Source organism: Schaalia naturae (assembly GCF_042665795.1).
GTDB classification, from domain to species: Bacteria; Actinomycetota; Actinomycetes; order Actinomycetales; family Actinomycetaceae; genus Pauljensenia; species Pauljensenia naturae.
Genome location: NZ_JBHTEF010000001.1, coordinates 631872 through 747214, shown reverse-complemented (window position 1 = coordinate 747214; position 115343 = coordinate 631872). Strand labels below are relative to the sequence as shown.

90 protein-coding genes, 1 tRNA gene, 1 pseudogene and 1 other annotated feature (2 of these 93 cut by a window edge) are annotated in these 115343 nt (G+C 70.9%); of the genes and pseudogenes, 42 read left to right on the top strand and 50 right to left on the bottom strand.

The genetic code is table 11. The features are described from left to right. The 3 genes in view from pflB to pflA are tightly spaced (at most 49 nt apart) and all read left to right on the top strand, a layout consistent with a single transcriptional unit that may run on beyond the window. Positions 1 to 1817, top strand: partial view of a formate C-acetyltransferase gene (gene pflB, locus ACFQWG_RS03235; RefSeq protein ID WP_380972055.1) — the 3' portion only. 280 nt of this gene lie to the left of the window's left edge; only the last 1817 of its 2097 coding nucleotides appear in the window; its start codon lies beyond the left edge, outside the window; the stop codon is at positions 1815 to 1817. 49 nt (positions 1818 to 1866) lie between these two features. Continuing rightward, complete coding sequence (grcA2, locus tag ACFQWG_RS03230; RefSeq protein ID WP_380972053.1) at positions 1867 to 2118, top strand: autonomous glycyl radical cofactor GrcA2; 252 nt, start codon at positions 1867 to 1869, stop codon at positions 2116 to 2118. Positions 2119 to 2129: 11 nt separating this feature from the next. Then, positions 2130 to 3002, top strand: coding sequence for a pyruvate formate-lyase-activating protein (gene pflA / locus ACFQWG_RS03225; RefSeq protein ID WP_380972051.1), 873 nt, complete (start codon positions 2130 to 2132; stop codon positions 3000 to 3002). Between the two features lie 116 nt (positions 3003 to 3118). On the opposite strand, the gene ACFQWG_RS03220 is transcribed toward pflA, so the two are convergent. Further along, positions 3119 to 3682, bottom strand: a complete 564-nt coding sequence (locus ACFQWG_RS03220; protein WP_380972048.1) for a peptide deformylase — start codon at positions 3680 to 3682, stop codon at positions 3119 to 3121. Between the two features lie 126 nt (positions 3683 to 3808). Here ACFQWG_RS03220 and ACFQWG_RS03215 point away from each other — a divergent pair, with 126 nt between their 5' ends. Next, on the top strand, positions 3809 to 5581 hold the full coding sequence (locus tag ACFQWG_RS03215; RefSeq protein WP_380972046.1) for a pyruvate dehydrogenase: 1773 nt from the start codon (positions 3809 to 3811) through the stop codon (positions 5579 to 5581). Here the strand turns inward: ACFQWG_RS03215 and ACFQWG_RS03210 are convergent, their stop codons facing one another. Further along, on the bottom strand, positions 5582 to 7084 hold the full coding sequence (locus ACFQWG_RS03210; RefSeq protein WP_380972044.1) for an MFS transporter: 1503 nt from the start codon (positions 7082 to 7084) through the stop codon (positions 5582 to 5584). It lies immediately after the preceding gene. 77 nt (positions 7085 to 7161) lie between these two features. Continuing rightward, positions 7162 to 7788: a rhomboid family intramembrane serine protease gene (locus ACFQWG_RS03205; RefSeq protein ID WP_380972042.1), complete on the bottom strand. Its 627-nt coding sequence runs from the start codon at positions 7786 to 7788 to the stop codon at positions 7162 to 7164. Positions 7789 to 7940: 152 nt separating this feature from the next. Between ACFQWG_RS03205 and ACFQWG_RS03200 the strand changes: the two genes are divergently transcribed. Beyond that, complete coding sequence (locus ACFQWG_RS03200; RefSeq protein ID WP_380972040.1) at positions 7941 to 14396, top strand: GH92 family glycosyl hydrolase; 6456 nt, start codon at positions 7941 to 7943, stop codon at positions 14394 to 14396. A 260-nt stretch (positions 14397 to 14656) separates the two neighbouring features. Here ACFQWG_RS03200 and ACFQWG_RS03195 read toward each other — a convergent pair whose 3' ends face one another. The 4 genes from ACFQWG_RS03195 to ACFQWG_RS03180 all read right to left on the bottom strand — a co-directional run bounded on the left by ACFQWG_RS03195 (position 14657) and on the right by ACFQWG_RS03180 (position 25084). Next, positions 14657 to 18628: a GH92 family glycosyl hydrolase gene (locus ACFQWG_RS03195; RefSeq protein WP_380972038.1), complete on the bottom strand. Its 3972-nt coding sequence runs from the start codon at positions 18626 to 18628 to the stop codon at positions 14657 to 14659. After that, complete coding sequence (locus ACFQWG_RS03190) at positions 18625 to 22395, bottom strand: GH92 family glycosyl hydrolase (RefSeq protein ID WP_380972036.1); 3771 nt, start codon at positions 22393 to 22395, stop codon at positions 18625 to 18627. Before ACFQWG_RS03190 ends, ACFQWG_RS03195 begins: the two co-directional genes overlap by 4 nt. A gap of 528 nt (positions 22396 to 22923) precedes the next feature. Beyond that, entirely contained in the window at positions 22924 to 24264 is a 1341-nt protein-coding gene (locus ACFQWG_RS03185; RefSeq protein WP_380972034.1) for a C1 family peptidase, read from the bottom strand. A 52-nt stretch (positions 24265 to 24316) separates the two neighbouring features. Further along, positions 24317 to 25084: a gamma-glutamyl-gamma-aminobutyrate hydrolase family protein gene (locus ACFQWG_RS03180; RefSeq protein WP_380972032.1), complete on the bottom strand. Its 768-nt coding sequence runs from the start codon at positions 25082 to 25084 to the stop codon at positions 24317 to 24319. 176 nt (positions 25085 to 25260) lie between these two features. Between ACFQWG_RS03180 and ACFQWG_RS03175 the strand changes: the two genes are divergently transcribed. From ACFQWG_RS03175 to ACFQWG_RS03155, 5 genes are all read left to right on the top strand, one after another. After that, on the top strand, positions 25261 to 26160 hold the full coding sequence (locus ACFQWG_RS03175) for an aldose-1-epimerase (RefSeq protein ID WP_380972030.1): 900 nt from the start codon (positions 25261 to 25263) through the stop codon (positions 26158 to 26160). 150 nt (positions 26161 to 26310) lie between these two features. Further along, a complete protein-coding gene (locus ACFQWG_RS03170) occupies positions 26311 to 27954 on the top strand; it encodes an ABC transporter substrate-binding protein (protein ID WP_380972028.1) in 1644 nt (547 codons plus the stop codon). Between the two features lie 76 nt (positions 27955 to 28030). After that, positions 28031 to 29149, top strand: a complete 1119-nt coding sequence (locus tag ACFQWG_RS03165) for an ABC transporter permease (protein ID WP_380972026.1) — start codon at positions 28031 to 28033, stop codon at positions 29147 to 29149. Beyond that, positions 29149 to 30246: an ABC transporter permease gene (locus ACFQWG_RS03160; protein WP_380972024.1), complete on the top strand. Its 1098-nt coding sequence runs from the start codon at positions 29149 to 29151 to the stop codon at positions 30244 to 30246. Before ACFQWG_RS03165 ends, ACFQWG_RS03160 begins: the two co-directional genes overlap by 1 nt. Further along, entirely contained in the window at positions 30243 to 31952 is a 1710-nt protein-coding gene (locus ACFQWG_RS03155; protein ID WP_380972022.1) for a dipeptide ABC transporter ATP-binding protein, read from the top strand. The genes ACFQWG_RS03160 and ACFQWG_RS03155 overlap by 4 nt, the downstream gene beginning before the upstream one ends. Before the next feature lie 37 nt (positions 31953 to 31989). On the opposite strand, the gene ACFQWG_RS03150 is transcribed toward ACFQWG_RS03155, so the two are convergent. Then, on the bottom strand, positions 31990 to 33141 hold the full coding sequence (locus ACFQWG_RS03150) for a hypothetical protein (RefSeq protein WP_380972020.1): 1152 nt from the start codon (positions 33139 to 33141) through the stop codon (positions 31990 to 31992). 56 nt (positions 33142 to 33197) lie between these two features. Here ACFQWG_RS03150 and ACFQWG_RS03145 point away from each other — a divergent pair, with 56 nt between their 5' ends. After that, a complete protein-coding gene (locus ACFQWG_RS03145; RefSeq protein WP_380972018.1) occupies positions 33198 to 34985 on the top strand; it encodes a helicase-related protein in 1788 nt (595 codons plus the stop codon). Beyond that, the gene (locus ACFQWG_RS03140) at positions 34982 to 35779 is read left to right on the top strand and encodes an ATP-dependent helicase C-terminal domain-containing protein (protein WP_380972016.1); all 798 of its coding nucleotides are present in this window, start codon (positions 34982 to 34984) and stop codon (positions 35777 to 35779) included. The genes ACFQWG_RS03145 and ACFQWG_RS03140 overlap by 4 nt, the downstream gene beginning before the upstream one ends. A 58-nt stretch (positions 35780 to 35837) precedes the next feature. Here the strand turns inward: ACFQWG_RS03140 and ACFQWG_RS03135 are convergent, their stop codons facing one another. The 9 genes from ACFQWG_RS03135 to argS form a co-directional block, all read right to left on the bottom strand. Beyond that, positions 35838 to 37949: a S8 family peptidase gene (locus tag ACFQWG_RS03135; RefSeq protein ID WP_380972014.1), complete on the bottom strand. Its 2112-nt coding sequence runs from the start codon at positions 37947 to 37949 to the stop codon at positions 35838 to 35840. 128 nt (positions 37950 to 38077) lie between these two features. Beyond that, positions 38078 to 38974 carry an aldo/keto reductase gene (locus ACFQWG_RS03130; RefSeq protein ID WP_380972012.1) on the bottom strand — a complete coding sequence of 299 codons (897 nt, stop codon included), beginning with the start codon at positions 38972 to 38974 and terminating at the stop codon, positions 38078 to 38080. 9 nt (positions 38975 to 38983) lie between these two features. Then, on the bottom strand, positions 38984 to 39334 hold the full coding sequence (locus ACFQWG_RS03125) for a hypothetical protein (RefSeq protein WP_380972010.1): 351 nt from the start codon (positions 39332 to 39334) through the stop codon (positions 38984 to 38986). A 343-nt stretch (positions 39335 to 39677) separates the two neighbouring features. Next, positions 39678 to 40586: an amino acid ABC transporter permease gene (locus ACFQWG_RS03120; RefSeq protein WP_380972008.1), complete on the bottom strand. Its 909-nt coding sequence runs from the start codon at positions 40584 to 40586 to the stop codon at positions 39678 to 39680. Continuing rightward, positions 40583 to 41242 carry an amino acid ABC transporter permease gene (locus ACFQWG_RS03115; RefSeq protein ID WP_291494815.1) on the bottom strand — a complete coding sequence of 220 codons (660 nt, stop codon included), beginning with the start codon at positions 41240 to 41242 and terminating at the stop codon, positions 40583 to 40585. The genes ACFQWG_RS03120 and ACFQWG_RS03115 overlap by 4 nt, the downstream gene beginning before the upstream one ends. A gap of 111 nt (positions 41243 to 41353) precedes the next feature. After that, on the bottom strand, positions 41354 to 42271 hold the full coding sequence (locus ACFQWG_RS03110; protein ID WP_380972005.1) for a glutamate ABC transporter substrate-binding protein: 918 nt from the start codon (positions 42269 to 42271) through the stop codon (positions 41354 to 41356). Between the two features lie 51 nt (positions 42272 to 42322). Further along, positions 42323 to 43090 carry an amino acid ABC transporter ATP-binding protein gene (locus ACFQWG_RS03105; protein WP_380972003.1) on the bottom strand — a complete coding sequence of 256 codons (768 nt, stop codon included), beginning with the start codon at positions 43088 to 43090 and terminating at the stop codon, positions 42323 to 42325. 187 nt (positions 43091 to 43277) lie between these two features. Continuing rightward, complete coding sequence (lysA, locus tag ACFQWG_RS03100; protein WP_380972001.1) at positions 43278 to 44693, bottom strand: diaminopimelate decarboxylase; 1416 nt, start codon at positions 44691 to 44693, stop codon at positions 43278 to 43280. 2 nt (positions 44694 to 44695) lie between these two features. After that, entirely contained in the window at positions 44696 to 46375 is a 1680-nt protein-coding gene (gene argS / locus ACFQWG_RS03095; RefSeq protein WP_380971999.1) for an arginine--tRNA ligase, read from the bottom strand. A gap of 141 nt (positions 46376 to 46516) precedes the next feature. Between argS and ACFQWG_RS03090 the strand changes: the two genes are divergently transcribed. Then, the gene (locus tag ACFQWG_RS03090; RefSeq protein ID WP_380971997.1) at positions 46517 to 47758 is read left to right on the top strand and encodes an Nramp family divalent metal transporter; all 1242 of its coding nucleotides are present in this window, start codon (positions 46517 to 46519) and stop codon (positions 47756 to 47758) included. A gap of 138 nt (positions 47759 to 47896) precedes the next feature. Here ACFQWG_RS03090 and ACFQWG_RS03085 read toward each other — a convergent pair whose 3' ends face one another. Next, on the bottom strand, positions 47897 to 48346 hold the full coding sequence (locus ACFQWG_RS03085; protein ID WP_380971995.1) for a ribose-5-phosphate isomerase: 450 nt from the start codon (positions 48344 to 48346) through the stop codon (positions 47897 to 47899). A 123-nt stretch (positions 48347 to 48469) separates the two neighbouring features. On the opposite strand from ACFQWG_RS03085, the gene ACFQWG_RS03080 reads away from it, so the two are divergent. Next, positions 48470 to 48542: transfer RNA gene (locus ACFQWG_RS03080), tRNA-Arg, on the top strand. 109 nt (positions 48543 to 48651) lie between these two features. Here ACFQWG_RS03080 and ACFQWG_RS03075 read toward each other — a convergent pair. After that, positions 48652 to 48921, bottom strand: coding sequence for a hypothetical protein (locus ACFQWG_RS03075; protein WP_380971993.1), 270 nt, complete (start codon positions 48919 to 48921; stop codon positions 48652 to 48654). A 250-nt stretch (positions 48922 to 49171) separates the two neighbouring features. Here ACFQWG_RS03075 and ACFQWG_RS03070 point away from each other — a divergent pair, with 250 nt between their 5' ends. From ACFQWG_RS03070 to ACFQWG_RS03055, 4 genes are all read left to right on the top strand, one after another. Next, a complete protein-coding gene (locus tag ACFQWG_RS03070; RefSeq protein WP_380971991.1) occupies positions 49172 to 49609 on the top strand; it encodes a MarR family winged helix-turn-helix transcriptional regulator in 438 nt (145 codons plus the stop codon). A 19-nt stretch (positions 49610 to 49628) separates the two neighbouring features. Then, positions 49629 to 50120 (top strand): flavodoxin domain-containing protein, encoded by a 492-nt coding sequence (locus tag ACFQWG_RS03065; RefSeq protein ID WP_380971989.1) that lies wholly within the window; start codon positions 49629 to 49631, stop codon positions 50118 to 50120. Positions 50121 to 50198: 78 nt separating this feature from the next. Continuing rightward, positions 50199 to 50843, top strand: a complete 645-nt coding sequence (locus tag ACFQWG_RS03060) for a TetR/AcrR family transcriptional regulator (RefSeq protein WP_380971987.1) — start codon at positions 50199 to 50201, stop codon at positions 50841 to 50843. Positions 50844 to 50890: 47 nt separating this feature from the next. Further along, positions 50891 to 52636, top strand: a complete 1746-nt coding sequence (locus ACFQWG_RS03055) for an MDR family MFS transporter (RefSeq protein WP_380971985.1) — start codon at positions 50891 to 50893, stop codon at positions 52634 to 52636. Here the strand turns inward: ACFQWG_RS03055 and ACFQWG_RS03050 are convergent. The 5 genes from ACFQWG_RS03050 to ACFQWG_RS03030 all read right to left on the bottom strand — a co-directional run bounded on the left by ACFQWG_RS03050 (position 52602) and on the right by ACFQWG_RS03030 (position 57856). Further along, positions 52602 to 53477, bottom strand: coding sequence for an EamA family transporter (locus ACFQWG_RS03050; protein ID WP_380971983.1), 876 nt, complete (start codon positions 53475 to 53477; stop codon positions 52602 to 52604). The genes ACFQWG_RS03055 and ACFQWG_RS03050 overlap by 35 nt on opposite strands. A 112-nt stretch (positions 53478 to 53589) precedes the next feature. After that, the gene (locus ACFQWG_RS03045; protein WP_380971981.1) at positions 53590 to 54393 is read right to left on the bottom strand and encodes a glycerophosphodiester phosphodiesterase family protein; all 804 of its coding nucleotides are present in this window, start codon (positions 54391 to 54393) and stop codon (positions 53590 to 53592) included. Further along, the gene (locus ACFQWG_RS03040; RefSeq protein ID WP_380971979.1) at positions 54390 to 55328 is read right to left on the bottom strand and encodes a M23 family metallopeptidase; all 939 of its coding nucleotides are present in this window, start codon (positions 55326 to 55328) and stop codon (positions 54390 to 54392) included. The genes ACFQWG_RS03045 and ACFQWG_RS03040 overlap by 4 nt, the downstream gene beginning before the upstream one ends. A 156-nt stretch (positions 55329 to 55484) precedes the next feature. Next, the gene (locus ACFQWG_RS03035; RefSeq protein WP_380971977.1) at positions 55485 to 56531 is read right to left on the bottom strand and encodes a CNNM domain-containing protein; all 1047 of its coding nucleotides are present in this window, start codon (positions 56529 to 56531) and stop codon (positions 55485 to 55487) included. Continuing rightward, positions 56528 to 57856 carry a hemolysin family protein gene (locus tag ACFQWG_RS03030; protein WP_380976190.1) on the bottom strand — a complete coding sequence of 443 codons (1329 nt, stop codon included), beginning with the start codon at positions 57854 to 57856 and terminating at the stop codon, positions 56528 to 56530. The genes ACFQWG_RS03035 and ACFQWG_RS03030 overlap by 4 nt, the downstream gene beginning before the upstream one ends. A gap of 331 nt (positions 57857 to 58187) precedes the next feature. On the opposite strand from ACFQWG_RS03030, the gene ACFQWG_RS03025 reads away from it, so the two are divergent. Together ACFQWG_RS03025 and ACFQWG_RS03020 are read left to right on the top strand one after the other, a co-directional pair. Then, complete coding sequence (locus ACFQWG_RS03025) at positions 58188 to 62039, top strand: multifunctional oxoglutarate decarboxylase/oxoglutarate dehydrogenase thiamine pyrophosphate-binding subunit/dihydrolipoyllysine-residue succinyltransferase subunit (RefSeq protein ID WP_380971975.1); 3852 nt, start codon at positions 58188 to 58190, stop codon at positions 62037 to 62039. A gap of 55 nt (positions 62040 to 62094) precedes the next feature. Beyond that, positions 62095 to 62691 (top strand): GDSL-type esterase/lipase family protein, encoded by a 597-nt coding sequence (locus ACFQWG_RS03020; protein ID WP_380971973.1) that lies wholly within the window; start codon positions 62095 to 62097, stop codon positions 62689 to 62691. An 83-nt stretch (positions 62692 to 62774) separates the two neighbouring features. Here ACFQWG_RS03020 and ACFQWG_RS03015 read toward each other — a convergent pair whose 3' ends face one another. From ACFQWG_RS03015 to ACFQWG_RS03005, 3 genes are all read right to left on the bottom strand, one after another. Next, positions 62775 to 62849: a 50S ribosomal protein bL37 gene (locus tag ACFQWG_RS03015; protein ID WP_380976188.1), complete on the bottom strand. Its 75-nt coding sequence runs from the start codon at positions 62847 to 62849 to the stop codon at positions 62775 to 62777. 119 nt (positions 62850 to 62968) lie between these two features. Next, positions 62969 to 63268 (bottom strand): hypothetical protein, encoded by a 300-nt coding sequence (locus tag ACFQWG_RS03010; protein WP_380971971.1) that lies wholly within the window; start codon positions 63266 to 63268, stop codon positions 62969 to 62971. Beyond that, a complete protein-coding gene (locus ACFQWG_RS03005) occupies positions 63265 to 63903 on the bottom strand; it encodes a sigma-70 family RNA polymerase sigma factor (RefSeq protein WP_380971969.1) in 639 nt (212 codons plus the stop codon). Before ACFQWG_RS03005 ends, ACFQWG_RS03010 begins: the two co-directional genes overlap by 4 nt. A gap of 210 nt (positions 63904 to 64113) precedes the next feature. On the opposite strand from ACFQWG_RS03005, the gene ACFQWG_RS03000 reads away from it, so the two are divergent. From ACFQWG_RS03000 to rsgA, 3 genes are read left to right on the top strand one after another with little or no spacing between them, the layout of a single operon-like run. Continuing rightward, positions 64114 to 64608, top strand: a complete 495-nt coding sequence (locus tag ACFQWG_RS03000) for a DoxX family membrane protein (RefSeq protein ID WP_380971967.1) — start codon at positions 64114 to 64116, stop codon at positions 64606 to 64608. Then, a complete protein-coding gene (gene aroA / locus ACFQWG_RS02995; RefSeq protein WP_380971965.1) occupies positions 64605 to 65951 on the top strand; it encodes a 3-phosphoshikimate 1-carboxyvinyltransferase in 1347 nt (448 codons plus the stop codon). The genes ACFQWG_RS03000 and aroA overlap by 4 nt, the downstream gene beginning before the upstream one ends. Then, positions 65948 to 66994, top strand: coding sequence for a ribosome small subunit-dependent GTPase A (gene rsgA, locus ACFQWG_RS02990; RefSeq protein WP_380971963.1), 1047 nt, complete (start codon positions 65948 to 65950; stop codon positions 66992 to 66994). The genes aroA and rsgA overlap by 4 nt, the downstream gene beginning before the upstream one ends. A 24-nt stretch (positions 66995 to 67018) precedes the next feature. Here the strand turns inward: rsgA and hisN are convergent, their stop codons facing one another. Further along, positions 67019 to 67858 carry a histidinol-phosphatase gene (gene hisN / locus ACFQWG_RS02985; protein ID WP_380971961.1) on the bottom strand — a complete coding sequence of 280 codons (840 nt, stop codon included), beginning with the start codon at positions 67856 to 67858 and terminating at the stop codon, positions 67019 to 67021. Between the two features lie 68 nt (positions 67859 to 67926). Between hisN and ACFQWG_RS02980 the strand changes: the two genes are divergently transcribed. Next, a complete protein-coding gene (locus tag ACFQWG_RS02980) occupies positions 67927 to 68661 on the top strand; it encodes a glutamine amidotransferase (RefSeq protein ID WP_380971959.1) in 735 nt (244 codons plus the stop codon). A 7-nt stretch (positions 68662 to 68668) separates the two neighbouring features. Here the strand turns inward: ACFQWG_RS02980 and ACFQWG_RS02975 are convergent, their stop codons facing one another. The 3 genes from ACFQWG_RS02975 to ACFQWG_RS02965 are packed head-to-tail and all read right to left on the bottom strand — an operon-like array spanning position 68669 to position 71119. Next, positions 68669 to 69151: a DUF6912 family protein gene (locus ACFQWG_RS02975; protein ID WP_380971957.1), complete on the bottom strand. Its 483-nt coding sequence runs from the start codon at positions 69149 to 69151 to the stop codon at positions 68669 to 68671. A 4-nt stretch (positions 69152 to 69155) separates the two neighbouring features. Beyond that, positions 69156 to 70484 (bottom strand): nucleotide-binding protein, encoded by a 1329-nt coding sequence (locus ACFQWG_RS02970; RefSeq protein ID WP_380971955.1) that lies wholly within the window; start codon positions 70482 to 70484, stop codon positions 69156 to 69158. Beyond that, complete coding sequence (locus ACFQWG_RS02965) at positions 70481 to 71119, bottom strand: hypothetical protein (protein ID WP_380971953.1); 639 nt, start codon at positions 71117 to 71119, stop codon at positions 70481 to 70483. Before ACFQWG_RS02965 ends, ACFQWG_RS02970 begins: the two co-directional genes overlap by 4 nt. Positions 71120 to 71255: 136 nt before the next feature. On the opposite strand from ACFQWG_RS02965, the gene ACFQWG_RS02960 reads away from it, so the two are divergent. Continuing rightward, positions 71256 to 71468, top strand: a complete 213-nt coding sequence (locus ACFQWG_RS02960) for a helix-turn-helix transcriptional regulator (RefSeq protein WP_291494790.1) — start codon at positions 71256 to 71258, stop codon at positions 71466 to 71468. 35 nt (positions 71469 to 71503) lie between these two features. On the opposite strand, the gene ACFQWG_RS02955 is transcribed toward ACFQWG_RS02960, so the two are convergent. Further along, entirely contained in the window at positions 71504 to 72061 is a 558-nt protein-coding gene (locus tag ACFQWG_RS02955; protein WP_380971950.1) for a hypothetical protein, read from the bottom strand. 120 nt (positions 72062 to 72181) lie between these two features. Between ACFQWG_RS02955 and ACFQWG_RS02950 the strand changes: the two genes are divergently transcribed. After that, positions 72182 to 72946, top strand: coding sequence for a LysM peptidoglycan-binding domain-containing protein (locus ACFQWG_RS02950; protein ID WP_380971948.1), 765 nt, complete (start codon positions 72182 to 72184; stop codon positions 72944 to 72946). Beyond that, on the top strand, positions 72943 to 73428 hold the full coding sequence (locus ACFQWG_RS02945; protein ID WP_380971946.1) for an Rv3235 family protein: 486 nt from the start codon (positions 72943 to 72945) through the stop codon (positions 73426 to 73428). The genes ACFQWG_RS02950 and ACFQWG_RS02945 overlap by 4 nt, the downstream gene beginning before the upstream one ends. A gap of 20 nt (positions 73429 to 73448) precedes the next feature. On the opposite strand, the gene secA is transcribed toward ACFQWG_RS02945, so the two are convergent. The 7 genes from secA to mtrA all read right to left on the bottom strand — a co-directional run bounded on the left by secA (position 73449) and on the right by mtrA (position 82444). Continuing rightward, positions 73449 to 76331, bottom strand: a complete 2883-nt coding sequence (secA, locus tag ACFQWG_RS02940) for a preprotein translocase subunit SecA (protein WP_380971944.1) — start codon at positions 76329 to 76331, stop codon at positions 73449 to 73451. Positions 76332 to 76582: 251 nt separating this feature from the next. Next, positions 76583 to 77236 (bottom strand): ribosome hibernation-promoting factor, HPF/YfiA family, encoded by a 654-nt coding sequence (gene hpf, locus ACFQWG_RS02935; protein ID WP_380971942.1) that lies wholly within the window; start codon positions 77234 to 77236, stop codon positions 76583 to 76585. Positions 77237 to 77441: 205 nt separating this feature from the next. Beyond that, positions 77442 to 78170, bottom strand: coding sequence for a ComF family protein (locus tag ACFQWG_RS02930; RefSeq protein WP_380971940.1), 729 nt, complete (start codon positions 78168 to 78170; stop codon positions 77442 to 77444). A gap of 121 nt (positions 78171 to 78291) precedes the next feature. Then, positions 78292 to 78777 (bottom strand): LpqB family beta-propeller domain-containing protein, encoded by a 486-nt coding sequence (locus tag ACFQWG_RS02925; RefSeq protein ID WP_380971938.1) that lies wholly within the window; start codon positions 78775 to 78777, stop codon positions 78292 to 78294. Further along, the gene (locus ACFQWG_RS02920; protein WP_380971936.1) at positions 78680 to 80116 is read right to left on the bottom strand and encodes a GerMN domain-containing protein; all 1437 of its coding nucleotides are present in this window, start codon (positions 80114 to 80116) and stop codon (positions 78680 to 78682) included. Before ACFQWG_RS02920 ends, ACFQWG_RS02925 begins: the two co-directional genes overlap by 98 nt. Then, positions 80113 to 81699, bottom strand: coding sequence for an MtrAB system histidine kinase MtrB (mtrB, locus tag ACFQWG_RS02915; protein ID WP_380971934.1), 1587 nt, complete (start codon positions 81697 to 81699; stop codon positions 80113 to 80115). The genes ACFQWG_RS02920 and mtrB overlap by 4 nt, the downstream gene beginning before the upstream one ends. Positions 81700 to 81763: 64 nt before the next feature. After that, positions 81764 to 82444: an MtrAB system response regulator MtrA gene (gene mtrA / locus ACFQWG_RS02910; RefSeq protein ID WP_291494781.1), complete on the bottom strand. Its 681-nt coding sequence runs from the start codon at positions 82442 to 82444 to the stop codon at positions 81764 to 81766. Positions 82445 to 82607: 163 nt separating this feature from the next. Between mtrA and ACFQWG_RS02905 the strand changes: the two genes are divergently transcribed. From ACFQWG_RS02905 to ACFQWG_RS02885, 5 genes are read left to right on the top strand one after another with little or no spacing between them, the layout of a single operon-like run. Continuing rightward, positions 82608 to 83867: a glycerophosphoryl diester phosphodiesterase membrane domain-containing protein gene (locus ACFQWG_RS02905; protein ID WP_380971931.1), complete on the top strand. Its 1260-nt coding sequence runs from the start codon at positions 82608 to 82610 to the stop codon at positions 83865 to 83867. Further along, entirely contained in the window at positions 83867 to 84601 is a 735-nt protein-coding gene (locus ACFQWG_RS02900) for a DUF4129 domain-containing protein (protein ID WP_380971929.1), read from the top strand. The genes ACFQWG_RS02905 and ACFQWG_RS02900 overlap by 1 nt, the downstream gene beginning before the upstream one ends. Continuing rightward, positions 84598 to 85794, top strand: a complete 1197-nt coding sequence (locus ACFQWG_RS02895) for a DUF4350 domain-containing protein (protein WP_380971927.1) — start codon at positions 84598 to 84600, stop codon at positions 85792 to 85794. The genes ACFQWG_RS02900 and ACFQWG_RS02895 overlap by 4 nt, the downstream gene beginning before the upstream one ends. Further along, on the top strand, positions 85787 to 86806 hold the full coding sequence (locus ACFQWG_RS02890; protein WP_380971925.1) for an AAA family ATPase: 1020 nt from the start codon (positions 85787 to 85789) through the stop codon (positions 86804 to 86806). Before ACFQWG_RS02895 ends, ACFQWG_RS02890 begins: the two co-directional genes overlap by 8 nt. After that, positions 86806 to 88185 carry a DUF58 domain-containing protein gene (locus ACFQWG_RS02885; RefSeq protein ID WP_380971923.1) on the top strand — a complete coding sequence of 460 codons (1380 nt, stop codon included), beginning with the start codon at positions 86806 to 86808 and terminating at the stop codon, positions 88183 to 88185. The genes ACFQWG_RS02890 and ACFQWG_RS02885 overlap by 1 nt, the downstream gene beginning before the upstream one ends. A gap of 153 nt (positions 88186 to 88338) precedes the next feature. Here ACFQWG_RS02885 and ACFQWG_RS02880 read toward each other — a convergent pair whose 3' ends face one another. Together ACFQWG_RS02880 and ACFQWG_RS02875 are read right to left on the bottom strand one after the other, a co-directional pair. Further along, positions 88339 to 89358: a DUF559 domain-containing protein gene (locus tag ACFQWG_RS02880; protein ID WP_380971921.1), complete on the bottom strand. Its 1020-nt coding sequence runs from the start codon at positions 89356 to 89358 to the stop codon at positions 88339 to 88341. A gap of 219 nt (positions 89359 to 89577) precedes the next feature. After that, a complete protein-coding gene (locus tag ACFQWG_RS02875) occupies positions 89578 to 90570 on the bottom strand; it encodes a stage II sporulation protein M (protein ID WP_380971919.1) in 993 nt (330 codons plus the stop codon). A 35-nt stretch (positions 90571 to 90605) separates the two neighbouring features. Here ACFQWG_RS02875 and ACFQWG_RS02870 point away from each other — a divergent pair, with 35 nt between their 5' ends. Next, positions 90606 to 91556, top strand: coding sequence for an RDD family protein (locus ACFQWG_RS02870; protein WP_380971918.1), 951 nt, complete (start codon positions 90606 to 90608; stop codon positions 91554 to 91556). A gap of 48 nt (positions 91557 to 91604) precedes the next feature. Here the strand turns inward: ACFQWG_RS02870 and ACFQWG_RS02865 are convergent, their stop codons facing one another. Further along, the gene (locus ACFQWG_RS02865) at positions 91605 to 92147 is read right to left on the bottom strand and encodes a DUF3499 domain-containing protein (RefSeq protein ID WP_380971916.1); all 543 of its coding nucleotides are present in this window, start codon (positions 92145 to 92147) and stop codon (positions 91605 to 91607) included. A 157-nt stretch (positions 92148 to 92304) separates the two neighbouring features. Here ACFQWG_RS02865 and ACFQWG_RS02860 point away from each other — a divergent pair, with 157 nt between their 5' ends. Together ACFQWG_RS02860 and ACFQWG_RS02855 are read left to right on the top strand one after the other, a co-directional pair. Next, entirely contained in the window at positions 92305 to 92739 is a 435-nt protein-coding gene (locus tag ACFQWG_RS02860) for a metallopeptidase family protein (protein WP_380971914.1), read from the top strand. Positions 92740 to 92810: 71 nt separating this feature from the next. Beyond that, positions 92811 to 93404: a Type 1 glutamine amidotransferase-like domain-containing protein gene (locus tag ACFQWG_RS02855; RefSeq protein WP_380971912.1), complete on the top strand. Its 594-nt coding sequence runs from the start codon at positions 92811 to 92813 to the stop codon at positions 93402 to 93404. Between the two features lie 30 nt (positions 93405 to 93434). Here the strand turns inward: ACFQWG_RS02855 and ACFQWG_RS02850 are convergent, their stop codons facing one another. Genes ACFQWG_RS02850 through ACFQWG_RS02840 form a run of 3 tightly spaced genes read right to left on the bottom strand, consistent with a single transcriptional unit; the run spans position 93435 to position 98493 of the window. Further along, entirely contained in the window at positions 93435 to 94940 is a 1506-nt protein-coding gene (locus tag ACFQWG_RS02850) for a DUF5719 family protein (protein ID WP_380971910.1), read from the bottom strand. Then, positions 94937 to 98188 carry a glycosyltransferase gene (locus tag ACFQWG_RS02845; RefSeq protein ID WP_380971908.1) on the bottom strand — a complete coding sequence of 1084 codons (3252 nt, stop codon included), beginning with the start codon at positions 98186 to 98188 and terminating at the stop codon, positions 94937 to 94939. Before ACFQWG_RS02845 ends, ACFQWG_RS02850 begins: the two co-directional genes overlap by 4 nt. Then, positions 98185 to 98493: a WhiB family transcriptional regulator gene (locus tag ACFQWG_RS02840; protein WP_291499211.1), complete on the bottom strand. Its 309-nt coding sequence runs from the start codon at positions 98491 to 98493 to the stop codon at positions 98185 to 98187. Before ACFQWG_RS02840 ends, ACFQWG_RS02845 begins: the two co-directional genes overlap by 4 nt. Positions 98494 to 98753: 260 nt before the next feature. Here ACFQWG_RS02840 and ACFQWG_RS02835 point away from each other — a divergent pair, with 260 nt between their 5' ends. The 5 genes from ACFQWG_RS02835 (at position 98754) to ACFQWG_RS02815 (ending at position 104108) form a co-directional block, all read left to right on the top strand. Further along, the gene (locus ACFQWG_RS02835; RefSeq protein ID WP_380971906.1) at positions 98754 to 99500 is read left to right on the top strand and encodes a TIGR03089 family protein; all 747 of its coding nucleotides are present in this window, start codon (positions 98754 to 98756) and stop codon (positions 99498 to 99500) included. Positions 99501 to 99629: 129 nt separating this feature from the next. Further along, positions 99630 to 100850: a nucleotide sugar dehydrogenase gene (locus tag ACFQWG_RS02830; protein ID WP_380971904.1), complete on the top strand. Its 1221-nt coding sequence runs from the start codon at positions 99630 to 99632 to the stop codon at positions 100848 to 100850. Positions 100851 to 100986: 136 nt separating this feature from the next. Then, entirely contained in the window at positions 100987 to 102015 is a 1029-nt protein-coding gene (locus ACFQWG_RS02825) for a glycosyltransferase family 2 protein (protein ID WP_380971902.1), read from the top strand. Positions 102016 to 102048: 33 nt separating this feature from the next. Beyond that, positions 102049 to 103149, top strand: a complete 1101-nt coding sequence (locus tag ACFQWG_RS02820) for a glycosyltransferase (protein WP_380971900.1) — start codon at positions 102049 to 102051, stop codon at positions 103147 to 103149. Continuing rightward, positions 103146 to 104108, top strand: coding sequence for a hypothetical protein (locus tag ACFQWG_RS02815; RefSeq protein ID WP_380971898.1), 963 nt, complete (start codon positions 103146 to 103148; stop codon positions 104106 to 104108). The genes ACFQWG_RS02820 and ACFQWG_RS02815 overlap by 4 nt, the downstream gene beginning before the upstream one ends. Positions 104109 to 104154: 46 nt before the next feature. On the opposite strand, the gene ACFQWG_RS02810 is transcribed toward ACFQWG_RS02815, so the two are convergent. The 3 genes from ACFQWG_RS02810 to rfbB are packed head-to-tail and all read right to left on the bottom strand — an operon-like array spanning position 104155 to position 107555. After that, positions 104155 to 105567, bottom strand: a complete 1413-nt coding sequence (locus ACFQWG_RS02810; RefSeq protein ID WP_380971896.1) for a hypothetical protein — start codon at positions 105565 to 105567, stop codon at positions 104155 to 104157. Between the two features lie 22 nt (positions 105568 to 105589). Continuing rightward, positions 105590 to 106543 carry a glycosyltransferase gene (locus ACFQWG_RS02805; protein ID WP_380971894.1) on the bottom strand — a complete coding sequence of 318 codons (954 nt, stop codon included), beginning with the start codon at positions 106541 to 106543 and terminating at the stop codon, positions 105590 to 105592. 4 nt (positions 106544 to 106547) lie between these two features. Next, positions 106548 to 107555, bottom strand: coding sequence for a dTDP-glucose 4,6-dehydratase (gene rfbB, locus ACFQWG_RS02800; protein ID WP_380971892.1), 1008 nt, complete (start codon positions 107553 to 107555; stop codon positions 106548 to 106550). 338 nt (positions 107556 to 107893) lie between these two features. Between rfbB and ACFQWG_RS02795 the strand changes: the two genes are divergently transcribed. Together ACFQWG_RS02795 and ACFQWG_RS02790 are read left to right on the top strand one after the other, a co-directional pair. After that, entirely contained in the window at positions 107894 to 111778 is a 3885-nt protein-coding gene (locus tag ACFQWG_RS02795; protein WP_380971890.1) for a peptidoglycan recognition protein family protein, read from the top strand. Between the two features lie 267 nt (positions 111779 to 112045). Further along, a pseudogene (locus tag ACFQWG_RS02790) lies at positions 112046 to 113329 on the top strand (IS3 family transposase). After that, positions 112324 to 112476 (top strand) — a sequence feature (AL1L pseudoknot). Its footprint overlaps the pseudogene before it by 153 nt. Before the next feature lie 27 nt (positions 113330 to 113356). Here the strand turns inward: ACFQWG_RS02790 and ACFQWG_RS02785 are convergent. Together ACFQWG_RS02785 and ACFQWG_RS02780 are read right to left on the bottom strand one after the other, a co-directional pair. After that, a complete protein-coding gene (locus ACFQWG_RS02785; RefSeq protein WP_380971888.1) occupies positions 113357 to 114682 on the bottom strand; it encodes an ABC transporter ATP-binding protein in 1326 nt (441 codons plus the stop codon). After that, on the bottom strand, positions 114683 to 115343 hold the 3' portion of the coding sequence (locus tag ACFQWG_RS02780; protein ID WP_380976186.1) for an ABC transporter permease. Its footprint extends 206 nt past the window's final position; only the last 661 of its 867 coding nucleotides appear in the window; its start codon lies beyond the right edge, outside the window; its stop codon occupies positions 114683 to 114685.

The window sequence follows — 115343 nt, the reverse complement described above, 5'->3', positions numbered from 1 at the left end:
TCAGCGAGGACGATGACGTCGTCGTGGGCCTGCAGACCGATGTGCCCCTCAAGCGCGCGATGATGCCCAACGGCGGGTGGCGCATGGTCGAGACCGCCATCAAGGAGGCCGGCAAGGAGCCCGACCCGGAGATCAGGAAGATCTTCACCCAGTACCGCAAGACCCACAACGACGCGGTCTTCGACATCTACACCCCGCGCATCCGAGCCGCGCGCCACTCCCACATCATCACCGGCCTCCCCGACGCCTACGGGCGCGGCCGGATCATCGGCGACTACCGCCGCGTCGCCCTCTACGGCGTCGACGCGCTGATCGCGGCGAAGAAGGTCGACAAGGACAAGGTGACCGACCAGCCCTTCTCCGAGCAGTGGGCACGTTACCGCGAGGAGCACTCCGAGCAGATCAAGGCGCTCCAGAAGCTCAAGAGGATGGCCGCCTCCTACGGCTTCGACATCTCCCGGCCGGCTGCGACCGCCCAGGAGGCCGTGCAGTGGACCTACTTCGGCTACCTGGCCTCGGTGAAGTCGCAGGACGGCGCCGCGATGTCGATCGGGCGCCTCTCCGCCTTCTTCGACATCTACTTCGAGCGCGACCTGGCCGCCGGCCGACTCACGGAGCGGGACGCCCAGGAGATCGTCGACGCGCTGGTCATGAAGCTGCGCATCGTCCGCTTCCTGCGCACGATCGACTACGACCAGATCTTCTCCGGCGACCCCTACTGGGCCACCTGGTCGGATGCGGGTTTCGGCGACGACGGGCGCACGCTGGTCACGAAGACCTCCTTCCGGCTGCTCCAGACGCTGCGGAACCTGGGTCCCGCCCCAGAGCCGAACATCACGATCTTCTGGAACGAGAACCTGCCGGAGGGCTACAAGCGGTTCTGCGCGGCGATCTCGATCGAGACCTCGGCCATCCAGTACGAGTCCGATGAGCAGATCCGCTGCCACTGGGGGGACGACGCGGCGATCGCCTGCTGCGTGTCCCCGATGAGGGTCGGCAAGCAGATGCAGTTCTTCGGGGCCCGCGTCAACGCCGCCAAGGCGCTGCTCTATGCCATCAACGGCGGCCGTGACGAGATGTCCGGCGAGCAGATCGTCAAGGGGCACGAGCCGGTTCGCGGCGACGGCCCGCTTGACTTCGACGATGTGTGGAACAGGTACGAGGAGATGCTCGACTGGGTGGTCGGCACCTACGTCGAGGCGCTCAACATCATCCACTACTGCCACGACCGCTACGCCTACGAGGCCGTCGAGATGGCGCTGCACGACTCCGACATCGTGCGGACGATGGGCTGCGGCATCGCGGGGCTCTCCATCGTCGCCGATTCCCTGTCCGCCATCAAGTACGCGACCGTCACCCCCGTCCGCGACGAGACGGGGCTGATCGTCGACTACGCGACCGAGGGAGAGTACCCGGCCTATGGCAACGACGATGACCGGGCCGATGAGATCGCCGCGGCGGTCGTCCACACGATCATGAGCAAGATCCGCGAGATCCCGCTCTACCGCGACGCCGTCCCGACCCAGTCGGTGCTCACCATCACCTCGAACGTCGTCTACGGCAAGGCCACGGGCGCCTTCCCCTCGGGACACAAGGCGGGCACGCCCTTCGCCCCCGGGGCCAACCCGGAGAACGGCATCGACACCCACGGCATGGTCGCCTCCATGCTCTCGGTGGGCAAGCTCGACTACAACGACGCCCTCGACGGCATCTCGCTGACGAACACGATCACCCCCTCGGGCCTGGGCCAGACGAAGGATGAGCAGATCACGAACCTGGTCGGCATCCTCGACGTCGGCTTCGTCCCCGAGGGCTGATCCCGGCCCCGCATCGCTTCCCACACCCCGGAACAGAAGGAGAACACAGATGTCCACCATGACCTACGCCGAGCGCGTCGCCGACATGAAGGCCAGCCGCGAGAAGGAGGGGATGGTCCCCGGCCTGTACCACGCGAACATCAACGTGCTGGACCGCTCCACCCTCGAGGACGCCATCGAGCACCCGGAGAAGTACCCGAACCTCACCGTCCGCGTCTCCGGCTACGCGGTGAACTTCGTCAAGCTGACGCGCGAGCAGCAGCTCGACGTCCTGTCCCGCACGTTCCACACGAACGCCTGACCGTTCTGGTGATGACCGCTGAGCAGGCCGGGGCCGTCGGCGTCCAGGACTTCCTGGCGCCGGCGGCCCGGCTGCGCGGTGCGGGCACGGCCGGGCTCGCGGAGCTCTCCGACCTCGAGCATGCGGACCGGCTGGCGCGCATGCGCGAGGGGTCGCTGGGCTCGGTCCACTCCTGGGAGCTCGTGACCGCCGTCGACGGGCCGGGGACGCGGATGACGGTGTTCCTCGCCGGCTGTCCGCTACGCTGCCTGTACTGCCACAACCCCGACACGCTCGAGATGCGCCGGGGCGAGCCGGTCGAGGCCGATGAGCTCCTCGCCAGGATCCGGCGGTACCGCCGGATCTTCCAGACCACGAAGGGCGGGATCACCCTGTCGGGCGGCGAGGTCCTCATGCAGCCCGCCTTCGCGGGACGTATCCTGCGCGGTGCGAAGGAGATGGGCATCCACACGGCGCTGGACACCTCGGGGTTCCTGGGCGCCGCGGCGACCGACCAGATGCTCGCCGACACGGACCTCGTGCTCCTGGACGTGAAGTCCGGGATCCCCGAGACCTACCGGAAGGTGACGGGCCGCGCCCTGCAGCCGACCATCGACTTCGGCGACCGCCTCAATGAGCGGGGCATCGAGATCTGGGTCCGCTTCGTCCTGGTCCCCGGGCTCACCGACGCGCCGGAGAACATCGACGCCGTGGCGCGCATCGCCCGGCGCTGGTCGCCGGGCTCGATGACCCGCCTCGAGGTCCTCCCCTTCCACCAGATGGGGCGCGACAAGTGGGCGGCGCTCCACATGGACTACACGCTGGCCGACACCAGGCCGCCGACGAACGAACAGGTCCGGGCCGTGCGTGAGCGCTTCCGCGGCTTCGGCCTCGAGGTGCGCTGACCGCCCCAGACCGGCTCCGGCGGAACCTGGGTTGGCGGCGCCTACCGGCCTCCATGCGTCATGGGACCGCGCGCGGCGCTGGCTCGACGCCCCTCGCGCGGGGCAGCAGCCCGGAATCACGCCCCGGGAGCCGTCGGCGTCCACGAGAGCCCCGGAACGCCCCACCCGGCCTCCTCGACGACGGCGCGGGCGCGTGCGGCCCAGGGCTCGGCCAGACGGTCGACGTAGAGGCTGCCGTCCAGATGGTCGAACTCGTGCTGGAAGATGCGGGCGAGCCAGCCTCGGGCCTCCACGCGCAGGGGAGCTCCCGTGACGTCCTGTCCTGTCAGAATCGCGCGAGGACTGCGCCTCAGCGGGAACTTGTGGCCGGGGACGGACAGGCAGCCCTCTGACTCGGCGGCCGGGTCCGGGGCTCCGGGTTCCAGGGGCGCGAGCTCCAGGGCGGGGTTGACGACGGCCCCCTCGTGGGTCGCGCCGGTCGCGACATCCGTCCAGCGCCACACGAAGATCCTCGCGTCCTTCCCCACCTGCGGGCCCGCCAATCCGACGCCGGGCGCGGCGAGCATCGTCTCGCGCATGTCGCGGGCCAGCCGGGCGAGGTCGGGGCCGAAGTCCGAGACGGGGCGCGCCGGACGGTGCAGCACGGGATCGCCAGTGATACGGATCGCAAGAATCGCCATGGGATCAGAGTAGGTGCGCATCCTCACAGGGTTGTGCCCGATGAGACGCACAGGGACCTTTGGCCTGATGCCGGCGACTTCTACGATGGACCCACCGACCCGGTCACAACCGCGAAGAAGGTCACCATGAGTCCTGTGCAGGTCAGCGGCGACACCGTCGCCGACTACATCGTCAATCAGCTGCTCTCCCTCGGCGTGCGCCGGATCTACGGCATCGTCGGCGACTCGCTCAACCCGATCGTCGACGCCGTGCGCCGCTCGAACAAGGGCGGCAAGGGCATCCAGTGGATCCATGTCCGCCACGAGGAGTCGGCGGCCTTCGCGGCCGCCGCCGAGGCGGAGACCACAGGACAGCTCGCTGTGTGCGCGGGCTCCTGCGGCCCGGGGAACCTCCATCTCATCAACGGCCTGTTCGACGCCAACCGCAATCGCGTCCCCGTTCTCGCGATCGCCTCCCACATCCCCTCGGTCCAGATCGGCACCGGGTACTTCCAGGAGACCCATCCCGACCGGCTGTTCAACGACTGCTCGGTCTACAACGAGATGATCACAAACCCGCAGCAGGCGCCGCGCGTCGTCACATCCGCGATCCAGCATGCGTGGGGCGGCCCGGGGGTCTCCGTGATCTCTCTGCCCGGCGACACCTCCGCCGCGAGGATCACCCCCTCCCTGCCCTTCGTCGTCGAGCGTCCCGCCTCGCCGCGCATCGTGCCCGCGGAGGCCTCCGTGCGCGAGCTCGCAGCCGCCGTCAACGCCGCGAAGAAGGTGACGATCTTCGCGGGCGCCGGCACCAAGGGAGCCCACGACGAGGTCATCGCCCTGGCGGACCGCATCGGCGCGCCCATCGGGCACTCGCTGCGGGGCAAGGAATGGATCCAGTGGGACAACCCCTTCGACGTCGGTATGTCCGGGCTCCTCGGCTACGGCTCATGCCATGAGGCGATGCACAGCGCCGATCTGCTGATCCTGCTGGGCACGGACTTCCCCTACGACCAGTTCCTCCCCGAGTCCGTGCGCACCGCCCAGGTCGACGTCCGCCCTGAGGTGCTGGGGCGGCGCACGCGCGCCGACATCGCCGTGGTCGGCGACGTCAGGGAGACGGCGACCGCCCTGCTGCCCCTCGTCGACGCGAACCGCTCCCGCGCCTTCGTCGACCAGATGACGAGGAAATTCGAGCGTTCGATGAAGAAGGTCGTCGGCGCCTACAGGGGCCGGTCCGCCGCGGCCCTCAAGCCCCTCCACCCCGAGTACGTCACGGACATCCTCTCGGAGGTCGCGGCCGACGACGCGATCTTCACGGTCGACACGGGCATGGGCAATGTGTGGGCGGCGCGCTACCTGCGCGTCAACGGCAGGCGACGGATCATCGGGTCCTTCCTCCACGGCTCGATGGCCAATGCGCTGCCGAACGCCGTGGGCGCCGCGGCCGCCAACCCGGGCCGGCAGGTCATCTCGATGTCCGGCGACGGAGGGCTGTCCATGCTGCTGGGCGAGCTCATCACCGTCAAGAACTACAACCTCGATGTCAAGGTCGTCGTCTTCAACAACGCCTCGCTCGGCATGGTCAAGCTCGAGATGCTCGTCAACGGCCTCCCGTCCTTCGGAACGGAGTCCGAGGACGTGAACTACGCGGCCGTCGGGGCCGGCATCGGCATCCCCTCCGTGCGCGTCGAGGAGCCCGGCGAGGTCCGGGAGGTCCTCGAACGCGAGCTGGCGAAGCCCGGCCCCGGGCTGATCGAGCTCATGACGGACCCACGCGCTCTGTCGCTGCCGCCCTCGATCACGGCCGACCAGGTCACGGGTTTTGCGACCGCCATGTCCAAGGAGGTCCTGGGCGGGGGCCTGGGCGAGGTCGTCTCGATGGCCCGCTCGAACCTCCGCAACATCCCGAGGCCGTGATCATCGCCCGGCGTCGGCCTCGTCATGGGCGTGCGGATGGGCACGCTGGTCCACGAGCGCGATGACGAGGGCGACGCCGAGCAGGATGAGCGTGAAGGCCGTCGAGACGGCGAGCCCGCGGGAGTACGCCGCGAGGCTTCCGTCGGTGTCCACGACGGAGAAGAACAGGGACGTCATGAGTGCCAGCCCCACCGTGGCTCCCAGCCGTTGAAGGGTCTGGAGGAGGCCCGACGCGGTGCCTGCGTGCCGGGTGGGCACATCCGCCAGCGTCAACGCCTGGTTGGGGGAGATCACCGAACCCGAGCCGGCTCCGGCGATCCCGAGGAGCACCGGCACCACCCACACGGTCCAGGGCTCCTCGGGACGAAGGGCCATGAGCAGTGAGAGGGCGGCCACGCCGGTCATCATGAGGAGAAGCCCTCCCACGACGACGCGGCGTCCGCGCTGGGAGACGCGCCGGCCCGAACGGGCGGCGGAGACGGCGGACGCCACCGCGAAGGGCATCTGGGCCATGCCGGCGAGCCACGCGGGAAGGCCGACGCCCTGCTGGAGCCACATCGTGGCCACGATGAAGATACCGGTGAACCCCCCGAAGTAGGCGGCGCCCAATGAGGCTCCCAGCACGAACCCGCGGTTGCGCACGAGGACTCCGGGCAGGATCGCCGGTCGCCCGCGGCCGTCCTGGCGCCGCTCCCAGAGGACGAGGACCACGGCGAGGACGGCGGCCACGCCGAGCAGCGACCAGGGAGCGCCCGCGAGGCCTCGGTCGGACTCGGTCCCCGCGATGAAGGGCCACATCACCGCGAGCACGATACCGGCGATGAGCACCAGGCCGACGCCGTCGAGCCCCAGTCCTCCTCCGGATCCGGAACGCCGTTGCGCGGCGGCGGACCCATGCCCCCGCAACCACCGCGCGGCCAGGGGCACCACCACGAGGCCGACGGGCACGTTGATGAGGAAGACGGATCGCCAACCGAGCTCCGGACCGAGGCTGGAGACCAGGACGCCGCCCAGCAGGGGGCCGATCGCGGTCGACACGCCGATCGTCATCCCGAAGTAGCCGAAGGCCCGCGCCCGCGCCGGACCACGGAACAGATCCTGGATGAGCGCGATCACCTGGGGATTGAGGATGCCGGCGAAGGCGCCCTGCACGATGCGCGTCACCGCGAGCCAGGCGGCGTCCTGGGCGAGTCCGCAGGCGGCGGAGGCGACGACGAACCCGATGAGTCCGAGGAGGAACATCGAGCGGCGCCCGAGCAGGTCGCCGAGCCGGCCCGCCGGAACCAGCACCAGGCCGAAGGACAGCGAGTAGCCGGCGACGATCCACTGGATGTGCGCGTCGTCGGCCGCGAGCCCCGCCTCGATGGACGGAAGCGCCACGTTGACGATCGACACGTCGAGCAACGTCATGAATCCCGCCGCGAGGATGACGGCGAAAGCCCGCCACCGCGCGCGGTCCTGAGGCTGTCCGCCGGAGGCGGATCGGGATGGGGGAAGACTCACCGCACCAGCATGCCACCGTGTTCCGGTACCTTCACGATCTGAGGGTGCGAGACCCGTCTCACCACCGCCCGCGCAGGTCAGCGCCGGACGGTCAGCGCCGCGACAGTGCCGCCCAGCGCGCCGCCGAGGTGCATCTGCCACGACACGGACGGGCCGGCCGCGAGGATGCCCTGGGCCATCGCGGCTCCGTAGACGGCCACCACGACGACCGCGATGAGGACGTCGCGCACCGCGATCCCCAGCGTGCGGCCGCCGGGGATGAGCGCCCCCACCACGATGTCGGAGAAGTAGCCGAAGACCAGCCCCGAGGCCCCGACGACGACGGTCCCCGCCGGCGTGAGCGCCCAGGCCAGCGCTCCTCCTCCGATCATCGCCCACACGGTGACCGCGTAGAACTCCCGGTGGCTGCGCAGCGCCACCAGGGTTCCCAGGACCGCGAAGGACATCGTGTTCCCCACGATGTGGGCCAGGCCGGCGTGCAGGAAGGGCGCGGTGAAGACGCCCCACCACCGGTCCGGGTCGCCCGCGATCAGGCCGAAGGAGACAAGGTTGACTCCCGGCACCACGGTCTCGGCGACGAAGACCGCCCAGATGAGGGCGAGCATCGCGACGACGGGCGCGGGTCCCGCCGACCGACGACGACTCGTCCGCGCCGGACGCCCCGGCGCCCGCGAGGGGGACGCCGCCCAATGGTCGGAGGTCATGGTGACATTGTGGCGGGCGCTCCCCACCGGCGCTCGGCGGGACGTGAAACGCCTCCAAGACTGACAGCGCTGTCCTATCCTGAGGGAACGATCCCTCCGTCGGTCGGACCCGACACACGTCAACGCAGACCCCATGATCCCTGGAGTACCCGATGCGCCTGTTTTCCCCCCGCCCGGTGTCCGTCCTCGCGACAGGCGCCCTCGTCCTCACCGGCCTCGTGTGCCAGCCCTCGGCCGAGGCCTCCCCCGCTCCGGCACCGGTCGACGCCGTTGCCGCCGTCAATCCCTTCATCGGCACCGAGGAGACCGTGTCCGTCAACGAGGGGAACGCTCGGGGAAACGCCGCCTACGGCAACACGTTCCCCGGCGCCACGATGCCCTTCGGCATGGTCCAGAACAGTCCCGCCACCTATGCGTCCCAGAAGGTCAACGACGACATTGGCCACACCCGAGGCGGCTACGAGTACAACGCGGACGTGATCCGCGGATTCGGCCTCACCCGGCTGTCGGGGACCGGATGCTCCGGGCGCTTCGGCGGATTCGACTTCCCGATCCTTCCCTACACCGGGCCCCTGACCGGCTCCGCTCTGCCGTCCAGCCCCGCCGACGACGTGACGGCGTACTATCTGCCGTTCTCCCACGACAACGAGTCCGCCGAGCCCGGCTACTACGCAGTCACGTCCGACAACGGGGTGAAGTCCGAGCTCACGGCCACCACCCGCACGGCCGTCGACCGATTCGCGTTCCCCGCCGGAGGAGACTCCGCGACGTTGGTCCTCGACGCCGCCGGGTCGAACAACGACGTCTCGAACGCGTCGCTCACGATAGACCCCGTCGCGCGGACCGTCTCCGGATCGGTCACGGCGAAGATCGTGTGCGCATCCGGCCCGTCCTACACCGTGTACTTCTCGGCGGCCTTCGACCGGGACTTCGCCTCCTATGGCACATGGACCGGCAACACCGTGACGGCCGGAGGGACCGCTGCCTCCGCCACGACGCAGAAACACGGAGCGGGCGGTTGGCTGGCCTTCGCCCCCGGCTCGACCGTGACGGCTCATATCGGCCTGAGCTATGTGTCGGTGGACGGCGCCGCCGCCAACCTCGCGGCCGAGTCCGCCTCGCTGGGCATCGACGACGTGCGCGCCTCCGGGCGCGCCGCCTGGGAGGACGCGCTGGGCGCAATCGACGCGCGCGGCGGCGGCGAGGACGCCGACACGAAGTTCTACACCGCGCTTTACCACGCCCTGGGCAGCCCGGCCACCTTCGAGGACGCCGACGGGCGCTACACCGGCTACGACGGCCAGGTCCATCAGGTGAGGGACGGCCACCATTTCTACGTGAACTTCTCCGGCTGGGACACCTATCGCGGCCAGGCGCAGCTGATCGCCGTGCTGGAGCCCCAGGTCGCCAGCGACGTCAACCAATCGATCGTCGATATGGTCGACCAGTCGGGAAGGTGGTCGTCCTGGCCCAGCTACAACCAGATCCAGACCAAGATGAGCGGCGACTCGCTCCAGGTCATCGTCTCCTCCACCGATGCCTTCGGATCCACCGACTACGACCGTCAGCAGGCGTTGGAGTCCATGGTGGAGAGCCAGTCGGTCCCCGCGGCCGCGACGGAGTCCAACCGCTCCGACGCCTTCCTCTACACGACGCTCGGCTGGGTGAACGGCGACTCGAAGAACGCGGCGACCTCACGCACCTTGGAGTACGCCACCGACGACTTCGCCATCGCTCAGCTGGCCCGGCGTCTCGGCGACTCCGACGCGTCCCAGTCGTTCAGCCAGCGCTCGCAGAACTGGATGAACGTCTTCGACTACGCAGCCGGCCACATCGACGCCCGCAACAAGAACGGGTTCATGAACGCCCCGTTGAACACCCAGGGCGACCAGTACGAACAGTCGACGGGCAACCAATACGGCTTCTCGGTGCCCTTCAACATGGCGTCGCTCATCCAGGCGCGCGGCGGGGTCGACGCCTCGACCGCAGTCCTGGACACGATGCTGACGGAACTCGACGCCGGAGCCTTCTCCGACTATTCGTACCTGACGAACCAGCCGAGCTTCGGGCTGCCGTGGGTCTACAACTGGCTGCAGGCTCCCGCCAAAGCGGCGGACACCCTGGACCGCGCGGTCGCCGAGCTCTATGGGACCGGACCTGACGGCCTGATGGGCAACGACGACCTCGGGTCTCTGTCGGCGTGGTACGTCTGGGCGAGCCTCGGCCTCTACCCCGGCATCTACGGGACCGCGAATCTCCTCGTGAGCTCCCCGATGTTCGACTCCATCACGATCGCCTCAGGCAACGCCGACCGGACGATCTCGATCTCCGCGCCGGGCGCGACCTCCGGACGGCGTCACATCGCGGGTCTGTCAGTCGATGGCGTTGCGCAGACCTCGAGCTGGCTGCCCGAGTCTTTCGCGCGCAACGGCGGAACGCTGGACTTCACCATGACTTCCGACGCCGCCCCTTCATGGGGCACCGGAGCGGACGACGCGCCGCCCTCGTACGAGGAGGGGACCGACGACCGCAACGGACGCGGCATCACGAAGGACGGCGCGAAGAACCAGGGCACCCTGGACGTCAACGGCGCGACACTCTCCTATGAGAGGCTCGCCGCCCTCGGCGCCACGCCGGGAGCCTCCCTCCGGTTCGGCGACACCGGGGTGACGTTCACCTGGCCCGACTCCGCCGACGGCACCCGCCCAGACCACTACATCCCCCACGGGCAGCGCCTCGATGTCGACGACGTCAAGACCTCTGGGATCTCATTCCTGGGGCTCGCCACCAATGGCCCGTCGACCGGCGACGCGACCGTCGAGTACACCGACGGCACCACGGCGACCGTCAAGGTGTTCCTCTCCGACTGGACGCCGTCGACGGTGCCCGCAGGCAACACCGCCGTGCTGTCGACCAGCGGGCGCAACACGAAGGAAGGCGGATCCGACACGGCGTCCCCGAGGGTGTTCGCCACCGACGTCCAGGCGCTGGACGCGACGAAGACCGTCGCCGCCGTGGACCTGCCGACCATCGTCGACAAGGGCATCATGCACATCTTCGCGATCGGGTTCCAGAACCCCACGGCGGGGGCTGCCCTGGCGACGTCCACGTCGCTGTCCCTGTCCGCCTCCTCCACGGATCCGGACCACCCCGTCACAGCGACGCTGACCGTCGCGCCCGCCGGGGCTCCCGGCGTGCTGACGCTCGCGGACGGCGGCGCCGAACTCGGCCACGCGGAGGCCGGCTCGGACGGCTCCGCCGCGATCTCCGTCCCGACGACGCTGAGCACCGGACGGCATCAGCTGACCGCCACCTTCGTCCCGGACGACGTCGAGGCGTACATGCCGTCGTCATCCGAGGAGGTCGCGCTCACCGTGCTGCCCCCCTCGTCGACGGCCGGCAGTCCGCTGTGGTCGCGCTCCTACGAGGCCGGTACACCGGCCCCCGCCGGATTCCCCGAGCGGGGCGCCACCGCGGGCGTCGTCGGCGAGACAGCCGTCCAGCCCGGCCAGGTCACGGAGGTGACCTCCACCGATCCCAACATGGGCAACATCAAGGAGTACGTCGCCCGCCTGTCCGACGGCGATCCGGAGACGAAATGGTACGCGGCCGGTTCGGGGGCGCCCACGCAGGACGATCCGGTCATCGCGGCCTACCGCCTCGCCGGGGCACGGACCGCGACGGGGTACTCCCTCACGGCCAGTGGAGATTCCTCGAAGTTCCCCGAGCGCGATCCGGAGTCCTGGCAGATCCTCGGCAGCAACGACGCCGATGCGGATGACGACCTCACGGGGCCGTCGTGGACGGTGCTCTCCTCCGAGGCCGACCAGTCGTTCGCCGCCAACGGGCTGACGCGTTTCTACCGCATCCAGGATCCCGGCAGCTACACGCGCTACCAGCTGCGCATCACCGCGAACGCGGGCGGCGCCACGAGGACCGCGAACACGCAGATCGCCGACTGGACGCTCTCGACGGACGCCGGTGACACACCGCGCGCCCTCGGCCTGTCCGTGCGCCAGACGGGCACGGCACCCGGAGGCGCGGGCGACCAGGCGCTTCGTTACGCGGGCCGCGTCCTCTCCGACGGACCCGCCCGGTCCTCGACCGTCCTCCAGATGAACCTCGACGTACCCGTCACCTCAGACACGACGCTGTCCTACCTGTTCCGACCGGACTCCCAGGAGTCCGTCCCCGTGAGCGTCGACATCGTGTACTCCCCCTCCGACGGGTCCGGGGACGAGGTCCTGCCCGGCACGGCCGCCGCTGCCGCCCCGGGCGCGTGGACGCCCGTCACCGTCGACCTGTCGTCGCTGGCCGGTTCCCGCGTGCGCGAGCTGCGACTGCGTTACGAGGACCCTGATGCCTCCGGAGGGTCCCTGGTCAGCGGGTGGATCGACGCCCTCACGGTGGGTGCGCCCCTTGTCGATCAGAGCACGGCCTGGACCTATTTGGACGCGCCCGACGTCGACCCGGCGGGTGGCGCCGTCGACCGCACCGTCTGGACGGCCACGTCCTTCACCCCCGGAGACCAGTGGTCGCGGAACCTCGGGCCGTTCGGAGCCAAGGGCACCGGCACCGACCTCGGGCCCTCCTTCCCGGTGACGACGAAGCTCGACCTGTCCAGGGACGGCCGGCCCTCCGCGGATGTCGAAGGCTACTTCTTCCGCACGACGGTCGACCTGGACCAGGCCGTCATCGACTCAGGCACCGGTCTGACGGGCACCGTGGTCTTCGACGACACAGCCACCATCTATGTCAACGGCATCCGGGTGGCGGGCTGGAACGACTCGGCGATCCAGAGCAACATCCAGTACCAGACGCCGGACGGCACGGCCGGAGGCGGGGACCCCGTGTCCCAAACGTTCGCCGTTCCGGCCTCGATGCTCGTCGCCGGGCGGAACACGATCGCCGTCGAGGTTCACCAATGCAACTCGACCTCATCGGACATCTACTTCTCGATGCCCCGGCTCGCCCTGGATGCGGGCGGCAGCCCGCTTCCCTACCGCGATGACCAGCTCGACGCGACGTACTCCTCCGACGGGGCGTCCGCACCGGACGGCCTCGACCACTACACGTGGCTGCTCCGCTCCTTCACAGACGCCGAGAAGAGCTCGACGATGGGTCCGAACACGGTCTATCCCTCAGGGACGGCTGCGGAGGACCTGTCGGCCGTCAACGACCGAACGGTCGTTGACATCAACAACGCGCCGACGTCCTCCACGAACAAGCTCGATCCCGCCGTCGAGGAGGCGCTGAGGGACGGAGCGGGCAGCCCGTACCTCACCATGGCCGACGGCCTGGGAGACACCATCGGCCCCCTGTACGCACAGGCGCTCGCCAATGACGAGCTGCCGAAGACCGAGGCCCTGCTGAGCTGGCGCGTCGAGAAGCCGACGAAGGCCTCCGGCGACGCCTACCAGACGGCGAAGGACAACTACCAGTACAAACGCCCATTCGTCCGGATGGGCTTCAGCGACTCCGGCGGCCTCATCCAGAAATGGGATTCGGCCAACGGCTACTCGGGTCTCGCCGGCGACGGATCGTTCCCCAGCGGGCACACGTCCCACGCGTACTCGCAGGGCATCACCCTGGCCACGCTTCTTCCCGAGCTCGCCCCCGGCATTCTCGCCCGCACCTCCGAGTACGCGAACAACCGCATCGTCCTGGCGTTCCACTACCCCACGGACATCATGGGAGGTCGGATCGTCGGCGAGGACACGACGGCCCGTCGTTGGTCGGACCCCGGGTACCGGGAGCTCCTGCTGGAGGCCCGCGACGAGTTGGTCGCCGTCCTCGCGGAGAAGTGCCAGGAGGTCGGTGCCGGACGCACACTGGACGAGTGCGCAGCCGGCCAGGCGCCCTTCCTGTCCGACGAGGACGCCGAGACCGTCTACCGCGATCGGCTCACGTATGGATTCCCGCAGGTGGGGGCCGCAGACCAGACGCCGTCCGTTCCCTCGGGAGCGTCGAACCTGTTGCTCACGGCCTTCCCGGACCTCACGGACGCGCAGCGCACCACGGTTCTGGCGGCCACCGGACTCCCCTCCGGGTACGTCCTCGACCAAACCGGCGACGAGGGAAGCTACCAGCGTCTCGATCTGCTCGCCGCGATGACCGCTTCGGTCCAGGTGGGCGACGACGGCTCGATGACCGTCAACGGCGTGAGGGTCGATGCCGACGGCGTCCCGGTCGCCGTGGATCCGGTTGTTGTCACGCCTGGTGAGGTGACGTTCACGGACCGTGACGGCACAGCTGACGACACGTACACGATCCCCGGGACCGAGGGCGTCGAGTACGTCGTGGACGGCCGGGTCGTCGAGCCCGGCGCCCACCCGGCCACCGGCACGGTGGCCGTGACGGCGCGTCCCGCCGGCGACGGCTACGTCCTGGCGGACGGCGCGGCACGCGAGTGGTCGCACACCTTCTCCGCCGGGACCGGGCCCGCCCCGCGACCGAGCCCGACGGAACCCGCGAACCCGTCAAAGCCGTCCACCGGGACCGGCGCTCTGGCGAGCACCGGATCACCAACAGGACTCCTGGCGACGATGGCGACGATCCTGGCGCTCGCCGGCGCCGGGACCGCCGCTCTCCGCCGTCGCCGTGCCTGACGACGAGGAAGTGACGGGGCGGGCCCGCACGACGTCGGGCCCGCCCCTGCGCGCACTCCGCTGAGGATGAGGCACCAGGCCGACCGCGCGTTCGGGCTACCGGGAGATCGCGCAGCCGGACCCTCGGCCGTCGCCGTTCACCGGGACGGCCCCGACGGTCCCCCGCGCCTGCGCATCGTGGGGCGCGCCCGCACAGCAGAGGGGCGGAGCCGCCTGGCAGCGCGCCCCGCCCCTTCGATCCTGCCGATGAGAACCTCAGCTCAGTCCCGGTGGCGCCTCCGGACCGCCATGGCGCCGGCGCCCAGAGTCAGCGACAACCCGGCCAGTACGCCGACCAGTCCTGTTGGTGATCCGGTGCTCGCCAGAGCGCCGGTCCCGGTGGACGGCTTTGACGGGTTCGCGGGTTCCGTCGGGCTCGGTCGCGGGGCGGGCCCGGTCCCGGCGGAGAAGGTGTGCGACCACTCGCGTGCCGCGCCGTCCGCCAGGACGTAGCCGTCGCCGGCGGGACGCGCCGTCACGGCCACCGTGCCGGTGGCCGGGTGGGCGCCGGGCTCGACGACCCGGCCGTCCACGACGTACTCGACGCCCTCGGTCCCGGGGATCGTGTACGTGTCGTCAGCTGTGCCGTCACGGTCCGTGAACGTCACCTCACCAGGCGTGACAACAACCGGATCCACGGGTGGGGTCTGCTTCGCGGTCACCGTCAGGACGACCGCCTCCGACTCCGAGCCGGCATAGGCCTCCGCGTCCGCCGGCGTGAACACGGCCGTCAGCGCGTGATCGCCCACGGCGAGCTCCGCGGGCAGCGCTGCCGACGCGGTCCCGTCCCCGCCGATCTCCAGGGCGTCGACGAGGACCTCGTCGCCTTCGGCGATGGTCACGACGCCTGCCGGCGCCGGCATTGGGGCCCGGGCGAGCCGCTCCGCCCCCTCCGCCGTCGAGACGGCCACCGTCGCCGTCACCGTCGATGCCTCCCCCTCGACCACCGACTCCGCCGAGAGCCGCAGGGTCGTGGTCGTCGCCGCAGGCTCCGCGGGCTGGTCCGGCGCATTCGTGGCCATGGCGAAGATGCGCTGCTTCTCCGCGGTCGGGAGGACGACGTGGGTGATCGTGAGCCCCTCTGGCGCCGAGATCACCGGCGTCGACCAGATGATCGCGCCCAGGCCGTTGGTGGCGGGTCCGGATGCGGTGTTGCGTTCAGGCATCGTCGCGACCTGGATGTCGCCGAAGCTCGGCGTCTGATCGGGGCCGGTGGGGATCACCCAGTCGTCGAGCCCCAGCGTGAGCGTCGCAGAGGAGCCGTCGGAGTAGAAGATGGTTCCCTCCGCGCTCTGGCCGCCGTTGCGGGCTGCGCCGATGAAGCTCATCGATGTCGGGTGCCCGGGGACAAGGATCGTCTGCCCGGCGGGTTGGACCGCATCGGGCTCCCCGGCCTCGGAGGAGGGCCAGGTGAAGGCCAGATCCGTGCCGGGCACCGCCGACTCGGCGCCCGGTGCGAGACCGGCGTCCGACAGCCCCTCGCGCTGGTAGGAGGCGCCTTCATTGTCGAAGTCGCCGATCGCCCCCCGGTCCCCCTTCGGAGCGGTGGCGACGATCCCGAAGGCGTTCTCCAGCGGCATCGGCGCGTCGATCGTGACGGGGACGACCGCGGTCGCCGCCTCCTCTCCTCCGGCGAGGCGGACCGGCAGGGCGGCGGTGGCGCCCACGGCCGCCGCGTCCGCGCTGATCGTCACCGAGATGCGCGTGAGCTCTCCCGCGCCGATCGTGGCCTCTGGAACAGCCGCCGTGAGCGGCGAGCCCTCGGGCCCCGTCCCCGTCACGGTCACGGGGTCGGTGCCGATGTTGCGGACGGCGACCGTGGCCTGGACGGTCCCTCCGGGGGCGACGCTCACCGGAGCCTCCGCACCGGCCAGCAGCGTCGAGCCACCCTCGCCGTACGAGGGCGGCGCCGCGTCCTCGCCCGTCGCCCAGGATGTGTCCCTCTCCGCGGAGAGCGTGTAGTCGATAGTGCCGCCCGACAGGACGTCGCCGCCTGCGACCCATGCCTGGTCGGCCGGCTGGCCGTTGACGCTCAGCCCGGAGATATAGCGGTGGGACCGGGCCCCGGGCGCGGTGATCGTGATCTGGTCTCCGGCACCCGGACGGATGACGATCTTCTCGAACACCGGCGTGGACACGGCGAGGTTCGTGGTGCCCGGCGTGATGGGGTACAGCCCCATCGCCGCCCACAGGTACCAGGACGACATCGCTCCCAGATCGTCGTTTCCGGGGAGCCCGTTGATCGTCGGACCGTAGTGGGAGGTCCGGACCGCGTCTGTCACCTCCTGCGTACGCCACGGCTGGCCGACGAAGTCGTAGAGCCACGGGATATGGAAATCGATCTCGTTCCCCGCCCACATATAGGGCTCGTCGGCCCCGGCGTTGGTCTTCTGGAAGAACGCGTCCAGCCGCTCCGCGGCCGCCTCCCGCCCGCCGATGGCGCTCACCAGGGAGTCGATGTCCTGGGGGACGAGCCACAGGTACTGCTCGGAGTTGCCCTCGTCGAACCCGGACTCCCCCATCCTCGGGGATTCCCGCCTGTCCGCCTCGAGGAACGCCCCGTCGGCCGCTCGTGGAGCCACTGTGTTCCACGCGGGGTTGAAGATGTTCCTCCACCACGTCGACCGTTCCTGGAACTTGGTCGCTGTGACAGAGTCTCCCAGCGCTTCGGCGAAGCGCCCGATGGCGAAGTCGTCGATCGACCATTCCTGGGTGGTCGAAGCGCTGGTGTCCCCCTGGTCCCCGTGGAACGCGGCGGTCGGCGGCGCGTACCCCAGTCCGTTGTACTGCTCGGCGCCCTTGCGCTCCCAGTACTGCGGTTGGATTTGGTTCTGGTTGCCGGTCAGGGCGCTGCTCACCATGTAGGTCAGCGCCGTGGCGGTGTCGAAGCCGGTGCCCCCGAACGCGTGGGCGTTGACGATCAGGGGAACGACGTTGTCGCCGGTCATCTGGTTCGTCGTGCCGTTGGCCATCTTCCACCGGGGGAACGCGCCTGACTGCTTCGCGTCGTTGACCAGGGACTGGGCGAGGTCGGAGGCGACGTCCGGGTCGAGCATCGCCTGCAGTGGGACGAGGGAGCGGTAGGTGTCCCAGTCGGAGACGTTCGTGTACTGGGCGTCCTGCCCCTCCTCCAGCTGGTGCACGGTGCCGTCGAAGCCCAGGTAGCGTCCGTCGGCGTCGTCGAACGTGTTCGGGTGCAGCATCGCCCGGTAGAGCGACGTGTAGAACATCTCGGTGTCCTCCGCCGAGCCTCCGGAGACCTCGATGCGGCTCAGCGCGTCGTTCCACGCCTCCTCCGCGGAGGCGCGGATCTCGTCGAAGGACCGTCCCCCGGACTCGGCGGCGAGGTTCGCCCGCGCGCCCTCCACGGACACGAAGGAGACACCCACCCGGGTCTCGATGGTCTGTCCGCCGGGGAACTGGAGCCACGCGCCTGAGCGGCCTCCCGTGCCGGTGAGCACGCCGTCGGCGTTGACGCCGTCCCGGCCCCACGTGCCGGCCTTCTGGGCCGGCTGGCTGAACTCGACGGCGTAGTAGATCGTGTACTCGTTGCCCTTGCCGCAGAAATCGCCCGTCGTGGCCGATCCGGTCACGGTGGTGAGGTCCTCGGACACTGTCGCCTCGGCGTCGCTGTTCCCGTTGAGGGACCCCCCGGAGCGGACGTGGACGTAGGCCGGGGCGTCGGCCTTCGAGAAGGTGAAGCGGCCGATCCCGGTGCGCGTGGTCGCCGACAGTTCGGCCGTCACGCCCGTGTCGGGAAACTGCGCGGTGTAGTACCCCGGGACGCCGACCTCGGTGTCGTCGTGGGCGATCCTCTCCGTGGCGTACCAAGGCTGGCCACCCGGCGCCGTCGTCGTGGGCAGGATCGGGATGTCCCCGAAGGCCGTGCATCCCGCCGACGAGTGCGTCATCGAGAATCCGGTGACGTTCGGATTGTCGTGGCTGTACCCCCAGTAGGTCGAGGAGGTGTCCGGGGAGAACTGCACCATTCCGTAGGGGACCGCGGGCCCGGGGAACTGGTTGATGGTCCCGACGTGCTCACCTCCCGTCCCGGTGCCGATCAGCGTGTCCACGTGATCGGTCGGCGCGTCCTCGGCCGCCTGGGCGGGCGGTGTCGCCGACACGGCGCCGGCGACGGTCAGCGCGCCCACGGCCGCGAGCGCTCCGATCCTCGATCTGAGTCCCCTTGTCATCGTGTTTCCCCTTTCGTCGCCCGGGTGGCTTCTCGTCGAGTTCCCGCCGTCGTGATGAGTCCCAGCGCGCCGACCGCGAGCGCCGCGAGCCACAGCGCCGGGTCCGCTCCCGTGTCGGACAGGCCCTCGACGGCGTCCGCGGAGGGCGGGGCGGTCGCCGGGGTTCCCGGCCTGTCCGGGGCCGCCGGGCCGGTCGGCTCCGCCGGCTCAGTCGGCTCGGCGGCGGTGACCTCGATGGTGACGGGGGCGGCCTCGGCTCCGGACCAGGCGATCCGGTCGTCCGGGACGAACACGGCCGTGAGCTCGTGCCGTCCCACCGCGAGATCTGTGATCGCCGGTGCCGGTTCGCGGCTCCGGGTCGACCATTCGCCGAGCAGGCGGTCGCCCTCGTAGATCCGGACGGATCCGGGGGCGGCTGGGTCGACGGAGACCTCGATCGCGACCGGTGCCCCCTGCCCGATGGAGTCGGGAGCCGTGGCTGTGAGCTCCGGATGGACCCACACGGGCGCATCGGAGGCGATCGCGAAGAGGTGCATCTTCTCGTTGTCCGGAACAGTGACGGAGACGAGGTCCTGTCCTTCCGGCACGTCGATCGCCGCTGTGGCGTACAGGCCGCACGCCGCGCCGTCCGAGCCCGACCTCGACCCGCGTTGAGCGGTGATCGCGAGGGGCCTCGAGCCTCCTCCCGGGTTCGCCCCTGAGCACCAGTCCGGCATCGAGATCGCGGCCGTGGTCTGCGACGTCTCCCCCGTCGACTCCTCGCGCAGCCCGAGGACGACGTCGCCGTCGTAGGTCCCGTTGTTCGAGGCGCCGACCAGCGCGATCTGCCCGGAGTCGGCCAGGGCCTCGGGCATCTGGAGGGTCTGCCCCCTCATCCGGAGGTTGTCGGGCCCCTCGGCCGCGATCCAATAGGCGAGCCGGGTCTCGGGGATCGTCAGGAGCGCGCCGGCGGGCACTCCGGCGCCGGTCAGCAGGGTCCGGTCGAAGAAGTAGCCCATGCCGTCGAAGTCGGCGTTGGCCCGGCCGATGTCGCCGATGGCGGTGTTGTCGAAGGAGCTCTCCAGGTACGAGGCCGGACCGACCTGTACCGGGACCTCGGTGGCGGACTCCTGGTCGCCGGTCGCAGCGGTCAGCGTGAGCGCGTGCTCGCCGGAGGCCGCCCATTCGGGCGCCGTCACCGTGACGGCCGTGGACGTGGAGGCGGGAAGTCCGTTCGACGCCGCGCTCCACTGGACTTGGTCCGGATCCGTCGCCAGTCCCTCGCCGGACGCCGTCAGCGTGCCGGAGAGCGTTCCCGCGCCCTGGGCGAGGACTGAGGCCTCGACTGTCAGCGTTCCCCCGGGCCGCACCCACAGGTTCGACGGAGAGGCCGAGACGGAGAGCCGCTGCTGGGTGCGGTCCGCGTCGATCATCGGGTCGGGCGCGGCGTCCTCGCCGGTGGCCCAGTTGGACGCCGCGGTCCCGACCGCGATGTCGACCTCGGACACCGCGTCCAGATCCGGGTCCTCGATGTAGCCCGCGCCCCAGTCGATTCCGTCCATCGAGACGCCCTGGATGTAGCGCGCCTCGTCCGACACGCCATCCGACCTGATGACCAGCGGCTTCCCGTCGGGGCGCTGGATGGTCACCTTCTCGAACGCGGGGGTGGACAGCCCCCACAGGTCCTGCCCGGGGACGATCGGGAACAGGCCGATCGACGCGAGGACGTACCAGGCGGACATCGTCCCCAGGTCGTCGTTGCCGGTCACGCCCGTCGGCCCGTCGGTGAACAGCGTCCGAGCGGCGCGCAGGACGTCGGAGGTCTTCCAGGGTTCGCCGGCCCACAGGTACATGAAGGGCGCGTGGAGGTCGGGCTCGTTGTTCGGGTTGTAGCGGTCGTTGCCGTAGTAGTCGTAGGTGCCGGTCACCCATTTCTGGCGGGCCGTCCCCTCCGGGTCGGTGACGACATCGGGGAAGGCGAAGAAGCGGTCGAGCCGGTCGATCGTCGCGTTCGTCCCGCCGAGGAGTCCCATGAGGTCCTCCGGGTCCTGTTGGACGAGCCACGTGTACTGCACGGCGGTGGCCTCGTGGAACCCGCGGGCCTGAGCGGGGTCCTCGCTGCCGGAGAAAGCCCCGGACCGGTCCCGCGCGCGGAAGTAGCCGGTCGAGGGATCGAAGATGTTGCGGTAGCTGGTTCCCCTGGCGGCGAGACGGTCGGCGTCCGCGGTGTGGCCCAGGGCGCGGCCCATCGTCGACAGGGCGGCGTCCGCCAGGGCGTACTCGAGGGTGGCCGATCCTCCGTGGTCGAGGTCGTAGTCGCCGGGCCCCTTGCGGGTGGACGGGTCCTGGGGCACGTAGCCGTCCCGGATGTACTCCACGTTCCCGGCGCGCCCGTTGGCGAAGGAGTCTGCGGGAGGGACGCCGTCGGCATTGTGGAGGAGGACCTCCCAGGCCTCCTCCTCATGGCCCTGGAGGAGGCCCTGGGACCACGCCGACACCAGCCAGACGGTCCCCGGGTCCCCGGTCATGATGTTGGTCTCGGCGGTGGCGAATCCCCATCGGGGGAGCCAGCCGTATTGCTGGCCCTGGCGGACGAGCGAGAGCGCTTGGTCGGCGGCCGCCTCGGGGTCCAGCAGGGCGACGAGTTGCTCCTGGGTCCGGTAGGTGTCCCACAGCGAGTAGTTCTGGTAATAGGTGAAGTCCGGGTCGTCCTCCCGGTGGATCTCCCGGTCCCACCCCGTGTAGCGGCCGTCGACGTCGCTTCCGATGTTGGGCGCGAGGAGGCTGCGGTACAGGGATGAGTAGAAGACCCGCCGCGTCGCCGCGTCCGCCCCTTCGATGTCGATCGAGTGCAGGCGGGTCTCCCAGTCCACTGTCGCCCGGGCGAGCGCCTGTTCGTAGGTCGCGGACTCCGCCTCGAGGTTGGCGGCCGCTCCCGCGGGGTCGACGTAGCTCAGCGCCGTCTGGGCCTCGACAGTGGTGTCGCCGTCGCTCGCGTCGAACTGGACCCAGGCGCCGTGCCGGCCCGCTCCACTGGAGGTCTGGTCGGCCGAGATCGCGTCGCCCGACCAGGTGCCCGCGGCCGCCACGTCACGGTCGAAGACGGTCCTCGTGTAGAAGGTCACCTCGGGCGTGTCCTGGCAGAAGCCCTTCGTGGTGATCCGGGCCTCGACCGTGCGCGCGTCAACGATGGAGACCGCCGAGTCGACCACCGTGTTGAGGGCCTGGCCGGTGTTGATGAGGACGGTGGCCTTCTCGGTGGACGGGAACGTGTAGCGCGCGACCGCGGTGCGCGCAGTCGCCGTGAGCTCCGCGGTCACCGTGCCGCCGGGGGCCTCGAGGCCCACCGAGTACTGGCCGGCGGAGGCGTGCTCCGAGGCGTGGGAGTACCCCAGGGCGTAACGCGCGTCGTCCGTCGACACGGGGTCGCCCGTGGTCGCCAGCATCGGCTGGACCCCGCCGAGGGAGCATCCCACCCCCGAGAGGTGGACCAGCGAGAATCCCCGGATCTCGGCTCTGCCGTAGTCGTAGCCGACGTTGTGGCCGTTGTCCGGGGAGAACTGCACCATCCCGAAGGGCGTGGCGGCCCCCGGGTAGGTGTTCCCCTCGTCCTGCGTCCCGATGAAGGGGTTGACGAGGCCGGCGAGGGGCTCGGCCTCCTCCGCCGCCCGGGCGGGGGCGGCGGACACGGCTCCCGCGCCCGCGAGGGCCGCGGTCGCGACCAGCGCCGCGAGGGCTCGGGGGACTCGGGACCTGCGGCGGGCGCCCGTTGTGCGCGTGTGGGACATGGCGATCCTCGTGCTCGACTGCAGTGTCGTCCGTTGCCACGTCTCCGTGGCACGGGATGGGACTGATGGCGAGGATAGTCAGCGCTGTCATAGTTGCGCACGCCCTTCCCCGAAATGTGACGTGTCACATAATCTCGAGGATCTCGATGCTCACGCGCGGCAGGAACACGAGACGCCGTCGCCCGCCTCGGGCTCCCGCCAGAGGGGTCCATACAGAGGGGCCCATAGGACCTGAAAGCGCCCCAACAGCACCAAATGCCGGAACGCGAACTCGGACGGTTTCCTCCTCACGCCCGTGGCCTGCATCAATGCCGACGCGCCCGGTGCCGGTCCGCGCGGACCTCCGGGTATTCTGTGCGACATTCGACGTTCTCCGGCCGTCGCGACCACGACGGGCCCCGGCGAATCGGGGGCCATAGGTCCAGATCAAGCAGTGGCCGCCCCCGTCGAGGACGGGGACGGCCAGAGGACGCGCCGGGGCGCAGTGCCGCCGGGTGGTGCGGGGCCCCTATCGGCCCAGATCCGCGCTCAGGCGAGCGTGCCCATCGGATCCCAGGCCGGCAGGGCCAGAGGCTCCTCGGTGACGGCGGGGCGCAGGTCCTCGGGCAGCGCGTCGATCTTCACGACGACCTCGAAGACGTAGTCGGTGAACCATGCGTCGTCCATCGTGAAGTAGCCCTTGTCCCCGGGCTCCTCCCCCCACGAGTTCTCCACGCGCCAACGGCGCGGGGTCCCGTCCTCGGCGATGTCGACGCCCGTGAAGAGCATGGCGTGGTTCATCGCGGACTCACCGCTGATGACCCGCTGCTCCTTCGTCGTCGACAGGTCGACGCCGAACAGCCCCGAGTAGTCGTGGAGCCCGCCGACCAGCAGACCGGAGTCGCGGTCCGCCTGCTGGGAGACGTCCGCGCCGAACCACACCGGCTCGCCCGCCGCCAGCGCATCCGCGGCCAGCCGCTTGACCAGGTCCATGGGGGCGTTGATGTAACGGATCTCCCGACCGCCGACCACATTGCCCAGATGCTCGACCGTCAAGGCGCTCCCCTTCGGGTGGGCGGCGCGCGGGTCGTCGACCAGGCAGACGTAGCGCGTGAGGTCCATCCCGACGTGGCGGTCGAAGAACTCGCGGGGCGTCAGCGTGCCCTCGCGGTGGAACCCGCCCTCGTCGTCCTGCCACTCCCAGTCGAAACGGGAGGGCGGCACCCCCAGGGAGATGACGAGGATGCGCCAGACGTCGCCCAGCACGGACTCCTTCGCGGCCCGAAGCTCATCCGCAGAGGCGCCCGCCGCGACCTGCGCGCGCAGATCCAGGGCCGAACGCCGCAGGAGGACCTGCAGCTGGGTATTCATCCGTCGGGTGTTGGAGGACGGCTGGGTCTCCGGCATCGCCTGCTTGGGGACGACCCCGTGCTTGAGGTAGAGGGACACCGCCATGTCCCACTGGCCGCCATCGCCCAGGACCTCGGCGAGAAGGAACTGGACGAGGCGGGAGCCGAGGTCCTGCGAGGCCGTCGCGATGACGTCCTCGAGGAACCAGTTCGCCCGCTCGAACTTGTCCCAGAACATCGCGTAGTTCTGAGAGAACTCGAAGTCCTTGACCCCCAGGTCGGCGCGCGCCCGCGAGCGCAGGAGGTTGAGGGAGGAGAACAGCCAGCACCGGCCCGATTTCTTCTGGCTCGTCACCGCCCAGTTGTCCAGGCGGTTCGACACCACCGTGGGAGTGCCCACCACCCTGCCCCGATCCAGCGCCGACTCGTCGATGCCCGACCGGGTCACGGCGTTGAGCGCGAGGCGCAGCGCGGGGTCGGACTCGGGCCGGCTGAGCCGGTCGAACAGCGCGCCGTCGATGGCGCCTGTGAGCGTGGTCATGGATGTGGTCCTCCTGGCTCGGATGCTGATGCCCCGATGGTACGCCGGAGGATCAGGCGGCCCGCCGAGACCCCGTTCCCGGGCCCGCGGGCCGGCGCTGCGCCCGAGCGGCGAGCAGCCCCAGCAGGGCCGCCAGCGCCCCGGGGTCCGCCTCCGGATCCTCCGGATGCCACTGGACGCCCATGACCGGCGCGCGCCGGTGCTCGACCGCCTCGACGACGCCGTCGGCGGAGCGGGCCGTGACCTCCAGGGAGCCGGGAACGCGGTCGATGCTCTGGTGGTGAGCGGAGTGGACCTCGACCCGCCCCTCCCCCAGCGCTCCGGCCAGGCGCGAACCCGCCCGGACGGCGACCTCGTGGCGGGCGAAGTGGTGGTCGCGGAGCAGATGGGGGTTGTGGTGCCGTGTCCCCGGGATGTCCTGGACCAGCGTCGCCCCCAACGCGACGCCGATGACCTGCAGGCCGCGGCAGATGCCGAGCAGGGGGATGCGGTGGCGGACGGCCGCGCGGACGATCGCGATCTGCGCGACGTCGGCGCGCGCCCAGTGGCGGCTGGCGCCGGGATAGTCGGCCGCTCCCCCGTAGTAGCGGGGGTCGACGTCCTCGCCGCCCATCAGGATGACGGCGTCGGCCAGGCGCGCCGCGCGAACGGCCGCTCGGTCCCCGTCGAGCTGGGCGAACTCTCGGACCACGTCCCAGCCGGGGGCGGCCGCCGCCGTCAGCGAGGCCCACATCCGATCCACGTGCGCGTTGTACAGCGCCTCGCCCGGCCGTTCGGGCAGCGCATTCGAGATGAGCAGCGTGGGTCGATGGGAGGACATGGCCCGACTGTGGCACCGGAACGGACGCCGCGGCACCCATGTCCGCCCAATGGTCTCCGGTGAATCCCGGACCGTGGGGCGCGCCCGGCCCTCCCCGCCGGCTCGTAGACTGGGCGGCGGCACAACAGAGTCGACGACGGCACGAGCGACGTGCCTACCGAGAGGACGGCACGCCCATGACCCGCACGGCATCCGGAACGGAGATCACGCTGGCATCGGGAGGCTATCGCGCGCGGCTCGTGACCGTGGGCGCCGGGCTTGCGGGCCTGACCCTGGGTGGACACGATCTCGTCGTTCCCCACGCCGCCTCCGAGCTGCCCCGCGGGTGGCTCGGCAAGACGCTCGTGCCCTGGCCCAACCGGATCTCTGGGGGAACGTATTCCTGGGCCGGCTCGACCTACCACGCCCCCGTCAACGAGCCGCAGACGGGAGCCGCCCTGCATGGGCTGATGGGCTGGGTCGACTGGTCGGTCGTCCATGCGGACTCGGACTCGGCGACGCTCGGCGCGTTCATCGCGCCGCGGTACTGGTACCCGTGGGCCCTGCAGTCCTGGGTGACCTACGCCCTCCATGAGGAGACCGGGCTGTCCGTGACGATCACCTCGACGAACGTCGGCTCCGAGGCCGCGCCCTACGGCGCCTCCTCCCACCCCTACCTCACCCTGGACCTGGAACCCTGCGACGCCTACTCGCTGAAGGTCCCCGCCTCCAGCGCGCTGGAGACCGACAGCAACCTCTCCCCCGTGGCCCGGCGGCCGGTCGGCGAGCTTGACCTGGACTTCCGCTCCGCCCGCCTCATCGGCGCCCGGAGGATCGACCACGCCTTCACCGATCTGCCGGAGGGCCCCTGGTCCGTGTCCCTGCGCTCCGCCGAGTCCGGTCTGTCCGTGTCGCTCGAGTCCGACGCCCCATGGGTCCAGGTCTACAGCGGAGAGGAGCAGGGGCGCCGCGGAGTCGCCGTGGAGGCCATGACCTGCGCCCCCGACGCCTTCAACTCCGGGGAGGGCCTGATCGCCCTGGAGCCCGGCGAGAGCGCGAGCCTCACCTTCGGCATCCGCGGGTCCCTCGCGGACTGACGCGGAGGACGGCCTCCCGCGCGGGCGAGGGGAGCGACATCTCACATCATGACATTGCGCGCCCAAGACCTTGGTTTTGGCGGATCATGACCGGCATGCATGTGGGCCCTGGCCCCTGTGCGTCAGTCCCGACGATCAAGGAGCGCGCGCATGTCCCCCCATCCTTCCCGTGCCGTCCTGAGCACCCTTGCCACTCTCTCCGCACTCGCCCTCCTGGCCGGGTGCTCCTCCGGGGGCGGCTCCGCCGATGAGTCCGGCGAGCCAGCCGCCAGCGGCGGGGGCGGAGGCGGCGACATCGTCATCGGCACCACCGACAAGGTCACGAGCCTCGACCCCGCCGGGTCCTACGACAACGGCTCCTTCGCCGTCCAGGTCAACGTGTTCCCGTTCCTGCTCGACGCCCCCGAGGGATCCTCCGACGTCGAGCCCGATATCGCGGAGTCGGCGGAGTTCACCTCCGACACCGACTACACGGTGACGCTGAAGCCCGACCTCACCTGGGCGAACGGGCACGCTCTGACCTCCTCCGACGTCAAGTTCACCTTCGACCGGCAGCTCGCCATCAACGACCCGAACGGCCCGGCTTCCCTGCTGTCGAACCTCGACTCCGTGGAGGCGCCCGACGACACCACGGTGGTCTTCCACCTCAAGAGCGCCAACGACCAGACGTTCCCGCAGGTGCTGAGCTCCCCCGCCGGGCCGATCGTCGACGAGGAGGTCTTCGACCCCGATGCCCTGACGCCCGCGGCCGACATCGTCGCCGGCAACGCCTTCGGCGGCCAGTACGTCATCTCCACCTACCAGGAGAACCAGACGATCCTCTACGAGCCGAACCCGAACTACGGCGGGCACCGCGATCCGGCGGCCAACGACTCGGTGACCGTGTCGTACTTCGCGGACTCCTCGAACCTCAAGCTCGCCGTCCAGCAGGGCGACGTCGATGTGGCGTACCGGTCCCTCTCGGCGACTGACATCGCCGACCTCGAGAACGATGACAACGTCACCGTCCAGACAGGACCGGGCGGCGAGATCCGCTACATCGTCTTCAACTTCGACACCCAGCCCTACGGCGCGTCCGCGGAGGACGCGGACGGGGCGAAGGCGCTGGCCGTCCGCCAAGCCGTCGCCGACCTCGTCGACCGCGACGCGATCGCCGACCAGGTCTACAAGGGCACGTACACGCCCCTCTACTCCTACGTGCCCGAGGGCCTGACCGGCGCGACCGAGTCCCTCAAGAGCCTCTACGGCGACGGCGAGGGCGGGCCCGACGCGGACAAGGCGGCCTCGACGCTCGAGGCGGCGGGTGTCGAGACCCCGGTGGCCCTGGACCTGCAGTACACGCCCGAGCACTACGGCCCCTCAGCCGGTGACGAGTACGCGCTGATCAAGCAGCAGCTGGAGGACTCCGGCCTGTTCACCGTCAATCTGAAGTCCACCGAATGGGTGCAGTACTCGAAGGACCGCACCGCGGACGTCTACCCCGCCTACCAGCTGGGCTGGTTCCCGGACTACTCCGACGCCGACAATTACCTCACGCCCTTCTTCCTCGAAGGCGGATTCCTGGCCAACCACTACGACAACCCGGATGTGGATGAGCTGATCCGGCAGCAGCAGGTCGAGGGCGATGCCGACAAGCGCGCGGAGCTGATCGGCGAGATCCAGGACAAGGTGGCGGCCGATCTGTCCACCGTGCCCCTTCTGCAGGGTGCGCAGGTGGCCGTGACCGGCACCGACGTCCAGGGCGTCAACCTGGACGCGTCCTTCAAGTTCTTCTACGCCCCCATCACCAAGTGACCGCGCGAGAGGCGGGGGCGTCCATCGCGTCGCCCCCGCCTCTCCTCGTCACCCCCACCACCTGAGGATCCCGGACATGTCCAGTCCCGCCGTTCCAGCAGTCGATCCGGGCGCAGCGCCGCCCTCGACCCCGGCCCCGTCCGTCCAGGCGCCGCTCCGGGCGAGGAAGGGCCCGTCGGCCCTGTGGCGCTACATCCTCACGCGGTTCCTCCTCATCATCCCCACGGTGTTCATCCTGGTCACGATGGTCTTCTTCCTCATGCACACCATCGGAGACCCGATCACCGCCTCCGTCGGCGACCGCCTCAAGCCCGAGGACCTCCAGGCGCGCATCCACGAGGCCGGGTACGACCGGCCCCTCCTCGTCCAATATGGGGACTACCTGGCCCACCTGGTGCGCGGCGATTTCGGAACGACGATCTCCGACAACCGCGCCGTCACCGACATCCTCACGACTTACGGGACGGCCACCCTCGAACTCGCCTTCTACGCGCTGGTCATCGCCTTCGTCGTCGGGATCCCCCTGGGCATGGTCGCCGCCCACGTGCGCGACCGGTGGGGGGACGCGCTGCTGCGGGTCCTCGCGATCCTCTTCTACGCGACCCCCGTCTTCTTCTCCGGGCTGCTGCTCAAGCTCGTCCTCGGCGTGGGGCTGGGCGTCCTGCCCGTCAGCGGACGGGCCTCCACCCGCGTCGAGCTGCGCCTGTCGACGATGGACGGGGCCAGCGGCATCTACCTCCTCGACGCGATCCGCTCCGGTCGGCTCGACTACGTCGGCGACGTCCTTTCCCACGCGGTCCTCCCCGGCCTCGCGCTGGGGCTCATGACCGCCGGCGTCTTCCTCCGTCTGGTCCGCACGAACATGATCGCGACGCTGGGAACCGACTACGTCGACGCCGCCCGCTCGCGCGGCGTCTCCGAGGGCCGGCTGGTCCGCCGCCACGCCTTCAAGCCGGCGCTCATCCCCATCGTCACGGTCATCGGCCTGGAGATCGCCATGCTCCTCTCCGGCGCCGTCCTCACGGAGACGACCTTCGAGTGGAAGGGCCTGGGCTTCCAGCTGGCCCAGTACCTCACCGCCCGGGACTTCGTCGCCGTGCAGGGCATCGTCGCCCTGCTGGCCGTCATCGTCGCGGTCACGAACTTCATCGTCGACATCGTCGCGGCGCTCATCGATCCCCGAGTGAGGTACTGATGGCCCCCGTCGCCGTTCCCCCCACCCAGCGGCGCTTCCGCACCGACTGGCGTCGCCTCATCCCGTTGCGCGCCCAGCTGGCCCAGGCCGTGGGGCTCCAGCGCGGCATGCTTCTCGCCGGGCTCGTCGTCATCGCCGTGTTCGTGCTGGTGGCCCTGTTCGCTCCGCTGTTGGCGCCCTACGGGTATGCCCAGCTGTCGGACGCCGCCGGAAATTTCGGTGCGCAGCAGGCGCCCTCGTCCCAGCACTGGTGGGGCACGACCGTATCGGGGTACGACGTGCTCTCCCGGACCATCTGGGGGGCGCGCACCGCCCTGATCATGGTCATCGCGGGCGTCGTCCTGTCCCTCTTCGCGGGCGTGCTGCTGGGGCTCCTCTCCGGTTACTTCGGCGGGTGGGCGGACCGGGTGCTCGTGGTCGTCACGGACGCGATCTACGCCTTCCCCTCGCTGCTGCTCGCCATCGTGATGTCGATCGTGATCTCCAAGGGCCAGTCGGGCCTGTGGACCGGCATCCTCGCCGCCGCCTTCTCGATCACCGTCGTGTTCATCCCGGAGTACTTCCGCGTCGTGCGCGCCGAGGTCCTCCGCGTGAAGTCCGAGGCCTTCGTCGAGTCCGCCCGCGTGATCGGCGCCTCGAACTGGCGGATCATGACGCGTCACGTCCTGCGCAACTCGACGCGCACGCTTCCCCTGATCCTCACGCTCAACGCCTCGGAGTCGATCCTCACCCTGGCCGGACTGGGCTTCCTGGGCTTCGGCATCGAGCCCACGTCCGCCGCCGAGTGGGGATTCGACCTCAACAAGTCGGTCTCGGACGTGGCCGCCGGCATCTGGTGGACGTCCGTGTGGCCGGGCCTGGCGATCGTGCTGGTCGTCCTCGGCCTCACGCTGGTCGGCGAGTCCCTCAACGATCTCTCCGACCCCCGGCTGCGCACACGGCGCCGCCTCGTGCGCTCGGATGTGCGGGGCGGGCCGGGGACGACCGACCTCGACGCCTCGGGCGTCCCCGTCGCCCCCGGGGTCCCCATCGCCGAGGACTGGGTCCCCCGGCTCCCCACCGACGAGGACGGCGCTGCCGAGGAGGCCACCCGATGAGCACGCAGGACACTCCGCCCGTCGTCTCCATCCGCGATCTCGACATCGCCTTCTCGGTCGACGCGGGATCCGTCGAGGCCGTCTCCGACGTCTCCCTGGACATCCGCCGCGGCTCGATCCTGGCGATCGTCGGCGAGTCCGGCTCCGGCAAGACCGTCACCTCGAAGTCGATCCTGGGGCTGCTGCCCGAGACCGCGACGGCCCGCGGCGCGGTCCTGCTCGAGCACCGCGCCGACGCCGCGATGCGCGACGTCATCTCCCTGCGCGGGCACCAGCTGCGCCAGATCCGGGGCGCCGACGCCGCGATGGTGTTCCAGGAGCCCACGAGCGTCCTCAACCCGGTCTACAAGATCGGATGGCAGATCGCGGAGGGCCTGCGCGCCCATGGGGGGATCTCCCGGAAGGAGGCGAGGGCGCGCGCCATCGAGTACCTGGGCCTGGTCGGGATCCCCGACCCCGCGGAGAGGGTGGATTACTACCCCCACCAGTTCTCCGGCGGCCAGAAGCAGCGCATCGTCATCGCGATGGCGCTCGCGCTCAGGCCCGGCCTCATCATCGCCGACGAACCCACCACCGCCCTCGACGTCACCGTCCAGGCGGAGATCCTTGAGCTCCTGCGGCGCTGCCGCGACGAGTTCGACGCGACGATCCTCCTCATCACCCACAACATGGGCGTCGTCGCGGACCTGGCGGACGAGGTCGCCGTCATGCACCACGGCCGCATCATCGAGCAGGCCCCGGTGCGCGAGCTCTTCTCCCACCCGCGCCAGGAGTGGACGCGCACGCTGCTGGCGGCCGTCCCCCGCATCGGGCAGGAGCCGCCGCGGGTCCTGCCCGAGGAGCCGTCCTCGCCCCCGGAGACGCCCCGCCGCGCGGAGGCCGTCGTGGCCGCCCGGGACATGACGGTCGAGTTCCCCGGACGGTGGGGGCGCCCGCCGTTCCGGGCGGTCGACGGGATCTCCTTCGAGATCCGCCCCGGGGAGGTCCTGGGCCTGGTGGGCGAGTCGGGATCGGGAAAGACGACGACGGGCCGCGCGATCGCGGGCCTCCAGCGCATCCACTCGGGGTCGTTGGAGGTGCTCGGCCATGAGATGCGCGACTTCTCGGAACGCCGGTTCCGCCCCGTGCGCCGCGACATCGGATTCGTGTTCCAGGATCCGGGGACGAGCTTCAACCCCCAGCTCACCATCGCCCAGTGCATCGCGGAGCCCCTGGTGGTCCACGGGGCCGCGGAGGACTCCCTGGACGCGAGACCGCGGGTCGACGAGCTGCTCGAGGCCGTCCAGCTGCACCCCTCCTTCGGGGACCGGTTCCCCCACGAGCTCTCAGGCGGCCAGCGCCAGCGCGCCTCCCTGGCCCGGGCGCTCGCGTTGGACCCGAAGCTGCTCATCGCCGACGAGCCGACCTCCGCCCTGGACGTCTCCGTCCAGGCCCGCGTGCTGCGCTTGTTCCGGGACCTGCAGGATCAGCTGCGCTTCGCCTGCCTCTTCATCACCCACGATCTCGCGGTCGTCGACCTGGTCGCCCACGAGGTCGCGGTCCTCTACCGCGGCCGCATCGTCGAGCGCGGCGTCACGCGCCAGGTCCTCACCGACCCTCAGGACCCCTACACGCAGCGTCTCATCGCGTCCCTGCCTGTGCCGGACCCGGTCGAGCAGGCCCGCCGGCGCGAGGAATTCCTCCGGCTCGAACCCGGTCCCCGCTGAGCGCGTCCCCCGGCCCCGCACGGCCGGTTCCGCTGGCTCACCCGCGGCGGCGCCACGCGAGGCCCGGCGCTGAGCCGTCCGGTTCCCATTCGGCGATCCGCCCGGCGGGTCCGACGTCGCGGAGCCAGAACGTCCGATCCGGATCCCACCCGGCCACCGTGCTCGCGCGCGCGCCGTCGACGTCGAGGACGGCGCCGGCGCACCTCAGGTAGCCGCGGACGGTGAGGTGGACGGCGTCGGTGCCGGAGGCGGCGAGCTCCGCCCAGTCGGGGAGGACCCACGGGCCGGCGGCGCGTCCCGTGCACTCCGCCCAGTCACCGCGCCGCGACCAGGTGACGTCGACCGGATGCTCGCGGCACAGATCCGCCCAATCGGCCGGGCCGTCGATCTCGCGGACGCAGACGTCTCCAGGCGTGTCGATCCGCTGGGTGAGGACGCGGTCGGGCCTCATCCAGTCCTCGACGCACCACAGGCCCAGGGGCGCGCCGTCGGCGAGGGCGCGTGTCGTGCTCACCAGGTCGAAGCCCTCGATCGACCACCAGGAGCCGGACAGGCTCCGGGAGTCGCGGCGGTACCAGTCCTCGAACCGGGCCTCTTCCGCCGGGATCCTCGCTCGCCACCCCTTCAGGGCGGCGAGCGCCGGGCGTCCGGGCCACAGCGGACGCTCCCCGGGCTCCGTGAAGGTCTGGACCCACTGACCGGCGCGCTCCATCGGCGACGTCCACCAGACGGTCGACGCGGCGGAGGCGATCACCTCCGCCGCGCGACGAAGCGGCTTCCGCAGCTGCGGGAGCGCCGCCACCCGGTCGCGTTCATCGGGCGGCTGCCAGTAGCACGCCTGTGCGACGACCTCGGCCAGGAGTTCCAGCGCTTCGCGGTCATCGGGTTCCCGAAGCCGGACGGCGCCCACCAGCCCGGCGATGCGCCCCGGGTCGGGAGGCTCCGGGGACTTCCGCTCGAGGGCGCCGAGGATGTCCGCCCCGGCCATCCCCTCGGGCTCCTCGATCGCGAAGGCGACGACCGTCGAGGCGGAGCCGGCGCGCGCGAGCTCCCAGTCCAGCAACGCCGAGTCGAGCCCGAACGCCTCCCGGTCATCGGGCTGTTCCCGGGCGCAGCGCGCCGCCCACTCCAGGCACATCCGCGCGCCCCGCGGACCGACGAGGAGGTCCTCCGCCGTCATCGGTTTCACGGGTCCAGCGTACGGGGCAGATGGGGCGTTGGGGCGGCCGGTGCGATACTGGGCCGGTGAGGGCCCTGGACGAGTTGTTGAGCGATCCTCCCGATCTGCCGGTCGTCGCGGTGCTCGACCAGGTCGCGCGGGCCGCGGCCAGCCCGGGTGCGAGCCTGGTGCTCACCGCGCCCCCGGGCACCGGCAAGACGACGATGCTCCCCCCGGCCCTCGCCTGCGCCCTCGCCGGCGGGCGGGTCGTCGTCACCCAGCCTCGGCGCGTCGCGGTGCGCGCCGCCGCCCGGAGGATCGCCGCCCTGCTCCATGAGGACGTCGGGGGCTCCGTCGGCTACTCGGTGCGCGGCGACTCGCGGACCTCGCCCTCGACCCGCATCGAGATGGTCACCCCGGGCGTCCTCCTGCGCCGCCTCCAGCGCGACCCCGACCTGCCCGGGATCCGGGCCGTGGTCCTCGACGAGTTCCACGAGCGCCAGCTCGACACGGATCTCGCGCTCGCCCTGCTGCTGGACGTCCGCGCCGGCCTGCGCGAGGATCTCGTGCTGGCGCTGACCTCGGCCACCCTGGAGGCGGAGCGCACCGGAGCGCTGTTGGGGGCCGCCACCGGAGGCGGCCCCGTCCGCATCAACGTCCCCGGCGTCCTGCATCCGCTCGACGTCCGTTGGGCGCCGCCACCGCGCGGGGCCGAGGCGATGGGCGTCTCGGGGCCCGACGGGCGCATCGGCGTCCGACGGGAGTTCCTCGCCCATGTCGCCCGCACGGTGCGGGCGACGGCGGCCGGCACGCACGGCGACATCCTCGTGTTCCTGCCGGGTGTGCGCGAGATCGAGCAGGTGCGCGCGCAGCTCGGCATGCCCGGCGTCGACGTCCTCCCCCTCCACGGCTCGCTCTCCCCCGCCGACCAGGACCGCGTCCTCTCCGGATCCGACCGCTCCTCCCGCCGGCGCGTGGTCCTGTCGACCGCCATCGCCGAGTCCTCCCTCACCGTCCCCGGGGTGCGCGTCGTCGTGGACGCCGCCCTGTCGCGCGAGCCCCGCACCGATGTCGCCCGCGGCATCCCGATGCTCGTGACCGTTCCCGCTTCCCGGGCCCGGTGCGAGCAGCGGGCCGGTCGCGCCGCGCGACTGGGACCCGGTGTGGCCGTGCGCTGCCTGGCGGAGGCCGATTGGGCGCGCCGACCCATCCAGTCGCGTCCGGAGATCCAGACGGCGGACCTCACCGACGCGCTCCTCCAGTGCTCGGCGTGGGGCAGCCCGGGGATGTCCGGTCTCTCCTTCCTCGATCCGCCTCCCCGAGGCGCGCTTGAGGCCGCGGGCTCCAGGCTGCGGTCGCTGGGCGCCATCGACGAGGGCGGCCGCGCGACCCCGTTGGGGTGGCGGCTCGCGATGCTGCCGGTCGGCCCGCCTGCGGGTCGGGCTCTGCTGGAGTCGGCGCCGCGCCTCGGGACCCGCCGGGCGGCGCGCCTGGTGGCCCTGCTGGAGGAGGGGATCCGGGCGCCCGGCGCAGACCTGGGAACCGTCGCTCGGCGGGCGGCGCGCGGGGAGGGGGACCCCGCGCTCCTCTCCCGCATCCGCGAGCAGGCCCGTCGTCTGGAGCGGCTCGCGGATCCACCGGACGGCCGCGCGCCTGCGACCACCCGCGGGCCGAGTCCCTCCGAGGAGGAGGCTCTCGCCCTCGTGGCGGCGCTGGCCCATCCCGGGTGGCTGGCGCGGCGCCGGCCGGGGGCCGACCGCTATCTGCTCGCCGACGGCATGGGAGCCGTCCTTCCCCCTCGAGTCCGCTCTCCGGCCAGGAGTGGCTCGCCGTCGCCGAGCTCCAGCGCGGTCAGGGGCGCGCCGACGGCGTGATCCGGGCGGCCGCGCCCTTGGAGGCCGCCGACGCGGAACAGGCCGGGGACGCCCTCGTCCATGAGGACCTCGAGGCGGACCTGGAGGGCGGGCGCATCCGGGCGCGCGCGGTGACGCGGCTGGGGTCGATCGAGATGTCCTCCCGGCCCCTCGGGCGCGTCCCCGAGGAGGAGGGGGCGCGCCTCGTCGCGTCGGCTCTGGCCCGCAGGGGCCTGGATCTGCTGCCGTGGCCCGGGGCCGCTCGGTCGTTGCGGGACCGGATGGCCGTGCTGCACGCCGCCCTGGGGGACCCGTGGCCGGATGTCTCCGAGGAGGCTCTGCTCGCCCGGATGCGCGACGGCGGGTGGATGGGCGCCGACCTCGCGCGCGTGGCGCGAGGCGGATCGCTCGCCGCCGTCGACACCGTCGGCGGGCTGCGCGCCTTGCTCCCCTGGCCCGAGGCCGCGCGGCTCGATGAGCTGGCGCCGCAGCGGCTTCCCATCCCCACCGGCGCGATGCGGGCCCTCGACTGGTCGCAGGGCGGCCAGCCGGTGCTGTCGCTTCGCGTCCAGGAGGCATTCGCCTGGCTGGACACGCCGACGGTGGCGGACGGGCGCGTGCCGGTGCTCCTGCATCTGCTGGATCCGGCGGGACGGCCCGTGGCCGTCACCGCGGACCTCCGTTCTTTCTGGGCGGGGCCCTACCGCGAGGTCCGCGCCCAGTTGCGCGGCCGCTACCCGCGGCACCCCTGGCCCGAGGACCCGGCTGGCGCGGAGCCGACCTCCCGAGCGAAACGCCGGGAGCGGCGGCGCTGAGACGCCCGCCGGGCCCTGGTGGGTCCGGCGGGCGTCGGTGCGCTCCGCGAGCTCCCGATCAGCGCTCCGAGCGGCTCCGGCGCGTCAGGGCCAGAGTCGCGGCGCCGGCGATCAGCGCCGCGACGCCCAGCCCGAGCGGCAGGTCCGCTCCGGTGGAGGCGAGTCCGCCGGTGGCGACGGGCGCGGCGGACGAGGCCGACGCGGAGGGCGTGGGCGTCGCGGGGCTCGCCGAGGGCTCCGACGGCTCCGGCTGGGGAGCCGGTGCGGCGGCCACCGTGAAGGTCCCCTCGGCGCTCACGTCGTCGTCCGCGCGGGCGTCGTTGTTGCGGCCCAGTGCCTCGACGGTCAGTGAGAGGTCTTCGGCGTCGGTGACGTCCGGGAGCGTGATCCCGGTGCTCACCGTCACCGATCCGCCGAAGGTCCCGTCGCCCTCGGCCTGGGCGGAGGCGAGCTCGCCGCGGCTCGCCGACCCGATCGTCAGCGTGGCCTCGGTGACGGGGCCGGCGATGGACACCCGCACGGTGATCGCGCCGCGGAGCGTGGCGCCCGCCAGCGGGCTCCATGTCGTCCCCCCGTCGGTGGAGTACTCGGCCTCGCCGATGGTCGGCTGGGGCTGGTCGACGGTGACGGCCGCCAGGGCGTTGACCAGGCCCGCGCCGCGGTACTCCTTGCCATCGGCGGGGGCCGCCAGGCGGTCGTAGGCGTCGCCCGCCTGCTTCGTCAGCAGGTCGACGGTCTGGGCCGGCGTGAAGTCCGGGTGGATCGCCTTGATGAGGGCGGCGACGCCGGCGGTGTGCGGGGAGGCCATCGAGGTGCCGCTGAGCACGCCGTAGCCCGGGCCGTACGCGGCGGTCCTGTACCAGGTCGGGATCGTGGAGAGGATCGACGAGCCGGGGGCGGCCACGTCGATCGTGCCCTCGCCGTAGTTGGAGAATCCGGAGCGCGCGAGCGCCGCGGTGGCGGGGTCTCCGCCCGCGGGCAGTGCCACGGAGGAGACGGTCACGACGCCGGGCAGCTGGGCGGGGATGTCGACGCCGCCGGTGACATCGCGGTCCGCGATCGGCGCGCCGGTGTCGTTGGGGCTGCCGGAGTCCGTGGCGAGGTTGTCGAGGTCGTTGTCGGAGTTCCCGGCGGCCGCCACGTTGACGACGCCCTTCTCCTCGGAGTAGGCGACGGCGCGCGTGACGGCCTCCAGGCCGGCGGCCTGCGTCGGGTCGCCGGGGACCCAGTACTCCCACGGATCGGTGTAGTAGGAGTTGTTGGTGACGTCGAAGTCGTGGTCGGCCGCCCACACGAAGGCGCAGGTCACGTACTCGGGGTAGAAGAACCCGTCGGCGTTGCCGGTCTGGACGGCGGCGAGCGTCACCTGGGGGGCGACCCCGTCCACGCCCTGCCCGTTGTGGGCGGCGGCGATCGTCCCGGCCACGTGGGTGCCGTGGTAGTGGTTGTCCTGCCAGGCGTCCCAGTCGCCGTCCGCGATGCCGTTGACCGCGCAGCCTGCCGACTTCGAGGCGTCGATCTGCCCAGCCAGGTCCGGATGGTTGCCGTCGATGCCGGTGTCCAGGACGCCGACCGTGACCGGCTCCAGGGGCACGTCGACGTCCTGGGCCTCGAGTGCGCCGATGGCCGTCAGCCCCCAGGCGTCCGAGGTGAGCGGATCGCCCTCGACGTCGGCCAGGGACTCCCGGTCGAGCTGGGACGAGCCCTCCGTCGTCGCCTCGGAGAGGACCCGCGCCTGGCGTCCCTGGGAGGTCGAGACCAACAGCTCGTCTCCGGTCACCGCGGCTCCGCGCGTCGGGCCGATCGAGTCGAAGCCGACGCCGAGGCCCGCCAGGGCGTTGCCGAGGTCCCCGGCGAAGGTGCCGGAGGCCGACTGGACGAAGAAGGTCGCCAGGTCCGGGTACTGCGCCAGCGTCGCGCCTCCCAACGCCTCGGCCTGGGCGACGGCGGTCGCCAGATCGGCCTCGGAGGCGCCCTCGACCAGGTTGACCGCGTAGTTCATCGCTTGGCCGTCCGAGACGGCCGCCTCGGCGGGCGCGGTCAGCGATCGTCCCTCGGTGGCGGTGGAGGGGGCGGCGGTCGCGACGCCGGGCAGCGCAACGGCCGCGCAGATGCCCCATGCGCAGGCGGCCACGGCTGCCCTCCGGCCGCTGAATCGTGTCTGTGCCATGAATGTCCTTGATCTCGCAGTGAGCCCGACACGGGGATGACGTGCAGGCTTGTCCTAGTTTTTACGAGATCAAAGCAATTCTTTGAATTCGTCCCATATGTCGGGACAACGCGACGGGCGGACGCGAGTCAGTCCAGCCCCTCCCCCCGAGCCGCCGCGTCCTCGCGCGTCTGCGGGAAGGCGAAGATGGCCGGATCCCCGCCGATGCGGCCGGCCGGCCCGCGGTCCAGCGCCTCCACGGCGTCCAGGTCCTCCGGGGCGAGCAGGGACGCCGTCCGGACCGACTCGAGGTTCTCCCGCATCCGCTCCGGGTGCGTGGACTTCGGGATGATGATCCGCCCCGACCGCAGATGCCAGGCCAGCACGGCCTGGGCGGGCGTCAAGCCCAGTCGTCCGGCGATCCCGGCGACGACGGGGTCGCGCAGGTCGCCGCCCTGGCCGAGCGGGCTGTATGCCTCCACGGCGATGCCCCGCCGCAGGGAGGCCTCGCGCGACCCCGGCTGGGAGAAGCTCGGGTGCACCTCGATCTGGTTGACGGCAGGCGCCACTCCGGTGGCGGCGACGAGGCGTTCGAGGTGCTCGGGCAGGAAGTTCGAGACGCCGACCGCCCGAGCGGCGCCGCCCTCGGCCAGGCCGACCAGCGTCTCCCAGGTCTCGACGTAGAGGCCCCGGGAGGGAACGGGCCAGTGGATGAGGTAGAGATCGACGACCTCGATCCCGAGCGCCTGCCGGGATGCCTCGAAAGCCTCCCGCGCGCGGTCCGCCCCCTGGTCGACGTTGCGCAGCTTGGTCGTGACGAAGACCTCCGGGCGCTCCAGGCCGGTGGCCCGCAGGGCCGCGCCCACACCGGCCTCGTTGTAGTACCCGGCCGCCGTGTCGATGTGGCGGTAGCCGAGCTCCAGGGCCTGCTCGACCGCCCGCTGGGTGTCCTCGGGGGGAATCTGGAAGGTGCCGAACCCGATCTGGGGGATGCGGACGCCGTCGCCGAGCTGGACGGAGGGGACCGCGGCAGGTGAGACGCTCATGCCCCGAGCCTAGCGGGCCCCGCGCCTCCGCACCCGTCCGGATCGGGCACGCGAGCCGTGGATCGCGCCGGCGATGTCCTCGGTCATCTGGCCCATCTGCCGGACGCTGGCTCCGACTCCCCCGATGGCGCGCGCGGCGTCGGCCGCAGCCTGCTGCACCATCGCGACCTGGTCGGCGAGCCGGCGGGCCGGATCCTCGGTGCCCGCCCTGATCGCGTCGGACATGCGCTCGGGCGACCTGCGGTCCGTGTGGTAGACGACGAGCCGCCTGGCGCCGTCGTACGACGGCGCCATGTCGGCGAAGATCTCCCGGCCGGAACCGAGCGTGTCCCAGAGAAGCTTGAAGAGCGACCGGGGCATGGCGGCATGTCAGACGAAGTTGTGGGGCTGTCCCACCGACTCGGGCTCCCGGTCGCCCGACGTCCGCACGAAGACGTCATTCGCGTCAGTGACGATCCCCCCTGGGATCCGTCTTGCTCACGATGAGCTCGCCGTCCCCGAGATGCCTCTCCACGCCCGCTGGAACGATGCCCGCTCGACGCATGGTCTCCTTCCCGTGGTGGCCCTCCGGGCGCTGCCGCCGCTCGCGACGAGGGCGCCGCGCGGTGCGTTGTCGCGTCGCGATGGGAGCGCCGCAACCCCCGTGATCGCCGGATCGGGCCCCCGGTTGGCGGGTGAGCGCCGGTCCGGGCGCGGGAGGGCCTCAGCGGGGGCCGTCGGTCGCCTCGGCGCCCGGCTCGGCGACGTCGACCCGCGCGATCGCCAGGTTCGTGTTGCCCCAGGCGTGCCGGGTCCCGCCCGGGTCGCGCGTGCCGGAGATGCGCTTCTCCGCCAGCTTCGCCAGACCCGCCACGCACAGGCACAGCCCCACGTAGATCGTGCCGATGACCAGCGAGGACGGGATGATCGGACTGTCGAACTGCGCCTGGGAGCCCAGGAACTTCGCGTAGTAGAGGAGCTCTTTATAGGTGATGAGGAAGCCGAGTGCCGTGTCCTTGAGCACGACGACCAGCTGGGCGATGATGACGGGCAGCATCGCGCGGAATGCCTGGGGCAGCAGCAGCTGGGCCATCACCTGGTGCTTGCGCAGACCCAGCGCGTACCCGGCCTCGCCCTGCCCATGGGGGAGGGAGAGGACGCCCGAGCGGATCGCCTCGGCCAGGACCGTCCCGTTGTAGAGGGTGAGGCCCGCGACCACGGCGACGAAGGGCGTCGTCTTCAGACCGATAGTCGGTAGCCCGTAGTAGACGAGCATCATGAGGATGAGGACGGGCACCGCGCGGAAGACCTCGACGAACCAGACCACCGGCACGCGGATCCAGGCGTGCTCCGACAGCCGGCCCACCGCAAGCGCCAGCCCGAGGACGAGCGCGAGGAGGGCGGACAGGGCGAAGGCCTCCAGGGTCGCGCGCATGTAGCGCCCGATCTGGCCCCACACCTGCGGGTAGGTGAAGGTGGACCACTTCCGCGCGCTGAACTGGCCCGTCAGCTGGAAGCGGTAGCAGACGAAGCCGATGGCCGCCGCGACGACCACGACCGTGGCCACGGCCATCAGGGCGTAGCGTCTGCGCGCGCGGGGCCCGGGCACGTCGTAGATGTGCTGGGAGCTCATCGCGCGATCACCAGCTTCCTCTCGAGGACGCGCTGGAGCCACGCGAGCAGCATGACCAGGGCCACGAAGACTGCGGCGACCCACAGCAGCCCGGCCAGCAGCGGCTCGGAGCGCTCGGACAGGGTGTTGCGGATCGCGCCGGCCTCCGCGACACCGAATCCGGCGGCGACCGTCGTGTTCTTGAGCAGGGCGATGAGCACGCTCATCATCGGGGGCACCACGGCGCGCCCGGCCTGCGGCAGCACGATCTGCGTCATCGACTGGCCCCATGTCAGGCCGAGGGCGCGGGCCGCCTCGGTCTGGCCCGGCGGGATGGTGTTGATGCCCGAGCGGACGGTCTCGGCGATGTAGGTCGCGGTGTAGAGCCCCAGGGTGAGGATCGCCAGACGGACATACGTCCCCTGGCCCGAGGTGCCGCCGGGGAAGAGCTTCGGCACGCCGAAGGCGAAGAGGAAGAACAGGAGGGTGAGCGGCGTGTTGCGGACGGTGTTGACGTAGACCGTGCCGACCCAGCGCATCACCGGCACCGGGGACACCCGCATCGCCCCCACGAGGAACCCGAGGACCAGCGCGATGGCGCCTCCCGCGGCGAACAGCGCCAGCGTCATCTCGAAACCGTCGACGAACAGGTCGGCGTTGTCGATGAGGACATTCATGCGCGTGGATCTCCTTTTCCCTGTCTTCCCTCCCCCGATCGACGAGGACGCCCCCGCTCCGCGGGGCCGGCGGCCCTCCGGCTCACGGCCGGGGACGCTCTCGTCGCCGGGTCACTCGTAGTCGTCGACGGCGGGCTGCTGGACCGTGATGCCCGACGAGCCGAGGTCGGCGTCGAAGACCTTCTGCCAGGTGTCGCCCCCGTCGGTGAAGACCTTGTTGATGAAATGGCGCAGCGCGGCGTCGTCCTTCGGCACGCCCACCCCGTACTTCTCCTCGGTGAAGGGCTCGCCGACGACCTTGAGGGCGTCAGGCTCCTGGGCGGCGTAGCCGATGAGGATCGCCTGGTCGGTGGTCACCGCGTCGACGGAGCCGTCCTTGAGGGCGTCCACGCACTGGCTGTACGTGTCGAAGGGGACGGTCTTCGTGTCGGGGAAGTTCTCCTGGATGTTCTGCAGCGGGGTGGACCCCGTCGCCGAGCACACGGTCTTCCCGGCCAGGTCGTCCTCGGAGGTGATGTCCGTGTTGTCGGCGGCGACCAGCAGGCCCTGACCGGTGATGAAGTACGGGCCGGCGAAGCCGATCTGCTCCTTGCGCTTGTCGGTGATCGAGTACGTCCCGACGTAGTAGTCGATGTCGCCGTTGACCAGCGCCTGCTCGCGGTTGGCCGACGGGATCGTCTGGAACTCGATCTGGTCCTCGGAGAAGCCGAGCTCCGCGGCGATCCACCGGGCGATGTCGACGTCGAAGCCGGTGCGCTCGCCGGTGATCGCGTCGAGGTAGCCCAGGCCGGGCTGGTCCTCCTTGACGCCGACGCGCAGGGTGCCGGCCGACTTCGCCGCGTCGTAGGTGTCGGAGCCGGTGAGGTCCACCGAGTCCGCGACGGTGAAGGAGAGGTCGGAGGAGCCCGCGTCCCCCGAGCCGGAGGAGGCGGCGTCGCCGGAGGCGGAGGACGTGTCGGAGCATGCGGCCAGGGTGATCGCGACGGCCGAGGCGGCCAGGGCCGCGGCCATTCGGGTGAGGGTGCGCATCAGGGTTCCTTCCTGGTGGGAGTCGGTGTGCGGGGCCCGGAGCGGACCGGGTCAGTGCGTGAGGATCTTCGAGAGGAAGTCCTTCGCGCGGTCGGTGCGCGGGCGGGAGAAGAACTCCTCGGGCGGGGCCTGTTCCAGGATCTCGCCGTCGGACATGAACGCCACCCGGTCGGCCGCCTTGCGGGCGAACCCCATCTCATGGGTGACGACGATCATCGTCATGCCCTCGGCCGCCAGGCGGACCATGACGTCGAGGACCTCGTTGATCATCTCGGGGTCCAGCGCCGAGGTGGGCTCATCGAAGAGCATGACCTTCGGCTGCATGGCGAGCGCCCGGGCGATCGCGACCCGCTGCTGCTGCCCGCCCGAGAGCTGGGCGGGGTACTTGTCGGCCTGAGCGCCCACACCGACGCGGTCGAGCAGCGTGTGCGCCAGGTCCTCGGCCTCCTTCTTCGGCATCCTCTTCACCTTGACCGGCGCCAAGGTGACGTTGTCGAGGATCGTCTTGTGGGAGAACAGGTTGAAGGACTGGAAGACCATCCCGACCTCGGCGCGCAGCGCAGCGAGCTTCCTGCCCTCTTGGGGCAGTGACTCGCCGTCGATGCGGATGTCCCCCGAGGTGATCGTCTCCAGCCGGTTGATCGTGCGGCACAGCGTGGACTTGCCGGATCCGGACGGTCCGATGAGCACGACCACCTCGCCCTTGTCGACCGTCAGACTGACGTCATTGAGGGCGACGAAGTCCCCGTAGTGCTTGACCACGTGGTCGACGACGACCAGCGGCTCGCCGGCCGGCACTCCCGAGTTTTCCAGTGACATGGTCTTGACATTACCTTTCCGAGGAGATTCGGAGCCGGACGTCCAGGTCGTGGACCGGACGACACCGATGACCGGGCGTGGAAGATCCCGGCGGAGCGTCAGACATGTCCTTGGCACGCGGTCTCACCGGGTGACGACAGGGTAACGCCCTTCGCCCGATTCGGCCAACGATCCGGATGGATTTCCTTTAGGGCAGGGGCCTCCCGGCCAGCCCCGGATCCAGGTCCATGAGGTCCTCCAGCGTCTGCGGGCGCACGGCCCAGCGGGCGGCGCCGTCCTCCACGGCCAGGACCCCCGGTTTCGTGAGGTAGTTGTAATTCGACGCCATCGACCATCCGTAGGCGCCGGTCGCGGGCACGGCCAGCAGATCGCCCGGGCGCAGATCGGCGGGCAGGTCGACGTCGCGCACGACGATGTCCCCGGACTCGCAGTGGCGTCCCACCACGCGGCAGCGCGCCCAGGGTCCCGCGGACGCCCTGTTCGCCAGCGTCGCCGTGCACACGGCGCCGTACAGCGCCGGACGGATATTGTCCGACATCCCCCCGTCGACCGACACGTAGCGGCGCACGGCGCCGCCCTCGAGCGAGACGTCCTTGAGCGTGCCGACCTCGTAGACGGTCACGCACGCCGGGCCGATGACGCTGCGCCCGGGCTCCACCGACACGCGCGGGATGGGGCTCCCCTGCTCGACGCAGCGCTCGCGCACGACCTCGGCGAGAGCGCGGGCGAGCGTCGCGGGGCTCGTGGGAACGGGATCCGCTCCGCTGTAGGCGATGCCCAGGCCGCCGCCGAGGTCGACCTCCGGGACCCAGATGCCGTGTTCCCGGGCGATGCGCCCTCGGAAATCCAGCACGATCCGCGCGGCCGCGACGAAGGCCCCGACGCCCTCGATCTGGGAGCCGATGTGGTTGTGCAGACCGACGAGCCGGAGGTGCCCCGAGGCCGCGATGGCGCGAACGACCTCCATCGCCCCTCCGTCGTTCACCGACACCCCGAACTTCTGGTCCTCATGCGAGGTCGCGATGTACTCGTTGCCGCCGGCGTGGATCCCCGTCTTCAGGCGCACCATGACGGGGACGCCCACGCCCCGGCGGGCCGCCGCCGCCTCGAGGCGGGCGACCTCCGGCAGGGAGTCGACGACCACGCGGGCGATCCCGGCGGCGATCGCCAGATCGATCTCGCCGTCGAGCTTGTTGTTGCCGTGCAGCCCCACCAGGGCGGGGTCGGCGCCGGCGCACAACGCGATGGTGAGCTCGCCGAGCGACGCCGCGTCCACCCCCATGCCCTCCGCGGTGACGACGCGCACGACGTCCGCGCAGGCCAGGGCCTTCGCCGCGTAGTAGGCCCTCCCCCCGGCCATGCCGTAGCCCTCCCAGAACTCCTCGGCCATCGCGGAGGCCCACACCCGGGCCCGACCGCGCAGGTCGGCGCGGTCCAGGATGTAGGAGGGCGATCCGAAGCCACGCTGGAGATCGCCCAGGCGGGCGCCGCCGATCATCAGCGCCCCGTCCCGGTCCCTCCGCGCGGCGGTGGGCCACAGGTCGGGGCGTTCCCCGGGTTCGGGGCACACGAGAGAGCCCAGGGGCGCCTCGGAGGGATCCACGCTCACATCCTCTCGGGTGCCTGGACGCCCAGCAGGCCCAGCCCGTTGCGCAGCACTTGGGAGACCGCGTCGTTGAGCCACAGGCGGGCGATATGGCCGGGGGTGACGGGCTCCTCGCCGCGCGGCGTGACCCGGCACTGGCCGTACCAGGTGTGGTACGCGGAGGCGAGCTGCTCGAGGTAGCGGGCGACGCGGTGCGGTTCGCGCAGTTTCGCCGCCTGGGCGACCATCGCGGGGAACTGGGCGAGGACGCCCAGCAGGTCCGCGTCGGCGGGCGAGTCGAGCGCCGAGGGGTCGAAACCGGCCTCTCGGGCGACCCCGTGCTCGGCGGCGTTGCGCGCGACGTTGCGGCTGCGGGCGTGGGCGTACTGCACGTAGTAGACGGGATTGTCGTTCGTGCGCGAAGTCAGGAGGTCGAGGTCGATGTCGAGGTTGGAATCCATGGACACCCGAACCAGCGAGTAGCGCGCGGCGTCCACGCCGACGGCGTCGACCAGGTCGTCCAGGGTGACGATGGTGCCCGCGCGCTTCGACATGCGCACCGGCTCGCCGTTGCGCATGAGGTTGACCATCTGGCCGATGAGGATCTGCATGTTGACGCCCGGGGTGTCCCCGAAGGCCTCACACATCGCCATCATGCGCCCGATGTAGCCGTGGTGGTCGGCGCCCAGCAGGTAGATCGCCGCGTCGGCGCCGCGCTGGCGCTTGTCCAGGTAGTAGGCGACGTCGGCGGCGAAGTAGGCGGCCTGCCCGTCGGACTTGATGAGGACGCGGTCCTTGTCGTCGCCGTAGTCCGTGGTGCGCAGCCACACCGCGCCGTCGGCGTCGAAGACCTCGCCCCTGTCGCGCAGAACCTGGATGGCACGGGTGACGGCTCCGGAGTCGTGGAGCGACTGTTCGTGGAAGAACACGTCGAAATCGGAACGGAAGTCGTGGAGCCGCTGCTTGATCTCGTCGAACATGAGGTCCACGCCGCGCGCACGGAAGGCCTCGACGGCGTCCGCCTCCGGCAGGGTCACGGGATCGGGTTCCCCCGCGGCGAGGGCGTCCCCGCGGACCTGAGCCGCGATGTCGGCGATGTACTGGCCGCCGTATCCGTCCTCGGGCGCCTCGCGGCCCATGGCGCGGGCGTAGAGGGAGCGCGCGAACCGGTCGATCTGGGATCCGTGATCGTTGAAGTAGTACTCGCGGGTGACCTCGGCGCCGCAGGCGGCGATGAGGCGCGCCAGGGAGTCGCCGACGGCCGCCCAGCGCGCCCCGCCCAGATGGACGGGGCCCGTCGGGTTCGCGGAGACGTACTCGAGGTTGACGTGGGTGCCCGCCAGCGCGTCGTTCGCTCCGAAGGCGGGGCCAGCCTGGAGGATCGTGCGCGCGAGCTCCCCGGCCGAGGCCGCAGCCAAGCGGATGTTGATGAAGCCCGGACCCGCCACGTCGACCTCATCGATGCCGTCGTCGGCCAGCAACCGGTCCGCGATGACCGCCGCGATGTCGCGCGGAGCCGCGTGGGCCTTCTTCGCCAGCTGCATCGCGACATTCGTCGACCAGTCCCCGTGATCGCGGGTGCGGGGGCGCTCCACCGCCACCGCCGGGGGGATGTCGCCGGCCTCGAGGGCCAGCTGCCCGTCCCGGGCAGCCTGGACCAACGTGGTGCGGATGAGTGCGGCGAGTTCTTCAGGGGTCACGTGCCCGAGCGTAACCGGGTCGGGCCCTGGGCCGCCAACGCGTCCGGAGCGGCCGCTGCGGAGAGGCGTCGCTTCCCGACGAGCCTGCGGCGTCTATGATTTCGGCGGACCGAACTCCCACCGGTGAAGCGAGGGCATCTCATGGCGGCACGGCTCCCCGACCCCCGGCCGGCGCGACCCCGCGTCGGCAAGCTCCTGGGACCGGCCTTCGTCGCCGCGGTGGCCTACGTGGATCCCGGCAACGTCGCCGCCAACATCACCGCGGGCGCGCGCTACGGGTACCTGCTGCTGTGGGTGCTGGTGCTCTCGTGCGCGGCCGCCATGATCGTCCAATACCTCTCCGCCAAGCTCGGGATCGTGACCGGCCAGTCGCTTCCCCAGGTCCTCGGCGACCGCCTGCCCACCGCTTGGCGCATCGCCTACTGGCTCCAGGCGGAGGTCGTGGCGGCGGCCACCGACCTGGCCGAGGTCATCGGCGGCGCCATCGCCCTCAACCTCCTATTCGGGCTGCCCATGATCTGGGGAGGCGCGGTCCTCGGAGCCGTGTCGATCGCTCTGCTGGGCGTCCAGTCGCGACGCGGGCAGCAGAAGTTCGAGTATGTCATCATCGCCCTGCTGCTGGTGATCACCCTGGGCTTCCTCGCCGGCCTGGTCGCGGCGCCACCCGACTGGTCCGAGGCCGCCCACGGTCTGCTCCCCGGCTTCGCGGGCGCGGACTCCGTGCTGGTGGCCGCCTCGATGCTGGGCGCCACGGTCATGCCCCACGCCGTCTACCTGCACTCCTCCCTGGTCAACGACCGCCACGGCGAGGCCGCCGGGGCGGGCAGGATCTCCAAGGAGGCCCTCCTGCGCGCCACCCGCGTCGACGTGTCCTGGGCGCTCAGCCTCGCGGGGCTGGTCAACATCGGCCTCCTGGTCCTGGCCGCCTCCGCCCTCCAGGGCGTGTCGGGCACGGACTCCATCGAGGGCGCCTACCGGGCGATCGCCTCCACGCTGGGGCCCGTGGTCGCCGTGGTGTTCGCCATCGGCCTGCTGGCCTCCGGGCTCGCCTCGACGTCGATCGGGGCCTACGCCGGATCGGAGATCATGCGCGGGCTGCTCCACATCAAGATGCCGTTGCTCGCCCGGCGCCTCATCACCCTGATCCCTGCGCTGGTCATCCTGGCGCTCGGCGCGGAGCCGACGTGGGCGCTCGTCATCTCCCAGGTCGTCCTGTCGATGGGCATCCCCTTCGCGATCATCCCGCTGATGTCCCTGACCCGGAACCGGGCGATCATGGGACACCACGCGGACGGACCCGTCCTGCGCGCCGTCACCGATGTCGTGGCCGCGCTCATCGTCGTCCTCAATCTGGCCCTCATCGTCCTCACCGTCCGAGGATGAGGACAGCCGACCCGCCCCGTCGCATGGGGAGCGACGCGGCCCGGGATCGCTCCCGGACCGCGCCGCAGCGTCCCCGTTGACGCTCCACCCGCCGACGGACCGGAGTCCGCGCCGGGCAGTTCTGGGGAAATCCGGCGCTCAGCCGCGCGCCTCATAGGCGCTGAGAAGGGCGATCCGGCGGATGTGGCGTTCCTCACCGGAGAAGGCTGTGCCCACGAACACGTCGATCAGGCGCACCGCCTCCTCGACGGCGTGCATCCGAGCCCCGATCGACGCGACGTTCGCGTCGTTGTGCTCGCGGGCCAGGCGAGCCGTGTCCTCGTTCCACACCAATGCGGCGCGCACCCCGCGAACCTTGTTGGCCGCGATCTGCTCCCCGTTCCCCGAGCCGCCGATGACGACCCCCAGGGAGCCTGGATCTGCCACGACGGCCTCGCCGCAAGCGAGGCAGAACGGCGGATAGTCGTCCTCCCCGTCATAGGCGTCCGCCCCGTGGTCGAGCACCTCGACGCCGCGCCCGCGCAGATGGCCACCGACGATCCCCTTGAGCTCGAAGCCCGCGTGATCAGAGGCGATGTGGACCCGCACGACGGCACCCTCCATTGTGAGACGACGGTCACCGCCCAGTATCGCACGTCACGCGCATCATGGTCACCCTGCGGCGCGCGATGCACGCGAGGACGCCACGCGCTGGTACAGTGTCTCGACGCAGCCCCGATAGCTCAGTGGATAGAGCGTTCGCCTCCGGAGCGAAAGGCCGCAGGTTCGAATCCTGTTCGGGGCACAGACAAAGACTCCCTGGCCTGTACAGACGGGCCAGGGGTTTTGCGTTTGCGCGTCTCCGTACGGTGGTGGGGAGCGAATGCGGTGGCGCATGTCCTATTCCACTGATTTCATCGGCCTGCTGACAGCAGCGACACCGGCAGCAGTCCCGCCTGGCGAGCGTAGCGGCCGGCGGCGCCGTAAATGGCGACAACCCCGCGGTGCACCACTACGCGGACGCCACTGCCGAGGGCGAGCTCACGCGGAGCGAGCGGTCTCGAGATGATGGATCTCTGGCATTTCTGTTGTGAACCAGTGAAGAGGAACTCCTCATCCGTATTGGCGTCGTTCTCGTCATACTCACGTCGGTGGGGCGAGGGATTCGTCGCGCTCAGCGCCATGGAAGGTGTTCATTGTCTGCGGCGCGATCGTATGAGATCGACGGATGACCCAGGATGTTGACTGGCACCGTGCGAGATCGGTCCGTCAAACGATGTGCGAGGCCCAGTGGTTCTCATAGGCGATCGCGAACGTGTTCAGCGCGGGCTTCCGCCTCATCGCCCAGCGTGCTCTCGCCAGCCGGGTCAAACGACCTCGTTCCTCGTCGCCATTTTGGGTAAGCTCTTACCAATATGGGGACGGGCCGACGGGATGGACGCCGAGCACCTCGTCTTCGGCGGCGTCTTCGCCGTGGCCAACCGACTCCAGCGGGCGCTCGATGCCGCCATGCCGGAGCTGACCGCCAAGCAGTGGTGGCTGCTGGTCATGCTCCAGACGTCTCCGGGACCACCCACGCTGACAGAGCTGGCCGAGACAGCGGACACCTCCCACCAGAACATCCGCCAGATTCTGGACCGCCTGGAGGCCAAGGGATTCGTCCGCCTCGCCCCCGACGAGGAGGACGCGCGGGCCACCCGGATCCATATCACAGCGAAGGCGCACCGGTGGGGCGCCGACACCGACGCGGAGGCCCGCCGTTTCATGTCCGCCATGTACCGCGGCCTCACCCCGACCGAGCTTGACGCGCTGGGCAAGGGCCTGGCGCTCCTCCACTCCAACCTCAGCCGACTGGACGGGCCCTCAGCCTGAACGCCGCGAAAGGACCATCATGCCCACCTCCATCGCCATCGCCTTCGCCTCCAAGCACGGAGCCACCGCCGAGATCGCCCGCCGCATCGCCGACGGCCTGGGCCCCGGCGCCCGTCTCTTCGACCTCGCCCAGGGCCGGCCGGACCTGTCGAAGTTCGATGCGATCGTGCTGGGCACCGCCGTCTACGCCGGCACCCCCCTGCGAACCATGAGAACCTTCGCCCGAAGCCTCGCCCCCGACGCCGCCCGCCTCGGGTTGTTTGTCAGCGGGATGGAGACCGACCCCGCCGTACGCGACCAGGAGGTCCAGGCCGCATTTCCCCAGGCGCTCCTCGACCGTGCCGTGGCGGCCGCCTTCCTCGGCGGCAGGTTCCGCTTCGCCGGGATGAACGTCGCCGAACGCCTCGTCGTCAGGCGCATCGCCGGAACGCGGACCGACGTGGAGGCGATCGACGACCAGGCCATCGAGGATTTCATCCTCCGCATGCGCCCCGACGGGCCCGACTGGTGACGGGGCAGCGGCCCGTGTGCCCGATCCCTCATTCCTGCACATGGTGCAGAATCTGCACTCGGTGCATAATAGTGGCTCGTGACCGTCACCGCCCAGATCCCCTGCAACGGCGAGGAGCCTGTCCGCGACGACGTTGAGGCCCCGCCGCTCGCCCCCACCGCGCGCTCGCTGCGGACGAGGGCGGACATCCGGGCCGCCGCATTCCAGCTCGCCGGCGACCGTCCGGTCGCCGACATCACCGTCGACCAGATCGCCCGCGCCGCGAAGGTCTCACGCCGGACCTTCTTCAACCACTTCCCGTCGAAGAACCACGCGTTCATCCCGGAGATCGAGCCCTTCGATCCCGTCGTGCTCGAACGGTTCCGGAGCCGCGCCGTCCCCGATCTGCTCGACGCCGTCGAGGAGCTCGTGGGGTCACGCGCCGAGATGATGGGCGAGGTGTTCAGCTCCTCCAGCCCCGGATGGGACATCCGCCGCCGCAACCCGGAACTGCTGCCCCTCGTCCTCGGCGCCTTCCGCGATTCCGAGCTCGCGCTGAGACCGGTCTCGGCCGATCGCCTGGGCGTGCCCGAGGACGACCCGGCCGCATTCGCCGCGGCCGCCCTCGTCACGACGGTCGAACGCACGGCGCTGGACCTCTGGCGGCACAACGGACGCGCCGGCAGCTATCTCGACGAGGTCCACCGGACCGTCCGGGGGCTGCGCGCCGCCCTGCGGGACTGAGCCCCGCCCGGCCGATCCCTCCCGCACGACAACAGAACAGGAGCGACATGACTCGACACGCCACCGCAGGCGCCTCCCCTTCCTCGGGCCCCGAGACCGCCTCGAGCGCCCGCTTCACGCCGGACGGCCGGTTCTGGGCGATCTACGCCTGCCTGCTGGTGACGATGTTCCTGTCCTCGGTCTCCCAGACGATCGTCGGCTCCGCCATGCCCACCATCGTGGGATCCCTCGGCGGAGTCGAGCACATGTCGTGGATCATCACGGCCTACACGCTCGCCATGACGATCTCGATGCCCGTGTACGGCAAGCTCGGGGACCTCATCGGACGCAAGCCGGTCCTTCTGGCGGCGATCGCCCTGTTCCTCACCGGTTCCGCCCTGTCGGGCCTCGCCCAGACCATGGGCCCCTTCATCGCCTTCCGTTTCCTCCAGGGCCTGGGCGGCGGCGGCCTGATCATCGGCTCGCAGGCGATCACCGCGGACATCATCCCGGCGCGCGTGCGCGGCGTCTATCAGGCGCCCATCGCCGCCATGTTCGGGATCGCCGCCGTGTTGGGCCCGCTCATCGGCGGCTGGCTGACGGACGCGGTGTCCTGGCACGCGGTGTTCTGGATCAACCTGCCGCTCGGCGTCGCCGCCTGGGTCGCCATCCTGATCGCGATGAAGCTGCCCTCCCACGAGATGCGGGCGAAGGTCGACTGGGCGGGCCTCGCCCTCCTCGACGCGGGCGCCATCGCGATCGTGCTGCTCGCCACGTGGGCGGGCCAGCAGTTCGCATGGACCTCCTGGCAGACCGTCGCCCTGTGCGTCGTGCTCGTCGCGTCGTGGGGGCTGCTGCCCGCCGTCGAACGCCGGGCCGATGAGCCGATCCTCCCCCTGCAGCTCTTCCGCAACCGGACCTTCCTGGTCTGCACGGCCGTCGGCATGCTGGCGATGGCCGCGATGTTCGGCGCGATGGGATACCTCCCCACCTACATGCAGATGGTCTACGGTCTGAGCCCCACGCAGTCCGGCCTCATGCTGATCCCCATGACGATCGGGCAGATCCTCGCCGCGACCCTGGTCGGCGCGCTCGTCACGCGCACCGGGCACTACCGCGCGTGGCCCGTCCTCGGCACGCTCGTCGCGGCACTGGGCATGGCCCTGCTCTCGACGATGCAGGAGGACTCGCCCGTCGCGCTGCTCGTCGTCCACACGACGGTCCTGGGGATCGGCATCGGGATGATCCTGCAGCTCTTGGTGCTGCTGGTCCAGAACTCGGTGCCTGCGCGCATCGTCGGCACAGCGACCTCCGGCAACAACTTCTTCCGACAGATCGGCGTGAGCCTGGGGGCCACCGTCATCGGGACGCTGTTCACGTCGCGCCTGGCGTCCAGCCTGGAGGGATTCCTCTCCGCCATGGCCGTCACCGGGGACGACGCGGCCCGCGCCCAGCTGGCTCAGGCGCGCGCCGAGGGGCTGGACGCCTCCTCCCTCACCCCGGCCGTCGTCGCCCAGCTCCCTGACGTCCTGCGCTCGGGCATCGTCGAGGCCTACGTGCACTCCCTCACGCCCGTGCTGGCGGGCCTGGTGCCGATACTCGTCGTGGCCGCCGTGATCTCGGTGTTCCTGCCGCACCTGGACCTGTCCACCAAGTCCGGCCTCGAGCAGGTCGAGGACCAGGACCGGGAGTCCGCCCGCGAGGCCGTCGAGGAGCTCATCACGCAGGAGGAGAAGCGCCTCCCGGTCGCCGCGCCCTCCGACGGGCGGGACGCCCTCGTCACACCACCAGAGCCAACGTGCCAACGACGATGAGCCCCAGTCCGATCGCGGCTCGCGCGCGGAGACGCTCGTGGAAGACGACGGCCCCCGCGGCGACGGAGACCACGATGCTCAGCTTGTCGATCGGGACGACGACGCTGGCGGGTCCCTGCTGGAGAGCCCGGTAGTAGCAGAGCCAGGACAAGCCGGTCGTCGCTCCGGACAGCACGAGAAAGAGCCAGCTGCGCCGGTCGACGCCCCGGATCTGGCGCTGCCCTCCGCGCGCGAGGACGATCGCCCAGGCCATGGCCAGGACGACGCCGGTGCGGATCGCGGTGCCGAGGGTCGACTCGACGCCCTCGATCCCCACCTTTCCCAGGATCGCCGTGAGAGCGGCGAACAGAGCGGATCCGCCGGCATACAGCAGCCACGTCCACCCGCCCCGTCCGCCCGGCCTCGGCGCCGCCGCATCCGGCTCGACGCGTTCGATCATCAGGAGTGTCCCGACGGCGATGAGGGCCATCGCCACGACGACCGCAGCGTCGATCCTCTCCCCCAGGAAAACGACGGCGAGAGCCATCGTGAGCACGGTGCTGGTCTTGTCGACCGGGACGACCTTGTTGACGTCGCCGATCTGCAACGCCCGGAAGTAGCAGAGCCAGGAGGCTCCCGTCGCAAGCCCCGACAGGACGAGGAACAGCCAGGTGCGCCCGCCGATGCCCCCGATCGTGCCCTGCGAACCGACCACGAGGACTATCGCCCACGCGAGGACGAGGACGACGCACGTGCGCAGCGCCGTGGCCAGGTTCGAGTCGACGTCCCGGATCCCCAGCTTCGCCAGGACGGCCGTCACCCCCGCGAACAGGGCCGAGCCCAGCGCGAACGCCATCCACATCGTCTTCAGCCCTTCCTGGGCCGCTTCGTGCCCATCACATGGAGCTCAGCATGACGCTCGCCGGATCCCTGCTCGGGCGAATCCCCGGCGGTGCGGCCTCTGGTGAGCGCGCTCAGCGCGCGGGCGGCGGCGCCGGAGGCTCGCGCCACTGCCCGCGCGCCCGCAGCAGCTCACGGGCCAGCGTCGGACGATCGGTGATCAGGCCGTCGATCCCCATGTCGAGCAGGCGGACCATGGCGGCCGCGTCATTGACGGTCCACACGTGCACGGCCAGGCCGGCCCCGTGCGCGGCGGCGACGAACCGGGGGGTGACCACGCGCACCGGTCCGAGGCACTCGGGCACCTGGACGGCGCGCGCCCCGCGCCGCGGTCCGGGCACATGCCAGGAATCCGGGTTGGAGGCGGTCTGCGCCGCCGCCACCAGCCTCGTCACGGCCGCCACGCCGAGCGAGGTCGTGACATGGCCCGCGGGGGCGGTCGCGCGGATGCGTTCCAGGCGGGACTCGGAGAACGAGGCGAGCAGCACCCGGTCGAAGGCGTCATGCCGGGCGAGCACATCCAGCAGCGGGGCGACCACGTCGTCGGTCTTCGCGTCGATATTGAGGTACATGTCCGGGTTCGCGTCCAGGACCTCCGCGAGCAGCGGCATCCGCTCCCCCGCGGCGTTGCGCATGCGCGAGACCCGGTCCCAGGTGAGCTCCGAGATGGCCCCCGAGCCGTCGTAAGTGCGGTCCACGACGTCATCATGGTGGAGGACCACGACGCCGTCGGCCGTGGCGTGCGCGTCGGTCTCCAGGTGCCGGACCCCCAGGGCGCGCATGTGGGCGACTGCGGCCAGCGAGTTCTCCGGCGCCTCCGCCGCCCCTCCGCGGTGGGCGAGGACCAGGGGGTGGCCGGCCGCCGACACCGGGATCATCGGCACTCCTGGCCGATGTAGGTGGCTCCGTGCTCCTCCATCCACCCGGTCGGCTCGACGGCCGTGTTCGAGGCGTCGCGGATCTCGAAGTGCAGATGGGGGCCGGTCGACCAGCCGTTGGACCCGACAGCCCCGATCTGCTCGCCCGCGGTGACCGTGTCCCCCTGCTTGACGAGGATGTCGTCCATGTACTCATGGGCGTAGGCCGAGAAGTAGGTGGACCCGTCTGCGGCCGTGTGTTGGATCCGCACGTACGTCCCCGAGCGGTAGTCGCTGGAGACCTCCACCACGGTGCCGTCGGCGACCGCGTGGACCGGGGTGCCCAGTGGGGCGGACATGTCGACGCCCTCGTGCTGGAGCAGCTGTCCGCTGATCGGGGAGATCCGCATCGAGAACCCCGAGGTGATCGTGTAGCTGCCCTGGGTGAGCGGCCACAGCAGCTGCGGGGTTTCGACGACGGTGCGCGAGCCGTTGGCGGCCGTGTCGGTGGCGACGCATCCCGTGGACTCCAGGGGCGTGCGCGCCTTCGCCCGCGACGCCGCCGTGACCGTGGCGGACAGGTCGCTGGCGCGGGTGACGCCGTCCGCCGCGCCCGTCGCCCAGGAGCCGCCCCCTGCGGGGGTGCCGACGGCTCGGGACGGCAGGGAGATGGAGGAGTCCGGCCCCACGAAACCGGTGGCTGGGATCGCCACGGTCATCGCCGCCAGGGCGACCAGCAGCGAGGCGCGCCCGGCGTTGTGGCGTTCCCGCACCTCGTCGGGAGCCTCCACCATCGCGCGCCGGGCTGGGTCCGCCGCCGGCGACGAGGGCGGCGCCGCCTCACGGTCCCGTTCTCGCAGGGAGCGGCGTGACGGGAGGGGGCACGAGACGGTGACGGGGCCGTGGATCTGCCGACGCGAGGGCAGCGGGCACTCGATCCCACCGAACTCCGGCACGCCGACCCCCTTCCCCGCCCCTGACTCAACGGTCACAAACCTATAACGCCAGCGGGGTCCAGTTCCAGCCGTCGGGGACCGAACACCCGTCCACAGACGTGATGCCCCTCACACCCGGGCACGGGAGCGGGGAACGCCTTCGCCGCAGACGACGGGTCAGGCCTGCGGATCGCGCTGGAGGGAGTCGCGGACCTCGCCGACCAGTTGCTCGAGGATGTCCTCGAGGAACAGGACGCCCACCACGTCGTCGTGATCGTCCACGACCGCCGCGCAATGCGTGCCCGAGCGCTGCATGTGGCGCAGAGCGTCCTCGACCTCGTCGGAGGCGCTGACCTGCTCCATCGTGCGGATGCGCCAGGAGTCCACCGGCTGGTCAAGCTCGTCCCCCTCCGCGTACAGGACGTCCTTGAGGTGGAGGTAGCCCTGGATCGAGCCGTCCTCCGCGGCCACCGGGTAGCGCGAGTAGCCGGTGACCGCGACCTCGCGTTCGACTATCGCGGGCGTGCAGTCGGGGGGCAGGACCACCAGCTCGTCCAGCGGGACCATCGCGTCCCCGGCCGTCTGCTCGGAGAACTCCAGGGATCCCGACAGCAGGCCCAGGTCGTCGTGGATGGTGCCCTCCTTCTGCGACAACTCGACGATGGAGGCCACCTCCTCGACGGTGAACGCGGCGGAGATCTCCGCGCGCGGGGTCAGGCCCGCCCGGCGGACGAACCAGTTCGCCATGTGGTCCATGTCCTCGATGACGACACGCAGGACGTGGCCGAAGGCCACCAGCGGAGGGGCCAGGATGAGCAGCGCCCGGTGGGGCATCGCGATGGAGATGTTCTTCGGGACCATCTCCCCGAAGACGACGTGGAGGAAGACGACCAGGACCAGCGCCACGACGAACCCCACCGCGTGGGCGCTGGCCGCCGGCATCCCCGCGGCCTCCAGGGGGCCGTGCACCAGGCTCGCGATCGCCGGCTCGGCCACGGCGCCCAGGGTGGTCGACGCCACCGTGACGCCCAGCTGGCAGATCGCGAGCATGAGGGAGACATGCTCGAGGGCGTACATCGCCTGAGCGGATCCGCGCGCTCCTTGTCGGTGGAGCGGTTCGATCTGCGAGCGCCGTGTCGAGGTGGTCGCGAACTCCCCGGCGACGAAGAAGGCGTTGACGCCCAGCAGCGCGACGGTGATGAGGATGCCGGCGAGGGGGCTCACAGCTCGACCTCCTCGTGAGCGGCGGGAGGCGGGGGGGCCAGGGAGATCTGGGTGACGCGCCGCCCGTGCATCGAGACGACGCGCAGGCGCGAGCCCGCGGCCTCGACGCTGTCGCCCACCTCGGGGACGCGGCCGAGCTCGGTGAGCACCAGGCCGGCGAGCGTCTCGTAGGGCCCCTGGTCGGGGACGATGACGCCCGTGCGTTCCTGCAGTTCATCGGGGCGCAGCCGGCCGGGGACCAGCAGCGTCCCGTCGGGCTGGCGGCGGATGCCGAGCCGACGGTGGTCGTGCTCGTCGGAGACCTCCCCGACGATCTCCTCGACCGCGTCCTCGAGGGTGACGATGCCGGAGAAGCCTCCGTACTCGTCGACCACGACCGCCATCTGCAGCCCCTCGTCGCGCAGCTGCACCAGGAGGGGACCGAGCCCCAGGGTCTCGGGCACGCGCGGGGCGGGGGCCATGAGGGACGAGGACACCACCGGGACCTCGCCGCGGCGCTCGGCGGGCACGGCGACGGCGCGGCGCAGGCTGACCAGCCCAAGGATGTCGTCCGAGTCCTCCCCCACGACGGGGAACCGCGAGTGGCCGGTCTCGCGCGCGAGGCCGACCACGTCGGCCGCGGTCGCCGTCTCCTCCAGGGTGCGCACGAGCCCGCGGTCAGTCATGACGTCGACCGCGGACAGCTCGCCGACCCGGATGGACTTCGTGAAAAGGCTGGCCGTGGACGTGTCGAGGGTGCCCTCCTCCGCGCTGTGGCGCACCAGGGCCGCCAGCTCCGAGGCCGAGCGCGCCGAGGAGATCTCCTCCTGGGGCTCGATGCCCACGCGGTGCAGCACCCAGTTCGCGGCGCCGTTGAGCACGGCGATGAGGGGTTTGAACAGCGTGGAGAACGCCATCTGGACCGGCGCCACCACGCCCGCGGTCTTCAGCGGGTGGGCCAGGGCGAAGTTCTTCGGCACCAGCTCGCCGAAGAGCATCGAGAAGAGGTTGATGAGGACCGCCGCCACAGCCACGGCGACGGTCGTCGCCAGGGCCTCGGCCACCCCGGCGTTGCCGAGGAGCCGCCCGAGCATGTCGGCGACGGCCGTCTGGGTCGTGTAGCCCAGGAGGATCGTCGTCAGCGTGATGCCGACCTGCGCGCCCGACAGCTGGGTCGAGAGATGGCTGATGGCGCGCAGCACCTGGGCGGCACGCCTGTCCCCGTCGCCGGCGCGCCGCTCGACGGAGGCGCGGTCCAGGGCGACCAGGGAGAATTCGGCCGAGACGAAGACGGCGGTTCCCGCCGTGAGGACCAGGCCGAGGACGAGCATGAGGAGGTCGGTGATCAACGCTCACCCCGTGCGGAGGGCCGGGCAGGCGGAGGGTCGGCCGATTGTCGGCCGCAACTGTCACTGTCCATGGTGAGCGACAGTGTAGTAGGTCCCCGCGGCCACAGCCCAGGGCGGGGCCGCCCCCTGCCCGCGCTTCCTCGGCCACGCGCGCCGAGCCGCGCGCCCATGGGATTCCCGCCCCTTGGCAGCGCGGGTCACAAGAGGGCGTCAAGGCCGCGGAAATTGCCGCGGGACGCCATGGGGGAAGGGACTTTCGTCATATGCTGAGTGCGTTCCGGAGGCCCAGGGCACATGCGGGAAACGCAGACGAGACGGAGTGACGACGGTGAGTGATTCGGCACTGACGGGAACAGCGGACCAGGCCAGCGCGAAGGAGCAGTGGTATATCGGGCAGCTGCTCGAGCAGTTCCGCCGGGATCCCTCCTCCGTCGACCAGTCCTGGAGGGACTACTTCACGGCCCACGGGCAGGGACCGGACGCGACGCCCGCCGGCGAGCCACCCCAGCTGCGCCACACCGCCCCTCCGGCTCCTCCGGCCGCCCCGGCGCCGCCCTCGTCCCCCGCCGTCGTCCGCGTGCCCGCCGAGGAGGGCCTGGCTGCGCAGGGCGAGGCCGCCGCGTCCGCGGCCGACCAGGAACAGGAGCAGGAGGCCTCGGCGAACACGGTGTCGGTCACCCGCTCCGACCTGCCCCCCGCCCCGCCCGCCCAGCTCAGCGAGGCGACCTCCCCCTACACGCGCCTGCGGCACGCCCGCGCCGCGGCCGCCCTGGCCACGGACGCCCCCGACGAGGACCAGGTCGACGTCCTCAAGGGCATCGCGCGCGCCACGGCGAAGAACATGGACGCCTCCCTCGCCGTCCCGACCGCCACGTCGACCCGGGAGATCCCCGCGAAGCTGCTCATCGAGAACCGCGCCCTGCTCAACGCGCACCTGGCGCGCACCAGCGGCGGCAAGGTCTCGTTCACGCATCTCATCGGCTACGCCGTGGTGGAGGCCCTGTGCGAGATGCCCGCGATGTCCGTGCGCTACGCCGCCAAGGACGGCAAGCCCGCGGTCGGGCACCTCGCCCACGTCGGGTTCGGACTGGCCATCGACGTCACCCGCAAGGACGGCACACGCAACCTCATCGTGCCCGTCGTCCACGACGCCGACACGCTGACCTTCATGCAGTTCGTGGACGCCTACGACGGCATCGTCCGCCGGGCGCGCGACGGGCGGCTCACCCCCGAGGACTACCAGGGCGCCACGGTGTCCCTGACGAACCCTGGGACCCTGGGCACCACCACCTCCGTGCCGCGCCTCATGGCCGGACAGGGCCTCATCATCGGCGTCGGCGCCACCGACTACCCGGCCGAGTACGCGGGCGTGTCCCCCAACAAGCTCGCGCTGCTGGGCATCGGCAAGACGCTGCACATGTCCTCGACCTATGACCACCGCGTCATCCAGGGCGCCGCGTCGGGCGAGTTCCTGCGCCTGATCTCCCAGAAGCTCGCCGGGGGCGACGGGTTCTACGACCGTGTCTTCGACGCCCTGAGGGTGCCGACCCCGCCCTACCGCTGGGAGGCGGACCACGAGTACAACGTCGAGCGCGAGAAGGGCAAGCCCGCGCGCATCGCGGAGCTCATCCACGCCTACCGCTCCCGGGGGCACCTGGCCGCCGACACCGACCCCCTGGCCTACAGGGTGCGGCGCCATCCCGACCTGGACCTCACGAACTACGGGCTGTCCGTGTGGGACCTCGAGCGCTCCTTCCCCACCGGGGGCCTGGGGGGCGAGGACCACATGCGGCTGCGCGACCTCCTGGCCCGCCTGCGCGACACGTACACGCGCACCGTCGGCATCGAGTACATGCACATCCAGGACCCCGTCCAGCGCACGTGGGTGCAGCAGCGCATCGAGCAGCCCTACACGGCGCCCTCGCCCGCCGAGCAGCGCCACATCCTGTCCACGCTCATCCACGCCGAGGCCTTCGAGGAGTTCCTCCAGACGAAGTACGTCGGTCAGAAGCGGTTCTCCCTGGAGGGCGGGGAGTCGCTGATCCCCCTGCTGGACGCCGTCCTGGGCGACGCCGCCCGGCTCGGGCTCCACGAGGTCGCCGTCGGCATGGCCCACCGGGGGCGGCTCAACGTGCTGGCCAACATCGCGGGGAAGTCCTACGGGCAGATCTTCTCCGAGTTCGAGGGCAATCAGGATCCGCGCACCGTGCAAGGTTCCGGCGACGTCAAGTACCACCTCGGGACCGAGGGCGTCTTCACCGCCGAGGAGGGCGTGGCGACCAAGGTGTACCTGGCGGCGAACCCCTCCCACCTCGAGGCGGGCGACGGCGTGCTCGAGGGCATCGTCCGCGCGAAGCAGGACGAACTGGGCGACCCCTCCCTGCCTGTCGTGCCGATCCTCATCCATGGGGACGCCGCGTTCATCGGCCAGGGCGTCGTCCAGGAGACGCTCAACATGAGCCAGGTGGCGGGCTTCCGCACGGGCGGCACGATTCACATCATCGTCAACAACCAGATCGGTTTCACCACGGGCCCGACCGCGGGACGCTCAACCCGCTATCCCACGGATCTCGCCAAGGGCCTGCAGGTGCCGATCCTCCACGTCAACGGGGACGACCCGGAGGCGGTCGTGCGCATGGCGCACCTGGCGCTGTCCTACCGCGAGGAGTTCCACAAGGACGTCATCATCGACATGGTGTGCTACCGCCGCCGCGGGCACAACGAGGGCGACGACCCCTCGATGACCCAGCCCGTGATGTACGGCCTCATCGAGCGGCTCCCCTCCACCCGGGCGGTCTACACGCGCAACCTGGTCGGGCGCCACCAGCTCACCGAGGAGCAGGCCGCCGCCTCCATCCAGGAGTACGAGGACGAACTGTCCAAGATCCTCGCCGAGACCCGCGAGCACGGATGGTCGCCCTCCCCCGCCGACCCCGGCACGGCCGCGGCGAACGGGCCCGACAGCTGGGAGGTCCCCGAGTCCCAGCTCCCCGGGCAGGGCATGATGATCGGCTGGGAGTCGGCGACGACGCCCGCCGCGATCGGCCGGATCGGCGACGCCTGCCGCACCTTCCCCAAGGGCTTCACCCCGCATCCGAAGATGGCCCGCCTCTCCGAGCGCCGATGGAAGATGGCCCACGGAGAGATCCCCATCGACTGGGGCTTCGGCGAGCTGCTGGCCATCGGCTCCCTGCTCATGGAGGGCACCCCGGTGCGCCTGAGCGGGCAGGACGCCCGTCGCGCCACCTTCGTCCAGCGCCACGCGGTGCTCCACGACCACAACGACGGCCGCGAGTTCACCCCTCTGCGCTTCCTCACCGCGGACCAGGCGCGTTTCGACATCTTCGACTCGCCGTTGTCGGAGTTCGCGGTCCTCGCCTTCGAGTACGGGTACTCCGTCGAGCGACCCGACGCGCTGGTCCTGTGGGAGGCTCAGTTCGGCGACTTCGCGAACGGCGCGCAGACCGTGGTCGACGAGTTCATCAGCTCGGCCGCGCAGAAGTGGGGCCAGCGCTCCTCCGTGGTCCTCCTGCTCCCCCATGGCTACGAGGGCCAGGGACCGGACCACTCCTCGGCGCGCGTCGAGCGCTACCTGCAGCTGGCGGCCGAGGACAACATGTGGATCGTCCAGCCCTCCACGCCGGCGAACCACTTCCACCTGCTGCGCACGCAGGCCTACCGCAGGCCGCGCCGGCCTCTGGTCGTGCTCACCCCCAAGCAGCTGCTACGCCTGTCCGCGGCGACCTCCCAGGTGGAGGATTTCTCCTCGGGCGCGTTCCGCCCGGTCATCGGCGAGGAGGAACCCCGCGTCCTGGGGGCCCCCGCCCAGGTCTCGCGCGTCCTGCTGTGCTCGGGTCGCCTTTACTACGACTTGGTCAAGGAGCGTGCCACGCGCCAGGCCTGGGACACGGCGGTCATCCGACTCGAGCAGCTCTATCCGCTGCCGCTCGACGAGCTGGCCGCCCAGCTCGCGCGGTTCCCGGGCGCCCGCCTCACCTGGGTGCAGGACGAGCCGCGCAACCAGGGCCCGTGGCCCTTCCTTGCGCTGAACCTGTTCCCGGAGCTCGGCGTCGGGGTCCGGGCCGTGTCGCGTCCCGCCTCCGCGACCACCGCCGCCGGCCGGGCCTCCCTGCACCGTCAGCAGCATGCCGTCCTCATGGAGGAGGCCTTCTCCCGTTAATGTGGACGAGGGCGCCCCCGACCCGCGCGCCCGCAGGCCACAAGGGAGGAACGAGATGCGCATCTGCGTCATCGGTGACGAACTGGTCGCCGGAGTCGGCGACCCCCGGGGGCTCGGATGGGTCGGACGGGTCATCGGACGCAGCAGCTTCCCCGAGCCGCCCGTCGTCTTGAGCCTGGCCATGCCCGGCGAGACCACCGGCGAGCTGTCGTCCCGTTGGGAGCGCGAGGTCGCCCCGCGCACGAGGCCGGGCGACACGCGCCTCGTCGTGGGCATCGGGGCGGCGGATGTGCCGGCCGGCCTGTCGACCCCGCGCACGCGCCTGAACCTGGCCAACATCATCGATCGCGCCGCGACCCTCAAACTCCCCTGTCTGGTGGTCGGGCCCCCGCCCCTGGCCGGAGCGGACCGGCGCGCGCTGGAGGCCGTGTCACGGGCCTGCGCGGAGGTCTGCGAACGCCGGCACGTCCCTTTCGTCGACACGCTGCGGCCCCTCGCCTCCCACGACCAGTGGGCCGAGGACATGGCCGCCTCCCCCGCCCGCACCGAGCGTGGCATCGCGCTGCCCGGGCAGGCCGGCTACGCGCTCATGGCGTGGCTGGTGCTCCATGAGGGCTGGGACGAGTGGTCCGGCGCCGAGCCCCGCGCCTGAGGCGCCTTCGGGACCCGGCGCCTCCTGGAGATACGAGGGCGCCCGGCGGAGCATCCGCCGGGCGCCCATCCGTCCACGGAACGTCAGGCGTTGGGGCGCTTGCCGTGATTCGCTCCGTGCTTGCGACGGTCACGACGCTTGCGACCCTTCTTCGACATGGTGGCCTCCTTCGGTGAACGACTACTCAACCCGCCCAGTCTCGCACACCCGGGCCCGCGTCACGACCACCGTCGCCGCGGCAGCGACGCATTTCACGCGGCTCGGGCGGCGCCCCCCGTCATCGGGAGGAGGACATCCGGATCGTCCGGGACACGATGCGCACCCTCAGGTCGCGCGGCGCGGGTTCCCCGCTGCAGCAGCGCCGCAGGAGGTCGCGGACGCGACGCTCCTCGCCCAGGGCCGCCTGGCAGGTCGGGCACGTCGCCGCGTGGGCCTCGAGGAACTCCAGGACGCGAGGGTCCATCAGCGGGTCGGCGTCGGCCGCGCCGGCTGTCATCCCCCACTCCGCGTCGATGATCTCGCACAGGTGTGCGCGCAGCTGCGCGCACACCGACCCCTCTTCGTCCGGTGCGCTCACTTCCCGCCTCCGATTCCCACCGAGGCCGCATAGTCCGCGAGCTTGTCGCGCAGCTGCCGGCGTCCCCGGTGCAGCCGGCTCATCACCGTTCCGATGGGGATGTCCAGGATCTGGGCGATCTCCTTGTAGCTGAAGCCCTCGACATCGGCCAGGTAGACGGCCATCCGGTACTCCTCTGACAGCGAGGCCAGCGCGTCGCGCACCTGGGCGGAGGGGATGAGGTCCAACGCCTCGGTCTCCGCCGAGCGCAGGCCCCTCTCGTCGTGGGACGCGGCGTCCGCCAGCTGCCAGTCCTCCACGGTGTCGGTGCTCGACCGTCTCGGGGAGCGGCGTGCCTTGCGGTACAACGTGATGTAGGTGTTCGTGAGGATCCGGTACAGCCACGCCTTGATGTTCGTGCCCGGACGGTACTGGTCGAACTTCGCGTAGGCCTTCGTGAAGGTCTCCTGGACCAGGTCCTCCGCGTCCGCCCTGTTGCGCGTCATGCCCAGCGCCGCGCCGTAGAGCTGGTCGAGCAGGGGCAGCGCCTCCGCCTCGAAGCGGGCGTCGCGCTCGGCGCGCGTCTCCGCGGCCGGCCCGGCCGCATCCGTCCCGGGGGCGACCGCCGGCGGGGGAACCTGGTCTGGAGTGTCCATCGCCCTCCAGGCTATCGCCACCAGGCAGACGATGCCGCCGGCCAGCGCCGTCGCCGGGCCCCGCGCCCGCGCGCCAAGCACCCGCCCCGCCCTGCTGTCTCCGCTGTCTCCACGGCACTCCACGACGTCCCCAACGCGCCCGGAACCCGAAATGTTCCCGCGCCCCGTCGAACGCTGGCCGTCGGGCGCCAGACGTCGGACAATGGGGGCATGAACCTCATCCGGCTGATGGCCCGTCCCCTTCTGGCAGCTCCGTTCATCGCCGACGGCTGGTCGGCGGTGCGCGATCCGGATCCCCACGTCAAGCGCCTCGAGTGCGTGCGCCCGATCGTCAGGAAGGTCGGCGTGGACCTCTCCGACGAACAGCTGCGCCTGGCGACGCGCGCCATGGGCGCGGCGACGATCGGCGCGGGCGCCGCCCTGTCCCTGGGGATCGGCCAGCGCGGCGCGGCGACGGTCCTGGCCGCCACCGCCCTGCCCCTCGCCGTGGTCAACCACCCGGTCTGGACGGCGTCCTCGCGCGAGGAGCGCTCCGCCGGGCGCGACGGCCTCATGCGGTCGCTGGCCCTGTTCGGCGGCCTTGTCTTCGCGTCCATGGACCGGCGCGGCAAGCCCTCGGTCGGGTGGAGGCGACGCAACCGGCGTGAGCAGCGCGCCGCCCTGCGGGAGGCGAAGGCGCGCGCCCGCCAGGCCGTCGACGCATGACGGAGGCGCCGCCCTCGTCCCCCGACGACGCCTCCGGGACGTGGTGGCCGGCCCCCGTGTCCCCGGGCCCCGTCGACGCCTGCGTGCCGGTGCCCGGATCGAAGTCGCAGACGAACCGCGCCCTGATCCTCGCCGCCCTCGCGGACGGCCCCGTGACGTTGCGTGGCGCCCTCGACGCGCGCGACACGCGGCTGATGGCCGACGGGCTGCACACGCTGGGCGCCTGCGTGGAGCGCTCGGACGGCGCGCTGCGCGTCACCCCCCTGGACCGCGTGAGGCCGGGGGGCCTCATCGACTGCGGGCTCGCGGGCACCGTCCTGCGCTTCCTGCCGCCGCTGGCCGCCCTGGCCCGCGGGGAGACGACCTTCACCGGTGATGAGGCCGCCCGCGCACGGCCCGTCCGCCCCGTCCTGGACGCCCTCGAGCAGGCCGGCGCCTCCGTCTCCTACCTGGGCGAGCCCGGTTTCCTCCCCTTCCGCGTGGGGGGCTCCGGCGTGCTGCCCGTCCCCGGTGCCCCGCATGACCTCGCCGTCGACGCGCAGGCGTCCTCCCAGTTCCTCTCCGCTCTGCTGCTCGCCGCTCCGCTGATGTCGGGGCCCGTCACCGTTCGGTCCGCCGGCCGCATCGTCTCCGCACCTCACATCGCGATGACGGTCGCCGCTCTGCGCGATCGGGGCGTCCCCGTCTCCGAGCTGCCCGGTGACACGGGGACGCGGGCCTGGCGAATCCGCCCCGGCAGACCCCGCGGCGGAGAGATCGCCATCGAGCCCGACTTGTCCAACGCGGGCCCCTTCCTCGCGGCGGCGGCGCTCACCGGGGGACGCGTGCGCGTGCCGGACTGGCCGCGCCGCACCACCCAGGCGGGCGACGCCTGGCGCGGGCTGCTCGCCCGCATGGGCGCCCGCGTCGCCCTGGACGGCACCGGGCTCACGGTGGAGGGGCCCGGGGCGTCCGGGCTGCGCGGAGTGGACGTCGACCTCTCCGACGTCGGGGAGCTCACCCCGACCCTCGCAGCGCTCGCCGTGTGCGCCGCCACGCCGTCGCGGATCTCGGGCGTCGCCCACCTGCGCGGCCATGAGACCGATCGCCTGGCGGCCCTGGCCCGCGAGATCACGCGCCTGGGAGGCGATGCCACGGAGCTGGAGGACGGGCTGGCCATCCGGCCCCGCCCCCTGCACGGCGCCCGGGTGCGCACGTACGCGGACCACCGCATGGCGACCTTCGCGGCCGTCGTCGGCCTGCGCGTGCCCGGCGTCGAGGTCGAGGACGTGGCGACCACCGGCAAGACGCTGCCCGGCTTCACCCGTCTGTGGGCCCGCATGCTGGGAGGCGGCGCGGGGTGAGGCGAGACACCGGCACCGACGACCCCCGCGTGCGCGTGCGCCCCGGGAAGGGCTCGCGACCGCGTTCGAAGATCCGACCCGACTGGTCGGCGAGGCCTCTGGGGCGCGTCGTCGCGATCGACCGGGGGCGGTACGGCGTGGTGCTCGGGGACGGCACGCGCGTGGTCGGGGTGCGTGCGAGAGAGCTGGGACGCCGCTCGGTGCTGCTGGGCGACCGGGTGCGAATGACGGGGGACCTGTCGGGGCGGGCGGACACGCTGGCCCGGTTGGTGGCCGTCGAGCCGCGGGATTCCGTGCTGCGCCGCTCTCGCGACGACGCCCCGGACGACCGCGCGGAGAAGGCGATCGTCGCCAACGCCCAGGTCATGGTCATCGTCGTCGCGGCCGCCGACCCGGCTCCGCGCACCGGGATGGTCGACCGCTGCCTGGTGGCCGCCTATGAGGCGGGCCTGGAGCCCGTCCTGTGCGTGACAAAGGCGGATCTGGCGGATCCCGCGGGGTTCCTGGCCCGTTTCGGCTCCTTCGGACTGGCCTCGGTCGTGACCTCCGTCGGGGCGGGCGGCGCGGACGGCGTCGAGGAGCTCGCGCGGCTGCTGGCCGGTCGGTTCTCCGTGCTGGTCGGGCACTCGGGCGTCGGCAAGTCCACGTTGATCAACGCTCTGGTTCCCGGCGCCGGGCGGGCGACCGGCCGTGTCAACGCGGTCACCGGCCGCGGGCGGCACACCTCGACGTCGGCGGTGGCGCTCGAGCTGCCCGGCGGGGGGTGGGTGGCGGACACACCGGGGGTGCGCTCCTTCGGATTGGGCCATGTCGCGGCCGAGGACGTCCTGGCGGTGTTCCCCGATGTGGCGGAGGCCGCGACCTGGTGCCTGCCGATGTGCACGCATCTGGCCGACGAGCCCTCCTGCGCCCTGGACGCCTGGGCGGGCGGCGCCTCGCCCTTCGACCCGGTCGCGCCCGCGGCCTCCCGGGCCCGGGCCGAACGCGTGCGCGTCGTGCGCCGCCTCCTGGAGAGTCTGCGGGCAGCCAGTCCCGTCCCATGAGCCACCGGCTCCGCGGGCGGGAGGCTACCGCTGCTGATCGAACCAGGCCGTCTCGTCGGTGGGCGCGTCCCGCGGCCAGTCCAGCGCCGCGAGGACCTCGTCGTGGATGAGGCCGTTGGTGGCCAGAGCGTTCCCGCCCCATGGGCCTTCCCGGCCGGTCAGCGACGTGAAGCGTCCCCCGGCCTCGTGGACGATCGGGACCAGCGCCGCCATGTCGTGCACCTCGAGTTCGGGCTCGCAGGCCGCGTCGACCGCGCCCTCGGCCACAAGCATGTAGCTCCAGAAGTCCCCGAAGGCGCGCGAACGCCAGAAGGAGGACTGCAGCTCGAGGAACTGCCCGCCCCGATCGTGGTGCAGCCAGCCGTCCAGGGAGGAGTACGACAGTGAGGCCTCCGCGACGGCGGGCACCGAGGACACCCGGATCTGCCGGGCGCGCATCAGCGAGGTGCCGGCCCACGCTCCCTGGCCTTTCGCCGCCCACCACCGGCGTTTGAGGGCCGGCGCCGAGACGACGCCCATGACGGGTTCCCCGTCCTCGACCAGTCCGATCAGCGTGGCCCACACGGGCACGCCGCGCACGAAGTTCTTCGTCCCGTCGATGGGATCGAGGACCCACTGGCGGGTGGAGTGCCCGGCGGCACCGCGTTCCTCCCCCAGCACGGCGTCCCGGGAACGGATGTGGGACAGCTGGGAGCGCAGCAGGTCCTCCGCCGAGCGGTCGGCGTCGGTGACGGGGGTGAGGTCGGGTTTGGACTCCACGACCAGGTCCTGCGCGCCGAAACGCGCCATCGTCAGAGCATCGACCTGATCGGCCAGCACGTGGGCCAGGCGGAGGTCGTCGTTGTACCGGCGTGACTGGGGCATGGCACCACCGTAGTCGTGGGGCCGCTTTCCCCGCGTCAGCGGCGTCCGGATGTCGTAGTGTGGTGCGCATGTCCAGGCCGTTCCTCATGCTCGCCTCGCGCACGGAGGAGGTCGTCGCAGACGACGAGTTCCGCAATCTCCCCCGCCTGGCCGGCATGGCGCCCGGCGAGGCCGTGCGCGTGCGCCTGGACCGCGAGCCCTTCCCGGAGATCGACCTGGACGACTGGTCGGGCATCATCCTGTGCGGCTCCCCGTTCGACGTCTCGGCGCCCGAAGGGCTCAAGACCGCGGTCCAGCGCGACGTCGAGGCGCACCTCGGCGACCTCTACGACCGGATGCTCCAGGCGGATGCCGCTTTCCTGGGCATCTGCTACGGCATGGGCACCCTGACCCTCCATCTGGGCGGGGCGGTCGACGGCTCGCACGCCGAAGAGATCTCCGCGCCCCGACTCACGCTCACGCCCGAGGGGCGCGACGACCCACTCCTGGAGGGGATGCCCGAGCGCTTCCGCGCCTATGTGGGCCATCATGAGGCCGCCTCCGGCCTCGCGCCCGGCGCCACCCTGCTGGTCGGGGGGACGGTCGCCCCCGTCCAGATGATCCGAGCCGGGGAGAGCGTCTACGCCACGCAGTTCCACCCGGAGCTGGACCTCGCCGGCATCGGCGTGCGCATCGAGGAGTACGCGGGCCGCGGGTACTACCCGCCCGAGGAGCGCTCGCGCGTCGAGGCCGAGGTCGCGGCCGCCGACGTGCGCCCCGTCCATCTCATCCTGCGCAACTTCGTGCGGCGGTTCCGCCGCTGATCCGCGTTCAGCCCCGATCCCGGCGGCCCGGGAACCAGGCGGCGGCCAGCGCGTCGCGCTCCGAGATGTCGAACCATTCCAGCGGATGCTCCCACAGGTCGGCGACCGCGCGGTCCGCCGCCCCCTGATCCCCGGCCCGCAGGACCGCCCGGACCGCCTCGGCGGCCCCGTCCTCGTCGATGAGGAAGGCGGCGACGTCTCCCCAGCCCAGTGTCCCCGGCTCCACCCGGACGACACGGGAGGCCCCCTTCTCCCCCGCCGTCGTCACCGGGGCGTCGGCCGCCAGGACCACCCGGGAGGACCGCTCGCCCGGCGGGGCCTCGCGCAGCAGCTCCAGAGAGGCCAGCGCGGCCTCCGTCTGCGCGTCGTCCTCGAGGACCTCGATGTCGTCCGGGGCCGCCCCCCGTTCAGGAGCCGCCGCGAAGCCGGAGCGGACCGGGGGGCGGCCGGCCGACAGGTCGGAGCCGAGGGCGGGGAGGTAGACGCGCATGGGGTCAGTCTCCCACATGCCCGCGCCGGCGCCGCCGGCGCCGCCGGCGCGGGGCCGCCTCCGTGCGCCCGTGGCGGCCGTGGGGCTCCGGCGCCTCCCCCATCAGGAGGCCGGCCAGCTCCGCCAGGGCGGCGCCCGCCGGGGAGCCGGGCGCCCACGCCACGACGGGTCGGGCCCCGAGCAGGGCGGAGGCGACGTGCTCGTCCTCGGGCACGAGGCTCGCCGACCCGCCGGGCACCAGGTCGGAGAGGGCGGCCGCGATGGCGTTGACCGGCCGCAGACCCGCCGAGGCCCGCGAGACGCGGTTGACGACGATGCGCAGGTCGGCGGCGGCGCGCAGGTCCCTCCACCATTCGAGCGACTGCGCGAGACGGCTGAGCCCCACGGCGTCCCCGCGCGCGACGGCGAGCACCGTGTCGGCCTCTCTCAAGACGGCCGCGACCACCTCGTCGCGGCTGCCCTGGTGGCGCAGCGTCGCCTCGACGGGATCCAGGCCGGAAGCCGCCACGTCGACGACCACCGCGTCGGCCGATCGGCGCGCGGAGCGGAGGACCTCGGTGGCGGACACGGGCCCGAGCTCGCGCCAGCGCTGGGGCGCCGACAGGCCGGTGACCACTGAGAGGCCGGGCGCGACGCCGACGCCGATGCGGCCGATGTCGCGCGGGTCCAGGCGTCCTCGCGACGTCTGCCGGGCGAGGACCCCGATGCCCGGGGCGTCGACGGGCAGGCCCAGCAGGTGGGCGAGCGAGGGCGCGGCCGTGTCGGCGTCGATGAGCAGCGTGTCCGTCCGGCGGCATGCCAGCGCGGCCGCGACGTTGACGGCGACGGTCGTCCGCCCGGGCGACCCCGACGTGCCCCACACCGCGATGACGCGTCCCCGGGAGGGAGCCGGGGGCGGGACCTCCGCGCCCGGCTCCGGTGGGAGACGCTCCAGCGGGGACGAGGCCGGCGCCGGCGCGGGGGGACCAGCCTCCCCGCGGTCCCGGACCAGGGCGATCAGGGATTCGACGACCCCGTCGGGGGACGCGGCCTGGGCGACGGCGTCGGCGCCCAGGGAGAGCAGCCGCCGGGACTCCTCCGGAGGGGCCAGCAGGACCACGGACATCCCCGAGAGGTGGAGGTCGCCGATCGCGGCGGCGTCCAGGTCCGGGTCGGAGGCGTCGACGACGGCGAGATCGGCGACGCCGGCGCGGCCGGCGGCCCGGACCTCCGCCAGGTCCGCGCAGCGTCGGACGACGATCATCTGCCGGTCGCGCGCGTCGATGGCCTGGACCAGCGCGCCCTCGGCGTCCGGGCCGGCCAGGAGGACGACGCCGTGCCGGTCGGCGCTCATCGGCTGAGCGGGACGGCGGCGAGCGTCCCGTCCCCGCCCGTCGCCTGGAGGACGGCCGCCAGGTCGTCCACGGGGACGCGGACCTCCAACCGCGTGCCCGCGGTGGCGCCGAGTCCCGCCGAGGGGGCGTCCGCGCGCACCAGGGTCACGGCGTCGGAGACGAGCCGCGGCGCCGGATCCGCCTCCCGGGCGGGCGCTGCGCCGGGAGCGCCGGGGACGAACCATAGCTCGAGGGCGGCCCCGGGACCCGCCGAGTCCGGCAGCCCGCCCGAGACGGTGACGACCAGCCGGCGATGGTCCACGTCATCGCCGGCCGCCACGGCGACGGCCGGGACCAGCTCCCCCGCGCCGAGGGACCGGGCAGCGACGTCGCCCGCGCCCAGCGACCCCTCGACGAGGTAGGCGTCGGACTCCGCACGCGCGCGCACGATCCGGGTGTTCGTCGCGTCCAGGGGCTCGCCGGCCGGGACCGCCCGGGTCGTCTGGTACAGGGGCGTGCCGCCCCGGGCCTGGGAGACCAGCGTCACGCATCCGAGCACGGACACGGCGATGAGCACGATCCCGACGACGAACCGCGGGTCCCTCCACGCTCCCCGCCTCCCCGGGACTCGCACCGCCCGCTTCATTGAGGTCATTGCCACATCATGCCGGATGTTCGGATGTCTGTGAACCCTGTCCACAGGCGTCCGTCACGGGAGGGCACTGACCGGACTTCTCCACATCGGACTCGTCCTCGATGACGCAACCCGAATGAAGTGGCATGATGTCCCCATGAGTCCTCGATTCCTCACCCTCTCAGACGTCGCCGACACCCTGAACCTCTCGATGTCCGCTGCCCGTGCGCTGGTCAGCTCCGGGGAGCTCCCGGCCATCCAGGTCGGCGGGAAGCGCGTGTGGCGCATCGAGGACACCGCTCTGGAGAAGTACATCGAGGACCAGTACGCCGCCTCCCGCGAGCGCATCCGCACCCACGCCGCGGACTGACCCGACGGGATCCCCGGCGTCATCGCCGCGCGGGCTCAGCGCGGACCGGTGACCAGCCGCAGTCGGCGGATGCCGGATGTCGGCAGCGAGATCACTTCGGCTGCGCCGCGGTCTCGCGTGTCCAGGCCGGAGGAGCCCGCGCGCGTCTCGATGTCGAGATGATCTGCGAAGACCGCGCGCACCGTTCCCTGGTGGATGCCGGCGTCGTGGTCGATGACGACCTCGGCCGCGTCCTCGGCGAGCTCCCGGAGGATGTGCCCGATCCCGACGGAGTGCCTGACGGAGGACTCGTCGACGGCGCTTGCCCCGAGCGGCCACACCGCCGCCACCGCGGTCAGCGGGATCAGCGAGTCCCCGCCCGGCGTGGCCAGCAGGACCCACGTGCGCGCGACGTCCTTCACCCGCCCCGACAGGCGCCCGCCCCCGCGCACGAGCACGGTGAGCCGCTCACCCGAGCGGGCCAGCAGCCGTGCTGCCAGGCTGACGCCGGCGCGCTCGGCGTCGGTGAGCTCCCCGACCAGCGCCTCCTCCAGCGTCCGCCGCTCGGCGTCGAAGCGCCCCTCGAGGTCCGCGAGGTAGAGGTCCAGGTCCACAGCCTCAGTCTCACACAGACGGCGATGAACCGGACGCGCTTGACATCGCGGATCGCACACTGCGACACTCATGGCGTCCAACTGATATGAACTGAATCTAATTCACACCCAAAGGAGCGCATGATGTCGTCGACGTCGTTGTCTGACCGTCTCGCCGAGATCGCCGGATGGGTGCTCGGGCCTCCGGCTCTGGCCGTCCTCGCAGCGGCCGCGGCGACGCTCCTCGACCCGCGGTCCGGCCATCCCGCCGAGCACAGTGTGGCCGGCATGACCGCCCTGCTCGCGGCCGCGATCCTGGCCTGGGCCCTCCTCTCGATGGTGGCCGCCCGCCTGGCCCTGCTCCCCGTCCTCCCACGGCTCGCCCGGCGTGCGCTCGCCAGGTCGGTGGAGCGTCTGGGCACCGGGCAGGCGAGGCGGACGCTCGCCCGGCAGGGCAGCGCGGTCGCTCTGGGCGCCGGGCTCGCCGTCGGGTCGTTGGCGCCGGCGGCGCTGGCCTCTCCCGCGCCTCCTCCCGACGACCTCTCCTGGGGCGCGCAGGCGCCGGCGGAGGCGTCCGCCGTGTCCGGTGACGCCGTTCTCCCCGGGGGCCCGGGGCCCACCGGCCCGCTTCGGCGGGCGGCAGACGCCCTCGTCGCCCGCGAGGCGCTCGCACGGCCGGCCGATCGGGACGATCCGCCGCCTCTCCCCGCGCCCGCCACGCATCTGGTGGTCCCGGGCGAGAGCCTGTGGTCGATCGCCGCCGACCTGGTATCGCCCTCAGCCGGAGACGCCGGGATCGCCCGACTGTGGCCCGCGATCCACGCCGCCAACGCGGACTTGATCGGGGAGGATCCGAGCCTCATCCGGCCTGGGCAGGTCCTCGTCATCCCGCAGGCCCGCCCATGAGCGGCGCGGCCGCCCGCGCCCTCGCCCGTCCGGGGGATGCCTGCGTGCGCTGGGACATGCGGCGCGACATGGACCCGGATGAGGTCCTTGATGTCGAGGAGCGGCTCCAGCGCGATCCCGCCCGGCCTTCGGAGGTCGGCCCCCTGCCCGACCCCCGTCAGTGGGCCTCGGGCCTGGCCCAGGGGGTCATGGAGATCCTGCAGGGCCTGCGCCCCCTCACCCAGCTGCGCCGCTGGGTGGTCCCCGCACTCTACGAGGAGCTCGAGGCGGCCCGCGGGCGTGCCGCGCCCGCCACCGGGTCCGGGCCTCCCACCCGCGTCGCTCCGGCCTGCAGAGCCCAGTCGGCACATGCGTGGCCGGTGCGCGAGGGCGTTGTCGAGGTCTGCGTCACGGTGCGCGTCGGCGCGCGCACGCGGGCCGTGGCGATGCGGCTCGAGGATTTCCGCGGCCGCTGGCTGGCGACCGCTCTCGATGTCGGATGAGGCAAGACGGGGCCGCCGCCTCAGCGGCGCTTGCGGGCCTTCTTCGCGGCGGCGCGGCGCTGGGCGCGGTTGCCCCCGCCGTTGTGCTGTGCCCCGGTCGATCCGGCCGCCTCCGAGGACTCCCCCTCCGAGGAGCTGTACTGGAGACGCGTCTGCCGGGCCTCGCGCCCGACCGTCCCCATCACGGAGGCCGCACGGGCCAGGGACTGGGACTCGGCCGCGGCCTCCCGGGCTTGGGCCCGCTCGACGGCCTGCGCCGCCGCCGCGCCCTCGGCCTCCACCGCGCCCGCGCCGCCAACGGCCTGCTCGGCGTTGCCGGGTGTCCCAGGCGCCTGTCCGTCGGCGGCCTCCGAGGCCTTCTCCAGGGCCAGCTCGAACTGGCGGCAGTAGGCGAAGATCTGTTGGACCGACTCCTCGCGGATGCGCTCCGTCATCGCCTGGAACATCTGGGCGCCCTCGTCCTTGTACTCGACCAGGGGGTCGCGCTGGCCCATCGCCCGCAGGCCGATGCCCTCCTTGAGATAGTCCATCTCGTAGAGGTGCTCGCGCCACAGCCTGTCGACCGTGGCGATGAGGACCCGGCGTTCGAGGACGCGCATCGGCTCCTCGCCGAGCTGGCGCAGGGCCAGCGGGTTCGCGCCGAGCGTGAGCTCGTTCTCCGCGTAGACCGAGTGGATGTCGCCGCGCAGCTCGAAGAGCAGGTCGTCGCGCATGAGCGACCCGGGGCCGCCGTGGGCGTCCTCGACCTCCTCCGGGGCGACGGAGGGCGGGTAGTAGCCGCGCAGCGCCGCCCACAGCCCCTCCAGGTCCCAGTCCTTGGGCGAGGGCTCCTGCGTGTTCGCGGCGACGAGATCCGAGATGAGGTCGTCCGCGTACAGGCTGAACTGGGTCTTGAGGTCGGCCCCCTCCAGCACCTGGCGGCGCTGGGCGTAGATCAGCTCGCGCTGGCCGGTCATGACGTCGTCGTATTTGAGGACGTTCTTGCGGATCTCGAAGTTGCGGGCCTCCACCTGGTGCTGGGCCGAGGCGATCGAGCGGGAGACGACCTTCGACTCCAGCGGCATGTCCTCCGGATAGGCGCCGGAGGACATGATGCGCTGCGCCATGCCCGAGTTGAACAGGCGCATGAGGTCGTCCTCCATGGACAGGTAGAACCGGGACTCGCCCGGGTCGCCCTGCCGGCCGGAACGGCCGCGCAGCTGGTTGTCGATGCGCCGGGACTCGTGGCGCTCGGTGCCCAGGACGTACAGGCCGCCCAGTTCCACGACCTCGTCGTGCTCGGCCTCGACGGCCGACTCTGCTTCCGCGAGCGCCTGCGGCCAGGCCTCCCGGTACTCCTCCGGGTTCTCGTTGGGGTCCAGGCCGCGACTGGCCAGGGTCGCCTGCGCGATGAACTCGGAGTTGCCGCCCAGCATGATGTCGGTGCCGCGCCCGGCCATGTTCGTCGCGACCGTGACCGCGCCCTTGCGCCCGGCCATGGCCACGACCTGCGCCTCGCGGGCATGCTGCTTGGCGTTGAGGACCTGGTGGGGGATGTGCTTCTCGCGCAGGAGGCGCGAGATCAGCTCCGAATTCTCCACCGACGTCGTGCCCACCAGGACGGGCTGCCCCTTCTGGTGGCGTTCCTCGATGTCCTCGACGATCGCCGTGAGCTTGCCCTGGAGGCTCGGGTAGACCAGGTCCGGCTGGTCGATGCGGATCATCGGCTTGTTCGTCGGGATCGGGATGACGCCGATCTTGTAGGTCGAGGAGAACTCCGCGGCCTCGGTCTCCGCCGTGCCGGTCATCCCGGCGCGCGACCCCTCGGGGTACAGGCGGAAGTAGTTCTGCAGGGTGATCGTGGCCAGCGTCTGGTTCTCGGCCTTGATCTCCACGCCCTCCTTCGCCTCGATGGCCTGGTGCATGCCCTCGTTGTAGCGGCGGCCCGGCAGGACGCGGCCGGTGTGCTCGTCGACGATGAGGACCTCGCCGTTGTCGACGATGTAGTCCTTGTCGCGGTGGAAGAGCTCCTTCGCGCGGATCGAGTTGTTGAGGAAACCGATGAGCGGGGTGTTCGCCGCCTCGTAGAGGTTCTCGACGCCCAGCTGGTCCTCGACCTTGTCGATGCCGGGCTCCAGGACGCCCACCGTCTTCTTCTTCTCGTCGACCTCGTAGTCGACGTCGCGCTCCAGCAGCCGGGCGATGCGCGCGAACTCCGTGTACCAGCGGTTGACGTCGCCGGTGGCGGGCCCGGAGATGATGAGCGGGGTGCGGGCCTCGTCGATGAGGATCGAGTCGACCTCGTCGACGATGACGAAGTTGTGCCCGCGCTGGACCATGTCCTCCACGCGCTGGGCCATGTTGTCGCGCAGGTAGTCGAAGCCGAACTCGTTGTTCGTGCCGTAGGTGATGTCGGCCTCGTACTGCTGGCGCCGCTCGGCGGGGGCCTGCCCGGTCAGCACGCATCCGCAGGACATGCCGAGGAAGCGGTAGACGCGGCCCATGAGATCCGACTGGTACTTCGCGAGGTAGTCGTTGACGGTGACGACGTGGACGCCGTCGCCGGTCAGCGCCCTCAGGTAGGAGGGCATGGTCGCCACCAGCGTCTTGCCCTCGCCGGTCTTCATCTCCGCGATGTTGCCCAGGTGCAGGGCGGCGCCGCCCATGACCTGGACGTGGAAGGGGCGCTGGCGCAGCGTCCGCCAGGCGGCCTCGCGGACGGTGGCGAAGGCCTCGACCAGCAGGTCGTCGAGCGTCTCCCCGTCGGCCAGGCGCGCCTTGAACTCGTCGGTCTTGGCGCGCAGCTCCTCGTCGTCAAGCGTCTCGAAATCCCCCTGCAGGGCGTCGACCTGGTCGGCGATCCGGTCGAGCTTCTTCAGCGTGCGGCCCTCGCCTGCACGGAGGATCTTGTCAATGACTGACACCGCTGCTCCTGAACGTCGGGGCCGGGGCGTCGCCCCGGGCGCGCACCGGGGGAGCGCGCATCGCCCAGTGTACGGAAGATGGCCCCGCAGCCGCGACCGGCGGGACCGGTGCGGCCGGCCCATTCGCAGCCCGCGCCGGCGCCGACGAGGGCGGTCCCTGCTCGATGGTCCTGGCTCTCCGCCGGGTGGACGCGGGCGCGCGTCCACCCGGCGGAGAGCCGTCGGGGACGGTCGACCGTCCCCGACGGCGCTCAGGCGGAGATCTTCGTGTTCAGCCTGATGACGCCGTAGGTCCAGCCGTGACGGCGGTAGACGGCGCAGGGCTGCCTCGTCTCCTTGTCGACGAAGAGGAAGAAGGGGTGGCCGACCAGCTCCATCTGGTACAAGGCGTCGTCCACGCTCATCGGTTCGGCCTCATGGACCTTCTGCCGGACCACCACCGGGGAGTCCCCGAGCTGTTCCTCGCGGGCCTCCCCCGGCCTGAGGTCCTGGGCGCTCCTGAGCGGAGGCTCGGCGGGCGGCTCCGGGGGCGTCGGCTTCTTGAGGCCGGCGAGGCCCTCGGGCACCGCGTCCTCCACGATGTCGGCCGGGAGGCGCCGCCGATGGTCCTTGGCGCGGTCGCGCGCCCGGCGCAGCCGCTCGAAGAGCTTGTCCACCGCGATGTCGACCGCCGCGTAGCGGTCCCCGGACGCAGCCTCGGCGCGGATCACGGGTCCCTTGCCGAAGACGGTGATCTCGATCCGTTCGGCGGTGTCGGCCTGCCGGGGGTTGCGCTCGTGGGTCAGCTCGACGTCCGCGCGCTGTGCCCGCGGGTAGAACTGAGTGGTCTTCGAGACCTTCTCCTCGACGTAGTCCCGGAAATTCGGGTGGATCTCGGCGTTGCGTCCGACGACGGTGATGTCCATGTTGTCCTCCAGGGGAACTCTGCGGGACCTGGCCCGCACGACCGATGTCCGGGCGCCTCATCGCCCCGGACCGTGAGCGTGGCTACCACCCCCTATGTCGACGCAGTTCACGCGGCTTTTCTTCGGCGCGTGACCCGTCTGTTGTCTCATCTGCCCATGGTACGACAACATCGTGACGCAGGTCATACGAAAGGGGGCGCCCGGCTCACCCCGTCCTCGGTCCCGCTCGACACAGGGCCGCCGCCGCCACGGTCCCCGTCCCGCACACCCGGGCGAGCTCGCGCAGGGTCGCCCCCGTCGTGATGACGTCGTCGACCAGGACCACCGCGACGCCCGGCGGGACGTCGGCGGCCGAGGCCATCGACCCGGCGCGCCCCGACCGCCGTTCCTCCGCGGAGCGCCCGGACTGGGAGGGAGCCCCCGCCCTCAGCCGGACGCAGGAGATCACCCGGACCCGCAGGCCCGTGCTCCGCGCCAGTTCGGACCCGACGCCCCGGGCCACGTCGGGCGCCACCATCTGGCCGCGGAAACGCCGTCTCCACCCTGAGGGCGCCGGCACCACCCAGATGTCCTCGGCCTCGCCGCGCGCGCCGTCCACCAGCCCCGAGGCGGCGACGCCCTCGCCCAACGCCCGGCCGGCGCGTTCCAGGAAACCGGCGAGCCCGACGCGTTCCCCATGCTTGGCGGCCAGGACGATCCGGCGCAGGCGGCCCTCGTACTCCCCGAGGGTCCACACACCCAGGTCGGGGCTCGGCGGGGAGGTCTCGAGGACATGCCAGTCGGGCTCCGTCCCATCGGCCAGCCGCGCGCACGCCGGGCACAGCACGGTGTCCCAGGTTCCGCAGCCGACGCACTGGACCGGCAGGAGGGCGTCGAGGAGGCGCGCGGCGAACCCGGACGGGCCTCCCGCCCCGTTCGCTCCCCGCACGCCCATGATCTCCATGGCACCCGGTGGCTCACCGGCCGTCGAGCCACCGCCGGCCCGGTTGTGGACACGGCGCGGCTCCGGGGGACCGCTGTGGACGGCTCCGGGCGCGTGCGAGGCCGGCGGGGCGTCAGCCCGGATAGCGGAGGCCCGCGAGATCGCCGCCGACCGACTGCCACACCGACCCCGACCGGGCATAGACCTGCCCGTCGGACGTCGTGACATACACGTTGGTCGAGGCCGCTCCGCCCGTGAGCCGTTCCGCCTTCCCCGAGGGGAAGGCCAGTGTCGTGAGGAAGCCCCCCAGGGGGACGGTCGCCAGCTCCGACGCGCTCGCGGATCCCCCTCCGGCCCCGCCACCGGAACCGCCTCCCGCCGCGGGCCCCGCGCCCGACGACGCCCCGGCGTCTCGGAGCGCGACCACGGTGGTCCGCCCGGCCCAGGACACGTCCGCGATGCCCACCGACAGGCCGGAGACCGCCACCGGGGTGCCCACGCTCGTCGGCTTGCCCGCCGCGTCACGGCCGATCGCCGCGACCCACACGCTGCGCGTCCCTCCCGACACGCGCAGCATCGCCAGCCGCGCCCCATCGGGTGACACGCGCAGGGCCTCCACGGCCGAGGAGTCTCTGAACGGGGCGTCCAGGGTGAGGTCCTCCCCCGTCGGCCCCCGCGACCAGGATCGCGCCGCCCGCCGCCGACGACGCGGTCCACACCCATCCCCACCGGTCCACCGACGGCGCCGTCGGCGACTCGACCGCGTGGTCCGTGCGGGCTCCGCTGGTCCCCGAGAGCACAGCCAGCCCGTCGGCGTTCAGCCAGGCGATCGTCGAGCCGGAGATCGGGGCGATCGCCGGATCGCGGGGGTTCTCGCCCAACTCGCCCCGCGGCACGACCGTCTGCGCGACCGAGGTCCCCGTCACGCGCACCAGACCGTCCTCGCTGAGCGCGACGGCAGAATCCAGGGCGTACTCCGGGCCGGCCGGCAGGTCGTCGACGTCGATGCCGGTCCCCGACACGGACAGGTCCACGGTCGACACGGTGGACGCCTGCGTGAGCGTGGCCTGGATCTGCCAGGCGAGGAGCCGCTCGGCGGCATCGTCCGCGGGGAACGTCGCCGCCAGGTCGACATGGGCGACGTGGTCGGTGATGGCCACGCCCTGCGACGGAAGGGTCGCGCCCTCGGGGATGGCCGAGGACACGGCCGGAGCGATCTCCTCCGAGGGGCCGCCCAGCAGACCGGCGAGCAGATACGTGGCCAGCCGCCGTGCCGGGTACCACCGCGGATCCGCCACCAGGGCGTCACCCGTCGTCGAGGGGAAGTACAGGTCGGCCTGCTGGTAGGCGCTGGTGAACGAGGTCTCCGACAGCACGACGCCGTCGTCCAGCGCGTTGATGCGCCACTCGCCGTCCTCCGCGGTCAGGGCGAACTCGTGGACGATCCGCGCGTCCGCGTCGGCGCGCGTGAGGATCCCCTGGTCGTCGACGGTGGCCACGGCGGCGGCCGTCAACGTGACGGTCAGCGCCGCCCCGGGGGTCGCCTCCGGAGCGGACGTCGACTCGCCGTCCCCTTCGCCTCCGTCTGGGTCCGCGTCCCCTCCCCCGCTGAACGAGGGCGAGGTGTCGGTGGCGTAGACCTGGACGAGCGTCTCCGGATGCCAGGAGCGCGAGGCGGCGTCCGTGAGGAACTGGCGGGCCGTCGCGAAGTCGTCGGTGGTGCCGGCCGCGCAGGCCAGGAGGAAGTCCTTGACCAGCGCCTGTGGACTGGAGCCCTTCGCCGGTCCGTCCGCCGACAGGTCCAGCGGGTCCGACGTGGGCACGGAGACGTCGAAGGGCTGGGGCGAGCCGGAGTCCGGCAGCGCCGAGCAGCCGGCCAGTCCCAGGGCCAGCGCCGCGGAGATCCCCATGGCGGCCAGTGCTCCCGGCACGCGGTGCCGTCCTCGTCCCTGCTTCATGCCTCCTCCTCCCACAGTGCGAGCGGACGCGACGCGACCTCGTCCCCCGCCGCCCGCGGGACGACGACCAGGAACGATGAGCCGACCCCCAGCTCGCCCCACGCCTCGAGCACGCCGTGGTGCAGGGCGACATCCTCCCGGGCGATGGACAGGCCCAGCCCCGTGCCGCCGGTGGTGCGCGTGCGCGCGGGATCGGCCCGGAAGAACCGGTCGAAGACGTGCGCGATCGTCTGCTCGCTCATGCCCACGCCGTGGTCGCGGACCCGGACCGCGACATCGGTGTCGGAGGCGGCCACGGTGATGACCACCGGCAGGCCGTCGGCATGCTCGACGGCGTTGACCAGGAGGTTGCGCAGGACGCGCTCGATACGCCGGACGTCGACCTCCGCGGCGCAGCGCTGGTCGGGCTCCTCGACGCGGACCTCGACGCCCAGGGTGGCAGCGAGCTCGTCGTTCGCGTCGACGACCTTGCCGACGACGGCCCGCAGGTCGGCGGACTCGGCGTCGAGCAGCGCAGACTGGGCGTCATAGCGGGAGATCTCCAGCAGGTCCGCCAGCATCGACTCGAAACGGTCGACCTGTTCGTGGAGCAGCTCCGCCGAGCGCTTCGTCGCGGGCCCGAAGGAACCGCGGTCCTCCCAGATGACGTCCTCGGCCATGCGGATCGTGGTGAGCGGGGTGCGCAGCTCGTGGGAGACGTCGGAGACGAAGCGCTGCTGGAGCCGGGAGAGCTCGTCGTACTCCGCGATCTTGTTCTGGAGGCTGGAGGCCATGTTGTTGAAGGCCTGCCCCAGCTGGGCCATCTCGTCGTCGCCCTGGGCGTCCACGCGGGTGTCCAGGTCGCCGTCGGCCAGTTCGGAGGCGGCCCGAGCGGTCTGCCGCACGGGGCGCAGCAGGTGGTAGAGCACCCAGAACACGCCGGTCGGCAGCGCGATGATGATCGGGAGGGCCCCCAGCCCCAGCACGCGCATCACCATGTCGATGACCGTCTGCTCGGACTGGAGGGAGTAGACGATGTACATCTCGTAGTCGCCGGCCCGGGGCAGGCTGACCATCATCCCGACGGCGATGCCGGGCTCCCCCTCGCCGTCGGTGTCCCCGGGGACCCGCACGGACTGCCAGTAGGCGTGGTCGCCGCTCCTGACGTCCTCGCGCAGGTCGTCGGTGACGACCGCTCGCATGGCGGCGCTGCCGATCTCATTGATGCGGAACTCGTCGGGCGAATCCGGAGGGCGGATGAGCAGCACGGACTCCGCTCCAGCGCCCGCCGCCGACCCGCGCGCCGTCTCGATGACCTCGCGCGCGGCCTCCTGGACCTGGTCGGTGGTCGAGGCCGTCGACTGGTCGAAAGCCGACTGCGCCGTGGAGAATCTCAGCGACGCGTCGTCGAGGATGATGTCGCGCCGGTTCTCGAACACGGAGGAGCGCAGCTGGGCCGAGGTGACCGCCGCGAACAGGACGAGGATCACGGCCGCGGCCGCCGTCATCGACACGGCGATGCGCACCGAGAGGGAGCGGCGCACCCAGGACGCGGGCGCCGAACCGGCGGCGGCGGCCCGCAGGCGGCGCGCCCAGCCGGGCACGCGCACCCGCTCCCTGAGGGGGCGCCGACGCGGGGGCTCTGGCGGAGTCTGCGTCCCCGCCGGCTCAGGATCCTGTTCCGGCACGGTACCCGACCCCGCGGACGGTGACGACGACCTCGGGATTCTCCGGGTCTCGTTCGATCTTGGAACGCAGGCGCTGCACGTGGACGTTCACCAGCCGCGTGTCCGCGGCGTGCCGGTATCCCCACACCTTCTCGAGCAGCTCCTCACGGGTGAAGACCTTCCACGGCGAGCGCCCCAACGCCACCAGGAGGTCGAACTCCAGCGGGGTGAGGGAGATCTCCTCCTCACCGCGGCGCACGACATGCGCGGGCACGTCGATGCTGATCTCGCCGAGCACCAGGCGCTCGTCGCCGATCTCGTCGTGGCGGCGCAGGCGTGCTCGGACCCTGGCGACCAGTTCCTTCGGCTTGAAGGGCTTGGGGACGTAGTCATCCGCGCCCGCCTCCAGGCCCGCGACGACGTCGGCCGTGTCCGAACGGGCCGTCAGCATGACGATCGGGACATCGGACTCCCTGCGGATCCTGCGCGCGATCTCGATGCCGTCGACGTGGGGCAGCATGAGGTCCAGCAGCACCAGATCCGGGGCCTCCGCGCGGAACTCGTCGAGCGCTTCCGCTCCGTCGTACACGGAGGACACGGTGAAGCCCTCGGCCTCCAGGACGATGCCGATCATCTCAGCCAGGGCGACGTCGTCATCGACGACGAGGATGCGGGCGCTCATGTCACGATCGTGTCACGACGAGGGCGATTATGCACCCGACGCGCCCGGCCGCGGCGCCGGCGCGTGGTCAGCGGAGAGGACACCGGTGCTGGGCGCACGGTGGTTGCCGTGGCACGATGGACACCGAACGACCCCGCCTCACGGCCGCGATCGGAAGGACGCCATGAGCACTCCCACCCCGCCTTTCAACTCCGAGGACCCTGGCACGGACTCCGGCCAGTGGGCGCCGCCCTCGTCGGCGCCGCAGGGGCCGGACAGCTGGACCGCGCCGGAGGCGGGCCGCCGGCCGGACGCCCAGACGACGGATCCCGGTGCGGACCCCGCCCAGGCGGCGCCGGCCTCCGGGTGGGAGGCGGCTCCCCCCTGGAACGCCGGGCCCGGCTGGTCCTCGCCCGGATGGGGCGACGCCGGCCCCGGCCCGGCCCCGGCCCCCCAGCCCGCCGCCGGATGGATGCCCCCGCCCCAGCCCGGGGTCATCCCGCTGCGCCCCCTGTCCATCGGGGACCTGTTCGAGGCGACGTTCCGGACGATCCGCGCCAACCCGTCGGTGATGTTCGGGTTCTCCGTCGCGGTCATGGCGATCGCCTCGCTCATCACCTCCGTCATCGAGGCGTCCACCGCCAGCCAGTGGATCGGGCTCGTCGACGATCCGCAGGCGGCGCTGGCCGGGGACGACCTCACCGGCCTGGCCGGCCAGATCGCGGGGACGCTCACCTCGTCGGCCGCCTCCGGGATCATCACCGCCCTGGTGACCATGGTCCTCTCGGGGATGCTCGCGCTCACGGTGTCCGACGCGACACTGGGCGCCGTGACGCCGTTGGGGGCCGCCTGGGCCCGGGTCCGCCCGCGCCTGCTGCCGCTCATCGGGGTCACCGTGCTCAACGGGCTCATCGGCGTCGCCGCGTTCGGCGTGGTCGCGGGGATCTTCGCGATCCCGTTCATCGCCTCGCTCGCCGGGTCGGGCGGCGCCGACCCCTCCGTTGCCGGCGTCCTCCTGCTCCTGCTCGGTCTGCTGGCCGGCGCTGCGGCGTCTCTGTTTTTCCAGGTGCGCCTCCTCTTCGGTCCCACGATCATCGTGTTGGAGGACCTCGGCCCCCTTCAGGCGATCCGGCGGTCGTGGTCGCTGACGTCGTCCTCGTTCTGGCGGATCCTCGGGCGAATGATCCTCATCGCCCTCCTCACGGCGGCCGCCACGTTCTTCGTGGCTGGCGCGGTGGGGCTGGTCGGCGGGCTGATCACCCTGCTGGCCTCCGAGTTCGTCGGCACCATCGTCACCGGGTTCCTCTCCGGCGTGGTCTCGGGCTTCATCATCCCGATCTCGGCGGCCTTCACGACGCTCATGTACGTCGACGAGAGGATCCGCCAGGAGAACCTGGCTCCCGCGCTCGCCGAGGCCGCGCAGGCGTCCCGCGCGGCGCGGTGATGGCGCTTCCCGCCTGCGCCCCGTCGTTCTCCGGGGTCCCGGCTCCCGCGGACGCCCCGCTGACGCCGGACGGGGACGAGGCCCAGTCGTGGGTGGGCGACGAGCTCTCCCGGCCCGAGTACGGGTCGGAGCTCTCGCCGCTCACCCGCGCCATCCGGTGGGTGCTCCAGACCGTGATGGACGCCTTCACCTCGGGCAGCGGCCACATCCCCGTCGGCTCCATCGTGCTGGCGGCATTCGCCGTCATCCTGGTGATCCTGGTGGCGGTCGTCGCGATGAACCCCGTGCGGCTGCGGCGCAGGGCCCCCTCCGGCGCGGTCTTCGACGGCGAGGACCGCTCGCTGGAGGACTGCCTGGCCGCCGCCCGCGCCGCCGCCGGGGACGGGCAGTGGGACGACGCCGTCATCTGGTACTTCCGTGCCCTGGTGCTGACGCTGGCCGGGGACGGCGCCGTCCACGACGGGCCGGGGCTGACGGCTCGTGAGGCCTCCGCCCAAGCGCAGGCCCGCCGTCCGGATCTCCGGGAGGATCTGGCGTGGGCGGCCGGGACCTTCGATGCGCTGCGCTACGGCGCGCCGGAGGCGGCCCGCGGCGGTTCCTCCCCGGACGCCCCCGCGACGGCCGGCCCCGTGGACGTCGACCGGCTGCGGGCGCTCATCGATCGCGCCGGGCGAGGCCGTGGGGACGCCCTCGTCCGGTCCGGCGCCGGGAGCGCCCCGGAGACGCGCCCATGAGCGCCCCCACCCGCCCGACGGTCACCGCGAGCGTCGTCACCCCCACCCTGCGGGCCCGAGCCCGTCTGGCCCGGCCGCTGATCATTCTGGTCATCGTCGTGCTGGCGGTCCTGGGCGCCGGCGCCCTGCTGCCGCGCCTCGGGGAGGACCCCCGGGTCCTCTCCCCGACCAGCACCATGCCCGACGGCGCCCAGGCCCTGGTGCGCGTCATGGAGCGCCGCGGCATCGACGTGGTGTCCCCCGACGGGCCGGCGGACGCCCTGGCCCGCGCCGAGCGCCCCGGGACGACGCTCGTGGTCGTCTTCCCCGCCCGCATGCAGCCCGATGTCGCCCAGGCCCTCGCCGGCGCGCCGAACCTGGTCCTGGTCGGCACGGAGCAGTCCTTCGGCCCGGTCGCCGGCGTCTCGGGCCTCACCCCGGACGCCCAAGGCGAGCAGCCGCCCTCCGGCACCTCCGCCGAGGCCGGGCCTGGCTGTTCCGCGGACTCCGGGCAGCGCGCCGGGTCGGTGACCGTCGGCGCGTACGGGGTGCGCGCCGACGACACCTGGCAGGTGTGCTTCCCGCTGGGCACGGCCACGGCGGCCGGGGCGCCCGCGCTCCACGCCTACGCCCAGAAGCAGAGCGCGGGCTCTTTCCGCGCCGTCATCGCCGACTCCCGGCTGCTGCGCAACAGCGCCGTCGCCGAGTTCGGCAATGCGGCCCTGGCGATCAACGCGATCGCCCGCACCCCTCACGTGGTGTGGTACATCGCGGACTACGCCGACTCCATGACCGACGTCCCCACCCCGACCCCAGCCTGGATGATCCCCTCGCTGATCGTCCTGGGCGGGGCGGGTCTCGTGGCGGCGATGGCGCGCGGGCGGCGGCTCGGGCGGCTCGCGCCCGAGGACCTGCCCAGCGCCGTGCCCGCCACGGAGACCGTCGTGGGCCGCGGCCGCCTGCTGCGCCGTTCACGCGACCAGGGCCACGCCGCCCTCGCTCTGCGCACCGCGACCGCGACGCGGCTCGCGGCCCGTCTGGGCGTGCCGCCCGGGTCCGGCGCCGACGAGCTGCGCGACGCCCTGGCCCGCGCCGGGATCGACCCCGGACGCGCCCAAGCCCTGCTGTGGGGACCGCCCCCGACCACCGACCGGGCCCTGGTGGACCTGGCCGACGCCCTGTCCGATCTTGAGGAGGACCTCCGCCATGACTGATCCCCGCATCGACCCGCTGCGGCCCCAGGGAGCGGCCCCCGGGCCCGACGCCCCCGCCCCGCCTTCGACCTCCCGGGAGGCCCTGGTGCGCCTGCGGGAGGAGATCGCCAAGGCCGTCGTCGGCCAGGACGGCGCGGTCACGGGGCTCATCGTCGCGCTGGTGGCGGGCGGGCACGTCCTGCTCGAGGGCGTGCCCGGCGTGGCGAAGACGCTGCTGGTGCGCGCGATGGCGACGTCCCTGGACATGGGAATGTCCCGCGTGCAGTTCACGCCCGACCTCATGCCCGCCGACATCACGGGATCTCTGGTGTGGGACGCGGGGACGTCCTCGTTCGAGTTCCGCCCGGGCCCCGTCTTCACGAACCTCCTGCTGGCCGACGAGATCAACCGGACGCCCCCGAAGACCCAGTCCTCCCTGCTGGAGGCCATGGAGGAGCATCAGGTCACCGTCGACGGGCAGACGCACCCCCTGGACGATCCCTTCATGGTGATCGCGACGCAGAACCCCGTGGAGTACGAGGGCACCTACCCCCTGCCCGAGGCCCAGCTGGACCGGTTCCTGCTCAAGCTGGACCTGCCGCTGCCGGACCGCGACGCGGAGATCGAGGTCGTCGCGCGCCATCAGCGCGGCTTCGACCCGATGGCGCTCGGCAGCGCCGGGGTGCGCGCGGTCGCGGGACCCCGGGACGTCCGGGCCGCGCGCGCCGAGGCCGCCGAGGTCGCGGTCGACCCGGCCGTCATCGGCTACATCGTCGACCTTGTCCAGGCGACCCGCCGTTCCCCGTCCCTGCGGCTGGGGGTGTCCCCGCGCGGCGCGACGGCTCTGCTGAGGACGGCGCGCGTGTGGGCCTACCTGCAGGGGCGGGCGTTCGTCACGCCCGATGACGTCAAGGTGATGGCCGTTCCCACGTTGGCTCACCGCGTCTCCCTGCGGGCCGAGGCCGACCTGGAGGGGATCTCCGCCCGCACCGTCATCGAGGGCCTGTTGGCGGCCGTCCCGGTTCCACGCTGATGGCCGTCTCGCTGCGCGCCGCCCTGCTCGCGGCCCTGGGGGTCGTGGCCGTCGCGCTCAGCCCGTCGACCGCCATGGCATGGGGGTGGCTCGGCCTGATCGCCGTCGTGTGCGTCCTCGACGCGGTGGCCGCCGTGTCCCCGCGCGACCTCGAGGTCTCCCGCGCGGTCTCCGCCGCGGTGCGGGCCGACGAGACGGCGGAGTCGGCGCTGGTCCTGCGCAACCCGGGCCGTCGGGGGGTGCGCGCGGACGTGCGCGACGCGTGGCCGCCCTCGGTCCACCCCTCTCCGGCGCGCCACCGGGTGAGGCTTCCAGGCGGCGGGTCGGAACGCGTCGTCACGCGGCTGCGCCCCGAACGGCGCGGGACCCGCACCGCGGACTACGTGAGCCTGCGCGTGTGGGGCCCGTTGGGGCTGGGCGCGCGCCAGGTGTCGGTGGCGGCGACGGTCCGGGTGGCCGTCCTGCCGGAGTTCCGGTCGCGCCGACTCCTGCCCTCGCGCCTGGCGCGCCTGAGGGAGGAGGGGGCCACGGCGACGATCCTGCGCGGGCCGGGCACCGAGTTCGACTCCCTGCGAGACTATGTGCGCGGCGACGACCCCCGAGACATCGACTGGCGGGCGTCGGCGCGCGCCCGTGACCTCGTGGTGCGCACTTGGCGTCCCGAGCGCGACCGGCACGTGGTCATGGTCCTGGACACGGGCCGGTCCGGGGCGCTTCTCCTGGGGGCCGGGGCCGCAGAGGCGCCCGCTGCCCCGGTGTCACGAGGCCGGGACGGCGCCGGCCCGAGCGCCTCGCCCGACCTCGTCGACCTCGGAGTCGCCCCGCGCATGGACGCGGGGATCGAGGCGGCGCTCCTGCTGGCGGCCCTGGCCGACCGCGCCGGGGACAACGTGCACCTGCTCGCCGTCGACCGATCGGTGCGGGCCCGGGTGTCCGGCGTTCGCGGGGCGCCGCTGCTCCACCATGTCGCAGAGGCGCTCACCGATGTCTCCCCCACCCTCCAGCCCATCGACTGGCCGCTGGCGGTGGCCGAGGTCCGCCGCACCGTCCACCACCCGGGGCTGGTGGTGCTACTCACCGAGGTACCGCCCGTCGGCGCCGACCCGGACTTCCTGCAGGCCGTGGCCGACCTGTCCGACCGGCACACCGTCATCGTGGCGTCGGCCGCCGACCCGGAGGTCGTCCGGCTGGCCCAGGGTCGGCGCGACGCCGATGCCGTCTACCAGGCCGCCGCCGCCAGCTCCACGCTGCGCGAGCAGGCCGCCGGCGACGAGGACGCCACCCGAGCCGGGGCCATCGTCCTGGACGTGGAGGCGGGCCTGCTGCCCGCGCGGCTGTCCGACACCTACCTCCAGCTCAAGAAGCAGGGCCGGCTATGACCCGGGCGACCGGCGCCATCGCCATCGCCATCGCCAGGCTCCCAGGTCATGGCGGCCACGGGGTTTCAGCTCCCAGGTCATGGCCAGGTGCCCGTTTTTGAGGAATTCCTGCGGATCAGGGCACCTAGCCATGACCTGGGAGCGTCGCGCCGCTCATCCGGCCAGCGCTAAGACCCTCTTCGGGCGTCGCGCACACCCCGCCCGCCGGCAGACCTCGTCGATGACCGCCGCGGGGACGGCGAGTTCGCGGCCCTTGAAACGGATGACGACGCATCCGATGGACTCCAGGTCCTTCTGCCGTCTCATCTGTTCGTCGTAGGCCCTGTGGACGTCTCGAACCGACTCCCCGTACTTGCCCTCGCCATCGAACTCGATGACGACGTGGCACCAGGGCAGCTCGAAGTCGACGTAGTAGTCCCTGCGCCCGATGCGATGATGCACCTGGGTCTGGACTTCGCGTAATCCTGCCGCCTTGAGGATCCACAAGAGGATGCGCTCAGGCACGGACTCGCAGGCGCCATCCGCCGCCGCGATCACGGCGCGCGCCCGCCTCTTGCCGGCCGTTCCCGGAAGCTCCTCCAACCGCTGGACGAGGAGCGAACGCGCCTTCTCCTCGCGCGCGCGGCTCGCGGCGAGTTTCTCCTCGAAACGGCTGAAGCGGCTCAGGACGTTGAGCGCCCCGCACGCGATGACGGTCGCCTCCCGGGCCGGCATCGACCGGGCGCACTGCACGGCCGTCGTCACCAGGTCCGTCACAAGGAGGTGCGGCGCGATCTGCGACGCCCATAAGTCCGGGATCTCCGTCTCGTGGCGGACCAACCTGGCGGCCGGGATGACGCCGGCGCCCGGGCCGGACGGGATGACGACGGCCGGGAGGCGGTCGAGTCCCCTGCCTTTGGTGCCGCGCTTGCAGATGTGGACATCCGCTGGCATCGACGCCATGCCGATGCCGTGCACGGCGGCCGCCGACTCGTGGCTGATGACGGCTCGGGATCCGAAGATCGCTGTGGCCGCGCACGAGCGCAGCAGCGTCACTCGCCGCGCGGCCTCCCACGGCGAGGTGGCGCCGACCAGATACGACGTCTCGGCGTAGACGTGCCGGAAGATCCTGGTGAGCTCCCCGGAGGCGCAGCGCGTCGCGCAGCGTTTCGAGGTCCTCCGGCTGGATGCCACGAGATGTGCGAACGCCTGTTGAATCCCATCCACACCACCAGTTGATACGAATCGACAGGAAATAGCAACAAAGAAGAGAAGGTCTGTGGACAGCCCGCCGCGTCCGACGCCGGTCGCGGCTGCTCCAAGGTCATGGCCAGGCGCCTGGTTCACCCGGAATCCCCCAGAAACGGGAAGCCGGCCATGACCTGGGAGCCGGCCCGCGCACGCCCCCGATCGTCACCCCGCCACGGGCACCGCGTACCCGGAGTCGGCCTCGAGGTCGCCGGTGAACCCGGCGCGCGCCGCCCGGAAGCCGACGACGAGGATGTACGCCCACACCCCCGCTGTCAAAGCGACGCCCAGCGCGATCTTCACCCCCACCGGCAGCCCCGAGGGCGTGACGAAGCCCTCCAGCAGGCCGGATCCGAACAGGAGGATGACCAGCCCCAGCGCGATCGTCACCATCGCGCGTCCCGTCGACGCGACGGCCTCGACGCGTGTGCGCGGCCCCGGCACCAGCAGCGCCCAGAACACACGCAGCCCGGCGGCGCCGGCGATGAGGACGGCCGTCAGCTCGGGCACGCCGTGGGGCAGGATGAATGCGAAGAACTGCGCGGGCCCGGCGTACTCGATGACGATCGCGGCGGACAGGCCGATGTTGGCCGCGTTCTGGTACAGCGCGTACACGGGGAAGAACCCCGTGATCCCGCCGCCCACGCACTGCAGGGCCACGAAGGCGTTGTTCAGCCATACGGACGCGCCGAACTGCGCCGACGTGTCCTGGCTGTAGTAGTCGACGAAGTCGTGCCGGGCGTAGCGTTCAAGCTGGCTCGGCGACCCCACGGAGGCGAAAAGCGACGGGTCGCGCAGCAGCCACCACGCCTGAAGGGCCGCCACCGCGAGGAAGGCCACCGTCACCCCGAGGATCCACCATCGGATGCCGTACAGCGCGGCCGGCAGCGACACCCGGAACCAACGTGAGACCGCGCGGGTGGAGGCTCCGGCCGTCCCGGTCAGGCGCCCGCGCGCCGCCGCCAGGTCCCGGGACAGCGCCCGGATGAGGTCGGGGTCGGGGTTCTGCGCGCGCACGGATGCCAGGTCCGCCGCGCCCTGGCGGTACAGCAGGGCGAGCTCGTCGATCTCGGGACCGTCCAGTCGCGCGCGCCCGCCCAGCTCATGCAGGCGCGTCCAGGCCGGGCCCCGTGAGGCGCGCAGCGCGTCGATGTCCATGTCCGCAACCCTGCCACATCCGCTACCGTTGTCGCGTGAGCCCAGCTGACAGTGTCCCCGCGCCAGCGGCCTCCCCGCGCGTCCCCGTCGCCGCTGGTCCCGCACCTGTGGGCGCGGCGGCACCCGCATCGGCGGCGCCCCCTGTCCGGCGCATCCGCGAGGAGTCGATCGTCACCGGCGAGGCCGTCGAGCTCGAGATCCGTCCCGCCTCGCCTCTTCTGCGCGCAGGGGCGGCTCTGGCGGACGACGTCCTCCTGCTGATCGGCCTGTTGGTGCTCGACATCGGGATTCTGCGGCTCCTGGACGAGCCGACCAGCTCGATGCAGCGCATCCTGACCATCGGGTCGGTCCTGCTCGTGCTCGTCATCCTGCCCTTCGCCGTCGAGACGCTCACCCGCGGCCGGTCGCTGGGCAAGTGGGCGTTCGGTCTGAGCGTCGTGCGCGCCGACGGCGGCGTCATCACCGCTCGCCACAGCCTGATGCGCGCTGTGACCGGGATCCTCGAGATCTGGGCGACGCTCGGGTCGGTGGCGCTTGTCACGGCGCTGGTGACGCCGCGTTCCCAGCGTCTGGGAGACCTCGCAGCCGGAACGATGGTGGTCCGGCTGCCCGATCCGGTCCGTCACGCCCCCCTGATCATGCCCCCGGATCTGGGCGCGTGGGCCTCGGGCGCGCAGGTCCTGCCGTGCCAGCCCGCCCTCCAGGCCGAGGCCCTGGGCTTCCTGCGCTCCAATGCGGAGCTGACCCCCGAGCTCCGCCGCCGGGAGGCGGTGTCGTTGGCCACCCGCCTGTCCCGCCACGTCGCGCCCGCGCCTCCACCCGGCACAGATCCCGAGCGTTTCGTGGCGGCGGTCCTGGTGGTCCTGCGCGACCGGGAGTACGCGCGTCTCCTCGCCCGCGACGAGCGGGCGGGACGCCGCCGCGCCCAGGTCGACCAAACCCGCTTCGGCGTCGGATCGTCGCCCGCCTCCCCTCCTCGGCACTGACGAGGGCGCCCCCCGCCGGACGGACCGGTCACCGGGAGGACGCCCGCCTCAGCTCTCGGAGGGCGAGCCTGCCCCAGCGCCTCCCCGCCCGGCCTCCACCTCGCCGGCGTCCTGAGGGGCCCCGGGCGCCGCCTCCGGATCGCTGATGACCCGGAAGTGCGCGCGGCGGCGCGCGTACGGAGAGTCGGGCGACAGCGGCGAGCCCTCCGCCACGTCACTGACCGCGGTGGCGAACGGACCCCGCTCGGGTCCGCTGCGGACACGCTCCGTCGAGGCGGACGTCGCCTCCCTCGGATCGCCTCCCGGACGGCGTGTCTCGCGCTGAGCGGCCTCCCGCACGGCGTCGACCAGGGCGAGCAGGTCGTCGGGCGAGGGCGGTGCCGGATCGAAGCTCGTCTGGAGCCGGACGACCTGCCATCCGAGCGGAACGGTCAGGTGCTCGGCATGCGTCTCGCACAGGTCGTAGGCGTGCGGCTCGGCCGTTGTGGCCAGGGGCCCCAGGACGGCGGTCGAGTTCTGGTAGTCGTAGGTCAGGGTCGCCACCGCCGGTCTCCCGCACGCCGGCTTCGAGCAATGCCGTGCCGCAATCACCGTCCCACCCTACGACGCCGCCTGCCCAGGACTCCGCAGGCGCGCGGTTCCGGCCCTCCTCCCCTGGCCCGCGTCCCGGGGACGCCGCGCACCGCCGACCGGGAGCGGCGGCAGCGACAAGGGGGAGACCCCGACGCTTCTCCACTACGCTGGGGGCGTGCGCCGCCATGCCCCCCGAGTCCCCGTCCATCCGCGCCGGGATCCTCATGGCCGCGGGCTGCGGGGGCCGCTGCTGGACCCGGGGCTGCCGGGTTGGCGCTCGCGCCGCGAGAGGTTCGACGAACTGGTCGCCGACCTCGTCGACGAGTTCTCGCAGCGGTGGCCGGCGGTCTCGAGCATCGAGTTCGGCATCGAGGACGTGCCGCCCTCGGACCCGGCGCCCTGGGAGACGCACTCGGCGGTGATGGCGCGGATCTTCCCCGCGGATCGGCGGCGCGGCCTGGCCGACCGGATCGTCGTCTACCGCCTCCCGATCCTCCAGCGCAGCCCGAGCGAGGCCGGCGCCGAGGACCTCACGCGCCGCCTGCTGGCCGACCGCATCTCCCACGTGCTGGTCATTCCGCCCGACGAGCTGGACGAGGGCTTCGACTGACCGGCCCGCCGCGAAGCCCGGATCCGGGCCCGCGCCGCACGCCGCAGAGGGTCGAACGATACGCTGGCCCCATGCGGCTTCTGCTGACCTCGTTCCTGCACCCGCGCCTCGGGACCTTCTTCTCCGGCACCGTCGCCTATATCCCGGACGCGGCCAGGACCTGCCGGGACGCCCCGTTCGCCGTCGAGGAGCGCCAGCGGATCGCGCGGTACGGATTCGACGTCGTCGAGGTCCCCGTGGCCGGGAGGCCGCCCGCGGATCTGGACAGGATCCTGTCCCGGGTCGACGGCATCTACGTCGCCAGCGGAGAGACCTTCGGCCTCCTGCACGTCTTGAGATCGACGGGCGCGGACGAGGTCGTCTCCCGTCACGTCCGCGAGGGCCTGCCCTATGCCGCCTCCTCCGCCGGGTCGATCGTCGCCGGCCCGAGCATCGAGCCCAACAGCATCATGGACTCTCCCGCGATCGCGCCGGGGCTGACCGACTACTCTGGGCTTGGCCTGGTGGACCGCGTCATCGTCCCCCACGCTCAGGGGACGCTTCCCCCGTTCCCGATCGGCGTCATCGCCCGCACGGTCGAGGAGTACGGCGTCGACTGGCCGCTCACCCTGCTCAGGGACGGCGAGGCGCTGCTGGTGGACGAGGACGGGTGCCGGCTGGTCTGATCGCACGGCGGAGGCGGCCGCGCCCCGGTCTCACGGCCCGACTGAGACGGGCATCGACTGCGTGGCGAGCCCGGCCGCGCCCAGAGGCCAGACCGCCGACACGGGGCCGGTCGGCGTGTCGACGGTGGCGACGACGGCCGCGTGGACCGTTCCCTGCGCCGGCGCCGCGCCGACGCTGAGCGTGGAGGCCTCGTCGGGCAGGTCCACCTCCACGGTGGCGCCGGCCGCGACGTCCACCGCCGTGTCCGCGCCGTCGCCGTCCAGGGACACGCCGACGTCCTCGTCGCCGGTGTTGGCGAGGACCAGTCGGACTGTGACGTCTCCGGAGCCGCTGGGCGTCGACACGGTGGTCGGGCGCCCGGGCGAGGCCGCCATCTGCTGGCCGATGAGGTCCGCGAGCGTTCCCGCCCCTGGGAGCCTGGCCTGCGTGAGGGCGGTCGTCGGGGCCACCGCCGTGCGCGCGATCCACGTGGAGTCGCTGTCCGGCCAGGCCTCGCCCCGCGTCGTCTCCATGGCTGTGGCGACGATCGGGACGTCGGAGTCGACGAGCAGGGTGAGGGCGCCCGCGGCCCTGCCTCCGCCGGTCTCCTCACCGCTCTGGGCGCTGCCCCCGTCCGCCCCGGCTCCTGCCGCCTCAGCCAGCCCGGCGAGGTCGAGGTCGAGTGTGGTGCCCGCATCGATCTGGATGTCGCGGGCGCCGGGCAGCGCCTGGGCGCCCTCGGGGCCGGACACGCTCACGGTGACGGTCGCGGCGTCGGCGCCGGGGACCCCCAGGCGCACCGAGGCGGTCCCGTTCTCCGTGTCCGCGCTGACTCCGGGCAGCGCCAGCCGTGTCGCGGCGCGCGTGGAGGCCGCCCAGGTCATACCGGTGGGCACCTCGCCCTCCATCCCCGAGCTCTGGAGCCAAGCGGCCACGCCGGGCCCGTCTGCCTCGACGTGCAGCGCGGGCCGCTCTTCGTCGGGGAACCAGGCGGCGGGCAGGACGGTCACGGTCTGCCCGGCGGGAACGGTGACGGACTGCGCGGGCATCGCCTCTCCCGTCGCCCCGATCGCGGACACGGTGACGCGCGAGGGCGCGCGCCCCGGGTTGGCCAGGGCGAGGACCAGATCCTCTCCCACCACGGTCGATCCGGCGGCCAGCCATTGGTCGCCGCTGGCCGACGCGCACGGTTCGAGGGCCAGCCCGCGCAGTTCTCCCCCGCTCTGGCCGGCGACGACGACGCCGGTGGGCATGCTGAGCGCTCCGTGGGAGGCGGTCGCGGTGAGCGTCGCCTGGGCGGGCCCGCCCGTCTCCGGTCCGGTGCTGGTCCACGCCTGGGCCTGAACCGCCTCAGCATAGGGGTCTTGCGGGTCCAGGACTCCCGGCGCGCAGGCCAGTGCGATCGACGAGGGCGACGCCACCTGGGTGGGCGGCCTGGTGTCGGAGGCGGCCGGAGCGGGCAGCGCGAGGTCCGCGACCGCCGCGCACCCGAGTCCCAGCAGGGCGGCGGCGGTGGCCAGGAGGGCTGCGACCCGTCTCAGGGTGGGGCGGCTCATCGGAGTCTCCTCGCTGGGATCGCGGCCAGGGCGGCGCCCGCCAGTGCCGCGCCGGTGGCGATCCTCCACGGCAGCAGCCACCAGGGTCGATACTCGACGACCAGGCGCCCCCCGCCGGTGATCTGGAACGCCTGGCGCCATCCGGCCGTGTCGTCGCCGATCGCGGCGAGGGGTTCCCCGTCCAGGGTCGCGTGCCAGGCGGGGTCGGCGCGCTCGGCAAGGACGAGGGTGCCCTGGGCGCCGTCGGCCAGCCGAGTGTCGGCGCCCAGCGCCTGTGAGGCCACGGGCGTCCACTGATCGCCGTCCACCAGTGTGATGCGGGCGGGCAGGCCCGCGTCGGGGCGCACGCGCCACACGGTGCCGTAGTCGGTGTGCCCGACGAGTTCCAGGCCGGGAGCCCGGTCGAGGGCCTCCGCCAGAGTCGCACCCGGTTCGGAGGCGGTGTCCGCGATGAGGATGGCGTCGATGCCGTGGCGGGCCAGGGCCGTCGCCGTGTCGTCGTCGGGTGTGGAGACCACGGTGAGCGCCTGGCGCGCGAGATCTGTGGCCGCCCCGTCCAGGGCGCCGGAGCGGATCTGGCGCAGGCCGTCGAGGCGGGTCAGAGCGGAGGCGTCGGTCATCTGCGGGCCATCGCCGCGCAGCAGGCGGGCGGTCAGCGTCGGGGTCTCCCCGCCGGTCTCGGCGCCCGACGTCCCCGCCTGGTCCAGGATGAGGAGCCGACCCCTGCGCGGGGAGCTCTGGGCCTCACGGGTGATCGAGGGGACCTGTTGACCGGCTCCGGCCACATGGTCGCCCCCGGTCTGGCCCGCGCCCTCGGCCCGTTCCCCCGCTCCGAGCGGTCCGATCGCTCCCCAGACGCCCAGGGTGAGGGCGGCGACGGCGCCGAGGGCCGCGGAGGCGATCCGGACGGCCCGGTGGCTGGGGGCGTCCCACGGGGCGTCTGCCGAGGCGGTCAGCCGGCATCCGGCGATGATCAGGGCGAGCGCGCACACCGACAGGGCGGGCGCGGGCCAGGCGGCCGCCTGGGCGGTGCCGTCCGGTGTTTCCGCCGCCGCGACGGGAACCCGCTGGAGCAGCACGGCGCCGGCCGCGGACAAGGCTGCGACCAGGCCGGGGACGGCCACCGCGTCGAGGCCTCGGCCTCCACGCCATGCGACGCCGACGGCCAGCGCGATCACGACGGCGGGAACCAGGCACGCGAGCATCCACGGATGGGGGTTCCAGGAGAAGGCCCCGGGGACGCCGGCGGCCAGCCACCAGGAGGCGGCCGGCTCGGTCGCCAGGGCCGGCCCCCCCGGTGTGAGCAGCGCCGCCCACCCGCCGGGGGTGGCCAGGGACCGTGCGGTGACGGGGGCGACCGCTGCCAGCGCCGGAAGCAGGGTGAGCGCCAGGGCGCGGGAGCCGCGTTGTCCGCCTCCCGGTTCGACGGCGCCGCGTCCGCGCCGGGCGGCCCGGCCGGTGAGCGACGCCAGCTGGCGGAGCGCCAGGCCCAGGATCGCCGCGCCGAGCAGCCAGGGCACGCAGCAGGCGACCACAAACAATCCCCATGCGGCGATGCCGCCGGCCCAGGGGGCGCGGTGTCCGGGCGGGCCGGCGGGGACGGGCCCCTCGGCGCCCGAGACCACCAGAGGGGCCGGGCCGCGGACCATCCGCGTCCACCCGAGCATCACCATGGGCAGCGCGATGTGGGCGAGGACGGCTGCCAGACGCCCCTCGGAGGCGGAGACCGTGAGGGCGGGCACCGCCGCCCAGGTCAGTGCGGCGGCGGCGCGCGCGGGAAGGGAGGTGGTGAGCGAGCAGGCCAGCGCCCAGGCGCTCAGGCCCGCCAGAGGCGCGGCGAGCACCAGCAGCCAGCTCCACACGGTGGTCGGTGCGACTCCGACCAGGGCGAAAGGGGCGCTGAGCAAGGCCAGTGGAATGAGCACGGGATCGCCCGGTCCGGCCGCGCCGTCCCCGCCGGGCACCCATGCGGCCCACGCCGCCTGCCACAGCTGCCACCATGAGGCGGGCGCGCCGGCCCAGGCGGCCCCCGCGGTTCCTCCGAGCATCCGCGCCCAGATGATGAGGCTCGCCGCCATCAGAGCTCCGACGAGGCCGGCCCCCACCGACCAGGAGCGCGCGCGGTGGCGTCGCGCGGAGGCCGCGATCAGGGGGTCGAGGTGGTGGTCGCGTCTCTGGGCGCGTCGGACGCGCCGGATGAGCCGGCGCTGGGCGGCGAGGTCGCGGGGACGCGCCTCCAGGGACGCGAGGACCGAGCGGGGGACGCGGGCCTGGCGTGCGCAGCGCCTCCGGGTGCGCCACAGGGATCCCGTGAGGGGGATCAGCGCGGCCCAGGCGGCGAACTCGTCGCCTGCCAGGTGGCGGGCGCCGGTGAGGATCCGGGCGAGGGCGCGGGCGGGGGTCCACACGAGCAGCCATAGGGCGAGGAGCGGGACCTGCCACCAGGGGACGGCAGCGATCCAGGTGTACAGCTGGGCCGTGCGCCGGGCTCGGAACGAGGTGTCGGGGTCCGCGCCCAGCGACCGGCGGGCGTGGCGCACACGGGCCCGGGGGGCCAGGACGACGCGCAGACCCGCCCGGTGGACGCGGCGTCCGAACTCCAGGCCGTCCCCGAAGGGGCCGAGAGCGGGGTCCGTGCCCTCCAGGTCTTGCCAGGCGCGGCGTGAGACGAGCATGCCTGCCGTGCCCACGGCCAGGACGTCGGAGCGGTCGTCGTACTGGCCCTGGTCGATCTCTCCGGCGGCGATGGTCTCCAGGCGCCGGGCGGTCCGAGTGGCGGCGATGCCGGCCTCGAGCAGGTGCTCCCCGGTCCAGGAGAGCTGCTTGGGGCCGACCAGGGCGATGGTGCGGCCACGGTCGGCGATGCGCCATTCCTCGGCCAGGCAGGCGGGCTCGGGCGCGGAGTCGTCGTGGAGGATCCACCACCATCGGGTCTGCGACAGCGCGAGTCCGGCGGCGTCCGAGCCGGCGGCGGTCCGGACGGCGTCACCCAGGGTGCGGGCGGTGGGAGCGTCCACCAGGAGCAGGCCGGGCGGGGAGGCGTGATCGGGGCGGGCGTCGCCGTCGTCAGGCGCCGGAGCATCGCTTTGCCCCGCGCGCACCAGGACCACGCAGTCGGGCCGGAGTTCCTGACCGGCGACGGCGGCCAGCGTCTGGCCCAGCAGCGGCGCCGATCCGTGGGTGATGACAATCGCCGCGATCCCGCTGGGCGTCCCGGCCTCCGGCTCGGGTGCAGGGGAGGGTGTCACACCGCCGCGCGCCGCAGGCGTCGGCGCTCGCGTTCGGACATGCCGCCCCAGATCCCGAAGCGCTCGTCGTGGGCCAGCGCGTACTCGAGGCATTCCGCGCGCACGGAGCAGGACTGGCACACGGCCTTGGCCTCGCGGGTGGACCCGCCCTTCTCCGGGAAGAAGGCCTCGGGGTCGGTCTGGGCGCACAAGGCGTGCTGTTGCCAGGCCAGCGGGCCGTCGTCGCCCAGCAGGAAGTCGGCGAAGTCATCGGAATCGTCCGCGTCGGACCATGTCAGCGGCCCGTCGCCCAGGATGTTCCACACGATGCCTTCTCCTCACCTCCGGCATTTCACTTCTATGAATTACACGCGTGTCATCTTCCCACGTCAAGGCGAAAAGTGTAATTGGTGCGATGCGAGCACCCGAGGCGCTCGCCGCAGCGGCCTCCCCGCACCCGCGACGCCACCCTGTCATCGGCCGTCACACCCCACGCCTTTCAGGGACTTTGGACCCAATTTCGCCGATGAGCCGGATCGTGATTCCCCGCACATCCTGTGCCGCGTATCTCCGATACCGTGGGCCCATGACGCTTTCGGAACTGGTGGACGCCCTGTCCGCGCGCCGGGGACCGGCGCTGACGTGGTATGGCGCGGATGGCGGGCGGACCGAGCTGGGCGGCCCCGTTGTGGCGCGTTGGGTGGCGAAGATCGCGAATCTGCTGGGCACCGACCTGGCGGGCGATCTCTTCGACGAGCCGGCGCCGGCTCCGGGCGCGCCCGCCGGTCCGGGCTCCCCCGTCCGCGTCGTCCGCGTCGACCTGGGCCGCAGCTGGCAGGCTGTCGTGTGGACCGCCGCCGCATGGCTGTCCGGGTGGGAGGTCCGCGGCGGAGCACCGACGGACAGCCCCGGCGGAGGCGCCATTGGCGAGGACGGCGCCGCGGTGTGGGTGGTCTCCCACGTCGAGTCTGCCTCGGCCCGCGCCGCCCAGGACGGCATGTGGGTGCTGGCCCACGATCTCAGCCCGCTGGCCCTGTCATGGGCGGGCGAGCCCCTGCCGGAGGGCGTGCTCGACGCCCTGAGCGACCTGGCCGTTCAACCGGACGCGCTGGTGGTCGCTCCGGACGCCGTGTGGCAGGGGCCTGCCGACGGATCCCCGCAGCCCGGTGGGTCTCTTCGGGTGCTGGTCGTCGCGGACGACGCCGCATCGACGACGCGATTCGTCCTAGCGCACTGGGCCGCGGGGCATTCCGTGGTCGTGGCCGGCGCCGAGCCCGGCGACGACGGAGCCCTCGACCGGATCGCGACGCAGGAGCATGCGGTGAGGGTGTGAGGTGCAGCCGACGACCGCGGGAGCGGCGCCGGCCGATGGGGACCCCGTGCGGACCTATAGTCTTGGCTCCAGATGAGGCCGGGATACCCGGCTCCGGTGGCAGACGGACCCGAGGGGAAGGGACGGAAGATGAGGATTGCTGTTGCGGGTGTGGGGTATGTGGGGTTGTCGTTGTCGGTGTTGTTGGCTCAGCACAATGCGGTGACGGCGGTGGATGTGGTGGAGGAGAAGGTGGAGTTGATCAACTCACGCCGTTCCCCCATCCGTGACATTGAGATCGAGGACTACCTGGCCCACCGCGACCTGGATCTGACGGCCACCGTCGACGGGGCGAGCGCCTACGAGGACGCCGACCTCATCGTCATCGCCACCCCCACCAACTACGACCCGACGAAGGACTTCTTCGACACCAGCCTCGTCGAAGAAGTCATCGACCTGGTCCTGGCCGTCAACCCCGACACCGTCATGGTCATCAAGTCCACCGTGCCCGTGGGCTACACCCAAGCCTTGTCCCAACGCCACCCGATGGCCAAGATCCTCTTCTCCCCGGAGTTCCTCCGCGAGGGCCACGCCCTGTCCGACAACCTGCACCCCTCGCGCATCATCGCCGGTATCCCCACGGGCACAGACCACACACCCGAGCTCGAACAGGCCGCCCAGGCCTTCACCCGCCTCCTGGCCGAGGGCGCACAGGACACCGACATCCCCACCCTGCTCATGGCCTCCACCGAGGCCGAGGCCGTCAAGCTCTTCGCCAACACCTACCTCGCCCTGCGCGTGGCCTACTTCAACGAGCTCGACACCTACGCCGCGGTTCGCGGCCTGGACGCCTCCAAAATCATCCAGGGCGTCGGATACGACCCCCGCATCGGCTCCCATTACAACAACCCCTCCTTCGGATACGGCGGCTACTGTCTGCCCAAGGACACCAAACAGCTCCTCGCCAACTACAAGGACGTCCCCCAGAACCTCATCGAGGCCATCGTCGAGGCCAACCGCACCCGCAAGGACTTCATCGCCGATGAGCTCCTCCACCGCGTCCAAGAGCTCAAGGACGCCGGCAACCCCCACCCCACCGTCGGCATCTACCGGCTCACCATGAAATCCGGATCCGACAACTTCCGCGCCTCCTCCATCCAAGGCGTCATGAAACGCATCAAAGCCAAAGGAATCCCCGTCATCGTCTTCGAACCCACCCTGGACGACCCCGATTTCTACGGCAGCGAAGTCACCCACGACCTCCACCATTTCAAAACCACCAGCGACCTCATCCTCGCCAACCGATGGGACCCCGAACTCACCGACGTCACCAACAAGACCTACACCCGAGACCTCTTCAAACGAGACTAAGAAACAGGAGTGCCATGGTGCAAGGTCGTCGCACGCCACACCCCGCAAGCGGCACCCAGGTCCGGCTCGTTAGAATATCGGGCAGCATGCGCTCTCGGCGCCGTCGCGGCGTGTCCCAATCCCAGGAGAACAACTCGTGCGAGTCTTCGTCCAGATCCCCTGCCTGAACGAGGAGAAGACCCTTCCCCTCGTCCTGGGCTCCATCCCCCGAGAGATCGAGGGCGTGGACAGCCTTGAGATCCTCGTCATCGACGACGGTTCGACCGACGACACCGTCGAGGTGGCCAAACGCCTGGGCGTCCGCCACTTCGTCCGCCACGCCCGCAACATGGGGCTCGCCCGCTCTTTCAGGGACGGCGTCGACTACGCGCTCGCGCACGGTGCAGACATCGTCGTCAACACGGATGGAGACAACCAGTACCCCCAGGACATGATCCCGCAGCTCCTCAAGCCGGTGATGGACGGTGAGGCCGACATCGCCATCGCTGATCGCCAGACGGCGGAGATCGCAGAGTTTTCCCGGTTCAAGAAGAGGATGCAGCGCTTCGGCTCCGAAGTGGTCAACCATGCGGCCACCACGGACCTCCCTGATGCTGCCTCCGGATTCCGGGCGTACTCGCGCGGAGCGCTCTACCGACTGAACGTCGTCACCCAGTTCTCTTACTGCATGGAGACCATCATCCAGGCCGGCAACAAGCGTCTGCGAATCGCGTCGGTCCCTGTCACCACCAATCCCAAGACTCGTGAGTCCCGGCTGTTCTCGAGCATCTGGCAGCACATGTTCAAATCGGGCACCGCCATCGTGCGCTCGTATCTGATGTTCAAGCCGTACGTCATTCTCGGTTGGATCGCTGCAGTCCTCGGAGTTGTTGGAGTCATCCCCCTGGTCCGATTTTTCGTGTTCTGGCTGATGGGCGAATCAGCCGGACATATCCAGTCGCTCGTCATCGCGTCATCAATGACAGTAGGTTCTCTCCTCGCGCTCGCGATTCTGGTCATTGCCGACCTTCAACGGACAAACCGCGTGCTCCTGGAGGACTCGTTGGAACGCCTCAAGCGTCTCCAGTTCTGCGTCGCCTCGGGGGAATCGGTGCACGAACCGACGTGGGAATCCGCGGCCACGGCTTCCTCCCCGGAAGACGACGAAACGCAGCGACTTCGCTGAGTCATCGATCGGAGTTTACCCAGGAGGCGCGGCATGCGCATCGTCATCATCGGCCCTACACATCCATACAAGGGCGGAATTACCCAGCACACCACGCAGCTGGCTCATACCCTGTGCGCACTGGGTGAACAGGTCCACATCGAGTCCTGGAAGAACCAGTACCCCGCACGCCTGTACAAGGGCCAGCTCACGGTCCCGGCCGACCAACCGGAGATGCCCGAGTTCCCCAACGTGACGCGGGAGCTCTGCTGGAACCGCCCGGATTCCTGGATCTCCTCCGCTCGCCGAGCCGCGCGGGCGGACGTGGCTGTCCTCGTGGTCGCGAACCCCGTCCAGATCATCCCCTATCTCACGATGCTTCCTTTGCTCCATCATGGCGGAGCCACAGTGGTCGGCCTCGTGCACAACGTCCTGCCCCACGAGCACAGCCCCTGGGACAGACCTCTCACCGAGCGATTCCTGAAGTCGGTGGACCTCGTCGTCACCCACTCCGACGAACAAGCAACCGTCGCCCGCGAGCTGGGTGCCGAAGAACCTCTGGTCCTCGACCTTCCTCCGAACCTCGACCCACAGACCGTTCCCCCCCTCGTGGTCCGCTCAGATCAAGCGTCTCCTCTTCGTCTCTTGTTCTTCGGTCTGGTGCGTCCCTACAAGGGACTCGGCATTCTCCTCGACGCAATGACCGATGTCCCCCAGGCCCATCTCACCATCGCAGGCGAGTTCTGGTCTCCCGTCGAGGAGACCCAGAGCCAGATCTCGTCCCTCGGTCTGGACGACAGAGTGGTGATCCGTCGGGGTTACGTCCCGACCTCAGAGCTCCCGGGCCTGTTCGGCGCAATCGATCTGGTCGTTCTCCCCTACCGCAGCGTCACGGGATCAGGAAACACTAAGATGGCGCTGCTCTTCAACCGTCCCCTCGTGGTCTCGGACATCGGAGTTCTGCCTGCTGAGGTCAAGGGAGGTGTCGGGCTGACGTTCAGGTCGGAGGATCCTACCGATCTGGCACGTGCGCTCCTCCAGGCTGCGAATCCGACCACCTACAACGACCTCGCTCAACACGTCGCAGCCGTGTCCCATTCCGCCGAGGTGTCGTGGAAATCGTATGCGCAGGGACTCCTGGAGAGGCTCCGATGAGCCCCGACAGCCGTGACCCGAAGGCCACCGGCAGTTCCCGCACACGCCACGTGCTGGTCACAGTCCTCAAGTGGGGACTTGTTGTACTCGCCGTTGTCTTCCTCGCGCGGGAGATCACCCAACAGTGGTTGTCCGTCCGAGACACGTTGGTCGCCACGCCGGTGTGGAGCGTCCTCCTCTCATTGTTCCTTGCGGCAGCGGCAGTTGCGGCTTCGGGTGAACAGCAGCGCGGGCTCCTTCTCGCCATGGGGTACAGGTTGGGCATAGCGGAGTGGTTCCGTGTTTTTTTCGTCGCCCAGCTCGGGAAATACGTCCCCGGCACGGCCTGGGCCTATGTCTCACAGATGGAACTCTCCCGCGCGAAGGGTATCCGACGTGCGACATCAGTGGCCGTCATGCTGCTGGGCGCCGGAATGACGGTCCTCACTTCCTTCGCCTTGGGATGGGTCTCGATCGGGGAGGGGACGGTCACATGGCTACCCACGTGGTTGCGGGCGATCGCCGCGGGCTGCGGGGTTGCTTGCATGGTGGCCGTCATGGTGCGTGCCCGGTGGGTCGGCGCACTGTTGGCGAAACTGCCCGAGCGCTTCCGAGTCGGTAGGTCCGACCTCGACCTCGCGTCACTGCCGTCCCTCTGGGGACCCAGTACTTGGACTGTGACGGCATCTGTGCTCTACGGATTCCACGTCCTCGTCCTCAGCTTGCCCTCTGGCGGCTTCTCATGGTCACTCACGGCTCAATCTGTCGGCGGCTTCGCCACTGCCTGGGTCGTCGGGTTCCTCGCGTTCGTCGTCCCGGCCGGGGTCGGCGTCCGCGAGGTCGTCCTGGCCGCCTTTCTGACCCCGTCCCTTGGCAGCGGTGGGGCGCTGGCCGTCGTCGTCGTCTCGCGCTTCGTCATCATCATCGCTGAGGCACTGCTGATGGCCAGCGCCCCCCTGCTCGGAGAGCGCTCGAAGTGAGCAGCTGGGTCCGTCGGGAGCACGCCGTCGACGCGCGACCAGCCCCTCAGGAGAGTTCGAGTCCGAGGAGAGCCATCGTCGCGAGGCCGCACCCTCCGATTGCGAGCATCTGGTACAGAGGAACCACTCCGCGACGCGTGGCGACCATTGCGCCGAGGGCTGCAGCTATCGGAAGGAATGGCGCCCCGTACCGGGCATTCATGACGGGGAAGTACATGTGCCCCGTGGACCAGGCCTGAACCTGCACGGCCAGCGGCCACACGAGTATCCCCACCAGGAGGCAGATCCCAACCGCCATGAACTTGTCGGTACGGTCCACCATGAGCCAGCCCAAGACTGCCAGCCCTGCGATCACCGGTCCGATGATTGAGACCCACAGGGACATTGTCCACGCACTGACGGAATCGGAGAAGTAATAACTCGACACCATGCTCGAGCCACTGAAGATGGTCGACAGCCATTCAGCAGCTGGATTCCCCGCGACCGTCTGAGTGTTCACACCATTGACCGGATTGACGTAGCCAACGGGTATGTACCTGCCCTGGTACCAATTCCAACCGAAATGGACGACCGCGACGCTCAGCGGTATCGAGATGGCGGACAGCACACGTCTGACGCGGTGGTTCCTCGGTCCGCTCCGCAAGCCGAGCGCAAGGACGCAGACAGCTGCCGCGAGAAGCGGAAGCGCATTAAGAACCTTCACCCCGGCCACGAGCACCGTCAGGAACCCCGACGACCACATGTCTGTCCGATGCTCGACAAGGACGCGCCTCAGCACGACGAGCGCGGCCACGCTGCACAGGGTCACCGCGCTGTCAGGTGTCACCCGGCTCGAAGCCGAGACGACCGGAGGAAGCGCCATGACCAACAGGGACGCAGCCCCCGCTGCACCTGCCGGGACCTTCCACTTGCGCAACTCGTGGAACAGGGCGACGAGGCCGAGCGCGGAGATTCCCGCACCCAACCAACGCAGGGCCCCGACGAACCCGAGTGAGTGGTCGACCGCGGCAACCGCCCGGGCGACGGGCCCCACGACCATGAAGTATAGAGGAGGCTGCCAGAAGTTGTAATTCTCCCCACTGGCCGGATAGCCACTGGCAGGAGATCGAGAGCTGCAGGCGGGCAGGATCGTCCCATCCTGACCGGCGCAGGACCACATGTCGAGGACTTCCTGGGACATCGTCTCCCCCGCGCGGGGAATCCTGCCGTGCGACACTTCCCACGCGTAGTCGATGTGGGTCTGCTCGTCGATCGGCGTGAGCTTCGGCTGGGTGCTCATTGCAATGGAGGAAAGCGCCATGCTGAGCACGAACAACACTCCCCCGACGAGGAGAGGGATGGCTCTGTCCAGGTACTGTCGCTGTCGACCGCGTCTGGCGGCCGATCTGGCCTGAACATTCTCGACATTCTCTGCGTAAACCATTATCCTCAAGTCGTTGACCGCCTGCCGAACGACCAAGCTCCTCTTCTCTCGATCTGTCCTACCAGAGCCCGAGGACACAGGAAAGCCCCAACTCGAAGCCCTCCATGCGCTTTCGCCTAATCTCCCTGAATCTTCGTAGAACAGCCAGTCGAGCGCTCGGGCTCCCAGAGTCCAGACTCAAAACCAACGCCTGCAGGTCCTTCAGGTATGCAACGTCGCAACGGCTGCGAGCGAGCTGCTGCACTGCACCGGCCGTGAGACGAAACTGCTCGCGATAAAACCCCGACCTGAGGTGCTCGAGCCGTGTACGGAAAGCGAGGAAACCAAAGTTCTCACCCTGCACGTTGTTCCCGTGCTGACGGTAGTCGACGGTGGGTTGCGGATCGATGTGCCACCGTCCACCCAGCCCCCGGGTTAGCGCGTAGAGGAACCAGTCGTGTACTCCGACCCGAGTCGTGTCGAGGCCCCTCAGTGCCCGGACAAGATCGCGATGCATGACTGGGGTGAACATATAGGTCGATCCCGGGCCGCCGGCCTCGAAGATGTGGTCCCATTTCACTTGGGGTTGGCTCTTGACGATCACACGCCTTCTGCCGTGTGAATCAAAGCTGACGACGTCAGAGGAGACTGCATCCGCCCGATACGCGTCGATCAAGTGTATCTGCCTGTCGAGCTTGTCGGGGTGCCAAATGTCATCCTGGTCGCTGAAGGCGACATAGACGTCGTCGGTGGGCTCCCACGAGGTGAAGAGGTGGATGAAGTTCGCCGTCACGCCACGAGGACCGCGGCGGGGTGGCAAGACCGTGATACGCGCATCGTTCCTGGCCCGTGTCCGTACGTGGCCCGCAGTCCCATCGTCCGACCCGTCATCCGAAATGCACAACCGCACCTCGACCCCCCGCTGGACGAGGATTGAATCGATCTGCTCGTCAATCCAACGCATCCCGTTGTACGTCGCCATCAGGACGACGACGCGAGGCAACGTTCCTCCGCTCTCGTCCGCGTCTGTCACGCCGTCACTGTCCCTTGGCGGCGTACTTGGCCTCGACCTCTGCCTTCTGGGGTGCCCACCATCTCTCATTGGCCTCGTACCAGTCGATGGTGTGCTCAAGCCCAGACCGGAAGTCCGTGAAACGCGGCTTCCACCCGAGCTCCTCCCTCAGTTTCGTGGCGTCGATCGCGTAACGACGGTCGTGCCCTGCCCGGTCCGCGACATGGTCGAAGTCGTCCGCGGGATATCCCATGAGCTCGTTGAGGACCTCGACGACCTCGCGGTTCGAGGTCTCTCCGTCCGCCCCGATCAGGTAGGTCTCTCCGATCCGTCCCTTGGTCAGGATGTCCCACACAGCGGTGTTGTGGTCGTGCACGTGGATCCAATCGCGCACGTTCAGTCCGTCACCGTACAGACGCGGACGCACTCCCCTCAGACGGTTCGTGATCATGCGAGGGATGAACTTCTCGATGTGTTGGTAGGGACCATAGTTGTTCGAACAGTTCGAGATCGTCGCCTCAATCCCGAAAGAACGCACCCATGCTCGCACCAGCAGATCCGACCCTGCTTTCGTCGACGAGTAGGGCGACGAAGGGTTGTAGGCAGTCGCCGGTGTGAACTTCGCCGGATCGTCCAGGGCGAGATCGCCGTAGACCTCATCGGTCGAGATGTGGTGGTAGCGCGTGCGATGGCGGCGGACGGCCTCGAGCAACGTGTAGGTGCCCACGAGATTCGACTGGATGAAGGGAGAGGGATCGTTCAGTGAGTTGTCGTTGTGCGACTCCGCTGCGAAATGAACGACGGCGTCGGCCCCCGACACGATCCCATCAACGAGGTCCGCATCGACGATGTCCCCTTCGACAACGGAAAGCCGACGCGCCTCGTCTTCGGACACGTCGGTCAACGAACCGCGGTTCCCCGCATAGGTGAACTTGTCCAGGACCACGACATCGACGTCCGAGTGATCTTCCAGCAGCATGTGGACGAAGTTCGCACCGATGAAGCCCGCTCCGCCGGTGACGACGATTCTCATTGAGCACTCCGATCGAGGGGGACATGAACTCCGCCATTATGCCCCATGAGGCAAGTCTGCCGCTTCCAAGATCTCTCGGTTCATGGCAGTATGAGTCAAAGCGTCCTATTGTCTCCTAATTGCACCAGGAGCCCCAATTGTCCCGTCTGTCACTCGTGTCAACCACACTGACGGTCTCTCTTGTCGCCGTGATGTTCCCAGCCTCAGCCGAAGCCTCCCTTGCCCTCGCGTCGGCTGATGATGTGTCGCCGGTCATGACGCTGCCCCTGACCGACTCTCAGGGAACACCGACAGACATCGCCGTTTCAGCCCTGGATGATCCAGAGGCCGCACCATCCGTGGCCCCTGTCCCCTCCGAGAATGGAGGCGCTTCGACGCTCACCGGTCCACAGGAGGCCGATGACGGTCAGGAGATTGAGGACATCGCCGTCCTCACCGAGCCTTTGGCCGTCGCCGACGACTTCCTCGTGGCAGGAGTGACCTGGGACGCCAGCCAATCCCTGTCCGAGGAAAATGAGATCTATCTCCGTGTTCGAGAAGGCGACACCTGGTCCGACTGGACTCCCATGGGCAGCGACGGTTCCGGAAGAGACGACGGAGTCGGATTGTCGGGGACGGAACCGTTCCTCACGGGCGGCGCTGACGCCATGCAGATTGAGGTCACAGGCGACAGCGCCGCGCTGCCCGCTGACCTCTCCGTGTCGATGATCCCAGCCAACCCTCAAGGCGAGACCACACTCGATTCATCCGATGTCAACCCGACCGAGGCCGAGCCAACGCCCCTCGCACCGGCAGAGGAACACGAGGAGCAAAACGAGCAGGGTAACTCGCCGGCGCAAAGCGGTCCCACCAATGACGAGGGAGCCTCCGATACGACCTCCCAGTCCGGGACGCCCTCGTCACAGGACGCGCCGAACGCTGGCACCGGAGGCTCCGTCGGATCAGGCGGTTCAGCGATCATCAACTCGCAGGCGCTGTTGGCCGCCACGAGCTCATCCAACGCCCTCCCCGTTGACGTCATCACCCGGTCCGAGTGGGGAGCCAATGAGTCCTACATGACGTGGACCCCGGAAGAGGCCAATGCCCCCTTCGTCATCGTCCATCACACGGTCGGGACGAACTCATACTCTGCCTCGCAGTCAGCGAGCATCGTGAACGGCATCTACTACTACCACGCCGTCACGCTGGGATGGGGAGACATCGGCTACAACTTCCTCGTCGACAAGTACGGCCAGGTCTTCGAGGGGCGCGCCGGCTCGGCCGAGGCATCGGCAGGCAAGATGGTGGCTGGCGCCCACGCTCAGGGCGCGAACACCGGAACGATGGGTATCGCGATGATGGGAACCTACACGAGCGAGTCCCCGACGTCCGCGGAGTTGACCTCGGTCGGTAAAATGGCGGGCTGGCAACTCGGCCGAGCAGGCGTCGACCCTAATGGATCTTCCACGTTCACCATCACGTACTCGAACGGCAAGTACAAGGTTGGCGACAAAATCAACCTCAACCGTGTTTCGGGTCACCGTGATGTCTATGCGACAGCGTGTCCTGGCGACGCCGGGTATGCCGCTCTTAGCACAGTTCGAGGAGTCGCTACAGCCGCTATCGCACAAGAGAACGGGAACCCGGTGGGTTCGATCGACTCCATCACCGCCGACCGCTCCACCGGCAGCATCGTCGCCAAGGGCTGGGCCTTCGATCGCGACTCCACCCAACCCATCAAGATCCAGGTCAACGTCGACAACACCGCCACCCAATTCACCGCCAACCAATCACGCCCCGACATCAACACCTCCCAGAAAGCCGGACGCAACGAACTCGGCTACACCGCCAGCGTCCCCACCACCTCCGGCAACCACTACGTCTGCATCTACGCCCTCAACGTCGGCGCAGGCAACCACACACTCCTCGGCTGCAAGATCATCAACCTACCCGCATCAAACCCGGTGGGTTCGATCGACTCCATCACCGCCGACCGCTCCACCGGCAGCATCGTCGCCAAGGGCTGGGCCTTCGATCGCGACTCCACCCAACCCATCAAGATCCAGGTCAACGTCGACAACACCGCCACCCAATTCACCGCCAACCAATCACGCCCCGACATCAACACCTCCCAGAAAGCCGGACGCAACGAACTCGGCTACACCGCCAGCGTCCCCACCACCTCCGGCAACCACTACGTCTGCATCTACGCCCTCAACGTCGGCGCAGGCAACCACACACTCCTCGGCTGCAAGATCATCAACCTACCCGCATCAAACCCGGTGGGTTCGATCGACTCCATCACCGCCGACCGCTCCACCGGCAGCATCGTCGCCAAGGGCTGGGCCTTCGATCGCGACTCCACCCAACCCATCAAGATCCAGGTCAACGTCGACAACACCGCCACCCAATTCACCGCCAACCAATCACGCCCCGACATCAACACCTCCCAGAAAGCCGGACGCAACGAACTCGGCTACACCGCCAGCGTCCCCACCACCTCCGGCAACCACTACGTCTGCATCTACGCCCTCAACGTCGGCGCAGGCAACCACACACTCCTCGGCTGCAAGATCATCAACCTACCCGCATCAAACCCGGTGGGTTCGATCGACTCCATCACCGCCGACCGCTCCACCGGCAGCATCGTCGCCAAGGGCTGGGCCTTCGATCGCGACTCCACCCAACCCATCAAGATCCAGGTCAACGTCGACAACACCGCCACCCAATTCACCGCCAACCAATCACGCCCCGACATCAACACCTCCCAGAAAGCCGGACGCAACGAACTCGGCTACACCGCCAGCGTCCCCACCACCTCCGGCAACCACTACGTCTGCATCTACGCCCTCAACGTCGGCGCAGGCAACCACACACTCCTCGGCTGCAAGATCATCAACCTACCCGCATCAAACCCGGTGGGTTCGATCGACTCCATCACCGCCGACCGCTCCACCGGCAGCATCGTCGCCAAGGGCTGGGCCTTCGATCGCGACTCCACCCAACCCATCAAGATCCAGGTCAACGTCGACAACACCGCCACCCAATTCACCGCCAACCAATCACGCCCCGACATCAACACCTCCCAGAAAGCCGGACGCAACGAACTCGGCTACACCGCCAGCGTCCCCACCACCTCCGGCAACCACTACGTCTGCATCTACGCCCTCAACGTCGGCGCAGGCAACCACACACTCCTCGGCTGCAAGATCATCAACCTACCCGCATCAAACCCGGTGGGTTCGATCGACTCCATCACCGCCGACCGCTCCACCGGCAGCATCGTCGCCAAGGGCTGGGCCTTCGATCGCGACTCCACCCAACCCATCAAGATCCAGGTCAACGTCGACAACACCGCCACCCAATTCACCGCCAACCAATCACGCCCCGACATCAACACCTCCCAGAAAGCCGGACGCAACGAACTCGGCTACACCGCCAGCGTCCCCACCACCTCCGGCAACCACTACGTCTGCATCTACGCCCTCAACGTCGGCGCAGGCAACCACACACTCCTCGGCTGCAAGATCATCAACCTACCCGCATCTGGCTTTGTTGCCGGCGACATCATCTCTGACGCTGTCATGTTCAATCCGAACACGATGACGAAGTCGGACATCCAGACCTTCTTGTCCTCCGTCAACGGAGCGTGCCGACCGGCGGCGGATGGGACGAAGTGTTTGAAGGACTACACGTTGACCACATCGACGATGAAGTTCCCCTACTGCACCACCTACACCGGCACCGCAAACGAGACAGCAGCCGCGATCATCGCCAAGTCTGCGTCAGCGTGCGGTATCAATCCGCGGACTTTGATCGTCATGCTCCAGAAGGAGCAAGGCCTGGTGACCGCCTCGGCCGAGGGACTGTCCGCAACGAAATACAACAAGGCACTCGGACTCGGCTGTCCTGACAACAGTACGGGATGCGACGCCAGTAAGGCCGGATTCCAGGTGCAGATCTATGGAGCCGCGTCGCGTCTCGTACAATACGGCGAGGAGCCGAGCAAGTTCAATTTCCGAGCCGGCCAAACAGCACAGATCCAGTATCACCCGAACAAGTCGTGCGGCTCATCGGCCGTCACCATCGCCAACCGGGCGACAGCCGCGCTGTACAACTACACGCCCTACCAACCGAATGCTGCAGCCCTCGCGCACATGTACGGCACCGGTGACGCTTGCTCAAGCTATGGCAACCGGAACTTCTGGAGGGTCTTCACCGACTGGTTCGGTTCGACACATTAGCTCGGAGAACGAGCACTGAATCGTCCTGGGTTTGATGGGGGTCTGTCCGAAATACGGTGTGTGGGGTCCGGCGGTTTTCATTAGTGGATGGTTCTCTCGAACCGGTTCGCGAAGGCGTTCAGTGCGGGCTTCCACCTCATCACCCAGCGTGCCCGACCTCCGCCGGTGGGGACCACCGGGTATGACGCGCAGTGGTGTGGCATACGAGCGGCTCATTGAAGCGTCCTGGGGTCGGTGGAGGCTCTCAACTCATGGAGGATGAGAGTCATGGCAGCACCGGAGAAGTACCCGGACGAGTTGCGTGAGCGTGCGACGCGGCTCGCGGTCGAGGCGAGGCAGGACCCCGCACGGAAGGCTGGTGCGCTGCAGCGCATCGGCGAGCAGCTCGGGATCAACCCGGAGACGCTGCGGGGCTGGGTGAAGCAGGCCGAGATCGACGCCGGGCAGGCGCCCGGGGTCACGACCGCGGAGGCGCGGCGGATCAAGGACCTTGAGGCCGAGGTGCGGGAGCTGCGGCGGGCGAACGAGATCCTGAAGACGGCGTCGGCGTTTTTCGCCGCAGCGGAGCTCGACCGCAAGCTGAAGTAACCGAGGTGCCGACTGCGGTGCTCGTCGACTACATCGACGAGAACCGCGACCGGTTCGGGGTCGAGCCGATCTGCCAGGTCCTGCGTGATGCGGACGTCCAGATCGCCCCGAGCACCTACTACGCCGCGAAAGCGCGCCCGCCGTCCGCGCGGGCGGTGAGAGACGCGGAGCTGACGGAGGACATCCGGGTCGTCCACAAGGACAACCTCGGCGTCTACGGCGCCCGGAAGGTCCACGCCGCCCTGAATCGTGAGGGTGTCGAGGTCGCCCGCTGCACGGTCGAACGGCTGATGCGCGCAGCGGGCATCCAGGGCATCCGCCGCGACAAGACCCGCAAGACCACGTTCGGTGAGGGCGCGGAGACCGACCGGCCCGCTGACCTCGTCAAGCGCGCGTTCACCGCGACCGCGCCGAACCAGCTCTGGGTCGCGGACCTGACCTACATCCGCACCCACGCGGGCTGGACCTACGCCGCGTTCGTCATTGACGTGTTCTCCCGCCGTGTCGTGGGCTGGCAGGTGTCCACGAGCTTACGCACCGACCTCGCGCTCGACGCGCTCGATATGGGTCTCTGGCAACGCCGCAGAGCCGGGCAGGACACCACCGGCCTGATCCATCACAGCGATGCCGGAGTTCAGTATCGAGCGATTCGCCGAGGCCGAGGCGGTCGCGTCGGTCGGGACCCTCGGCGACAGCTACGACAATGCGATAGCCGAGGCGTTCAACTCGCTGTTCAAGGCTGAGTGCATCCGCAATCCCGTCATGCGCCCCAAGGGCGGGTGGGCCTCGATCCGGGACGTTGAAATCGCGGTCGCGGAATACGTCGACTGGTTCAACCACCGGCGCCTGCACGGCGAGATCGGGCAGGTCCCGCCGGTCGATTACGAGGCCGCGCACTGGGCATCCCACGAGTCCGTCAGCTACGTTGGAGAACAGGTTCCCGTCGGAGCCGGTTCCAGATAACCGAGCCTCCACAAAACCCAGGGCGCTTCACTCCCCTGTCAGGCTCACGGCCGCTGCAAGTTCGTCCGCGGACTTGCGTTCGTCGACCTGCCGTGACTCCAACTCCTTAAAATCCGCAGCTGAACGCGCGGGAATGTCCACCATCGGCATCTCTGGTTGAAGGTGCTCGAAGTCCGCCCCGAACACCACTATCCCTCCCGATTCCATGCCGGGACCGGGTTGGACATCAAACTTCACAGCCTTCTGCCAGGCGTCAATCACCTGGGTCACCTCGAAGTCCTGGATCGACGCCGACAGGGTGTAAGAGTTCGGCCGGAGAGGCAACGCCGGAACTCGGACATCCACAGATCCCTCACCCCGTTCGATCCTCTCGGGGACGTAGCGGGCGTCGAGACCATGGAGGCCCCACACCCACACGCCGTCCCTCGTGTCGATCGAGACTCCGAAGACCGGACGATCGACCTCTTGGCGACAGACGTAGTGGAGACGGATCAACGCCTCATCCCCCGGATGCAGCCGCTGGACAGGAACGCTGTTCCTGTCGAGGAGATCGATTCTCGTGATCGACGCCTCTCCGGAGCCGAAACGTGTTCCGCCCCCCTCGACGGACACCGCTCCGCGGGACTGATCGGAGTAGTGGTCAATGACCTCGGCTGCCGGACCGACGGCAGAGAGCTCCCCGTGGTCCAGCCAAGCCACTTCGTTGCAGAAGCTCCGCATCTGCTCCAGCCCGTGCGAGACGACCACGACCGTACGACCCTCGTCCTTGAACTGGGCGAACTTCGCCATGCACTGATCCTGGAATTCCATGTCGCCCACGGCAAGGACCTCGTCGACCAGAAGGACGTCGGGTTCGACGTGGATCGCAACGGAGAAGCCGAGGCGGACGTACATGCCCGAGGAGTAGTTCTTCACAGGTTGGTCGATGAAGCGGGAGACACCGGAGAAATCGACGATGTCGTCGAACTTCCGATCGATCTCCTTGCGAGTCATCCCCATGATTGCACCGTTGAGATAGACGTTCTCGCGTCCCGACAATTCCGGGTGGAAACCCGACCCCACCTCGAGCATGGCCGCCATACGCCCCTTGGCGCGAATCGTCCCCGTGTCCGGTGTGAGAATGCGCGCCATGCACTTGAGCAGTGTCGACTTCCCCGAACCATTGTGCCCGAGGAGCCCGAAGGTCTTGCCCTCCGGGATCTCGAGGTCAATCCCACGCAGCGCCCAAAACTCCTCGAAGGACCCACGTCCCCCTCGGACGAACGCACCCTTGAGCGACTGGTTCCGGTTCCTGTAGAGGCGGAACGACTTCGACACGTCGGTGACGCTCACGGCAACTTCACTGCTGGACATTCAGAGTTCCTCCACGATCCGCGCGGAATGACGCACAAACACCCAGATGCCGAAACCCATGGAGGCCACTGCCCACCCGAGACACAGCAACCACACGTTCAGTGACGGCCAGGCGAAGTCATACAGGAGGGAGCGGAAGGCCTCGAGATAGCTCTCCGCCGGATTCACACGGAAGAGCGTGATGAGAGGGATCGGCCGTCCTCCGACGTTCCATCCGTCAGCGGTGAGACGGTCTTGAACGGACTGGAGCATGGACAGTGGGAAGACGACGCCTGAGGCGTACATCCACACTTGGTTGAAGACCGCCCACAGGTGTGAGATGTCCCGGAAGTAGACGGAGACAACGGACAGGGTGAGTCCCAATCCGAGGGAGAACAAGCCGGTCAGCAACGTCACGAGAATGACGCCGGGAACCATGACCAGTACCTCGGGCCCCCCCACCAGCGCCATGATGGCAACCATGACGACAAGCTCGAACAGGAAGTCGTATGTCAGGGAGAGGATCTCCGTCACCACGAGCACGTAGCGGGGGAAGTAAACCTTGGTAAGCAGACCCGCGTTCCCCGTAAGCGCGTCCATGCCCCGCGTAATGCCGCTGGAGAGATAGTCCCACGAAAGGACGCCGATGCCGATCCACAACGCAAAGGAATCCACGCCGGAG

Bases quoted from the DNA above. Each gene is read 5' to 3' on its own strand.
- ACFQWG_RS02785 (WP_380971888.1), bottom strand. From the start codon at position 114,682: ATGTCCAGCAGTGAAGTTGCCGTGAGCGTCACCGACGTGTCGAAGTCG.
- ACFQWG_RS03120 (WP_380972008.1), bottom strand. From the start codon at position 40,586: ATGAGCTCCCAGCACATCTACGACGTGCCCGGGCCCCGCGCGCGCAGA.
- ACFQWG_RS03105 (WP_380972003.1), bottom strand. From the start codon at position 43,090: ATGTCACTGGAAAACTCGGGAGTGCCGGCCGGCGAGCCGCTGGTCGTC.
- ACFQWG_RS03165 (WP_380972026.1), top strand. From the start codon at position 28,031: ATGTCCAGTCCCGCCGTTCCAGCAGTCGATCCGGGCGCAGCGCCGCCC.
- ACFQWG_RS02895 (WP_380971927.1), top strand. From the start codon at position 84,598: ATGAGCGCCCCCACCCGCCCGACGGTCACCGCGAGCGTCGTCACCCCC.
- ACFQWG_RS03155 (WP_380972022.1), top strand. From the start codon at position 30,243: ATGAGCACGCAGGACACTCCGCCCGTCGTCTCCATCCGCGATCTCGAC.
- ACFQWG_RS02920 (WP_380971936.1), bottom strand. From the start codon at position 80,116: ATGAAGCAGGGACGAGGACGGCACCGCGTGCCGGGAGCACTGGCCGCC.
- ACFQWG_RS03045 (WP_380971981.1), bottom strand. From the start codon at position 54,393: ATGATCCCGGTGTCGGCGGCCGGCCACCCCCTGGTCCTCGCCCACCGC.
- ACFQWG_RS03160 (WP_380972024.1), top strand. From the start codon at position 29,149: ATGGCCCCCGTCGCCGTTCCCCCCACCCAGCGGCGCTTCCGCACCGAC.
- hpf (WP_380971942.1), bottom strand. From the start codon at position 77,236: ATGGACATCACCGTCGTCGGACGCAACGCCGAGATCCACCCGAATTTC.
- grcA2 (WP_380972053.1), top strand. From the start codon at position 1,867: ATGTCCACCATGACCTACGCCGAGCGCGTCGCCGACATGAAGGCCAGC.
- ACFQWG_RS03215 (WP_380972046.1), top strand. From the start codon at position 3,809: ATGAGTCCTGTGCAGGTCAGCGGCGACACCGTCGCCGACTACATCGTC.
- ACFQWG_RS03090 (WP_380971997.1), top strand. From the start codon at position 46,517: ATGGCGGCACGGCTCCCCGACCCCCGGCCGGCGCGACCCCGCGTCGGC.
- ACFQWG_RS02820 (WP_380971900.1), top strand. From the start codon at position 102,049: ATGCGCATCGTCATCATCGGCCCTACACATCCATACAAGGGCGGAATT.
- ACFQWG_RS03190 (WP_380972036.1), bottom strand. From the start codon at position 22,395: ATGTCCCACACGCGCACAACGGGCGCCCGCCGCAGGTCCCGAGTCCCC.
- ACFQWG_RS02900 (WP_380971929.1), top strand. From the start codon at position 83,867: ATGGCGCTTCCCGCCTGCGCCCCGTCGTTCTCCGGGGTCCCGGCTCCC.
- ACFQWG_RS02835 (WP_380971906.1), top strand. From the start codon at position 98,754: ATGACGCTTTCGGAACTGGTGGACGCCCTGTCCGCGCGCCGGGGACCG.
- ACFQWG_RS03055 (WP_380971985.1), top strand. From the start codon at position 50,891: ATGACTCGACACGCCACCGCAGGCGCCTCCCCTTCCTCGGGCCCCGAG.
- ACFQWG_RS02905 (WP_380971931.1), top strand. From the start codon at position 82,608: ATGAGCACTCCCACCCCGCCTTTCAACTCCGAGGACCCTGGCACGGAC.
- ACFQWG_RS03195 (WP_380972038.1), bottom strand. From the start codon at position 18,628: ATGACAAGGGGACTCAGATCGAGGATCGGAGCGCTCGCGGCCGTGGGC.
- ACFQWG_RS02890 (WP_380971925.1), top strand. From the start codon at position 85,787: ATGACTGATCCCCGCATCGACCCGCTGCGGCCCCAGGGAGCGGCCCCC.
- ACFQWG_RS03065 (WP_380971989.1), top strand. From the start codon at position 49,629: ATGCCCACCTCCATCGCCATCGCCTTCGCCTCCAAGCACGGAGCCACC.
- ACFQWG_RS03170 (WP_380972028.1), top strand. From the start codon at position 26,311: ATGTCCCCCCATCCTTCCCGTGCCGTCCTGAGCACCCTTGCCACTCTC.
- hisN (WP_380971961.1), bottom strand. From the start codon at position 67,858: ATGCCCCAGTCACGCCGGTACAACGACGACCTCCGCCTGGCCCACGTG.
- ACFQWG_RS03200 (WP_380972040.1), top strand. From the start codon at position 7,941: ATGCGCCTGTTTTCCCCCCGCCCGGTGTCCGTCCTCGCGACAGGCGCC.
- ACFQWG_RS02850 (WP_380971910.1), bottom strand. From the start codon at position 94,940: ATGAGCCGCCCCACCCTGAGACGGGTCGCAGCCCTCCTGGCCACCGCC.
- ACFQWG_RS03180 (WP_380972032.1), bottom strand. From the start codon at position 25,084: ATGTCCTCCCATCGACCCACGCTGCTCATCTCGAATGCGCTGCCCGAA.
- ACFQWG_RS02965 (WP_380971953.1), bottom strand. From the start codon at position 71,119: ATGACCTCAATGAAGCGGGCGGTGCGAGTCCCGGGGAGGCGGGGAGCG.
- ACFQWG_RS02975 (WP_380971957.1), bottom strand. From the start codon at position 69,151: ATGCGCGTCTACCTCCCCGCCCTCGGCTCCGACCTGTCGGCCGGCCGC.
- ACFQWG_RS03115 (WP_291494815.1), bottom strand. From the start codon at position 41,242: ATGAATGTCCTCATCGACAACGCCGACCTGTTCGTCGACGGTTTCGAG.
- ACFQWG_RS03000 (WP_380971967.1), top strand. From the start codon at position 64,114: ATGAACCTCATCCGGCTGATGGCCCGTCCCCTTCTGGCAGCTCCGTTC.
- ACFQWG_RS03005 (WP_380971969.1), bottom strand. From the start codon at position 63,903: ATGGACACTCCAGACCAGGTTCCCCCGCCGGCGGTCGCCCCCGGGACG.
- ACFQWG_RS02950 (WP_380971948.1), top strand. From the start codon at position 72,182: ATGATGTCGTCGACGTCGTTGTCTGACCGTCTCGCCGAGATCGCCGGA.
- ACFQWG_RS02875 (WP_380971919.1), bottom strand. From the start codon at position 90,570: ATGGACATCGACGCGCTGCGCGCCTCACGGGGCCCGGCCTGGACGCGC.
- ACFQWG_RS02960 (WP_291494790.1), top strand. From the start codon at position 71,256: ATGAGTCCTCGATTCCTCACCCTCTCAGACGTCGCCGACACCCTGAAC.
- ACFQWG_RS03125 (WP_380972010.1), bottom strand. From the start codon at position 39,334: ATGCCCCGGTCGCTCTTCAAGCTTCTCTGGGACACGCTCGGTTCCGGC.
- ACFQWG_RS03205 (WP_380972042.1), bottom strand. From the start codon at position 7,788: ATGACCTCCGACCATTGGGCGGCGTCCCCCTCGCGGGCGCCGGGGCGT.
- ACFQWG_RS03110 (WP_380972005.1), bottom strand. From the start codon at position 42,271: ATGCGCACCCTCACCCGAATGGCCGCGGCCCTGGCCGCCTCGGCCGTC.
- ACFQWG_RS03185 (WP_380972034.1), bottom strand. From the start codon at position 24,264: ATGACCACGCTCACAGGCGCCATCGACGGCGCGCTGTTCGACCGGCTC.
- ACFQWG_RS03130 (WP_380972012.1), bottom strand. From the start codon at position 38,974: ATGAGCGTCTCACCTGCCGCGGTCCCCTCCGTCCAGCTCGGCGACGGC.
- ACFQWG_RS03135 (WP_380972014.1), bottom strand. From the start codon at position 37,949: ATGGCACAGACACGATTCAGCGGCCGGAGGGCAGCCGTGGCCGCCTGC.
- ACFQWG_RS03070 (WP_380971991.1), top strand. From the start codon at position 49,172: ATGGACGCCGAGCACCTCGTCTTCGGCGGCGTCTTCGCCGTGGCCAAC.
- ACFQWG_RS02945 (WP_380971946.1), top strand. From the start codon at position 72,943: ATGAGCGGCGCGGCCGCCCGCGCCCTCGCCCGTCCGGGGGATGCCTGC.
- ACFQWG_RS02885 (WP_380971923.1), top strand. From the start codon at position 86,806: ATGGCCGTCTCGCTGCGCGCCGCCCTGCTCGCGGCCCTGGGGGTCGTG.
- ACFQWG_RS02970 (WP_380971955.1), bottom strand. From the start codon at position 70,484: ATGAGCGCCGACCGGCACGGCGTCGTCCTCCTGGCCGGCCCGGACGCC.
- mtrA (WP_291494781.1), bottom strand. From the start codon at position 82,444: ATGAGCGCCCGCATCCTCGTCGTCGATGACGACGTCGCCCTGGCTGAG.
- rfbB (WP_380971892.1), bottom strand. From the start codon at position 107,555: ATGAGAATCGTCGTCACCGGCGGAGCGGGCTTCATCGGTGCGAACTTC.
- ACFQWG_RS02855 (WP_380971912.1), top strand. From the start codon at position 92,811: ATGCGGCTTCTGCTGACCTCGTTCCTGCACCCGCGCCTCGGGACCTTC.
- ACFQWG_RS03075 (WP_380971993.1), bottom strand. From the start codon at position 48,921: ATGGCGCTGAGCGCGACGAATCCCTCGCCCCACCGACGTGAGTATGAC.
- ACFQWG_RS03020 (WP_380971973.1), top strand. From the start codon at position 62,095: ATGCGCATCTGCGTCATCGGTGACGAACTGGTCGCCGGAGTCGGCGAC.
- ACFQWG_RS02830 (WP_380971904.1), top strand. From the start codon at position 99,630: ATGAGGATTGCTGTTGCGGGTGTGGGGTATGTGGGGTTGTCGTTGTCG.
- pflA (WP_380972051.1), top strand. From the start codon at position 2,130: ATGACCGCTGAGCAGGCCGGGGCCGTCGGCGTCCAGGACTTCCTGGCG.
- ACFQWG_RS02815 (WP_380971898.1), top strand. From the start codon at position 103,146: ATGAGCCCCGACAGCCGTGACCCGAAGGCCACCGGCAGTTCCCGCACA.
- ACFQWG_RS03175 (WP_380972030.1), top strand. From the start codon at position 25,261: ATGACCCGCACGGCATCCGGAACGGAGATCACGCTGGCATCGGGAGGC.
- ACFQWG_RS02980 (WP_380971959.1), top strand. From the start codon at position 67,927: ATGTCCAGGCCGTTCCTCATGCTCGCCTCGCGCACGGAGGAGGTCGTC.
- ACFQWG_RS02930 (WP_380971940.1), bottom strand. From the start codon at position 78,170: ATGGGCGTGCGGGGAGCGAACGGGGCGGGAGGCCCGTCCGGGTTCGCC.
- ACFQWG_RS03050 (WP_380971983.1), bottom strand. From the start codon at position 53,477: ATGTGGATGGCGTTCGCGCTGGGCTCGGCCCTGTTCGCGGGGGTGACG.
- aroA (WP_380971965.1), top strand. From the start codon at position 64,605: ATGACGGAGGCGCCGCCCTCGTCCCCCGACGACGCCTCCGGGACGTGG.
- ACFQWG_RS03220 (WP_380972048.1), bottom strand. From the start codon at position 3,682: ATGGCGATTCTTGCGATCCGTATCACTGGCGATCCCGTGCTGCACCGT.